Genomic DNA, 111669 nt, shown 5'->3' on the forward strand with positions numbered 1-111669 from the left:
CGTGAATCGACCCTGCACAAGCGACGAGCTCCGATCCGTCGTCGGATCGTCGGTGGCGAATGGTGCAAGCATGAGGGCAGGGCGGCCAGCCCCCGTAGCGTCAAATCCTATCGGATTCACGCACTGTTCACGATTCGCTTCGCTACGCCCGCCTATGGTTCGCCCGCGATCGCAGGATCGCGCAACTTGGCGAGGGAGAGGTGCATCATGACTGTCCTGCTGAGAAACACCTTCAGGGCCTGGATCGACCGTGCGCCGGGGGCGCCGCCCAGGCTGATCATGATTGGCGACGTGCGGGTCCCGAGCAATGGCTGGCAGGCCCGCCTGACCAAGCGCTCACCACAGGGGATCAATCCGAAGATCCTGATCCTCGATGTGAACGCGGAGCAGCCGGCCGGCGCGGCGCAGGAGGAGATCACCACGATCCCGCTTCGCTACGAGGAGAGCCCGCCGCAGGACGAATATGGTCAGGTGATGATCGCACATGGCCGGGGCGAAATCGTCGTCAGCATAGGCCGCACGCATTAGCTGACGTTCGCTCCGGTCGTATCCAGATCCCGCAATTGGGCTGACAAGCCATCCACCGGAGCGCTTGCCAGCCCAGATGCGAGCGGGTAGAACGCTGCCACGCCTGAGCCGTGATTTGCGCCAAACGCGCTTCCGGCCACAGTCGGACAAATCAGTAAGACATTGAATTTGTTCGACTATTCCGTTGGGGAATGGTGTAACGGTAGCACAACAGACTCTGACTCTGTTTGTCTTGGTTCGAATCCAGGTTCCCCAGCCATATCGGCGTTTATTCTGTAAAATCAGTTAGTTACGACGCCTTGGCCACCTCGAAAACGATGCCACTCGTAACCGCTTTTCGTGCTCGCGGAACGTAACCGCGACTCAATTTTGCCACAAAGCTCATCCATCATAATGTGACGTTTCGAGGCCGTTTCTCGAAATAAAATTGCACAGCACACAGAGAATCGTTCCTCGCTCGCCTCACCCGCGGGCCAACTCTGACGTGCTGATTTGTCTTTTGCGACCCGCCTGAAGTCACTTCTCGGTATCGAGACCAAAGCCGTGTCTGGCGTCGCCTCGCCGGAGGCTTGGCTGTTCGATCTGTTGGGTGCGACCCCGACCCTGGCCGGTGTAGTGGTCAACCCCTGGAGCGCCATGACATGCGCGCCCGTGGCGTGCGCTGTGCGGTCGATCTCCGAGCCGGCCGGCTCTCTTCCCCTTCACATCTACAAAAAGCTTCCGGACGGCGGCAAAGAGAAGGCCACCGACCATTCGGCCTACAAGCTTCTTCATGACGCGCCGAACAGCTTCACGCCGGCCGCGCTGTTTCGCACCCAGGTCATGGCTGACGCGCTGTTGCAGCCACATGGCGGCTTCGCGCTCATCAATCGCGTCGACGGCAAGCCCTATGAGTTGATCCGGCTCGACCCGATCAGCCAATCCATTGCCGTCGACTATTCCGAGCTTGAACCGACCTACAAGCTGAACGGCCGCGATATCGATGGCGCGGACCTGATCCATATCCCGACCCCAGCTTACGATCCCCGCAATGGCCTGGTTGGTGAAGGCCGCGAAGCGATCGGACTTGCTCTCACGCTTGAACGTCACGCCGCGCGCCTATTCGGCAAAGGCGGCCGCCCCAGCGGCATGCTTTCGACGAAGGGCGCGCAAACCATCGACTCGCTGACAAAGATTGGTGCGGCGTGGAAAGCAGCGCACGGCGGCGACAATTCCGGTGGCACTGCAATCCTGCCGTCCGATGTTTCCTGGCAGTCGATCACCCTCAGTTCTGTAGACGCTCAGTTCCTCGAAATGAGGAACTACGCCGTCCGCGAGATCGGCCGGCTGTTTCGTGTTCCGCCGCATATGCTGATGGACCCAGATCGCTCAACGCCCCGCAGCCTGGAATCGATCGGCCAAGAATTCGTTGAATTGGCGTTGCTGCCCCGCCTGAAAGCGTTCGAGCAAGAGCTTGAGTTGAAGCTTCTGACGCCGGAAGAGCGCGATCAGTATTGCATCGAATTCAACGTTGACGGTTTCGCGCGCGCCGATCTCCTCACGCGAGCACAAGCCATGAGCACCGCTGTTTCCTCGCGCGTCCTCAATCCCAACGAAGCTCGACAGATGGGCTTTGGCTTGCCCGCCTATGAGGGCGGCGACGTGTTCGAAAACTTCAACACTTCATCTGCTCATGCCGGCGGCAAGCTCAACGGCAACGACAACAACAAACAAGAGGAAGCGGCCTGATGCTTCGGACGGTTCATCTCCATGGCAAGCTCGGCAAGGACTTCGGCAAGTCCCACCGCTTTGACGTAGCGACGGCGGCCGAAGCGATGCGCGCGCTTAACTGTGCGTTTCCCGGTCGCTTCGTGAAGGCCATTAAACAGGGCTATTACAAGATCGTGCGTGGCGACAAGCGCAACGGTATGCAGCTCGACCTGGACCTCGTGAACCAGCTCAAGCTTGGCACTGCCGACCTGCACATCATTCCGGTCGCGAAAGGCGCCGCGTCCAATACAGCGAAGGGCACCACCAAGCTTGTCCTGGGCGCGGCCCTGGTGGGTGGCGCAATCTTCCTGAGCGGCGGCATGCTCGCGACGCCTATCAGTGCGCTTAGCGGCGTTCCGCTCCTGGGCGGCACGACCTACGGCAGCGTTGCGGCGATCGGCCTTGGCCTTGCGCTCTCTGGCGCCTCAACGCTGCTCACCAAACCTGCCGGCCAGCAAACCCAGGCCTCCAACGGTCTCAGCATCAACGGCGGCAACATCGGCAATTCAGGCAAGCAAGGCGACGCCATTCCGCTGATCTATGGCGAATGCTTGGTCGGATCGACCCCGATCTCTGTCTGGTCCGACATTGAAGACATCAGCGTCTATGCAGACAGCACCGGTTCGATCGAAACCGCATTTGACGAGGTCGGCTGATGGCGCTCACTGCATTCTTCGGTGACCAGGAATACAAATTCGACCTCGCGCCGTCGCAAATCCGCGAGCTGGAAGCTAAGTGCGGCCCGATCGGCGCGATCAGCAATCGCGTGTTCTCGCGCAACTTCGCCCAAGCCGACGTCAACGAAACCATCCGGCTCGCCTTGATCGGCGGCGGCACCGCGCCCAAGCGCGCGACTGAATTGATCGCCGCATATGCGGAAGGCCGCCCTCTGATCGAAACCTACGAACTCGCCGCTCGAATTCTCGAGCGCGTGATGTTCGGCAATCCCAACGAAAAGGAACCGTCTCAGTGAGCTTTGCTATCGGCACGCCAATCAGTGATTCTAATCCGCTTCCAACGCGTGTTGCAGGCCAGCGGCTGGACAACACGGGCCAAGCAATTAGCCCCGACGACTACACGCAGAACCTCACATACAACGCCGATGGCACGCTCGCCACCGTCTGGTTCACCGATGGCGTCAATACCTGGACGCAAACCAATACCTGGACGAACGGCCAACTGACGAAAGTCAGCAACTGGGTCCGCACCTAATGGAGCGCCTGGAAGTCAAGGCTACGCTCAGCGTCAGCGATGAAGGTGAGATCACCGGCATCGCTTGGCCGTTCAATGCTGGCCCGGATAGCTATGGCGACCTCATTCAAAAGGGCGCCTTCAACATCGCTGTCAGCGATATGCCGATCCTCTTCAACCACGACCCCAGCGACCTGATCGGCACCTGGACGGAAGTGAAAGAGACGGACGAAGGCCTGATGGTGAAAGGCAAGCTGCACATGGACCGGCCGCGCGCCCGTTCGGTGCTCGCCATGATCCGAGGCCAACTCGCCAGCGGTCTTAGCATTGGCTACCGCACCAAAGCCGCGATTAAGCAAGGCGCCCGGCGCCTCATCACTGCGCTCGACGTGTTCGAAACATCGATCGTGCGCAACCCCGCCCATCCTCGCGCCCGGGTCACCGGCGCGAAATCCGACGACGCGGCGCGTGCCGTGGCCGATCTCATCAAGCGTTTCACGGCAACGCTGAACTAGGAGTTAGACGACCCAATGAAGACTACGAACGCACTGGAATTCAAAGATAGCGGCGAGGCCGACGATCCGATCGCCGACGTTGCCAAGCAACTCGCCGACCTGAAGACGGCTTTCGAAACGAAGGCGGCCAACGACAATACCAAGCTGACCGAGCGTCTGGACCGTATCGAGGCCAAGGTCAATCGCCCTGGCGCCAAGTCGGCTGCCAACGACAATGAGCCGGGCCTCGAAACCAAGGCGCTGAACAAGTTCCTGCGCAACGGGCTTGGTGCGCTCGACGACCTGGAGCGCAAGACGCTCAATCTCGGCACCAATACGGCCGGCGGCTACGTCGTTACCCCCGAATACGGCAAGACCGTTCTTGAGAAGCTGCGCCGGTATTCGCCGCTTCGCGGTCTCGCCAGCGCCATGACCATCGGCAAGACCGAAATCTACATCCCGACCCTGGAGACGGATGCTGACGGCGAAGGCTGGGTCACCGAGACCGGCAACCGGACCTCGACCGAGCCGGTGTTCGGCCAGCTCAACATCAAGACGTTCGAGAACGCGAAGTATGTGCCGATCAGCAACCAGTTGCTGGAAGACGCGGACATCGATCTCCTTTCCTTCATTGCCGGTCATATCGCCAAGATCACCGGCAAGACGGAAGCCAAAGCGTTCATGATCGGCGACGGCAACGGCAAGCCGACTGGCCTGCTCAACACGCCGACGAATTACGCCTCGATCACCGCGGCGGCGGACGGCTCCGACATCGTCACGGCGCTGATCGATGCCTATTACAAGCTGCCCGGCGAGTATGCGGCGAACGGCTCCTGGATCATGCGCCGCGAGACCATGGGTCTCATTCGCAAAATGGCGGACGTCGTCATCGGCTCCAAGGGGCCTCTCTGGTCGGATGGTCTCGCCAACGGCACGCCGCCGACCATCCTGGGCCGCCCGGTCTATGAGTCGGTGGACATGAACCTTCTGCCGACCGCGACGGGCACGACCTACCCGGTGGTGTTCGGCGACATGGAGAGCGCCTATCAGATCGTCGATCGCGTTGGCCTCGCTATGCGTGTCGACGACCTCACCGGCGCCGACAACGGCGTCGTGAAGGTCCGCTGGCGCCGTCGCGTGGGTGGCGCACCGCTGCTCAATGAGGCCGCCATCCTCATCAAGTCCACCAAGGCGTAAGCAGCTATGCGGCTCGCAGCGAACACTTTCAGCCTCCAGCTTGGTGACAGGTCGTTTGACCTGAAGCCATCGCTGCGGGCCGCATTCCAGCTTCATCAGAAGTATGGCCTCCCGACACTGTATCAAGCGATCTTAGACGGAAGCTTCACCGCGATGATGGACCTGATCACAGCCACGAGCGCCAACGTGCCGGTTGTGTCGGTTCGTAGCATCCTGGATGCACGCGAACAGCTCCTCGAATTCGTGCTGCTCTTGCGCGGTGCGGACAGCGCCACCGATCAGCCGAAGTCCGGCGAATTCATCTCGTTCGATGAATACATTGCCGACCTATTCAAGATCGGCACGGGCCATTTGGGCTGGAGTCCGGACGTCGTTTGGAGCGCCACGTCGGCTGAAATTCTCGCCGCGCGCGAGGGCCGTATGGACCTGCTCAAGGATATCATCATGGCGGTTTTCGGCAGCAAAGAGCAGCCGACTGATACTTCCGACGTTCGCAGCATGAAGGACGACCTCAACGCAATCGGTGACCTGACCGTTCATTCATTGGGGGCGCGCTGATGCCCTACAAGTGTGGTCGTGTCTGTGCATGCGGACGGATAGTTACCGGCGAAGTTCGCTGCGTTTGTCAAAGCCATCGCCGCAAGGAAGTCGACAAGCGTAGGCCCAACGCGAACGATCGCGGCTATGACAGCAAATGGAAGCAAGCGCGCCGCGCCTTCCTCGACAAGCATCCTCACTGTGCCATGTGCGGTAAGCCTGCCGTCGTGGTCGATCACAAGACGCCCCATCGCGGCGACAAGGCCAAGTTCTGGGACAAGGGAAACTGGCAGCCCCTTTGCGCCCATCACCACAACAGCACCAAGCAGTCCATCGAAAGGTCAAAGTAGTTCCATGCGCCTGATCGAATTTAGAGGTGTATCCCGCTCGCTCGCTGATTGGGCACGGCTGTCCGGCATGCGGTCGGAAACGCTCGCCAAGCGGCTGAATGCGGGCTGGTCCGTTGAGGAGGCTCTGGCTACTCCAGTCGGCAAACAAGGCCGTAAGCCAAAGCCCTTGGCTGCAAGATCAGTCGTTCAATCATTGCCTGCTCTTCGCGACTGGCAGCGCGACATGCATGCAGCGCACCGTGAGATGACGCGCTCGGTGCGGTCGTTTGTTCGGCAGATGGAAGAGCAGATGGCAGAGCTTCGTCATGGCCTCGACCAGCACCTAGCCGCACAGCTCGCGGAAGCCGATCGCAACATGATCGCTTCACACACCCGGGGGGTGGGTCAGAGCATCTCAAAGAACGCGAACGACCGGTGCCCCCGGGTCACGCAAGAGAGCGTCTAATTGGAGTTTTTTCGACCGTGCCTGCTATCACTCTCGACCAAGCCAAGGCCCACCTAAACGTCACGTTCGACGCCGACGACGCGCTGCTTACCGATAAGCTCGCGGCAGCAAAGGCCTGGGTTGGCGCCTATACGGCCTCAAATCCCGATACCGACGGGACCCCCGCTCCGGTGAATGAGGCGGTGCTGCAATTGACGGCGCACCTCTACGCGAACCGAGAGGCTAGCCTGGTTGGCGTCACCGCGAGCGAATTGCCGTTCGGCTTCCTCGATTTGCTGGCCCCTTACCGCGCGTTTGCCTTCTGAAATGGCCCATTCTGACCCCTCATTGGCCCTCCAGAAGGCCATCCGATCGCGCCTGATCGCCAGTCCGGAGCTGATGGCGCTGGTCCAGGCGGATCACGTCCTGGACGTCAATGGCCGGCCGGAGATCATGCCGGCGGTCTACATCGGCGAAGGCCAGACTATCTTCCGGCGCTGGGATGCGACCAGCTACGCGACCCTGCACGTCTGGTTCCAGGAGCCCGGCTTGGTCCAGTGCAAGAAAGCCGTTTCGGCCATCGTCGCTGCGATGCGGATCGACGCCCAGGCCGATGGTGTCCTGCAAATCGACGGCTTCATCGTGCATGACATGCAGGCTACCCAAACCCGCTATATGCGCGACCCGCACGGCTCATTCAGCCATGGCGCCGTCTCGGTCGCAGCCATCGTCAAAGCGAGGGCGGCATGAGGGCCGGCAACCTCGACCGCATCGTTGAAATCCAACGCCGCACTACCGGCTTGGACCTCTACGGCACGCCCGTGGAGACCTGGACCACGTTCGCTACCATGCGGGCGCAACTGCTCAAGAACGCCACCGACGGCCGCGAGGGGGCGCGCGGGCACACCACCGACGCGGTGCTGACCTTCCGCACGCGCTACCTGGACGGGGTGACGCTTGAAAATCGCCTTACCTACCAGGGCCAGCAATTCGAGATTATTGGCGTCAGCGAGATCGGCCGCCGCGTCGGCTTGGACATCACGTGCCGGAGAGCCGGGCCATGACCGATCGACTAGTCCCGAACGTGTTCGTTAACAAATGGGCGAATGTGAAACGCTGCATTCTCATGAACTACGGCGGATTTCTGTCGGGCGGCGAATATGCGAGCCAGCTCGGGGTTGAAGCTCTGCAAGTATTTTTCGAGGTGAGAAAGCTGAATCCAGGCTATCGTGATCAATCGGCCTGCGTTCGCTTCATGCCCATTACCTTTCGCGATCTCTTGGACTACATCGCCAACGGCCCGAAGTTGTGCAAGCACGTTCGAGAACGATCTCCGTCGAAGCGGTGTGAGGTCCTTCCCAAGAAGTTCGAGACCGTCAAAGAGCATTGCGTTCAGCGAAGAGCATGCAACTCCAGCAATGACGCGACGATCAAGAACTTCGGCCTCAGGTCCGGTGCGAGCGAAGTCAATTGTCCGCCATATTTCGTTGAGATTCTCCATCAAGTCGCGGAGATCGGCGCTGATCGCCTCAAACGTTTCTTGCTGAAGCAAGCCCTGCATCCTAGCCGAAGATACAATCTGTCTTTCGACCGCCAGCCAAGCGATCCAACCAGCGAAAATTGTGCCCGCCGCGCCGAACAAACCGCCGGCCAAATTCTCATGGTTAGCAACGACGCAGCCGAGCCATCTCGGGAATTTCAGCGCGCACCGTTGTGGCAGCGCGCCATCGGCTCCGACAAACATCGCAAAGTCGGCCGCCGACAATGTCGCATAGATAAAAATGACCAGGCTAGCGATCAAAATAAGCGCTTGGAAGATTCGGGGATGGCTCATGGCCTCAGCCTGCCGGGCCGCCCGGCGTTTGTCGAGAGGGTTGCGGCATGAAGGGTCGAAAACCACAGCTTGCCGCCGACGCCAATGCGCTCGACGCCTCGACTAAGCCGCCGTCCTGGCTGAGCAAGCACGCCAAGGCCGAATGGCGCCGCGTGGCACCAATCCTCGTTGATCGGCGCATCCTGACGGACACCGATCTAACGAGTTTGGAGCATTACTGCACCGCGGCCGGTCAAGTCCGCGAGATGCAGAAGATCATTGCTCATGAGGGCAGCGTGGTCATGACTGATCGCGGCCCCCGCGCGCATCCTGCCGTCCGCATTCAAGCCGACGCCATGACCCGCGCCCGTCTTATCGGGAATGAGCTAGGCCTCAGCCCCACAAGCCGCAACCGTCCCGCTATTCGAACCGATCAGGAAGACGATGACAGTGCATCCGACCTGGGTGTTTGACGAAACACCCATCCCGGATCCGCACGGGCGCGGCGAGCGCGCTGTGAAGTTCTTCCGGGCTTTGAAGCATCCCAAATCGACCGCGCACAGGCGGGCTTTTGAGCTTGCACCGTTCTGGGAACGCATTCTGCGTCGCATCTACGGCCCTTCGGACGCCAATGGCGATCGTGAGGTGCGGACGGTCTTTATTCAGATCCCTCGCGGTGCCCGTAAGACCACCTTTGGCGCCGCTCTGAGCCTCTTGCACTCTTGCGGTCATGAGAAGGTGCCCGGCGGCGCTTGTATCCTGGCTGCCAGTGCGGAAGATCAGGCAGAGCTTGCCTTTGACGAAGCGCGGGCTTTCGTGAGGGCAACGGCGCCGCTCGCCAAGGCCACCTACGTGGTCGAGTCCGAGTTGGAGCTTGAGCATGTTGCCTCAGGTTCAACCCTGAAAGCGATTCCAGCCGAAGGCGACGTTCAGCAGGGCAAGACCCCGTATTTCGTCCTGATCGACGAACTGCATGTCTGGAAAAACCGCCGGCTGTGGCGGGCGCTGAAGAGCGGCTTGCTCAAGGTGCCGAACACGCTGCTCGTGATTATTACGACGGCGGGAAGAGGCACCGAAAACCTGGGTTTCGAGGAATACAGCTACGCCAAGAAGGTCGCGACGGGCGAGATCGTCAATTCGGCCTATCTGCCGATCATCTTTGAGCCGCCGGCTAAATTCGACTGGCGCGACGAGAAGGTTTGGCACCGTGTCAATCCGGGCCTTAAATACGGTTTCCCCGACATCAAAGGCATGCGGCAAGCGGCATCCGAAGCCGCCGACAAGCCGGCCGATCGCGAAGACTTCTGTTGTTACAATCTCAACCAATGGATTGACGCCGCGTCCAGTCCGTTTGTGTCGATGGAAGTTTACGATGAAGGATGCGCTCCCGTTGACCTAGACGCGCTCGCCTCTCGACCGTGCTGGCTCGCGGTCGATCTGTCGTCAAACACGGACCTATCAGTCATCAAGGCGGCATGGCCGGATGGCGAAGGCGGCTATGACGTTTGGCCCTGGTTCTTCTGCCCGCGCGCGAATCTTCGCGAGCGCGAGAACAAGACCGGTGCGCCTTACTCGCAATGGGTTGCGGACGGGCTGATCACGGCTACTGAGGGTAACGTGATCGACTTTGAGCAGGTCCAAGCGACGATCGAACAGCTTTGCGAACGGTTCGACGTCCAGGAGATCGCGTTCGATCCCTACATGGCTCGCATGATGCAGGCGCGATTGCTTGAGAAGGGCCTTCCGGTGATCGACTTCCGGCAAGTCCCGAGCCTCATGATGCCGGCGCTATCCGAGCTTGAACGGGCGATCATCGCGCGTCGCTTCCGGCACGGCGGGCATCCGGTGCTCCGGTTCTGCTTCGCCAATGCGGAGGTTGAGCGAAACAAGCAACAGCATGCGGTCCGCTTCCACAAATCCAAGCGCTGGCTGAGCATTGACGGTGCGGTTGCGACCGCCATGGCAGTTAGCCGCGCCGCCGCCGGCGAAAGCCACGGCTCTTTCCTCGATAACCCGGAAATTACCGCAGACATGTTGGTGGTGTGATGGCCGACGACGACCTCGATACTGACGCCTTGTCAGACAAGCTTAAGCAGCGACTAAACGACGTGATCCGCGAGCAGGCCGAACGCTTGTCGCAGGCACAGCGACAAGCGCTGCAAGCCCTTGAACAAAGCCCCGATGAAACTGGACATCTTGAGGAATCCTGCCGCGTTGAGCCGGGCGAGAACGAATTGGAATGGGTGGTGCTCGCGGGTGGACCGCTGACCACTACCACCGTTCGCGAGGGCAGCGGCAAACCTTACGACTATGCAGACGCGTTCGAATTCGGGACCAGCCACCAGCCCGCGCGCCCCTTCTTTTATTCCACCTACAACGCCATGCGCGACGACATGCAAAAGGCGATCGAAGACGCAATTAGTGAGGTTCTAAATGACGACTGAAGCCACCCAGGAAATCTCTTGGGCTACACCCCTTACGTTTGACCTACAACATCCGTGGGTTCGGCGCGTGATCGCATGGCGCGGCATTAATGGGCATCCGCCAGCGGCCGTGCTCACGCGCTTTGTGGACAACACCTATAGCCCGGAGAATGTAGAGCGCGTTATTGAGTTGGGGCTGATCGGCGGCGGGATGCCGGAACTTGACGTGGAAGCGCTGCTCGACGGTCACGTTCGCGGTAAGCCGATAATTCCAAATCTCACCATCGCGACCGCAGTCCTAGCCTCGCTCTTTGCGGAAGCCGCCTAATGCGCATTCTTCTCTCAGTAAACCTCGACCAGTTGAAGGACCAACTGCGGCAAACGACATCGCTAACTCAGACTGCGACGCGCCAGATCGCGAAGCAGTTCCTGGACATGAACAAGGATCTCGCCAAGGACGCGATCTTTGCGACCATGGCGCGGGGCGCCGTTGAGCTCGCCGGTAAGGTCGCGCTGGCGGTCGGGGCCTATAAGCTCATGACTGCCGCGATTAGCGGCGCCCGGGAGCAGATGGCCCAAATGGTCGAGATCGCCGATAAGGCCCAGAACCTTGGCGTCTCGCCCGCATTCCTCCAGGCCTTCACGTCGGAGGCCCGCAAGCTCAAGGTTGAGGCCGGCGAGCTCGAGACCGCCCTGGACCACGCCTTCCAGGCAACCAAGGACCGCTCCCCGATCGACATCGGTGAATGGTCCGTCGGCGAGGAGAAGATCACCGACGTAGAGAAGGCCTTGCGCGTCTACAATGAGACCCTTGCCAAGGCTGCCGGCCAGCGGTTGCAAGGCTTGGTCCTGTTCCGGGACGCCCAAACCCAGGAGGAGAAGATCAAGGCCGTTCTCGCCGCCATGATCCAGCTCGACCAGATCGGGCAGCATGCCGCGAGCCTGGATCTGGGCGAGAAGATGTTTGGCGCCCAGATTGTCGATCGCATGCGGCAGGGCAAAACGTCCGCCGAAAGCATGCTGGCGACAATCAAAGAGGCCAGCACCCACTCGGACGGCATTTTCAGCAACGTCCTGGTGGAGCGGGCCAAGGAAGTCGACGACCAGCTCAAGCTTGCACATCAGCGGCTCTCGACCGCCTTGAAGCCGTCCTGGGATGACCTCGCTAGCGTCATGATGGACATCAAGGGCGCCTGGGCGGAGGTGGTCAACCTGATCGCGAGGGCCGCAGAACTCACCAACAAGATGCCTCGTATCCCCGGGATGCCGGCCAGCTCGACCGACCTCGCCGCGAAGCAAGATGCTCTGGCCCAGGTCAACGCGCGTTTGAACGGGACCGGCGGCGGCCTGTTCGGCAGCATCGATCTGCCGGCTATCGAGATCGGTGGAGTCAAGCTGACCAACTCGACCAAGGAAAACCTTCTCGCCCACCGCGACCGGCTGCAAAAGGAGATCGCAGCGCTGACGGCGAATGGCGAGCAGTATGGCCCGCCGGCGCCCAGCCAGACGCGGGGCACCGGGCCGGCGCCGACGAAGATCAGCACCGGCAGCAGCGTGGACAAGCTCGGCACGGCGGCGGACAGCATTGAGAAGCGCACCGCCGCACTGCGCGAGGAGGCGGCCGGCCTCGATCTGAGCACCGCCGCACGGGAGCGAAACAAGATCGCGGCCCAGCTCCAGGTCGTGGCCATGCAGGCCAATGCCGCCGCCGGCAAGGGCGAAGGCGTCGTTACGGCTGAGCAGCGCCAGCGCATTCAGGAAGTCACCGAGGCCTATGGAAAGGCCACCGAGGCCATCGAAAAGGCCACCATTGCGCAATCGATCCGGCGCGGCCGGCAGACCTCGCTCCTGGATCCCCAGGACGTGCAGATTGCCGAGCAGCTTAAGGGTCTCTATCCGGACGTTGGGGATGCGCTGAACTCGGTTGAGGCATCGGCCATGAGGACCAATGAGGCCATGCGCTCGATCGGCAGCACCATGAGCAGCAGCCTTACCAGCGGCCTCGCGGACATCCTCGACGGCACGAAAAGTGTGTCGGCCGGGTTTGCCGACATGTCCAGAGCCGTTGTCCGCGCCCTGGAGGAGGCCATGATCAAAATGCTGATCGTGCAGCCGCTGATGCGATCCATGAGCGGCGCGTTCGGCTTCAGCGACGGCGGCATGGTTGGCGGCACTGCGCCCGTAGCCAAGGCGGACGGCGGCTACATCACCGGACCAGGAGGGCCGCGCGACGACAGGATTCCGGCACGGCTCAGCAATGGCGAGTTTGTCGTTAATGCGGAGGCGACCTCCAAGCACCGCGCCGTCTTGGAGGCGATCAACCGCGGCGTTCCCAGGTTCGCCGATGGTGGGTTGGTCGGCGGCAGCTCGCCGGTCGCGCCTATGATTGCCAGCCACCAGAACGTCATCGCGCCCCAGATCGCTGTCACTGTCCAGGGCTCGCCTGGACAATCGCCCCAGGATCATCAGCGCATGGGCGAGACCATCGCCCAAGCGGCGCAGCACAGCATCCGGAGCTTGATTGCCGCGGAGTTCCGAACGGCAATGCGACCGGGAGGCATCTTGCGGCGATAGAAAAACCAAGCACGCCAGTGCTTGGGCGCTATATCTGAAGCTGAACCCCGTTGAAATGCGAAAGCCACCCGCCGGCGGGCAGGTGGCTTTCTGGAGGACCCGAACGTGCCGTTGCTGAAGAGAACGCCCGAGCGAGATAGATATAGCGCCGACAGCGCGACCGTGCAGGATAACTGCCCCCAAAACCGGTCGAAAAAAGTCCCTCAGAGGGTCCGGCAGTCCGCCCTCAAAGATCGCAAAATCCTCGAAAAAATAGCTGCTTTTCGCGTTCCGGCTCACATGCTGCACGAAGAGACTTCAGTTGCACATCAGACACCCTCTGATCTCTCTATCGACAGCTCTGTAACACCCTCTAACGACAACATACCCGTGTGGGCTCTTACCGGTGACGTGGTCAAAGCCGTGGCCGCGACGGCGGCCCTACAGATCGCAGCCAAGCCCGCCTATGCGTTCACCTTCAATTTGACTCAGAAGGCCCGGGACAAGGCCCTGACTCATCCACGCGGCTTCCTAGAGTCGCTGAAGAGGTCCTTTGACAAGCAGCTCGCCCGCGCCGGTGTCCGCCTCCATTACTGGTTCTGCATTGATCGCGATTGGGATGGTCGACTGCACATTCACGGGGCCTTCGGCGCGGTGACCGAGAACGAGGTCCTGAAAGAGATCATGCGCCGGGCCTGGGGCGTGTCACCGGATAAGGGCAGACAGTTCCAGATCAAGATCATCCCCTTACGCGATGACGGTTGGGCAACCTACGCAACGCGCAATCTGCGCAGGGTGTCCGGCACGATCGGCCCAGCCTTCACCATGACCCGGCCGCTGCAACAGGACGCGCAATGGACCTACTGCGAGATACGTCGAATCATGCGAGGGAAGCGCAATGGGAATGGGAGTCATAGCGAATGAGATGGGTGTTTCTACTTGCCGGTTTGTTGCTTGGATTTGTGGGCGGTGCCGGGACGATCATATACCTCCAAACGCGAACGGCCGGAGGGGCAGAGTCGGGTGAAATGGCGATCCACTTTGACCAGAAGATGTATTACGATTCCGACGCGTTCGTTGTCGTCTCGGGGACCTTAACGGGTCCGGACATGGCCTACCCAAACAACACATACAACGTTTCCTGCTATCAGGAACTTAAGCAGTGCTGGTCCTCCAATGTCGAAGCAATTGGCGAAAGACAGATCGGAAGGTTAGGACCGCCATCCGAATTTGACATTCGGTCGTGGACCAAGAATGAAATCGTCGCCGGATATGACTCGCCGTTTGGCTGCTACAAAACAACGATTACGATCTCGCGCACCTCTCAGGTCTTGCTTTGGGTGGAGGAACCGGTCAACCAGACAAAGCCCTTCTGCAAGGACGCAAAGAAAGTCATCAGGAAGATGACGATCGAGGACTCTCCCAGCTGGAAGAGGCTCCATCAACGTTGAGGTCACGGGTAAGCGTTCGCTTACACGCAAATTTATTTTCGGTTGCGGCATCAATTCGGCCAGAGTCAGCAACGACTTACATGGCTGAATGGTGCTCTTGTCCGCGAGTCTCAAATCACGCATCTCGATTCCCGTGCATCACCATTTTGGTTGATGATCATTTCACGGGGTAATTGATGACGACCTTTTCTTCGGAGTTCTCTTTCGCGTTGAAGCGCCAGCACCTCGCGGGGCGCCTGCTTTTAACCGTGCGGGAATTCGCCCGGGACCACGGCCTCCAGGATCTCGATGAGGCCGCACTGCGCCAGATGGCCGTCAAGGTCGACGACGTTGCCGGCGAGCTGCTGATGTTCGGCTGCGACCATTGGCCGGAATCGGCTCGCGGGGAGGACAAAGCGGCTGCCTAAAATTTGAGCGGTATCGCGAAGGTTCGATCGCTATAGCTTCAGTGAACGGACCTCGCAGTCGGGCCGTTCACTCCTCCATGTCGTTTCCAGCTCGGTGCACCACACCGAGCTGGTTTCGTCTGAGGGGACCCTTCCGACTGATGACAGGAGAAGTGAATGAACACCCGCGAATACGCAGAAGCGGAGGAAGCCGCCGACCAGCGCGCACGCAACAGGAAGCGCGCATGGATCGCAGCCAAACGCGGCGCCGCCCAGATCATTAAGGAAGCGCTCGCGGTCGCCGCGCAAGAGAAGGAGACGAGGCATGGGTAAGGCTGTTTCCTTCACATACGACGAAGATCGCCGCACCGGCACCTACGAAGTTCGGTCGGGCATGGTGCGCGTCACCACGGAATTCGGGACCAAGACGACCCAAGTCGGCGGATCACCCCCATTGGTTATTGCCCGGATGTTGGCCCATGAGCTGATGCAACAGGCCAAGTAGATCAGAAGGGCGCGGGCAACCGCGCTTTTTTTGTTGCCGCTAACAGTTGAATTCGCGAGACTACCCAACCGAATCGCTTTTAGATTGCCTCGCTTTTCAATTTTTCAAGAGCCACAATGACACCGGATATCGACTTTGCCAAAATGGCAGCCACCGTGATTGAGGGGCAAATCAAAAATGCTCTTTCAGCAGTCTCGGCAGGCCTACGAGGAGGCGTCACCAAAATACTTTCGTTCATTTCGAAAGATCTTACAAAATACACGGAAGCAAAAATCAAGAGATGCTCGCATGTTCGAACGCCAATTATAAACCGCGACCATCCTACCTACATTTACGACATCTATGTTCAGACGCGCCTACGCGTGCGCGGCTCCGTCATGTCGGACGAGACGTTCGTCGAGAGCTTGGCGAAAAATGCGAGTATAGTAGTCGCAGGCAATGCAGGCAGCGGCAAATCGATGTTCATGCGGCATCTGTTCCTCGCGCTTTGTAATGCCAATCGTTCTCAAATACCGCTCTTCTTCGAGCTCCGCGACATAAATGCCTCAGAGAAAAAAGACGTCAAAGAATTTCTCTACTATAACCTGATTGGTTCGAATGCGACGATCACCGAAGCGCAGTTTCTCGAGAGCCTAAAGGCCGGCGTCTTTTCGCTCGTTCTTGATGGCTTCGACGAAATCAACCACAATGATCGTAAATCGGTCGAAACCCAAATCATCAAGCTGCGAGAGCAGTGTCCGGAGCTGCAAATCATCCTGTCCAGCCGGCCCGACCCCGATCGTCGTGTCGAAAGTTGGGAGGCATTCAGCACCATTTATGTTGAGCCGATGGAGGAAGCGCAAGCAACCGAACTAATCGAGAAACTCGACTACGACGCCAAGATCAAAGAGAAGTTTCTAAAAGAGACTCGATCCCGACTTTTTCAAACTCACAGGACTTTTTTATCGAACCCTCTCCTCTGCATCATGATGCTCGTCACCTTTGAGCAAACTGGTCACATTCCGACGAAGCGTCACGTGTTTTATGAAAAAGCGTTTGATGCACTATTTTCGATACACGACACACAAAAGGAAGGTGTTTACAAACGGAAAACATACTCCAATCTGTCGGTCGACGAGTTTCGAAATTGCATGTCGGCCTTCTGCATGGTCACATACCTGCAAGAGCGATTTTCTTTTACACGAACTGAATTCCGTGAGGCGTTAGGTAAGGCGCTTGAACTAGAGCGCCTCGAAATTGATATCGACGATCTCACTAGCGATATGATTGAGTCTACATGCTTGATTCAAATCGAAGGGACAGACTTTTCATTCACGCACCGTTCGTTTCAGGAATACTTTGCTGCGGTTTTTATATGTCGTAGCCCGACTATTGGCCCGCAAGCGTTGCTCGATGCTGTTGCAATCCGCTCGAATACAGATGATGTAATCAGAATGGCATTCGCCATCAATCGCAGCTTAGTTGAGCGAGAGTGGATAGTTCCGACGCTTGAACAGATGCTACGATCGAGAGAAGCAGGATCTGTTCGTGAGCAGCCCTTCGACTTCTTACGCAACCACATTGGTGGCCTGAGCATACGTGTCCCGGCGAATGGCAAGCCTTCACTTCAGTTTTTTTGGATCACCAAGAGCGTAGCCCTGCTCACCATAGGGAACCTCTACTCAGAGGCATTTGTCGGAATCGATCTCGCGACGACTCGCTTTGGCCGAAGCGCGCAGGAAGAGGCCAATTCCTATTACGTCCAGTTGGTGCGGAGATCAGACGACCGGGTCACCCGTCGCGTGCGTTCTGATGGCAGGATGATCGAACTCGATGAAAGAGATGCCGAGTTGCTAAAGAGGGTGAAGGCATTCGATGCCGTAGTCCAATTCGTCGATGCGGCGAGAGATGTAGTCGTTTCGTGCAAGCAAGCTGCTGAAAAGCAGGGTAACATTCTGGACCGGCTAACCAACAAACTGACAAGGTAACGCTTCAGCGTAACCGATCGCCTCAATCATCGTTGCGCGGTCGCGAAGTGGGCCTTCCGGCAGCACGCCATATCGGCCGGTGGTGCTGGCCTTGGTATGGCCTAGCAACACGCCGTGTTGTTCGTCCAAAAAGCCGGCCGCGCGGAAGGCGTCAGCAACGTTGTGGCGGAACGAATGGAAGTTAACACGTCTGTCCACCTTCACACCGACGGCCTTGAAGTAGGCATTGAAGAATTTCGAGGCCCCGCCGAAGTAGCCGCGCTTGTCGCGTTCCGCCTCTGGAAACAATCGCTGCTCGCCACGGGCTACCATGCCGGCATGATAATCGATGAAGCCCAGCTCGATCAGCCTGGAATGCACCGGCACCACGCGCATTGAGCCGCCTGTCTTGGTGGATTTGGCGGAGCCGTCCTCGTCCCCGACCTCGGTGATATGGAAAATCCACACTCCATGAAGCTGCCGCACATCGGCCGTCAGCAGCTGGCACAGCTCGCCTAGTCGCGCACCAGAGTAGATTGCAATCAAGGGTATCCAGTAGCGCCAATCCCTGACCGCAACGTTGCCCGGCTTGTGCTCAGCATCGTCGCCAAGGCATGAACCGAACAGCGGCGAATTGAAGATCGCCTTGAGCTGATCGCCGGTGAACGGGAAACGATTCTTCCGCCGCTTGTCGATCGACAGATACATTCCGCTCATCACGTCGTCGTCGATATACTCGTTTTGCAGCAGCCATCGCGCGAAGCTGCCGAGCGCTGCTAGATATTTGTTGATCGACTTCTGGCTGATCGTCGGCTTTTTGACCGTCTCGTTAGCTTCAATCACCTTGCGGAACGACATGCCCTCGAATGCCTTGCTGTCGGCCGCTTTCACCGGCCATCGTGCCAGCTCTTGCTTCCAGTTGCGAACCGCTTTGCGCGTGATCACCGAGACGTGCGACACCTCACCGACGAACTCGGCAAAGAGCTTCACAATCTTGCGGTTCTGATCCCAGGTGTCAGGCCGCGCGTCCCCAATCCGCTCAGCTTTGAATTTGTCGTAAAGCTCCATCAGGGTTTCCCCCGGCGCGGCAACCCGTTTGCCCAGTGTGAGATCGGCCGGCACGACGATCGGGTCAGAGGGGGCACCGGTCCAGTTGCCGGCATCGCGTTCGGCCGCGCGCTCCAGGACCTGGACCTGTGCTCGCTGCAATCGCTGGCAAAGGTCGCGATATGCCGGCGAGCCCTTAACGATCAGAAGCCGCTCGCTCTGGATCACCTCATCGGCCTTCCATTCGATCAGGGCCGTCTCGCCGGCTGCCAGATGCTTCCTGAGGTGGGCAAGCTGGATGGTGCGGCGCTCGCGATCCATCTTCGCGGCGTCCCTCATGACGATCAGGTCAATAGTCGCGTTGAGCTGCACCAACGGGTCGCTGGACCAGGGCACGTGGCCCGCCTCGATATCGGCTGCGAGATTGTCGGTTGCCCCACGCAACGCCACGTCTGTTGGCAGCGCCGCGCGTGCCTGGGCGTCGCGGTTCAGCTCGGTCTCATAGTGCGACCACACCGAGGCCTGGAGATCGGCGGGGGACGGCTCCCGGCGCTGCTCTAGGTCAGCGAACCGCGCACGGAACGATGCGATGACAGGCGCCGCTCGATCACGCGCTTGCCTGGGATCGCTGGTCTTGAGGGACTGCCAAATCTCTTTGCGCTTGAGGACCGGCTGAAGCCTCAGGGGCACGCCAACGCGGACGTAGTAGGACGTGCGACCTGGACGTTTTTGGATGTTCGTGGCGATCGACATTCGAGTCCTCGTAAACCGTGACTCGTAACCACTACTCGTAACCGCTCGGTGTGAAAAGCTGTTTTGAATCATGCCTTTGTTGAAATCATTGAAATTTTGCTGGGGGTCCTCAGGGTCCAGGTTCCCCAGCCAGTTCCGGGCTTTCCCAGATCCTGATTTCGTCAGCTCCGGCGCCGTACCATTCTGGGAAACCGCCGTGTCGCATGGTTGCTCGCGACGGATTGCCTCAGTGGAAATGGCGTCTTCGACGTCGGCCCGCCGCGCGCCCCGTCGTCCTTGGGAGACAGACAACCCAAGGAGATCAGGAATGCCCTATGTCGATGGTTTCGTGCTGGCTGTCCCGGCGGACAAGATCGAGGCCTACAAGGCCCTGGCGCGAACGGCCTGCGCGGTCTGGATGGAGCATGGCGCGCTCGACTATGTCGAGTGCATCGGCGATGACGTCCCCTATGGCGAGCTGACGTCGTTTCCGCGTGCGGTGATGGCGAAGGAAGGTGAGGTCGTCGTGTTCTCCTGGATCGTCTATCGCGATCGAGAGACGCGCGACGCCGTCAACAAGAAGGTGATGGCGGACCCGCGGCTCAAGTGCGGCGACATGCCGTTCGACGGCAAGCGCATGATCTATGGCGGCTTCACGACGCTGCTGCGGGCGAGCGACGTAATGAGTTGAGCGAAGTGGAGCCGGAAGACCCGTAGCCCGGATGAGCGAAGCGACATCCGGTGATGCGGCCGCTGTTGTCCCAGGTGTCGCTTCGCTCACCCGGGCTACACGTTCTTGTACCGGCGGTCCTCGTCGGAGTTGTCACGCTCACGCAAAGCGACTTCAGATTGAATGCGCAATGCCTTATGCAGCATCGTCGCAGGCCGTTTCACCTTGCCGGTCGCCGGTCGGCACACCATCCTCCCGCAGCCAGGCATAATCAAACGGAGGCAGGCGTTTCGCCCAAGCTCTCCAGAAAACTTGGTTGGGGAAACCCTTTGGGAGGTCTGATTTCATGACATTGAAGCAGGTCACGGGGCTGCTTTGCGCGGCCGCGATGTCGCTTGCGCTCGTCTCGGGCGCAAAGGCGCAGGACAAGGTCGTCAAGATCGGCGCGATCCTGCCGATGTCCGGCGGCACGGCCTCGATCGGCGCGCACGCCAAGGCGGCGCTCGAGGTCGCCATGGACATCATCAACAACGCGCATCCGGAGCTCGGCAGTCTTCCGCTGGCGAAGAATGCCGGCCTTGCCGGCCTCGGCGGCGCCAAGGTCGAGGTGGTGTTCGCCGACAACCAGGGCAGCCCGGCGACAGGGCAGAACCAGGCGCTGCGCCTGATCACCGAAGAGAAGGTCGCCGCCATCCTCGGCGCCTATCAGTCCGGCATCACGCTGACCTCGAGCGCGATTGCCGAGAAATACGGCATCCCGTTCCTCACGCCGGAATCGATTGCCGCCAATCTCACCGAGCGCGGCTTCAAATGGTTCTTCCGCACCACGCCGATCGCGCCGGACTTCGTCCGCATCTATGACGAATTCCTCACCGACATGAAGGCAGCCGGCGCCAAGACAGACAGCATCGCGCTGGTCCATGACAACACCGAGTACGGCACATCGGTCGCCAACACGATCGCCTCCGGATTCAAGGAGAAGGGGCGCGGCGGCGTCATCGACATCGCCTATGCCGTCAACGCCACCGACGTGCAGGCCCAGGTGCTTCAGCTCAAGGAGAAGAAGCCCGACGTCGTGCTGATGATCAGCTACACCTCGGACGCGATCCTGTTCGCCAAGACGATGCAGTCGCTCGACTACAAGCCGCCGCTGCTGCTCGCGGACGACGCCGGCTATTCCGATCCGTCCTTCATGAAGGCGGTCGGCAAGCTCTCACAAGGCGTCTTCAACCGCTCGTCCTGGGCGGTGGGTCCGTCCGGATCGCCGTCTGCCATCATCGCCGACATGTACAAGAAGAAGAGCGGCGAGGAGATGGACGACACCGTCGGCCGCCAGATGCAGGGCTTCTTCGTGCTGGTCGACGCCATCGACCGCGCCGGCTCGACCGATCCGGCCAAGATCCAGGCCGCGCTGAAGGCGACCGACCTCAAGCCCGAGCAGCTCATCCTGGGCTACAAAGGTGTGAAGTTCGACGACAAGGGCCAGAACATCCTGGCCTCGGCCTATATCATCCAGCTTCAGGACGGCGAAAACTACGTCTCGGTGTGGCCCAAGGCCAATGCCCAGAAGTCGCCGATGCTGCCCTACAAGGGCTGGTGATCACGCGAAGGCGGGACCTGCAGTCCCGCCTTTTTCACAAGGCGGAGCGTCGAGCACAATCTGATGTTAGGCGCGACGCCGCTGCACGACAAGTCGCGCCAGGCGACGCTGCTCGAACGCGTCTACGAGATCTTCCCGCGCCTGAAGGAACGCCGCAACCAGCGCGCCGGCACCATGGCCGGCGGCGAGCGGCAGATGCTCGCGGTCGGCCGCGCGCTGATGAGCGATCCGAAGCTCCTGATGCTGGACGTGCCCTCGCTTGGCCTTGCGCCGGCCGTCGTGGAGTCCATGTACGAGACCTTCGGCCGCCTGCATCGCGAGGGCCTGACCATCCTGCTCGCCGAGCAGTCGATCGAGCTCACACTGGAAGTCTCGGACTTCGCGACGGTGCTCCAGGTCGGCAAGAGCGTGCTGTCAGGCACGGCGGCCGCGCTCGCGCTGCGGCAGTCGGCGATCAAGATGGCCCTTACTTGATCTTGTCGTAGGCGGCCGCAAAATCGCCGAGCGGCATCGGGATCGCGATCGTCTCCTTGGCCATGTTCTGGAAGGAGACCTTCAGCTGCTTGCCCGACCGCAACGCTGCGAGCAGGTCCGCTGCGATCGGCGTCGAGGCGTAGCAGCCGCGGTTCTCGCAGGTCTGGATCTGGAGATCGGTCGTCTTGCCCTCGTCGACCTGGAGCTTGGCGCCGACGGGAAGGTTGAGGCCGAGCGGCAATTGCAGCAGCGCGATCGGCGTGCGGGTGTCGGGCGCGATACGGATGTTGATCAGGATGACGGTCTGGCCGGTCTTGGTCAGCACCGCGTTCTGCTCCATCGCGCATTCGAGCGGCGCGTCGCGGCTGGCGCTGGTGCAGCGGACGATCCAGCCGGGCTGTCCGGGAGCACCGTCAGTCTGCGGCTGCGTTGGCGCGGGTGCCGGTTGCGCGGCCGGGGCGGGCGCTGCGTTCTTCTTGGCGGCCTGCTGGGCATGCGCGGCGCCCGCCGACAACAGGAGGGCAGCGGCGAGAGCGACAAGTCTGGATTGCATGGGCATGGCGAGACCGCGTTGGCGTGAACCGGGGTCTCGCTGTAGCGTCGCGGGAGCCGCGGCGCAAGCTTACTCGGCGGCTTCCTTGACGGTGCCGTGCTCGTGCGTCTCGTGGCCTTCGCCGTCACCCGTACGGCCCCAGCCCGAGAACCAGTTGTTGAGCTCGTCGAGATAGAGATAGACGACCGGCGTCGTGAACAGCGTCAGCGCCTGGCTGACGATCAGGCCGCCGACCATGGCATAGCCGAGCGGCTGGCGGATCTCGGCGCCGGTGCCGTGGCCGAGCATCAGCGGCACGCCGCCGAGCAGGGCCGCCATCGTCGTCATCATGATCGGGCGGAAGCGCAGCAGCGCGGCCTGGCGGATCGATTCGGCCGGCGTCTTGTGCTCGTCGCGTTCGGCGGCAATCGCGAAGTCGACCATCATGATGCCGTTCTTCTTCACGATGCCGATCAGGAGAATGATGCCGATCAATGCGATCAGGCTGAAGTCGAAGCCGGCCGCCATCAGGATCGCGAGCGCGCCGACGCCGGCCGAGGGCAGGGTCGACAGAATCGTGATCGGGTGGATGTAGCTCTCGTAGAGAATGCCGAGGATCAAATAGACCACGACGAGGGCGGCGAGGATCAGGAGCGGCACGGTGCCGAGCGATTGCTGGAACGCCTGCGCGGTGCCCTGGAAGCTCGAATTCAGCGTCGGCGGTGCGCCGAGCTCGGCCATCGCCTTCTGCACGGCCTCGGTGGCCTGGCCGAGCGCGGTGCCTTGCGCGAGATTGAAGCTGATCGTGATCGCCGGGAACTGGCCCTGGTGGCTGATCGAGAGCGGGCGGACCGGATCGGTGGTCCAGGTCGCAAAGGTCGACAGCGGCACCTGGTCGCCGGTCAGCGGCGATTTCAGATAGAGCTTGTTCAGGCTGTCGAGATTGCCCTGCAGCTCCGGCAGGATCTCGAGGATCACCTTGTAGGTGTTGAGCTGGGTGAAATACTGCGTGACCTGCCGCTGTCCGAACGCGTCATACAGCGTGTCGTCGATCAGCTGCGGCTGGATGCCGTAGCGCGATGCGGTGTCTCGGTTGATCTTGAGCTGGACCGTGGTGCCCTGGGTCTGCTGGTCGGTGGCGACGTCGCGCAGCTCCGGCAGCGTCTGCATCTTGGCCAGGATCTTCGGTGCCCAGTCGTTGAGCTCGGCGAGATCGGCATCCTGCAAGGTGAACTCGAACTGCGTACGCGTCGGCCGGCCGCCGAGGCGGACGTCCTGGGCCGCCTGCATGTAGAGGCGGGCGCCGGACACCTTCTCGAGCTTGGGACGCAGCCGCGCGATGATCTGCTGCGCCGAGGCCTCGCGCTCGTTGCGCGGCTTCAGCGTGATGAACATGTTGCCGTTGTTGCCGGCGCGGCCGCTGCCGCCGATGTTCATCGCGATCGTGGCGACGTCGGGGTCTTCCATCACGATCTTGCCGAGCTCGACCTGGCGGCGCTGCATCTCCTTGAACGAAATGTCCTGCGAGGCTTCCGAGGTCGCGGTGATCAGGCCGACGTCCTGCTGCGGGAAGAAGCCCTTCGGGATCAGGACGAACAGGTAGATCGACAGGCCGAGCGTGGCGAAGAAGATCGCGAGCGTGGTGCGTCGCCAGGCCAGGGCATGGTCGAGGGCATATTCGTAGCCGCGCAGCATCGAATCGAAGGCGCGCTCGCTCCATTGATAGAAGCGGCCGTGCTGCACCTCGCCATGGGCGCGCAGGAAGCGCGAGGCCATCATCGGCGTCAGGGTCAGCGACACGAACATCGAGACGAAGATGGTCATCGCCAGCACGACGGCGAATTCGCGGAACAGGCGGCCGATGATGCCGCCCATCAGCAGCAGCGGGATCAGCACCGCGACCAGCGAGATGCTGATCGACACGATGGTGAAGCCGATTTCCTTGGAGCCACGGAAGGCCGCCGCCATCGGCGATTCGCCTTCCTCGATGTAGCGCGTGATGTTCTCCAGCATCACGATGGCGTCGTCGACGACGAAGCCGACCGCGATGGTGAGCGCCATCAGCGACAGATTGTCGAGCGAATAGCCGGCGACCCACATCAGCGCGCACGCGCCCAATAGCGCCAGCGGAACCGTGATGGTGGGGATGACAGTGGCCCAGAAGCTGCGCAAGAAGATGAAGATGACCATGACCACGAGGGCGATGGTCAGCAGCAGCGTGAACTGGACGTCCTCGACTGCGGCGCGGATGGTCGTGGTGCGGTCGCTGATGAGCTCGATCTTGATCGCGGGCGGGATCGCGGCCACGAGGCGGGGCAGGGTCGCCTTGATCCTGTCGACGGTCTCGATGACGTTGGCGCCCGGCTGCTTGAAGATCACCAGGAACACGCCGCGCTTGCCGTTGGCCCAGGCCGCCTGCTTGGCGTCTTCGGCGCCGCTGACCGCCTGGCCGATGTCGCGGATCCGCAACGGGGCGCCGTTACGATAGGCGATGATGACGTCGTTCCAGTCCTTGGACTGGGTGAGCTGGTCGTTGGCGTAGATCGTGTAGGCGCGCTTCTCGCCGTCGATATTGCCCTTCGGACTGTCGACCGTGGTGATTGCGATCTGGCTGCGCACGTCCTCCATCGACAGGCCCTTGGCGACCAGCTTCGCCGGGTCGACCTGAATCCGGATGGAAGGCTTCTGCTGGCCGCCGATGAAGACCTGGGCCACGCCGGACAGTTGGCTGATCTGCTGGGCGAGCTGGGCGTCGACCGCGTCGCTGACGCTGGTCAGAGGCAGTGTCTCCGACGTCGCCGACAGCAGCAGGATCGGCGCATCGGCCGGGTTGACCTTGCGGTAGGTCGGCGGCGAGGGCAGGTTCTTCGGCAGCTGGCCGCTGGCGGCGTTGATCGCGCCCTGCACATCGTTGGCGGCGCCGTCGATGCTGCGGTTGAGGTCGAACTGGATGGTGATCGACGCCGTGCCGAGATAACTCGTCGAGGTCATCTGGGCGATGCCCGGGATCTGGGCGAACTGGCGCTCCAGCGGCTGGGCCACCGACGAAGCCATCGTCTCGGGGCTGCCGCCCGGCAGATTGGCGGTGATCTGGATGGTCGGGAAGTCCACCTGCGGCAGCGGCGCAACCGGCAGCAGGGGATAGGCGACGAGACCGACGAAGAGGATGCCGGCCATCAGCAACGAGGTGCCGATGGGATAACGGATGAAAGGTGCCGAAATCCCGCCCTCGGTCATTCCCGTCGTACCTTGTTCTGGGCCGGATCCGAACTTGCCACCGCCGTCGAGACGAGGCTTCCCGGCTGCACCTTGAATTGACCGCCAGTGATCACCTGCTGCCCGGGCGAGAGCCCTTCGTCGACGACCGAACGGCCGTCGATGGCGTAGCTGACCTTGATCTTGTGCACTTCGGCCTTGTTGTCCTGATTGACGGTGTAGGCGTAGAGGCCATTGGTCGAATGCTGGACCGCGTCATCCGGAACTACGGTCGCATCCTTCAGCGTCCGCACCAGCAGGCGCGTCGACACCGACTGTCCCGGCCATAACGTGTGGTCCTTGTTGTCGAACACAGCCTTGAGCCGAATAGTCCCGCTGGTGGTGTCGACCTGGTTGTTGATGACCGCGAGCTTGCCCTCGGCCAGCGTCTTCTTGCCGTCGGTGGTGAACGCGATCACCTTGAGCGCGCCGGCCTTCTGTCCTTCGCTGATGTAGGGAAGCTGGTCTTCCGGCGCGGTGAAGATCACCGAGATCGGCTCGACCTGCGAGATCGTGACGATCCCGGTCTGTGTCGAGGCGTTGACGATGTTGCCGACGTCGACCTGGCGCAGGCCGGCGACGCCGGTGATCGGCGCCTTGACCTGGGTGTAGTCCAGCTGGGTCTGGGCGTTGGCGATTGCGGCTTCGTCGGCGGCGATCTGGGCAGTGAGCTGGGCGACGGTGGAACGCTGGGTGTCGACCCGCTGTGCGGTGGCGAATTCGCCGAGCTTCATGGCACGTTGCAGCTCGAGATTGGCATTGGCCAGGCTAGCCTCGTCCTGCGCCTTCTTGGCTTTGGCCTGGTCGAGCGTGGCTTGATAGGGGCGGGGATCGATCGAGGCCAGGAGCTCGCCCTCCTTGGCGATCTGGCCTTCGGTGAAGGCGATCTTGTCGATCTGGCCGTCCACGCGGGTGCGGACCTGGACGGTGTTGAAGCCCTGAACCGTGCCGAGACCGGTCAGATAGACCGGGAAGTCGACCTTCTGGACCGGCGCCACGCTCACGGGAACGGCCGGCGCGCGAGGCGGACCTTTCTGCGCTGTCTGGGATTTTCCGGCGTCCGGCGAGCCGTATTTCTGCCAACCATAATAACCCGCGGAGGCCACGACCGCGAGGATCAGAATCCAGAGGATCGGCCGTGTTTTTTTCATATCGGCTCGTGTCGGCTCTTGTGCCCTAGCTTACGAATTTTGGGGCAATCGTAGGGTTCCAGGGCGTTTGTATAATACACGCCAAGTTCCAGTGTAAACAGCACTATCGGGTGAGAAATCTAAACAATTGGAAAGCTTTGCACCGCCTAGGCAACTCTCTGGCGCGCCGGTGTGCAGTGCTGCATTTTCCCATCGCAAGCGACCGGCGAGTAAAAATAAGGCAATGCTCGCGGGGGATGTGGCGAGGCTGGCGAAGCACCTTCGTCTGCGCAGTTTGCAAGAACGGTTCTAAATCGCGCAGGTCCCGTTTCGGTTGTCAGGAAAATCCGCATCGTCCATATCGGCGCCGCCACAAAGGGAGCGCAGGATGGACGAATTGAACGGCAAGCTGATCGCCTGCCAGATTCTGATCACGGGATTGATTGCACGCGTTGCCAACGAGCAGCGCGATCCCTTGCGCTTCCTCACTGACTTCCGCGACGAGATCAAAGCCGTGGTCAATGGCGTCAACATCGCCGGCATGGACAGCACAGATCGTGTGCGTGCCGTCGCGCAGAAGACCGTCGACGAATTGTTCTCGCTGATGAAGCCGCCGAGCAGCGATTGATGGTGTGAGCATCGCCGCCATTCCGGCGGCATTTTTCGCGAACGCTTTAGAACGAGTCCAATCTATTTTTAGAACCGTTTCAAACTTCGGTTTAGAATCGTTTTGATCTGGACTTATTCAAAGGCTCTCGCGGCTTGCCCGCATTGACCCACTATTTTGCCGCCGATACCAACAGTCTCGATTGCTCATCGAAGTGAATGAGCGAGCATGAAGATGGGGCGTGTTGTAATGGGGCAGGTGGTCGCACCGAAGTCGTTGCGTTCGGTCGCAGCATTCGATCCGGTGGATGAAAAGTTCTCGGGGATTTCTGGCAAGAAGGTTTCGGCGGTCGCGAGCCTGATCGCGGCGGCGTCGGTCTCGAGCGGCGCAGAGGCGCAGCAGTCGAACCTGCCGCCGGTGACGGTCGATGCTCCGGTGCAGCGGCCGCGTCCGACGGCCTCGAAGCCGACACCCGATCAGGTCCGCGCGCGCAACGCGCTTCGCCGCGCCGCGCAGCGGCAGCAGGCGGCGCAGCAGGCTGCTCCCGCGGCGCCGGCCGGCGAAGTGGACCGCAATCCCTATTCTGATCCGGCCGAGCCCTACAAGGTCGACCACGTCCAGGCTTCGGGCAAGTTTCCCGAGAAGATGCTGAACACGCCCAAGTCCATCACGGTGCTCAGCAAGGAAGTGCTCGAGGACAAGAACGCCACGACGCTGAAGGAGATCGGGCGCTCGACCGCCGGCGTGACGCTCGGCTCGGGCGAGGGCGGCAACGCGTTCGGTGACCGCTTCTTCATCCGCGGCTTCGACGCGCGCAACGACGTCTTCATCGACGGCATTCGCGATCCCGCGGTCTCCATCCGCGAGAACTTCTTCACCGAGCAGATCGAGATCCTGCGCGGTCCGGCCTCGTCCTATGCCGGCCGCGGCACCGCCGGCGGCGCCATCAACATCGTCACCAAGCAGGCAGGCGACGTCAACTTCAAGCGCATGGATACCGAGTTCGGCACCGACCGGACCAAGCGCGTCACGCTCGACGTCAACCAGGTCATCGACCCGACCTTCTCGGTGCGCACCGGCGGTCTGTTCCAGGACGCCAACGTCGCCGGACGCGACTACGTGACCGACAATCGCTGGGGCACCTTCATCTCGACCAAGTACACCCCGACCAACGACATCAAGATCACGACGAACTACGTTCACACCGACCTCAGCGGCTATCCCGATTTCGGCGTGCCTTATTACAAGCAGGGCAACGTGCCGGTGACGTCGGCGGGCATTCCGCGTGGCAACTGGTACGGCTTCCTCAACCGCGACTTCCAGACCGCGCGGCAGGATTTCGGCACCGGCACGATCGAGTACAAGGTCAACGAGGCCATCACGCTGACCAGCAAGGTGCGCGGCGAGCACTCGCTGCTCAACTACATCGGCACGCTGCCGCAGAACCCGAACACGACCAGCCCCAATCCGCTGCTCTGGACCACGACGGCGAGCGCGCAGAGCCGTTACCAGAACGTCGATGTATGGGCCAACCAGAACGAGGCCACGTTCAAGCTCGACACCGGCGGGGTCAAGCACACTGCGGTGTTCGGCGTCGAATATTCGAACGAGAACATCTCGATCGACCGTTATGCCGGCCTCGCGTCCGAACTGTCCGGCTCCGCCTTCACGAGCTCCGGCGCCGTGACGGGGGTCAATCTCTATGCCCCGCAATACACCAACATTCCGTTCGGCATTCCCTCGCTGCTCGGAAACCCGACGCGCTACGGCGTCAACACCAGCAGCGTGTATGTCATGGACACCGCGAACTGGCAGGACACGATCATCGTGAACGGCGGCGTGCGCTACGACGGCTACAGCCAGAGTGCGTCGAACAATTCGAGCTTCGTGAAGCAGAACGCCGATCTCGTGAACTACAATGTCGGCCTGGTCTACAAGCCGATGTCGATCGGCAGCGTCTATGCAGCCTATGCGACCTCGGCCAATCCGTTCGGTTCGGAGCTTGACGCGACCGGCACCGATTACGGCGGCGTTCCCCCCAACTCGACCCTCTTGCTCGGGCCCGAGCGCAACAAGGCGATCGAGCTCGGCACCAAATGGGAGCTCGCCGACCGCCACCTGCTGGTGACCGGCGCGCTGTTCCAGACCACCAAGGACAACGCGCGCGAGACCGTCAACGGCCTGCTGACCTCGGGCGCTGCCTACAGGATTCAGGGCATCGACATCGAAGCCGAGGGTAAGATCACCGATCGCTGGAGCATCTTCGGCGGCCTGGTGCTGATGCAGTCCAAGGTCACGCAGAGCGGCGTTGCCTCGAATCTCGGCCTCCAGCTTGCCAACATCGCCCACCAGTCGTTCAGCATGCTGACCAAGTACAAGTTCGACGACGGCTGGGAGCTTGGCGGCCAGGCGGTCTATCGCTCCAAGGTCTATGGCGGCACCTTCGCGGCCAATACCAACGAGCTGCCGAGCTATTGGCGTTTCGATGCGTTCGTCGAAAAGAAGATCGACCAGAACTGGACCATGAAGTTCTACGCGCAGAACCTGACCAACAAGCTCTATTACGACTCGTTCTACCGCAGCAACGTACCGTTCGTGGCGGTCGCACCGGGCCGGGCCTTCTACCTCGTGACCACGGCGAAGTTCTGATCATGTTGACGTGCCTGCCCGGCATTCTGAGCAAAGATGATGTGGCGGATTTCCGCCGCATCATGGACGCCAGCGCGTGGGAAGACGGCCGCTCCACCGCGGGCGCACAGTCGGCCATGGTCAAGCGCAACGAGCAATTGCCGCCGGACAGCGAGGTCGCGCGCAAGCTCGGCAACCGCATCATCTCGGCGCTGACGTCGAACCCGCGCTTCATCGCGGCGGCAGTTCCGCTCCAGATCTTCCCGCCGTTGTTCAACCGCTATGCGGCCGATAGCGGCCACCATTTCGGCCTGCATGTCGACAATGCGATCCGCGGCGACCGTCTGACCGGCCTTCGCATCCGCACAGACCTGTCGGTGACGCTGTTCCTCGCCGAGCCGGAGGACTACGACGGTGGCGAACTTGTGATCGAGGACACCTACGGTTCGCACGAAGTCAAGTTGCCAGCCGGCGACTGCGTGCTCTATCCCTCGACCAGCCTCCACCTGGTCACGCCGGTGACGAGGGGGGTGCGGGTTGCGTCTTTCTTCTGGCTTCAGAGCATGGTACGGGACGATCAAGCCCGGAGCATGATCTTTGACCTCGACACCGCGATACAGGCGCTGGTGGAACGGCTCGGGCGTGACGATCCCGAAACGGTCAAATTGACGGGTATCTATCACAACCTCATTCGCTACTGGGCCGAAGTATGAAGACCACAACGTTCCAAGCCAGCCTTGCGGCAGCCGTCCTTCTGGCGGCCGCCTGGCTCGTATCGCCTGTTTCTGCCCAGACACAAACCCAGCCGGCCGCGCCGGCGCCGGCCCAGTCGAAGGCTCAGCCGGCCGCGCCCGCTCCGGCGGCGGCGCCATCGGCAACCGCGCCTGCGCCCGTTACCGCTCCCGTGGCGGCGCCTGCGGCTCCCTCGGCCGCCGCGGCTCCCACGGCTTCCGCACCGACGGCTGCGAAGTCCGAGGCTGTATCCGTGGCCCCGGCCATGAAGGAATTGTCGCCCTGGGTGATGTTCATGTCGGCGGACGTCATCGTGAAGGCGGTGATGATCGGGCTCGCCTTTGCATCGCTCATGACCTGGACGGTCCTGATCGCGAAGTCGATCGAGCTGTCGGTCGCCTCGGCGAAGCTTCGTTCGGCGCTGAAGAAGATCGCGGAGGCGCGCTCGCTCGCCGAAGCCCAGATGGCGCTCGGCGCCAAGGAGGGCATCCTGCCGTCGTTCCTGGCGGCGGCGCTGCGCGAGGCGCGGATGTCGGCCGGCCTGTCCAGCGATGCCGGCATCAAGGAGCGCGCAGCCTCGAGCTTCCAGGAGATCGTGCGCGCGGAGGCGCGGCGCATCCGCATCGGCATGGGCGTGCTCGCGACGGTCGGCTCCACATCCCCCTTCGTCGGCCTGTTCGGCACGGTCTGGGGCATCATGAACAGCTTCATCGGCATCTCGAAGTCGCAGACCACGAACCTCGCCGTGGTCGCGCCCGGCATCGCCGAGGCGCTGCTCGCCACTGCGATCGGCCTCGTCGCCGCCATTCCCGCCGTCATCATCTATAATCACTTCTCGCGCGTGACGAAGAGCTATCTCGAGCTGGTCAGCCGTGCCTCGGGCGCGGCGGCCCGGCTGCTCTCGCGCGATCTCGACCGCAGCCACGGCAGCGTGCATTCGCGCGCAGCGGAGTGAACCATGGCCGTCTCGCTCGCAGACAATGATGACGACGACGATTTCTCGGAAACGCATGACATCAACGTCACGCCGTTCATCGACGTCATCCTGGTGCTGCTGATCATCTTCATGGTCGCAGCGCCGCTCTCGACGGTCGATCTGCCGATCGACCTGCCGACCTCGAGCGCGACGCCGCAGAAGAAGCCGGACAAGCCGACCTATCTCAGCATCAAGCGCGATCTGACGCTGGCGATCGGAGAGGACTCCGTGCACCGCGCCGATTTGATCGCCACGCTCGATTCAATGTCCGACATGAGCAAGGACAAATACGTCTTCCTGCGCGCGGATCGCTCCGTGCCCTATGGTGAGCTGATGGGCGTCATGGAGCTGTTGCGCTCCGGCGGCTACTCACGGGTCAAGCTGGTTGCGCTGGAAGGTCCGGCCGGGCAGGCGGGACCGGCCGCCGCGGGCACGGCGCAGCCATAGGGATCGCCATGTCCAGCGCCGAGCACGAACCCAGACCATCCCGGAGGCTGTGGATCCTGGCCGCCATCGCGGCGGTCGCGCTCCATGTCGGTGGGGCCGCGCTCGCGCTCGCAAACCTGCAGGCCGATGACGGTGACGAAGGGCTGGGGGCTGCGGGAGCGGAGTTCGCAGTCGAGATGACGTCGCCGCCGGCGCGCGAGACCGATATGCCGCCTGGGCCGACGGACTCCGACGAGCAGGAAGAGCGCCCGGCGTTGCCCGAGCAAAAGGCCGAGGTCAAGGAGACGGATCTTCCCCAGGACCGGCCGCAACAGGTCGAGGAGGCCGACCGGATCGTCACCGAGAACAAGCCGAAGAAGGAGCAGGACGACGATCCGAAGCTGGCCGCGGTCGAAACGCCGGCCATGGAAGCATCGCAGAAGTCGGTCGCCATGGAGCGGCAAACCTTCGAGGACGCCACGCGCGAGGCCGAGAAGGCCATGGCGCCGGTGCTCGGGATCGGCAAGGACCTCCTGAAGCTGACGGCCGACTGGAACCGGAAGATCAGCGCGCACCTTTCGGCGCACAAGGTCAATCCGGAGGGCAAGGAGCCCAATAATCAGACTGTAAAGGTGAGCTTCGCGCTCAATCGAAGAGGGAACGTGATCTCGGTTGACGTGGTGGAGTCGTCTGGAGATGCGGCTTACGATGCCGCCGCGATCTCCATGGTCCACAAATCAGATCCGTTCCCGACGCCGCCTGCCGCGCTGATCGAGGATCGGATCGAACGCATCGTTCCCATCATCTTCAAGCCGGCGGACGAAAAGAAAAAGAAGAAGTCGGCTCAGGCTCAGCGCCAGTAATACCGGATCCCGACATAGACCACCACCAGGCAGGCGAAGATCAGCGCCACCGGGAGGGGCCGTTTCTGGGTTCCCGCGGCCGTGCCAGCCCCGAAAAAGTTGGTCGTCTTCGGTTTCGGTGCCGGGCGTCGGAAGGCGGTAACATTGTCCGCCGCCGGCTCGGCATGGCGGGGGCGGACATCGGGCGGAGTTCCGCCGCCGCCCATCTCGGCATAATAGGCCCTGTAGATCGCACCGATGGTGGCCTCGGTGGCCTCGCCCTCGCTCATCTGGGCCAGCAGGTTCTTGTAGCTGCTGAGGAACTCCTGGGCTTCCGGTGGCAGCGCGGACGCCCCGTTGAGCTTGGCCATCATCTTCCAGGTGGCGAAATCGGCGCGGGCACGGGTGTCGGCGCGTCGCGCGATCAGCATATCGGCAGCTTTGACCAAGTCGGCCTCTGGCCCTTCGGCGTGTCTTCGGGTGTTCTGTTCAACTACGCATTGCCGGTCAGGAAGAGAACAGCCTGAATCACATAACCGGTCAACGTTCCCAGTATTGCTGAAATAACATCAAGATTTAGACCGAACTGCGAGCCCGCCAGCGGCAGCAGGATCAAGAGGCCGATCAGGATCAGCATACCGAATGGCTCGAGCCGGGCCAGCGGCAACGCGAGGGGGCGGGGCAGCAGCCCGACCGCGACGCGGCCGCCGTCGAGCGGCGGAATCGGCATCATGTTGAAGACGGCCAGGATCGCGTTGATGACCAGCGCATTGTTGAGGTTGTCGAGGATCCATTGCTCCGCCCCCGCCGGTGCGAAGGGCACCGCACGCCGGGCAAGGGCCGCCGCCAGCGCCAGCAGGATGTTGGTCGCGGGCCCGGCCAGCGCCACCCAGACCATGTCGAGCCTGGGGTTGTTGAGCTTGCGGAAATTCACCGGCACCGGCTTGGCATAGCCGAACAGAAACGGCGAATGCGCAAACAGCAGCATCGCCGGCAGGATCACGGTGCCGAAGGGATCGATGTGCTTGATAGGATTGAAGCTGACGCGACCCAGCTGCCAGGCCGTGTTGTCGCCGAGACGGTGCGCGACGAAGGCGTGCGCGGCTTCGTGGAAGGTGATGGCGAGCACCAGTGGTAGCACCCATACCGAAAGGTCATAGAAGGAAATGTTCACAAGCTCATCCGTTCCGGTTCGGTCCGCGCGTTTCGCAAAGCAGGCCGTATAGGGCCACAACCTTTCGCGATCTACCGTTATATGGCGCCCAATTCCGAAATTGCCCGTTGCAAATGATCCGCCAGACGAGAGCCTGCGGACGACAGGTCGCGCGCGCGGTGGAGGCGGATCTCCGCCGCCGGCAACGGCGGCATGCCGTCACGATCGGACAGCGCGCGAAGGCTCGATGGCAAGGTCCCGGCCTTCACCACTGTCACTGCAAGACCTTGAGCCGCGATCGTCTCGACCGCTGCGAGCGTCCAGCTGACATAGGCGAGGCGCCAGGGCAGGCCCGCGGTGTCGAGCGCCTCCGCAGCCCATTGGCGAAACAGACAGCCCCGCGGATAGAGCGCCATGGGGAGGGGACGCCGCGCCGCGGCCCGATAGGACGAGGCGGCCGCCCAGACCGCCTGCTCGCGCCTCAATAGCTCGCCGTCGCCGCATCCTTGCGGATGCATGGCGATGACGAGATCGTAGGCATCGCCGAGCCGCGCCGGCATCGTCGCGGTCAGTCCCGTCTCGATCTCGACCCGGACCAGTGGATAGTGCTTGGCGAAGCTCGCCAGCAGGGGCGGAATGATGATGGTGCCGTAGTCGTCCATCACGCCGAGGCGCACCACGGCGTCAGCCTTGCGTGCGCGGACCGCCCCGACCGCCTCCGCATTGAGCGCGAGAAGGCGCCGCGCATAGGCGCGCAACTCTTCGCCCGTCGCGGTCGGCACGACGCCAGCCCTGGTGCGCTGAAACAGCTTGGTGCCGAGCCGCTCCTCCAGCTGCCTGATCTGGACGCTCACCGCCGACTGCGTGCGATTGAGCGCATGGGCCGCGCGCGTGAACGAACGATGCTCGTCGACCGCGAGAAAGGCCTTCAGCAGGTCGGGATCGAGAACAGGTGCGCTCATGACGAAAGCTTATCCTGGCATGACGGAAATTCCATTCCCTGTTTCGGCGCGCCTCCTATGCTGCTTTCAAGGCATCAACGGGAGCAAGCATGGGCGAGATCTCCGGCGTTCTGGCGGCCGTGTTGTCGAGCGGCCTCGGCGGGACTTCGATCGGCGCCACGCGCTACCTCGTGAACAGCATCGATCCGCTGGCGATCGGCTCGTTCCGGTTCGGCATCGGCTTTCTCCTGCTGCTGCCGCTGACTCTGCTGCGCGGCGATCGCTGGCCGGGGCGAGGCGACTGGGCCGCCGCAATCGGACTCGGCATCCTGTTCTTTGCGCTGTTCCCGATCCTGTTCAACGCGTCACTGATCTTCACGACCGCCGCGCGCGGCGCGCTCGCTCTGTCGACGCTTCCTCTGTTGTCGCTGGTGATCGGGGCCGCCCTCGGCGCCGAAGCCCTGACCTGGCGCAAGTCGATCGGTGTCGTGATCGCGACGTCTGGCGTTGCGGTCGCGCTGCTCTCCGACCTCGCCTCGGCGCCGTCAGGCGCCTGGCGCGGCGATCTCCTGATGATGGCGGCGGCGCTGTGCATGGCGCTCTACGGCATCTGGTCGAAGCCGCTGATCCGGCGCTCCGGTCCGATCGCGTTCACGACCATGAGCATGGCGGCGGGAGCGGCGTGCCTCATCCTGCTCTCCTATGCCCGCGGCAGCTTTGCGCCGGTCGCCGGCTTCGGCACGCCGCAATGGCTGGCGGGCTCTTACCTCGGCGCGTTCGGCGCGGCGCTGACCTTCTATCTCTGGGCCTTCGCGCTGGAGCGCACGACACCGACGCGGGTCGCGATCTCGGTGACGGTCAATCCGATCACGGCCTCGCTGGTTGGCGCCTGGCTGCTGCACGAACCGCTACGCTGGAATCTCGCAGCCGGCATCGTCGCGGTGTTCGCCGGGATCTGGATCGCGACGACGAGCGGGCGCACTCAGCCGGCAAGTGCGCCTGCGTCAGGTCAGGCCTGATGTCAGGCCGGGATCGTCCCCTGATATTGCACCAGACCGTCATCGAGCTTCACCCAGGCGAGCTTCTCGCTCACCCAGATGTGCTCGGTCGGCGCAAAGGCGTTGCGGTCGTCGAAGGTCGTGAGCGAAACACCCGCCAGCGTGCCGTTGCGTCGCCAGGCGAACAGCCGCGTGCCGCAGCGCTTGCAGAACACACGGTCGATGTTTTCGGACGACGCGTAGCGAGCGGTCTCGCCCTCGACGGTGAGCGCGCGTTGATCGAATTGCGCGCGGGCAAAATAGGGCGATCCCATCGCCTTCTGGCAGATGCGGCAATGGCAGATGCGGACGTTGAGCGGCTCGCCCTCCGCCTTGAACCGCACCGCGCCGCACAGGCATCCACCTTCTCGGATCATGACCGCCTCAATAGGTTGCACGTCCGCCAGAGATGTCGAACACGGCGCCGGTGGAGAAGCCGCAGTCCGCCGAGGCAAGCCAGGCCACCATCGCGGCGAGCTCTTCGACCAGCACGAAGCGGCCCTTCGGGATTTTCGACAGCATGAAGTCGATATGCTGCTGCGTCATCTGGTCGAAGATCGCGGTCTTGGCCGCGGCCGGCGTCACTGCGTTGACGAGGATGTCGTGCGCGGCGAGCTCTTTGCCGAGCGACTTTGTCAGCGCGATCAGGCCGGCCTTGGACGCCGAATAGTGCGCCGCGTTCGGATTGCCTTCCTTGCCGGCGATCGAGGCGATGTTCACGATGCGACCGTATTTCTGCTTGAGCATTGCGGGCACGATCGCCTTGCTCACGATGAAGGGGCCGTCGAGGTTGATGCGCAGAACCTTGCGCCATTCCTCCAGATCAGTCTCCCAGACCGGCTTGTTGACGCCGGCGATGCCGGCATTGTTGACGAGGATGTCGATCTTGCCGAAGGCGGCCAGCGTCGCGTCGCGCGCCTGCTCGACGGCCGCGGTGTCGGTGACGTCGACCTTGAAGACCTTCGTCTCGCCGCCGATCTCCTTTGCGGCTTTCTCAGCCAGCGCGGCATCGAAATCCCAGATCGCGACCTTCGCGCCTGATGCAACGAAGCGCTCGGTGATCGCGCGGCCAAAGCCCTGCGCGCCGCCGGTGACGACAGCGACGCGGCCGTTGAGGTCGATCTTGTTCATCGAGAAATCCCCTTATCTATCCCTCATGGTGAGGAGCGCGCACTTGGCGCGCGTCTCGAACCATAGAGCCCGTGGCCCATCCCTCGAGACGGCGCTGTCGCGCCTCCTCGGGATGAGGAGTTGATCAGAGCATGTAGCCGCCGTCGACGACGAGGTCGACGCCGGTGGTGAAGGCGCTCTCGTCGCTGCCGAGATAGACCGCCATGGATGCGATCTCCTCGGCGGTGCCGAGCCGGCCCATCTTCTGGCGGGAGATGAACATCTCCTTGCCCTGCGGCCCTTGCGCGGCTGCGCGGTCGAGCATCGAGGGCGTCTCGACCGTGCCGGGGCAGATCGAGTTGCAGCGGATGCCCTTGGTGATGAAGTCGAGCGCGACCGCGCGCGACAGCAGCGACACCGCCGCCTTCGACGAGCTGTAGACGTAGCGGTTGGCCGGCGGCCTCAAGGCCGCGCAAGACGAGATATTGACGATGCTGCCGCCGCCGCCCGCAATCATGTCGGGCAGGAAGGCCCTGATGGTCCGGTGCATCGACTTGACGTTGAGGTCGAACGAAAAATCAAAGTCCTCTTCCGAGCACTCCAGGATGGTGCCGTGGTGCACGAAGCCGGCCGCATTGAGCAGGATGTCGATCTTGCCGACGCGCTTGGCAAAGGCGTTGACGTCGGCGGTGTTGCGAACGTCGAGCTTGGCGACCTCGGCGATGCCTTCCTTGGTCAGGCCCGCGATGCCGGCCTCGTTGATGTCGGTGGCGATCACTGTTGCGCCTTCGCGCGCGAACGCGATGGCGCAAGCGCGCCCGATGCCTGCTGCCGCAGCCGTGACGACGGCGCGCTTGCCCTTGAGGCGGTCTGCCATTTTTCTCTCCTCTGAATTTTCTGTCGTCATTCCGGGGCGCGCCTCTTGGCGCGAACTACGGTGCGCAATTGCGCACCTGAGAATCCATCGGGCCACAGCGGCGGTGGATCAATGGATTCCGGGCTCGCGACTGCGTCGCGCCCCGGAATGACAGTTGTCAGTGATTATCCCGCGCCACACCAAAAGTGCCGGCGACGTTCTGGTAGCGCGTGGCGAGCTCCATGCAGGCGCCGGTCGATTGCTGGCCGACGGTGTTGCGGTAGATCTCCTGCCACGGCGTCTGGTTCGGCGGATGCTTGAAGCCGCCACTGGCCTTGAGCTCGGCATGGCGCTTCTTCAGCTCCTCGTCCGAGATCAGGATGTTGGCGCTGCCCTTGTTGAGGTCGATACGCACCTTGTCGCCGGTCTTGAGGACCGCAAGGCCCCCATTGGCGGCGGCTTCCGGCGAGGCGTTCAGGATCGACGGCGAGCCCGAGGTGCCGGACTGGCGGCCGTCGCCGATGCAGGGCAGGGACAGGATGCCGCGTTTGATCAGCGCCGCCGGCGGCTGCATGTTCACGACCTCGGCGCCGCCGGGATAGCCGATCGGCCCGGTGCCGCGGATGAACAGCACGCAGCGCTCGTCGATGTCGAGCGCGGGATCGTCGATCCGCTCGTGATAATCCTCCGGGCCCTCGAACACGATGGCGCGGCCCTCGAAGGCGTTGAGGTCCTTCGGGTTGCTCAGATAGCGATCGCGGAACTCCTTGGAGATCACGGAGGTCTTCATGATCGCGGAATCGAACAGATTGCCCTTCAGCACCAGGAAGCCGGCATCCTTCACCAGCGGCTTGTCGTAGGCCCAGATCACGTCGTTGTCGGGCTTGGGCGCATCCTTGCAGTTCTCGCCGATGCCGCGGCCGTTGACGGTGACGGCGTCCTCATGGATGCGCTTGTGCTTCATCAGCTCGCGCACGACCGCCGGCACGCCGCCGGCGCGGTGGAATTCCTCGCCGAGATAGAAGCCGGCCGGCTGCATGTTGACCAGCAGCGGCACGTCGTGACCGACCTTCTGCCAGTCGTCGATCGACAGCTCGACGCCGATGTGGCGGGCCAGCGCGTTGATGTGGATCGGCGCGTTGGTCGAGCCGCCGATCGCCGAGTTGATCACGATGCAGTTCTCGAACGCCTTGCGGGTCAGGATGTCCGAGGGCTTCAGGTCTTCCCAGACCATCTCGACGATGCGCTTGCCGGTCTCATAGGCGATCTGGCCGCGCTCGCGATAGGGGGCGGGGATCGCCGCGCAGCCCGGCAGCGAGAAGCCGAGCGCTTCGGCCAGCCCGTTCATGGTCGAGGCCGTGCCCATGGTGTTGCAATGGCCGACCGAAGGCGCCGAGGAGGCCACGATCTCCATGAACTCTTCATAGTCGATCTCGCCGGCGGCGAGCCGCTCGCGCGACTTCCAGACGATGGTGCCCGAGCCGGTGCGCTCGCCGTCGTGCCAGCCGTTCAGCATCGGGCCGCCCGACAGCACGATCGCGGGCAGGTTCACGGTCGCCGCCGCCATCATGCAGGCGGGCGTCGTCTTGTCGCAACCGGTGGTCAGCACCACCCCGTCGAGCGGATAGCCGTAGAGGATCTCGACCAGGCCGAGATAAGCGAGGTTGCGGTCGAGCGCGGCGGTCGGGCGCTTGCCGGTCTCCTGAATGGGGTGGGTCGGGAATTCCATCGCAATGCCGCCGGCCTCGCGGATGCCTTCGCGGACGCGGTGGGCGAGCTCGATATGGTGGCGGTTGCAGGGGGAGAGGTCGTTGCCGGTCTGGGCGATGCCGATGATCGGCTTGCCGGACTGCAACTCGGCCCGGGTGAGGCCGTAGTTCAAATAGCGCTCCATATAGAGCGCGGTCATGCCCGGATTATGCGGGTTGTTGAACCATTCCTGCGAGCGAAGGTGGCGGCGGGTGCCGTTGCCGGGCGCGTGCCCATTGGTTGGCTTTTTTGTCATTGTTGTTTTCTCCTGCAATGCAAACGCACTGGCGTCAGTCACCGGCGTAGATTTTGGGCTGTCGGCTTGTGCGATGCCCAACGGCGTGAGCAATGGTCTGCCTGCCCGTTGGCGGGTCGTTTCCTCACAAGTTCGATACTAGTCATGGCTGCTTGGTAACGCTACCATTTTGTTCGCTGCACCGCCGCCCGATACGGCTGGCCTGTTGTCCGAGTGCCGCGACGACGAGCTTTGCCGCTCGATCACCTTGAAGCCGAGGTCGAGCACCGGCTGCTCAGGGCGGCGTCCCTCGATCGCCTCGATCAGCATGGTGGCGGCCGTCTTGCCCATCTCGTAGCGGTTGGTGCGGATGCTGGTAAGGGTGGGGACGGCCGAGGCCATGAATTCGAGGTCATTGAAGCCGACGATCGCGATCTGCTCGGGGACGCCGATCTCGCGGCGGCGGCATTCGAACAACACGCCGAGCGCAAGGTCGTCATTGGCGCAGAACACCGCGTCGAGGTCGGGCTCGCGCGCCAACAGATCGGTGAACAGGGCGCCGCCGAGCGTCACCGAGGTCGGCGTCGCCGTCGTGACGACGAAGCGCTGCTCGAACAGGCCGGCGTCCTTCATGGCGGAGACATATCCGTCCAGCCGCCGCTGCACCCTGGGATCCATGCGCGCGCCGACGAAGCCGATCTTGCGGTGACCTTGCGCGAACAGGTGCGCGATCGCTGCGCGTGCTGCATCATAGTGGGAAAAGCCGATCATCATGTCGACCGGATTGGGCCCGATCTCCATGATCTGCACGATCGGGCAGTCGGCCGCCTCCAGCATCGCGCGCGATTCCGCGGTCTGGTCGATGCCGGTGACGATCAGTCCGGCCGGCTTCTGTGCCAGAAACAGGCGCAGCAGCTTCTCCTCCTGGAGAATACTGTAGCGTGTATTGGACAATTGGATCGAGTAACGGCTGCCTTCGGAGGCGTCATAGATGCCGCGCAGCACGTCGGAAAACACGTTGTTGGTGAGTGACGGAATCAAGACACCGATCACCTCGGTGCGCTGCGAGGCCAGTGCGCGTGCCGCAAGGTTCGGCACGTAGCCGAGCTCCTTGGCGGCGCTTTCGACCCGCGTCCGCTTGGCGACCGACAGCGCTTCGGGATTGCGGAAGAAACGGGACGCCGTAATCGGGCTCACGCCGGCAAGCTCGGCGACTTCCGCCAGCCGGATTTTGCCTGACTTGGTGCGTTTTCGACCCATTTGCTGCTCTTAACACAGTCACTGCCGCAAACAAAGGAACGTTGACAGCGCTACCAGCAACGACTAACCAAAGACAAATTGCCAAAGCCGCGCAAACTGCCGACAATGTCGCCTGCTAAGGGTGGGCTTCGTTCGGCGAAGTTCAGAAAAACAAGACGGTGGCGGCGCGAGGATTGCGCTGCCTGAGTCGGAGGAGGGAGCTAGATGTCGTCTGTGCAAATCCGCGACGTGCGGAAATCGTTCGGCCATTTTGAAGTCCTGCACGGCGTCACGATTCCGATCGAGGACGGCCAGTTCGTCGTTCTGGTTGGCCCCTCCGGCTGCGGCAAGTCGACGCTTCTGCGCATGCTCGCAGGCCTCGAGAACATCACCTCCGGCACGATCTCGATCGGCGACCGCGTCGTCAACAATGTCCAGCCCAAGGAGCGGGACATTGCGATGGTATTCCAGAACTACGCGCTCTATCCGCACATGACGGTCGCCGACAACATGGGCTTTTCGCTGAAGCTGCGGAATGCCGGCTCCGACGAGATCAACAAGCGCGTCAAGCGCGCCGCCGAGATCCTCGCGCTGTCGCCGCTGCTCGATCGCTATCCGCGCCAGCTCTCCGGCGGTCAGCGCCAGCGCGTCGCCATGGGCCGCGCCATCGTGCGCGATCCCCAGGTCTTCCTGTTCGACGAGCCCTTGTCGAACCTCGATGCCAAGCTGCGCGTCGCCATGCGCACCGAGATCAAGGAGCTGCACCAGCGGCTGAAGACGACCACCGTCTACGTCACCCACGACCAGATCGAGGCCATGACCATGGCCGACAAGATCGTCGTCATGCATGACGGCATCGTCGAGCAGATGGGCACGCCGCTCGAGCTCTACGACAAGCCGGAGAACCAGTTCGTCGCCGGCTTCATCGGCTCGCCCGCCATGAACTTCCTCAAGGGTCATGTGCGCGTCAACGGCGCTGCGACCTTCGAGGGACCGAACGGCGTCAAGCTGCCGCTCAAGACTGCGCCGACGGCCTCCGACGGCCGTCCCGCCGTCTACGGCGTGCGGCCCGAGCATTTCACCATCGCCGATGACGGCGCCGAGGCCGAGATCATCGTGGTCGAGCCGACCGGCTCGGAGACCCAGGTATTCGCCAAGCTCGGCGGCGAGCAGGTCGTGGCCGTCTTCCGCGAGCGTCACCAGTTCAATCCGGGCGACAAGGTGCGGCTGAAGCCCGACCCGTCGCTGGTCCATCTGTTCGACGATGCGACGGGCAAGCGCATGAACGCCTAGCGCATAAGACGACAAGGCATAAGACAACAAAAAGCATCACAGGGAGGACAACATGCAAGACTTTACCCGCCGGGCTCTGCTTCAAGGCGGAACGGCTCTGGCTGCGACCGGCATGCTGACCGGGCCGGCACTGTTCGACTTCGCCAGGGCCTGGGCACAGAGCGCGCCCTGGAAGGCGGAGCCGGGCGCCAAGCTGACCGTGATGCGGTGGAAGCGCTTCGTGCCGGCGGAAGACGATGCGTTCAACGCGATGGTGGCGGCATTCAAGGCGGCGACCGGCGTCGAAATGAACGTGTTCAGCGAGTCCTTCGAGGACGTGCAGCCGAAAGCATCCGTTGCGGCCAACACCGGCTCCGGCCTCGACGTCGCCTGGGGCCTGCACACGCTGCCGCAGCTGTTCCCCACCAAAGTCCTGAAAATGAACGACGTCGCCGACTACCTCGGCAAGAAATATGGCGGCTGGACGGACGCTGCAGCAAAGACTTGCAAGCTTGGCGATGACTGGTTGGGCATCCCTGTTGCGACCAACGGTGGTTACATGACCTACCGGAAGTCGGCGACCGACAAGGCGGGCTTCAAGGAGTTTCCGAAGGATTTCCCGAGCTTCCTGGAGATGTGCAAGGCGCTCAAGGCGAACAATACGCCGGCTGGCTACGCGCTCGGACACGCCAGCGGCGACGCCAACGCCTGGCTGCATTGGATCCTCTGGGGGCACGGCGCCTACACGGTCGACCAGAACGACAAGATCATCATCAATTCGCCTGAGACCGCGAAGGCACTGGAGTATTCCAAGGCGCTGTACGACACCTTCATCCCGGGCACGCCGTCCTGGAACGACTCCTCCAACAACAAGGCGTACCTGGCCGGTGAGCTCTATTGCACCCTCAACGGCATTTCGATCTATGTCGCCGCCAAGACCGACCCCACCAAGAAAGAACTGGCCGAGGACACCTATCACGCGCTGCATCCGGTCGGTCCGGTCGGCAAGCCGAGTGAGTTGCAGCTGGCATTTCCGATTCTCGCCTTCAACTTCACGAAATATCCGAATGCGGCAAAGGCCTTCATCGCCTTCATGCTGGAGAAAGAGAATTACGAGAAGTGGCTCGACGGCGCGCAGGGCTATCTGACCCAGACGCTCAATGCCTATGAATCGGCGCCGGTCTGGACCGCGGATCCCAAGAACACCGTGTTCTCGCTGGCTTCCAAGCGCACGCTGCCGGCCTCCGGCATCGGTACAGTCGGTGAGAAGGCGGCGACCGCGATCGCCGACTTCATCGTCGTCGACATGTTCGCCAACTACTGCACCGGTTCGAAGGACGCCAAGGGCGCGATGGTGGAAGCCGAACGGCAACTGAAGCGCATCTATCGCTGACGGTCACGGAGCGGGCGGCCATCCGGCCGCCCGCTCGTCAACATTTCGATCAAGGATATCGGGCATGGCTGATGTCGCAATTCCCCGGGCCAAGCCTCAGATGAGCGAGGCTAGCGCCTGGACCCAGCTCAAACACAATCGCAACTGGCTCGGCTTCTGGTTCATGGTGCCGGCCATGGCGTTCCTGATCTTCTTCCTGGCCTATCCGCTGGGGCTCGGCATCTGGCTGTCCTTCACGGACACCCGTATCGGCAGGGTCGGGCACTTCGTCGCCACCGAGAACTATGAGTGGTTGTGGGACGATTCGATCTTCTGGCTGTCGGTATTCAACACGCTGCTCTACACCTTTGTCGCCAGCGCCCTCAAATTCGCGATCGGACTCTATCTCGCGCTGCTGCTGAACGAGAACATGCCGTTCAAGGCGATGCTGCGCGCGATGGTCCTGATCCCCTTCATCGTGCCGACGGTGCTCTCTGCGCTGGCGTTCTGGTGGATCTTCGACTCGCAGTTCTCCATCATCTCCTGGTCGTTGAAGCATCTCGGCCTGATCAACCAGAACATCAACTTCCTCGGCGACACGACCTGGGCCCGCATTTGCGTGATCTTCGCCAATATCTGGCGCGGCGTGCCGTTCGTGGCGATCACGCTGCTGGCAGGCCTGCAGACGGTGTCGCCGTCGCTCTACGAGGCCGCAACGCTCGACGGCGCCACGCGCTGGCAGAATTTCCGGTACATCACCTATCCGCTGCTGACGCCGATCATCGCTGTCGTGATGACCTTCTCGGTGCTGTTCACCTTCACCGACTTCCAGCTGATCTGGGCCATGACCCGCGGCGGCCCGGTCAACGCCACCCATCTGATGGCGACCCTGTCGTATCAGCGCGCGATCATCGCCGGGCAGCTCGGCGAGGGGGCCGCGATCTCCAGTGCCATGATTCCGTTCCTGCTCGCTGCGATCATGGTGTCCTGGTTCGGCCTGCAGCGCCGCAAGTGGCAGCAGGGAGAGAGCAATGACTGACCTGCCCACCAGATCCATCGATCTCAAGAATGTGCTGTCGGGCTCGTCGCCTACGGCCGATCACAGCGAGGGCATGAGCTATCTGCAGTCGGTGCCACGCCGGATCGTGACGCTCTATCTGCCGCTCGCGATCATCGTCATCGTCCTGCTGTTCCCGTTCTACTGGATGGCGCTGACGTCGGTGAAGCCCGACGAGCAACTGCTCGATCTCGACAGGTACAATCCGTTCTGGACCTGGAGCCCGACGTTCAAGCACTTCCACAAGCTGCTGTTCGAGAGCTACTATCCGCACTGGCTCTGGAACACGATGTACGTGGCCGTCTGCGCGACGGTGCTCTCGATCTTCGCGAGCGTGCTGGCCGCCTATGCCATCGTGCGGTTGCGCTACAAGGGGGCCCATCTGGTCGGCGGGCTGATCTTCCTCGCCTATCTGGTGCCGCCGTCGATCCTGTTCATTCCGCTCGCCACCGTCGTGTTCCAGTACGGCCTGTTCGATTCGCCGCTGGCGCTGATCCTGACCTATCCGACCATCCTGATCCCGTTCTCGACCTGGCTGTTGATGGGCTATTTCAAGACCATCCCGTTCGAGCTCGAGGAATGCGCCCTGATCGACGGGGCGAGCCGCTGGCAGATTCTGATCAAGATCGTGCTGCCGCTCGCGATCCCCGGCCTGATCTCGGCCTTCATCTTTTGCTTCACGCTGTGCTGGAACGAGTTCATCTATGCGTTGACCTTCCTGCAATCGACCAGCAACAAGACGGTGCCGGTTGCGATCGTCAACGAGTTCGTGGATGGCGACATCTACCGCTGGGGTTCGCTGATGGCGGGTGCGCTGGCCGGCTCGCTGCCGCTCGTCATCCTTTACGCCTTCTTCGTGGAGCATTATGTGTCGGCGATGACCGGCGCCGTGAAGGAATGATCGCGGGGCTTGCCGAGGGTGCGCCAGGAGCGGCGCGTTCCGGCCAATAAGAAGGAGTTGAGCTCTTGCACATTCTGGTTCTCGGCGCCGCCGGCATGGTCGGCCGCAAATTCTGTGAACGGCTGTTGCGCGACGGCCGGCTCGGCAAGAGCGACATCACGAAACTCACCATGCACGACGTGGTTGAGCCGAAGAAGCCGGAGAAGGCCGGCTTCCCGGTCGAGACCGTCTCGGGTGATTTCGCAGTCCCGGGCGCGGCCGAGAAGCTGATCGCAGGTCGTCCGGATGCGATCTTCCATCTCGCCGCGATCGTCTCGGGCGAGGCCGAGCTCGATTTCGACAAGGGCTACCGCATCAATCTCGACGGCACGCGGATGCTGCTCGACGCCATCAGGCTCGTCGGCGGCGGCTACAAGCCGCGCGTGGTGTTCACGTCCTCGATCGCGGTGTTCGGCGCGCCGTTCCCGGATGCGATCGGCGACGAGTTCTTCCACACCCCGCTGCTCAGCTACGGCACCCAGAAGGCGATCGGCGAATTGCTGCTCGCCGACTATTCGCGCCGCGGCTTCCTCGACGGCATCGGCATCCGCCTGCCGACCATCTGCATCCGGCCCGGCCTGCCCAACAAGGCGGCGTCGGGCTTCTTCTCCAACATCCTGCGTGAGCCGCTGGCCGGCAAGGAAGCGGTGCTCCCGGTCTCCGAGGACGTCCGCCACTGGCACGCCACGCCGCGCTCCGCGGTCGGCTTCCTGCTCCACGCCGGCACCATGGACCTCGCCGCCGTCGGCCCGCGCCGCAACCTGACCATGCCGGGCCTGTCCGCCACCGTCGGCGAGCAGATCGCGGCGTTGAAGCGGGTTGCCGGCGAAAAGGTCGCCGCCCGCATCAAGCGCGAGCCCGATCCCTTCATCGTCGGCATCGTCGGCGGCTGGCCGCGCAATTTCGATGCAAAGCGCTCGCGCGAGCTCGGATTCACCACCGCCGAGAAGAATTTCGACGATATCATCCGCATTCACATCGAAGACGAGCTCGGCGGCAACTTCGTCGCCTGACCTAACCGATGAACAGCGTGGAAATGACGATGGCGAGCGTTGCTTGCATCGGCGAATGCATGGTCGAGCTCCGGCAGGCGCAAGGGGGCGCCTCTGCCGGACACGGGCATGGGCATGGCGGTGGCCTGTACTCGCGCGGCTTCGGTGGCGACACCCTCAACACGGCCGTGTATCTGGCGCGGCTCGACGTCAAGGTCGATTATCTCACCGCGCTCGGCGACGATGCCCTAAGCGATGAGATGATCGCGGCCTGGCATGCGGAGAGCGTCGGCACACGGCGCGTCGTTCGCTTGCCGGGCAAGCTGCCCGGCCTCTACATGATCCAGACCGATGCCAAGGGCGAGCGCCAGTTCTTCCACTGGCGCGACAGCGCGGCGGCGCGCCAGCTCATGAGCCTGCCGGAGACCGACGAGCTGCTCAACTCGCTGATGAGCTACGACGTCGTCTATCTCTCTGCGATCACACTCTCGATCTACGATGGGGCCGGGCGCGATCGTCTGTTCGCGGCGATTAAGCGCGCGCGCCTGCTCGGCACCCGCTTCGTGTTTGACACCAATTTTCGCGCACGCGGCTGGCCGGATCGCGACGTCGCCCGCGAGGTGTTCGTCGCGGCGTTTGCGGCCGCCGACATCGTGCTGACCTCGACCGAGGATTTGCTCGCGCTCTATCCCGGCGAAAGCCACGAGCAGCTGATGGCGCGCATCCCGAGCCCGGAGCTGGTGTTCCGCCTGGCCGAGCCGGTCAGCCTCTTGCGCTTCCCCGGCGGAACCCACGAGGTTCGCGCCGAGCCCATGACCAAGCCCGTGGTCGACACCACCGCCGCCGGCGACAGCTTCGCCGCCGCCTATATCGCCGCCCGGCTCGCCGGCTCGGAACCGGTCGAGGCCGCCCTGGCCGGACATCGCCTCGCCAGCCTCGTGATCTGCTATCCCGGCGCCATCATTCCGGGCTATGCCATGCCGCCGAAGAAGCGGCACCGGCCGGCGGCCTCTCGCCAGGCGACCAAGTAACAAGCGACCAAATGAATCGAGACCCATGACCACGTCTGCCCAACAGAACCACCTCGTCGCGCTGTTCAAGGCCGCGACCGTCATTCCCGTCCTCACCATCGAGCGTATCCAGGATGCCGTGCCGCTGGCGCGTGCGCTGGTGGCCGGCGGTGTCCGCACGCTGGAGGTGACCCTGCGCACCCCCGTTGCGATCGAGGCGGCGAGGGCGATGATGGCCGAAGTCCCCGAGGCGATCGTGGGCATCGGCACGATCCTCAATCCGGCCGACTTCACCCGTGTCGAGAAGCTCGGTGTCGCGTTCGGCATCAGCCCGGGCCTGACCCCCGATCTCCTCGAGGCCGCAGCCCACAGCTCCTTGCCGTTCGCGCCGGGCATTGCCACGGCATCCGAGCTGATGATGGCGCTGTCCTATGGCTTCGACGTCGCAAAGTTCTTCCCGGCCGAGCAGGCCGGCGGCATCAAGGGTCTGCGGGCGCTGGGCGGTCCGTTCCCGAACGTGCGGTTCTGCCCGACCGGCGGGGTCGGCGAGGCCAATGCGGCGACCTGGCTCGCCGAGCCGAACGTCGTGGCGGTCGGCGGCTCCTGGCTGTGCCCGACGGCGGAGATCAGGGCCGGGAACTGGGCCGGCATAACTGCCATCTGCCAGCGCACCCTCCAGGCCCTGAAAGCCGCGTGAAGTCTTGCCATCCCTGCGCTAAGACTTAGCTCAGGTGAAAGACCTCAGGGAGAAGAGACCATGACCGCCAGCATCGTCGGATGGGCGCATACGCCGTTCGGCAAGTTCGACACCGAAACCGTCGAAAGCCTCGTCACCCGCGTCGCCAATGAGGCGATGGCCGATGCCGGCATTTCGGCCTCCGACGTCGACGAGATTGTGCTCGGCCATTTCAATGCGGGCTTCTCGCCGCAGGATTTTACCGCCTCGCTGGTGCTCCAGGCCGACCCGAAGCTGCGTTTCAAGCCGGCGACCCGCGTCGAGAACGCCTGCGCCACGGGCTCCGCCGCGGTGCACCAGGGCCTGCGCGCGATTGCCGCAGGTGCGGCCAAAATCGTGCTGGTCGTCGGCGTCGAGCAGATGACGCGGACGCCGGGGCCGGAGATCGGCAAGAACCTGCTCAAGGCGTCCTATCTGCCTGAGGACGGCGACACCGTCGGCGGCTTCGCCGGCGTGTTCGGCAAGATCGCCAGCTCTTATTTCCAGAAATACGGCGACCAGTCCGATGCGCTGGCGCTGATCGCGGCCAAGAACCACAAGAACGGCGTCGCCAACCCCTTCGCACAGATGCGCAAGGATTTTGGCTTCGACTTCTGCCGCGCCGAGAGCGAGAAGAATCCTTACGTCGCCGGCCCCCTGAAGCGCACCGATTGCTCGCTGGTCTCCGACGGCGCCGCCGCCCTGGTGCTGGCCGATGCCGAGACCGCCAAGGGCATGAGCAAGTCGATCGGCTTCCGCGCCACCGCGCATGCCCAGGACTTCCTGCCGATGTCCAAGCGCGACATCCTGCAGTTCGAGGGCTGCACGGTCGCCTGGCAGCGCGCGCTGGAGCAGGCGGGCGTGACCCTGTCCGATCTCTCCTTCGTCGAGACCCATGACTGCTTCACCGTCGCCGAGCTGATCGAATACGAGGCGATGGGCCTGACGCCGAAGGGGCAGGGCGCCCGTGCCATCAAGGAAGGCTGGACCCTCAAGGACGGCAAGCTGCCGGTCAATCCGTCCGGCGGCCTCAAGGCAAAGGGCCATCCGATCGGCGCCACCGGCGTCTCCATGCATGTGATGACCGCAATGCAGCTGGCAGGGCAGGCGCCCGAGGGCATGCAGCTCAAGAATGCGAAACTCGGCGGCATCTTCAACATGGGCGGCGCGGCCGTCGCCAACTACGTCTCCGTCCTGGAGCCGCTGAAGTAGGGTCACGTCGGGTGGGTTAGCTGGCGGCTGCACGAAGTGCAGTCCGCGGCGTAACCCACCTCTTTTGTCTCCGCGGAGGCAGACAGTGGTGGGTTACGCCTTCGGCTAACCCACCCTACGCATTAGGTTCTTTGCGTTAGATCATGGTGGGCCCGCGCGGCCCCCTTAATGCTCTAATTGATTTTGCAGGGAATGCATCATGAGCACTGAATACGAAGATTCACTCTCGATGGACGCACTCAACGATCGCATCGCGATCCTCGAGGACAATATCCGCCAGCTCATCGAGCAGGCCGCCGCCGCTTCGGGCGAGCAGAATGAGTCGCGCATCGCCGACCGCATCAACCAGCAGAACGATGAGCTCGACCGTCTGATCAAGATCCGGGAATCCCGCCAGAAGAAATAGCAGCCGATATCGCCGCGCGGCGCATGCGGCCATACCCCGGCCGCCCTTGCGCGCGCGGCGCCACTGTCTTTAGCTGGACCGAAATCGCTGGGCCGCTTCCAGAGCCCGCGCAATCGGGAGCGAACGATGGGGCCGCTGAAGGGCATCAAGGTCATCGACATGACCACCGTGCTGATGGGACCCTATGCGACCCAGATGCTCGGCGACTACGGTGCTGACGTCATCAAGGTGGAATCGCTCGACGGTGACGTCACCCGCCTGATCGGCCCGATGCGCCATGCCGGTATGGGCCCGGTGTTCCTCAACACCAACCGCAGCAAGCGCTCGATTTGCCTCGATCTGAAGAAGTCCTCGGGCCGCGAGGCCGTGCTGCGGCTTCTGAAGGACGCCGACGTACTGGTCTACAACGTCCGCCCGCAGGCGATGGCGCGGCTGCAACTCGGCTATGACGTCGTCTCAAAAATCAATCCGCGCCTCGTCTATGCCGGCGTATTCGGCTTCGGCCAGGACGGGCCCTATGCCGCAAAACCCGCCTATGACGATCTGATCCAGGGCGCGACCGCGTTGCCGGCGCTGATGGCGCAGACCGGCGACGGCGTGCCGCGTTATGTGCCGAACGCGCTGGTCGACCGCATCGTCGGCCTCACCGCGGTCGGCGCGATCTGCGCTAGCCTCGTGCATCGCGACCGCACCGGGCGCGGCCAGCGTCTGGACATCCCGATGTTCGAGACCATGGCCGGCTTCGTCATGGGCGACCACATGGGCGGGCTCACTTACGAGCCGCCGCTCGACAAGGGCGGCTATGCCCGCCACCTCTCGCGCGACCGCAGGCCGTACAAGACCTCGGACGGCTATCTCAGCGTCATCGTCTACAACGACAAGCAGTGGGAGAATTTCTTCAAGGCGACAGGCCGCGACGACCTCCGCGCCGATGCGAGGTTCGCGACCTTCGCCGGTCGCGCCGCCAATATCGACGTCGTCTATGCCGAGCTCGCGCGCATTTTCGAGACGCGTACCACGGCGGACTGGATCGAGCTGCTCACCAGGGCCGATGTGCCGGTGATGCCGATGCATGACCTCGCCTCGATCCTGCACGACGAGCATCTGGAGGCGACCGGCTTCTTTCCGGTCGTGACGCATCCGACCGAAGGTCCGATCCGCAGCATGAAGGTGACCGCGACCTGGTCGGAGACCGAAGCCGAGCCGGTGCGGCTGGCGCCGCGGCTCAACGAGCACGGCGCGGAGATTTTGCGCGAGATCGGATACTCGGCCGATGAAATCGACGCCATGGTCCGCGACGGCGCCACGCGGTCGGCGCCGGAATAGGGAATGACGATGGCTCTCTCATCCGTCATTCCGGGGCGCGCCCGCCTGGGCGCGAGCCCGGAATCCATTCATCCTCCAGTGATGCCGCTCGATGGATTCCGGGTTCGGTCCTTCGGACCGCCCCGGAATGACGAGGAGGAGATGGCACCATGAGCTTCATCACCGGCGTCGGCCTCACGCCTTTCGGCAAGCACGAAGGCTCGGCCTCACTCGACCTGATGAGCAAGGCCGCGCAAGCCGCGCTCGACGATGCCGGGCTGAAGCGCCCCGAGATCGACGGCATCCTTTGCGGCTATTCCACGGTGTCGCCGCACATCATGCTCGCCACCGTGTTCGCCGAGCATTTTGGCATCCGCCCGTCCTACGCCCATGCCGTGCAGGTCGGCGGCGCCACGGGCCTGGCGATGACGATGCTCGCGCATCATCTCGTGGACGCCGGCGTCGCGCGTAACGTCCTCGTCGTTGCCGGCGAGAATCGCCTCACCGGGCAGAGCCGCGACGCCTCGATCCAGGCGCTGGCGCAGGTCGGCCATCCCGACTACGAGGTGCCGCTGGGCCCGACCATCCCGGCCTATTACGGCCTCGTCGCCAACAGGTACATGCACGAATACGGCGTGAGCGAAGAAGACCTCGCCGAATTCGCGGTGCTGATGCGCAGCCATGCCTGTACCCATCCCGGCGCGCAATTCCACGATCCCATCGAGGTCGCCGACGTCATGGCCTCGAAGCCGGTCGCCATGCCGCTCAAGCTGCTCGACTGCTGCCCGGTCTCCGATGGCGGGGCGGCCTTCGTCATCAGCCGCGAGCGAACCGGGGAGACGGGCGTCCGCATCCGCGGCTGTGCCCAGGCGCATACCCATCAGCATGTCACCGCCGCGCCCGCCCTCAGCGAGCTCGGCGCCGAGATCTCCATCGCGCGCGCCAGGGAAGCCACGGGCCTTGCGATCTCCGACGTGCGCTATGCCGCGATCTACGACAGTTTCACGATCACGCTCGCCATGCTGTTGGAAGACCTTGGCCTCGCCGGCCGCGGCGAGGCGGCCGCCCGCGTCCGCGCGGGCCATTTTGGCCGCGACGGCGCGATGCCGCTGAACACCCATGGCGGCCTGCTCAGCTACGGTCATTGCGGTGTCGGCGGCGCCATGGCGCATCTGGTCGAGGCGCATTTGCAGATGACGGGGCGGGCGGCTCACCGCCAGGTGCGCGACGCTTCGATTGCGCTGCTGCACGGCGACGGCGGCGTGCTGTCGTCCCATGTCAGCATGTTTCTGGAGCGGGTGCGATGAGCAAGCGTCTAGCGGACTGGACCAAGGGCGAAGAGGCCATCACCTACCAGACCTGCACCTCATGCGGCCATGTCCAGTATTTCCACCGCGCCTTCTGCGCGGCCTGCGGGGCGTCCGATCCGCGCGAGGCGCGCGCCAGCGGCAAGGGCAGCGTGTATTCGACTTCGCTGGTCTGCCGCGCCGCCACGCCCGAGACGCGCGCCCACGTGCCCTACAACATTCTGCTGGTCGATTGCGCCGAGGGTTTTCGCATGATGGCGCATGGTGACAACGGACTCGCCATCGGCGATTCGGTCGTCGCGAGCTTCAAGCCGTTCGCCGGAAAGCTCGTGCCGTACTTTGCCAGGAGCAAATAGTGGGATCCGTCATTCGGGGGCGGTCTGAGCGACCGAACCTGGAACGGGAATTCTGGGTCTGGCCTGCTAGGGCCGCGCTATGCGCGGTCCCGGGAGAGCCACCCCGGAATGACGAAAACTCCTAAAACGCTTAACTCAACGCCCGTAGAACAAGATGCTGGCGATGACGAGCATCGCCGTCACCGCCAGCATATGCGCGAGCGCTCCCGAGGCCGCCCCCTTGGTGGCTTCCTTCATGCCGTTTTCTCCCTAGACTTGGGCGTGACTCATCATTGCGCGGCTAGCGCGCACAATGGCCAATTGTTTTTACTCGGAACACCCCTTGCGAGTATCCGCCGCGATTTGTCCCCACGCGGCGAATATCGACCATCTCAGGGTCGTTCAGCAATGCGGCGGCAATTTGACTCGATGATGTTGCTCCTGCGTCCATGCGCGAATAGAGTCTTTGGGAACTTTCGCCGATGGCGACAAGAAGCATCAAAAGATCAGGGAAAACTTCAGGAAAATCATGGCCCGCATCACCTACAGCGACCCGTCCAAGGCATCCGATCGCACCCGCGAAATCCTCGACAAGAACCGTCATGCCAACATCTTCCGCATGATGGCGCACTCGCCGAGCTACTTCGAACAGTACTGCCGCCTGGGTGGCGCGATCAGGCACAAGGGCGAGCTCGATCCGGTCGTGCGCGAGCTTGCGATCACGCGCACCGGCATCCTGTGCGAGGCGCCGTACGAGATCGTCGCGCACAAGCGCATCGGCAAGAATGTCGGCGTCACCGACCAGCAGAACGAGGCGCTCGAGAACTGGCAGAGCGCAGGCTGCTTCAACGAGGTGCAGCGCGCCGCGCTCGCCTTCACCGACGAGATCGTGAAACTGAACAAGCCGACCGACGCGACCTTCAAGGCGATCGCGTCGAAGCTGACACCGGCCGCGCTGGTCGAGCTCCAGCTCTCGGTTGGTTTCTACATCATGACGTCAAAGTTCTTGGAGACCTTCGAGATCGATCTCCAGCCCGTCACCGAAGTGGTGGGCTGATCCGAAATCCGCGGCGAGGGATGCTCATGACGATCGATGAATATGCGGCCTGGGCCGCGAGCATTGCAAAAGTTGATGAGCATCCGTCCAACGAGCGGCTGTCCTATCTCGGCCTCGGTCTCGCCGGCGAATCCGGCGAGGTCGCAGAGCACATCAAGAAGTTGCTGCGCGACGACTGGCTCGACAAGGCGGGTCTGGTCGAAGAGCTCGGCGATGTCATCTACTACTGGGCCTGTCTGTGCGCCGCGACCGGCCAACAGCCATCGGAATTGTTGAAGGCCAGCGCCGCCAAGATCAAGCGGCGGATCAGCGAGGCCGCGAGCCGCTAGGCGGCTCACGTCGACGTCAAGATATCCACCTTGGCGTTGGCGACGATCAGGCGGTCGGCCAGCAGCCGGGCGAGGTTGCGCATGATGCACTCGCTGGCGCGCGGGTGCTGCTCGCGGAGGCGTTCGAACTCCTTCAGCGGCACTTCGAACGCCGTCGCCGCCATGTCGGCGAAGACGTCGGCCGAGCGGGTTTGCTCCAGCAGCGCCATCTCGCCGAACGCCATGCCGGCGGTGAGCGTCGCCAGCCTGACGCCGTCGGGCAGCGTGACATGCACGGCGCCGCTGCGCAGGAAAAACAGGGCGTCGGCGGGATCGCCGGTGGTGAGGATTTTCGCGCTGGACTGATAGGTTCTGATGATGCAGAGCGAGGCGAGATCGGTCAGCTCTTGCTGGCTCAGCCCTGCCAGCAGCGGCTGTTCGGCGAGCTCGGTGGTCTCATGAAAGTCGATCGAGCCGCCATAGCGGTAGACGATCTGGTCTTCGGCCCATTCGATCGCGGTGTCGAGCAGGTAGAAGTCGCGCACGTTCTTCAGCTCCGCGGTCCATTCCCGCAAGCTGTTCCATTCCTTGGACGCGCGCCTGACGCCGGATAGCACCACGGTCACATTCAACGCCGCAAGCTCCTCGAACGCCTCGGCGACCAGCCGCGCGCCGGCGCGCGTGGTGGAGGTCACACGGTGCAGATCGAAGATCACGAATTGCGGCCGCGGCCGCCCCGCGAGCCGCCGCGAGACATAGTCGACCGCCGACAGCGACAGCGTGCCGACCAGCTCAATGACCCGCACCTCCTGCTCGTGCGCGGCGAGGATCTCGCGCTCCTGCGGGCGGCGCACGCGGCGGGACGGGCTCCTGCCGATGTCGTAATCGGCGATGACCGCGTTGCGCGCGTCGTCGCTGCGATTGAGCATATGCAGGTCGTAATGCGAGGACAGCGCCTCGCAGACCTTGATGCCGCGCACGCTGTTGCCGTGCTTGTCGAGCTTCGGCGAATAGCTGCCGAGGCCGAGGCGGGCAGGGAGCGCGGCCAGAATGCCGCCGCCGACGCCGCTCTTGGCGGGAATGCCGATCCGGTAGATCCATTCGCCGGCATAGTCATACATGCCCGACGACGTCATCACCGACAGCGTGCGCGAGATCGCGTAGGGCGTCATCACCTGCTCGCCGGTGACGGGATTGACGCCGCGATTGGCGAGCGTCGCCGCCATTACCGCGATGTCGCGCGCGGTGACCAGCACGGCGCATTGCCGGAAATAGACGTCCAGCACGGCGGCGACGTTGTCGGAGATCACCGCGTTGGTCTTGAGCAGATAGCCGATGGCGCGGTTACGATCGCCGGTCTGGCTTTCAGACGTGTAGACCGCCTCATCCATCGCGAGGTCGCGTCCGGCGAAGCGGCTGAGCGCCCGGCGAATCTGCTCGAAAGCGTCGAGGCCTTTGCTGTCGTAGATCAGCCCGGTGCAGGCGATCGCGCCGGCATTGACCATCGGGTTGAACGGATGGTTGTCGGAATTGAGCCGGATCGAGTTGAAGGGATCGCCGGAGGGCTCGACGCCGATCGCGCTCTCGACCTTGCTCGCGCCCAGCAGGTCCAGCGCCAGCGCGAACACGAACGGCTTTGACATCGACTGGATGGTGAAGGGCACCCGGCTGTCGCCGACCTCATAGACATGGCCGTCGAGCGTCGCCAGGCTGATGCCGAAATAGGCAGGGTCGGCCTTGCCGAGTTCGGGAATGTAGTCGGCCACATGGCCGGACGTTTCGGCCGAGAATTCGCTGAGACAATTGTCCAGAAACCGCAGCAAGGGCGGCTTCGAACGGGTCCACGCGGTGGCGAGAGGCGAGAGCGGTTTCATCGCCTCCCTTGTGCAACGCAATCAGGGCACGCGCAACCCGTTCGGCAAGGGCGACTGCCGCCGCACCAGCAGCAGGGCGATCAAGACGGTGGGTGCGAGGATCGCGAGGCCGAGCAGCGTCACCTGCATCTGCGACAGCGGCATGATGCCGCCGCCGGGCGTGGCCACCACGAAGCCGCCGATCACCAGCAGCACGCGGAGCGGCCATTCCAGCGCGCCGGCGCCGCGCAAGTCCCCGACGAAGGGCTGGTAGCCCTGGATGCCGCCGCAGATGAACAGCGTGCCGAAGGCGGCGAGCGCCATCAGGCCGAGGCCGGCGAGGTACGGGCTCGAGCCCTGCAGCACCAGCGCCGGATTGAGCACGAAGAAGAACGGGATGAAGTAGATGATGCTGCCGACCCACATCGATTCCCAGCCCGTCTTCATCGCCGGCGAGCCGGCGATGCCTGCGGCCGCGAAGGAGGCGATCGCGACCGGCGGGGTAATCGACGACAGCATGCCCCAGTAGAAGATGAACATGTGCACGGCCATGCGGTTGAGCCCGAGCTTCTCCAGCGCGGGCGCAACCAGGATGGCGAGGAAGATGTAGCAGGCCGTCGTCGTCAACCCGAGGCCGAGGATGAGGCTGGTGAGGGCGCACATGCCGAGCAACAGGAAGGCATTGTCGCCGGCGATGTGCAGCAGGTCGTTGGCAAGGCTCGACACCACGCCGGTCATCGAGAACGCGCCGATCAGGAGGCCGCAGCCGGCGAGGATGCCGACCAGCTCGACGAAGGTGCGCCCGTTGACCTCCAGGAACTTGCCGATCGTGCCGAGCGTCCAGCGCGTATCCTTGGAGAAGAACTGGTTGAGCACCAGCAGCAGCGCGGTGGCGTAGAACGGCGCGTGGCTCTCGCGCTTGAAGTAGAGCAGCATCACGATCAGGAGCGCGATGACGAAGACGTAGTACCAGCCGTCCTTGATCGTATCCATGATCCGCGGCAGCTCGGCGCGCGGAATCCCCTTCAGCTTGTGGCGCGCGGCATAGGCGTCGACCTGCATGAACAGGCCGACATAATAGAGCGCGGCCGGAATGATCGCGGCGATCGCGACGTCGGCGTAGCTGACATTGAGGAATTGCGCGATGACGAAGGCGGTCGCGCCCATCACGGGCGGTGCCAGCACCGCGCCGGTCGAGGCGCAGGCCTCGATCGCGCCGGCATAGGAAGCGCGAAAGCCGCTCTTCTTCATGACCGGGATGGTCATGGTGCCGGCAGTGAGCACGTTGGAGATGATCGAGCCCGACATCATGCCGAGCAGGCCGCTGGCAAAGATGCAGACCTTGGCCGCGCCGCCGCGGAAGGTGCCGCACAGTGCGAAGGCGAGGTTGATGAAGAATTTTCCGGCGCCCGTCATCATCAGCGCGGTGCCGAACACCAGGAATCCGATCACGGTGTCGGCAAAGGCCTGGATGGGAATGCCGAGCAGGCTTTCGCCGGAGAGCACGTGATAGGCGGTCGCCTGCTCCAGCGTCGACTGCGTGCCTCGGAACGGCCCGAGCCAGCCGGCCTCGGCGAACAGCGGATAGACGGTGAAGGGGAGAACGCTCAGCAGCAGGCTCCAGCCGCCGGTGCGGCGCAGCGCCTCCATCAGCATCACCCACATCACGAGGCCTGCCGCGATCACGGTGTTGGGCGCGCCGCCGAATTCCCAGCCGGCCTCGGCCGCCTTGCGCACGTTCGACATCAGCAGCAGCGCGGCTGCGAAGGTCACGACGAAGAAGACGAGGTCATACCAGGGAATGCGGTCGAGCGGCGCGCGCCCGGTGCCGGGAAAGATCAGGAATGTGAACGGCAGCATCAGGGCGATCAGGAGATAGAAATACTCCGTGTTGAGCTGGGTGTAGCCGATGAAGAAGCGCAGCGAGAATTGCTGGTTGATGCAGAGCAGGATCGTCGCTGCGGTCGCGACGATCAGCGTCCCGCGCCAGGCGCCGCGAAGCGTGCGCACGCGCGTCACCTCCGCCTCCTGCATGTTGCCGGCCGCGCCGTGCGGATCGTCGAACACGACCCGCTTGGCTTCGTCCTTCGGGCCGGTGGAGGTGGAAACAGAAGACATCATCGACCCCGCGCGTGGGCTGCTAACAGCTGGTGGACTAGTCCTCGAACCCGTTCGGCATGTCGGCCTTCGCAAGTGCTGCGGCGCGGGCCTTCATCCAGCCGTCGAGGAATGCCTTGTCGTCCGACGGGGGATTGGACTTGCCGTACTCCGTCCAGGCTGCGCCAAGCACTTCCTGACGCTTGATCAGCTTGTTGTTGTGCGTCTCCTGCGCGTCGCTCCATTGCCCGGCTTCTTTAAGCGCCTTCACCGCGCCGGGATGCACCGGCACCACCCAGTTCTTGGTCTGGCGGTCGGCGGCAAGCCCGCCGGCGCCGGGCGCGGAGTCCTTGTAGGCGTCGTAATTGACGATCATCGCCTTGGTGATGGCGTAGATTTGATCGGCCGGTTGCGACGCATAGGCGACGAAGATCGGGTAGGGGTAATTGCCGAGCTCGACCGGTTTCTCCGGCGAGATGCCGGCGCCGCACGTTGCGACTTGCGGGAAGAAGAACGAGCCGACCTTCTGCATCCGCGCCCAGCCCTCCTTGTCCTTGGCCGGCAGCGGCGGCCAGATCAGCCCGCGCGGCGAGGTCTCGGCTTCCTTGGCGGGGCCGGTGATGGTGGTGCCGAAGGCGGCATCGACATCGTTGTTGATCAGCCCTTTCCACATCGCGCCATAGCTTGCGAACTCGACGGCCTTGACGTCCTTCTGCGTCAGGCCGGCGAAGGCGAGCACGGCGAGCGAATTCTGGTTCAGCGCTGGCGATCCGACAACGAAGCCGACGCGCTTGCCCTTGAGGTCCTTCAGCTCCTTCACACCGGTATCCGCCGCGACGGCGAGCGAGCCGCAATTGCAGTCGACGGTCGAGAGCAGGATCTGAAGCGGCTGCGGCCCCCATTCCTTCGCGCCGAATTCGAACACGCCTTCCTGCGCGAAATAGGTGCCCGATCCCATCGCTGCGGAGGCCGCGCGCTTGGCGCGCAGCGGCGCAAGCCGCGCTACGTCGTTGCCCGCGGGCAGCACGCGCACGTCGGTGCTGTATTTGTCCTTCATCATCTTGCCGACGCCGACCGCGATGTTGAATCCGGCGGTGCCGGTGTCATAGGCGGTGAACGTCAATGTCGCCGGCAGCTTGATGTCTTCGGCGAATGCATAGCGTGTAGACGCAAAAGAAATGCCCGCCACCAAGGCAGGCGCGAGCATGAGCAGCCCACGAAGCATGTTTTCCCTCCACTGATCCTCGCTTTACCGCGAAGATTTTCGTTCTTTGTTTGAAACAACGTTTTGCTTGAAACCGATCATGTCATCGCGATCAAGCGATGGCAACGCCGTACCGCGCTTGAAGGAATGCGGCTGACAGATTGTCGCGGAAACCTGGGATAATGCAGTCAGTTCGCGACGATCGCGATCGCTTGTCCCTCGGCAACGACATCATCGAGCTTCACCAGCAGCGATGTGATCGTCCCGTTGGCGGCCGAGGGCACCGGGATCTCCATCTTCATCGCTTCGACGATCACAACGTCATCACCATCCGCGACGGTTCCTCCAACCTGCACGGGAGTCGCGCAAATGCGCCCCGCGATTTCAGTGACGATCTTTATTTGTGGCATGCCAATCGCCTTTTTGTTGTCGTCGCAAAATGCCTGAGGTAGCTTCGTCTGCAAGCGGAATTTAATTCCGCAGAGCGGAACATAGCGGTAGGGATCATGGGACGACGTTCGGAGCGGTTGAGTAGGCAAGGTGCGCTCGCTGGCGAAGCCGGCGAGGGTGATGTCATCCAGGTGGTGTCGCGCGCGTTCGATGTGTTGCGATGCTTCGAGGGCCACGAGGCAAGGCTCGGCAATCTCGAGATTTCAAATCGCTGCGGCCTGCCGCGCTCGACGGTGTCGCGGCTCACGCACACGCTGACGCGCATGGGCCAGCTGGTCTATCTGCCGCGCGATCAGAAATATCGCATCGGCCCGAGCGCGGTGGCGATGAGCGCCTCGATGATGAAAGGCGCGCAGCTGCGCAGCATGATTCGCCAGCGGCTTCAGGAAGTCGCCGAGCAACTGCCGGGCACGGTCGGCTTCGTGGTGCCCGATCGCTTCCATCTGGTCTATCTCCAGTTTGCGCGCTCGGCCTCTGCGCTCGGCCTGCACGAGGGCACCGGCAGCCGCATCTCGATGGCTTCGACCGCGGCAGGCGCGGCCTACACCGCGGCGCTGGCTCCGGAAGTCGGCGACGCCTTCATCGCGGAGATGGAGCGCGAAGCGCCCGAGGCTGCGAAGATCCTCAAGCCTCGCATCGAGGCCAACCGGCAGTCGCTGCGCGAGCGCGGCTATGTCGTGGCCTGCGGGCTGTGGAGCCCGCACATCAACGGGCTCGCGGTGCCGATCTGGTCGCCGCAGTATCAGACCTTCGTCGTCATCACGATCGGTCTTCTGTCGGCGATGTATGACGAGCAGCGTCTGCATGACGAGGTCGCTCCGCTCATGCTCGCGCTCGGCCGTTCGCTCGGCAGCCTGATGGAGGGCGCGGAAGGCGACGTCTTCAGCAACCGTATCTCGCGCAAACCGGTCGCAATGGCCGTGCACAACAATAACAAGCCGATCAATTCGGAGGGAGTGAATGAACTGGAAGCCGGAACTCGACGAGCTCGCCCGGCGCGAAGCCTTCGCGCGGGAGATGGGCGGCGTTGACAAGGTCAAGCGACAGCATGACCAGGGCCGGCTGACTGTTCGGGAGCGTATCGACAAGCTGATCGACAAAGGCAGCTTTCACGAGATCGGTGCCGTCGCCGGCATCGGCGAGTACGATTCCAGCGGCGATCTGAAGAAACTGACGCCGGCGAACTGCGTGTTCGGCCGCGCGCGTGTCGACGGCCGCACAATCGTCGTGGTCGGCGACGACTTTACGGTGCGTGGCGGCTCGGCGGATGCATCGATCTCGGCAAAACCGCTGATGGCGGAGGAGATGGCGCACGACTTCCGCCTGCCCATCGTCCGCATCATCGAAGGCTCCGGCGGCGGCGGCTCGGTCAAGACCATCGAGACCAAGGGGGCGGCGAACCTGCCGGGCGGCATCGGCGGCACGCGCTGGTACCGCTTCACGACGGAAAATATGTCGCGCGTACCCGTGGTCGCGCTCGGCCTCGGCTCGGTCGCAGGCCTCGGTGCCGCGCGGCTTGCCGCCAGCCACTATTCGATCATGACCCGAAAGTCCGCGATGTTCGTTGCGGGACCGCCGGTGGTGAAGGCGCTGGGGCAGGACCTCTCGAAGGAGGAGCTCGGCGGCGCCGACATCCAGACCCGCGCCGGCGCGGTCGATCATGCCGTCGACACAGAAGAGGAGGCGTTCGCCTGCGCGCGCCGTTTCCTCTCTTACCTGCCGTCGTCGGTCTACGAGCTGCCGCCGACCTTGCCTTGCACGGACAGTCCCGAGCGCAGCGAAGACGCGCTGATGAATGCGGTGCCGCGCAACCGCAAACAGGTCTACAAGATACGCCCCATCATCGATGCCGTCGTCGACAAGGGCTCCTTCTTTGAGGTCTCAAAGAATTTCGGCAAGCCAATCATCGTTGGTCTGGCGCGGCTCGAAGGCCGGGCGGTGCTGCTGCTCGCCAGCGACAGCTTTCACTATGGCGGCTCCTGGACGGCCGATGCGTGCCAGAAGGTGGTGCGCTGGGTCGACTTCGCCGAAACTTTTCACCTGCCGGTCGTCTATCTCATGGACTGCCCGGGCTTCATGATCGGCCTCGACGCCGAGAAGGCGGCCACCATCCGCCACGGCGTCCGCGTCATGGCCGCGGTGAACCAGACCACCGTGCCCTGGTGCACCGTGATCCTGCGCAACGCCTTCGGCGTCGCCGGTGTCGTGCATCAGCCCGCAGACCGCTTCTCGATCCGCTACGCCTGGCCGTCGGCCTATTGGGGCTCGCTGCCGCTCGAGGGCGGCATCGAGGCCGCCTACCGCGCCGATATCGACGCGGCCGAGGACAAGGTCGCCAAACTGAAGGAGATCGAGGAGCGGCTGAACAAGCTGCGCTCGCCGTTCCGCTCGGCCGAAAAATTCTGGGTCGAGGAGATCATCGACCCCCGGAAGACGCGGTCGTTGCTGTGCGAGTTCGCGCGTCTCGCCGAGCCGCTGCGCAAGGTCGGGCCGCCGGAGAACATGACGATCAGGCCGTAGGCGCCCGCAGACCGGCGCCCGGAAGCGGGGCAGGTAGGATGGACCTCCCGGCCCTGCGCCGGGGTGCCGCCCCTTGCAGCCCATCGCTGCAATCTCCGGGAACCTGTTTAAGTGGCGTTAATGATGCCCGCTCAATAAGACACATCCCAATTTGTTGCAGTGCATGTTTCCGGGTTCCCCGTAAGCGTTGATTAAGAGCCCATCCTCATATTCCGCCCTGTGACGAGGCGAGGATTGGGCTGAAAAGCCCTTCAATCCGCCCCGATCACACCAGTTCAGGGATGTGTCGCTGCCGCGACGACGGCAATCAGGGTTAAGGGCAATGCTCCGCCGCGCAGTGCTTCGGTTCGCGAGAGACCGGAAGGCCAACGTCGCCATCATCTTCGCCCTGATGATGGTGCCCATCATCTTTCTGCTGGGCATGACGCTGGATTACACGCTGGCCTTGCGCAAGCGCGAGCAATTGAACGCGGCCGCCGACGCGGCCGCGATCGCAGCCGTGCGGCCGGCGATGCTGGCGCAAAGCGACGCCACGGCCGTCAAGGCGACCGCAGCAGCCGTGTTCGCGGCAAAGGCTAATCTTTCCGGTCTGGCGGCGGTGCCGACGCCGACGATCACGGTCACCGATTCCGGGCTCTCGCGGAGCATCACGGTGTCCTACACGGCGGACTCGGTCAACAATTTCCCCGGCGTGCTCGGCAAGCAGACCTGGCAGATCGGCGGTTCGGCGACGGCAAAGGCGTCCAGCGCACCCAACATGAATTTCTATCTGCTGATGGATGACTCGCCGTCTATGGGCATCGGCGCGACCGCGCCCGACATCAAAACGCTCATCCAGTACACCGCCCCCGCGTACCAGAGCGCAACATCCTCGCAGAATTGCGGCTTCGCGTGCCATGAAACCAACATCGCTCACGACGGCGGGAGCAAGGACAACCTCGCGATCGCGCGGCAAAGAAACATCACCTTGCGGATTGATCTGGTGACGAGCGCCGTCAACCAGTTGCTCAACAGCTGGTCGAACTGCCCGCAGTCGGGCATTTCGGGCGGTGTCATGCAGTGCATGGCCGCGTTGAACAACACCACCTACAAGGCGGCGCTCTATACGTTCGACGTGGCTTTGAACACCCTGGCGACGCTGACCACCCCGACCAGCGCCGGAACCCAGGTTTCCAACATCGCGCTGATGCCGGTCTACTACCAGAACTGCGTCGTTTCGGGCTGCTCCTCCAGCAGTGCGACCAATCCTCCGACCGACTACGGCACGGATATCGCCGGCGCGCTCAAAAGCATCAACGACATCATGCCCACCCCCGGGCTTGGCAGCAACGTGGCCGGAGATACGCCGCAGGAAGTGGTCTTCCTCGTCACCGACGGCGTCGAAGACAAGATCTCCACGACTTGCCCCAACGGGAGCTTTGCCTCCTACAAGCGATGCCAGCAGCCGCTCGACACGTCGATTTGCACGACCATCAAGAACCGGGGCATCAAGATCGCCGTCCTTTACACGGAGTATCTGCAGCTCATCGCCGATCCCAATACCGGTATCCAGAAAACGGATAACTGGTACATGAGCTGGATCGACAAGTACGACCAGCCTAGTTCCTCAACCGGCACCATCGCGCAAAACCTCCAGGCGTGCGCCTCGCCTGGTTTCTATGCGCACGTTCAAACCGGCGGCAACATCAACGATGCGCTGAAGGACCTCTTCATCAAGGTCGCGTCGAGCACGGCCAGCCTCGTGCAGTAGAGAAACGCCATGACCGGTCCAGACATTGCAACAACCAAGAGGCGCCGCAATCGGTGCAAGGCGTTCGCTGCAGACCGCGGCGGGGCCACGGCCGTCGAGTTCGCGCTCGTCGCCGCACCGTTCCTCGCCCTCATCATCGCGCTCCTTCAGACGTTCATCGTCTTCTTTGCCCAGCAGCTGCTCGAAAACATTGCGCGTCAGTCCGCGCGCCTGGTCATGACCGGGCAGGTGCAGTCTGCGCAGCTGACCCAGGCCGCCTTCAAGCAGAAGGTTTGCGATCAGATCTCGATCCTGTTCACCTGCAGTGGTCTGATGGTCGATCTGCAGGTGGCCAATTCGTGGTCCGGCGCCAACACGGGCATGCCGACCTTGACTTTCGACAGTTCGGGAGCCGTCACGAACACCTGGCAATACAATCCGGGAGATGCCGGCGATATCGTCGTTCTCCGGGTGATGTACGTATGGCCCGTCATGCTCGGGCCGCTCGGTTTCAACCTCTCGAACCTTTCGACCGGCAACCGGCTGCTGATGTCGTCGGCCGCGTTCCAGAACGAGCCAGGAGCTTCCTGATGATCGCCGCCTTGTCGTCTCGCGCTCGGCGCCTGCTGACCGATGTCCGCGCTGTTGCAGCGACCGAGTTCGCCATCGTGGCGCCGTTCATGCTGGTGCTCTACGTCGGCGGCGTCGAGCTCGGCAACGGGCTGGCGATGAACGTCAAGGTCACCGCCACCGCGCACAGCGTTGCCGACATGGTCTCGCAGAATACGGCAATCAGCACGGCCCGCATGCAAGCCATTCTCGGTTCTGCGCAGGCCATCATGGCGCCTTATGCCGTCAAGGATTCCAGCGGCGCTTCGCTCATTACGATCACGGTGTCTGAAGTCTCCACCGACGGCAGTGGAAACGCGACCGTGCAATGGAGCGAGTCGACCGCCGGTTCGACGGCGGCGAGAAAGAAGGGCGATCCGATGACCTTGTCATCGTTCACCGCACCTGACCCGAACAATCCCAGTAATAAGAATATCTCGCTCATTCTGAGCGAGGTGACCTATAATTACACGACGAACCTCGGCTACACCATCGCCGGCACCGTGAAGCTGAGCGACAGCCATTACCTGTTCCCGCGCTGCTCGACGAACAGCCCGGCCTCGTCGAGCTTTCCGTACTACGACGTGAAGTATTCCTCGACGTCGACGACCTGCACCTGCATCCAGCACTTGCAGCAGAAGAGCTGCTAAGGCGTCATTCGCAGGGCTACCGCATATAACGTGGCGGGCAGCTTGCCTGCGGCCATCCTTCGAGACGCCCGCTTCAGGCGGGCCCTCAGGATGAGGACGGAGTGCGCGGCAGCAATTTCAACGGGCACTGACGCTGATTAGCCTCATCCTGAGGAGGCGCGTAAGCGCCGTCTCGAAGGACGAGGCGTGGGCGCAGGCCGCCGCAACGAGTCATATGCGATAGCCCTGGGGTGAGGCGTGAGGCACGTGCGACGATGCCATCATGCCAGTGTTTTGCCCGACGGGTCAAATGACTTCTGGCGAGGCGCGGGTCCCGGCAATGTTCAGGCAAGTTCAGCAATGTCCATAAACATCTTCGTCAACATCTCGCGGCTGTTCGGGCATAGGAAGCACCCGGACCTTACGGATCAGGATTGACAGATGCTATTGAAGTCTTTGGCGGCGCGCATGGGCATTGGCGCCGCCTGCCTCGTGCTCGCCGGCATCAGCCCGGTGCGCGCCGAGCCGGTGTTCGACAGTCTGGGCGGCACATGGTCGGGCATCGGCACGATGAAGCCGTCGGACGGCCCGCGCGAGAAGGTCCGTTGCAAGGTGGCGTACAACATCACGAGGCCCGGACGTTCCGTGAGCCTCGACCTGCGCTGTGCCAGCGACGCGTACAAGATGGTCTTGTCTGCGAATATCGAGCAGAGCGGCACCGATCTCTCGGGCAACTGGTTCGAGAGCGAATACCGTCAGGGCGGCAAGGTCTACGGCACCAACAAGGACGGCTTGATCGAGGCGCGCATTGAAGGAAACACCGTCGCGGCGCTGGTGACGATCCAGACCAAAGCCAATCATCAATCGTTCCTGATGGAAGCGCCGGGCTCCTGGATGTCGGAGGTCGCGATCGAACTGAACAAGGAGACGAAGTGACCGCGAGCGCATTGCGAGCCTTCAGAGGCTTGCTCGTCGCCGCAAATGCCTCCGGAGGGCGCGATCCCGCGCCCCGCGCGTTAAGTCATTGATCCGCCACGTCCCCGCTACTGTGCATGGGGTTGTTTTCGAACTTTTGTTTGCGGGGTCCCATTACGCACTTTCCGTCTCCCGGTGGACGTCGTGCACGACCAGCCCCATGCCTTCGTCCGGCATCTTGATCCAGTCGCGGCGCTTCAGGGTGCGCTTGGTGTCCTCGTAGCCGCTCGTCCAGTGCTCGCGCATCGAGGTCCCTGAGAATTCGTGATCCTTGGCGTCGCCCTCATAGGCCTTCTGCTGGTAGATCAAGTGCAGGATCGCGATCTCCGGCATGTTGCGCAGGCTCGCTTTCAGCTTGCGCTCCTCCTCGGAGAGCTGCTCGTCCGGCAGCTTCGCCAGCGCCTTGTAGAGCAGGACCTTGAGGTTGTGCGTGCGGCGGTAGACGTCGGTGTTGTGGCGCGTGCGCGAGGAGTACATGATGTCCTTGTGGCGCGCCATCACGTCCTGGATCGAGCGCGGCAGCACGCCGCGGGCGCTGAACAGGTCGACCTGGAACACCAGCGAGTTCAAATCGTCCTCCTGGTCGAGCAGATGCTGCAGCGGGGTGTTGGAGACGATGCCGCCGTCCCAGAAATGATCGGTGCCGATCCGCACCATCGGCAGCGCCGGGGGCAGGGCGCCGGATGCCATGATGTGTTCCGGCCCGATCTCGTCATGGGCGTTGTCAAAATAGATGAAGTTGCCCGAGAGCACGTTGACCGCGCCGACCGCGAAGCGAACCTTCTTCTCGTTGATGAGATCGAAGTCGACGAGCTCCAGCAGGCTGTCGCGGAGCGGCGCCGTGTCGTAGTAGCTCGTCGCGGTGCGGGCGCCGACCGGGCTGAACCACGGGTTGACCTGATTGGGCGTGAAGAAGCCGGGCTGGCCGAGGGTGGAGGTCACCCACGCGCTGGTGAGGTTGCGCCACTGGCGGAAGACGTCGCCATCGGGCGTGTAGTGCCAGATCTTGCGGTTGGTGATGCGCTCCCAGAAGACGCGCAGCGCATCGAGCCGTTGCTCCGGCCGGTTGCCGGCGATGATCGCGGAGTTGATGGCGCCGATCGAGACGCCGCAGACCCAGTCGGGCTCAATGCCGGCCTCGTGCAGCGCCTGGTAGACGCCGGCCTGGTAGGCGCCGAGCGCACCGCCGCCCTGCAACACCAGCGCGACGCGATCGCAGCGCTCGGGGCGCCAGCCCCGCGAGGGCGGCTGATGGGTCGAGTAAGTCGGCTCGGATGTGCGGGCGTCCATGGTGATGTCTCCCTGCCGAGCATGATCCGGAAAAGTGCGCAGCGGTTTTCCGAAAAGATCATGCTCCAAAAATAGAGAGCCAGACGATTGCGTCCGGCGGTGACGGCGTGATGACAATTTCGGCGCCGATGCAGCGCCTGCATGCGCGTCAACCGGAACGGGAATGCCGGCGGTCGCGGGCCTGACGGAAATCCTTCACAGCGCAGTCAACGAGCGCGGCTAGCAATTGGCATCGCCGCCTGACGCTGCCGGGCAGGCATCATAGACATCAGGAGACCAGCGATGCGCAGGGAAGATGTGCTGAGGCTTCCGTCCATGCCGGCCGCCGGGCCGAGCTATCCGGCCGGGCCCTATCGCTTCGTCAACCGCGAATTCCTCGTCATCACCTACGAGACCGATCCGGAGCTGATCCGCGCCGGCCTGCCCGAGCCGCTGGAGCCGATCGAGCAGCCGATCGTGCACTACGAATGGATCAAGATGCCGGACTCCTCCGGCTTCGGCAGCTACACAGAATCCGGCCTCGTCATCCCCGCGCGCCTCAATGGCGAGGAGGTCAACTTCGTCTCGCAGATGTACCTGGACGACGATCCGCCGATCGCTGCCGGCCGCGAGATCTGGGGCTTCCCCAAGAAGTACGCCCATCCCAAGCTCGAGATCGTCAAGGATACGCTGACGGGCACGCTGGAATATGCCGGCCAGCTCGTCGCGATGGGCACGATGGGCTACAAGCACGAGAGCATGGCCGGCAACGGCGATCTCACCCGCGCCACGCTGTCGAAGACGCAGGTGAATCTGAAGATGATCCCGGGCGTCGACGGCCGGCTCGAGGTCTGCCAGCTCGTCGCGATCAACCTCACCGACATCGTGCCGAAGGGCTCCTGGATGGGACCTGGCCGGCTACACCTGGTGCCGCATGTCAATGCGCCGGTTGCGGACTTCCCGGTCCGCCGCTGCCTCGGTGCGCACCACTACATCGCCGACCTGACGCTGCCGTTCGGTCGCGTCGTGCACGACTATGTCAAGGAAGCGGAAGCTGTGGCTGCGACGGGGCTCGCCGCAGAATAGGGCGCCATCATCAAACTGTAACACTGGCGTAATTGAGTACCCGCGAGAGATCCGGAACTGGCCGCCAGCGGCCTTCCGGAGATGGGCTGCATGGACGTGGGGGTCCGCATGGCTGAGCCGGCGAAGCTTGTCAGCGCGATGTCGAACACTGACCCCGCCATTCCCGGCCTGGTCTGGGCGTTCCGCCTGCACAGCGACGGCAGCGCCGAGGCGCTGCCGATCGGCCAGCCGATCGAGTCCAGCCATGACGGCCGGCTCTGGCTGCATTTCAACCTGACGGACGCGCGCGTGCGTCCATGGATTGCGGCGTCCAGCCTGCCGCCGCTCGCGCGCGATCTGCTGCTCTCGCACGACACCTTCCAGCAGCTCCACGTGATCGATCATTGCGTCTACGGCGTGTTCTCCGATCTGGTCCGCGAGATCGACAGCGCGACCGAGGAGACCGCTTTCCTGCGCTTCGCCATGACCGAGCGGCTCCTGGTCAGCGGCCGCCATCAGGCGCTGTGCTCGGCGGACGCGACGCGCCGGGTGCTCGAAGGCGGCTACCGCGTCGACAATGTCGCCCATCTCCTGGAAAAGATCGTCGACGAGGTCGCCGACACGCTTGACCGGATGGTCGACAAGCTCGGGCAGGAGATCGACGACATCGAGGAACGCATTCTCGCCGATGACGCCAAACCCGAGATGCGCCGCAACCTCGGCCGTCTCCGCCGCACCTGCGTCAGGCTGCATCGCCAGCTCACCGGCCTGCGCGTGTTGTTTCATCGCCTCGACCAGAAGAACACCGACCACCTCTCGCCCGCGCTTCGCATCCACGCCGGCAAGCTCGCGCAGCGGCTCGACGGCCTCGATCACGACATCGTCGAGCTGCGCGAGCGCAGCCGCCTGCTCGAGGAGGAGCTGCGTTTCAAGAACGAGGAGGAGAGCAACCGCCACCTCCACACGCTCTCCATCGTCACCTCGCTGCTGCTGCCGCCAACGCTGATCACCGGCATCTTCGGCATGAACACCAAGGGCCTGCCGCTGACCGATGTCGAGACCGGATTTCTCTGGGCGGCGGTGCTGATGGCCTCGTCCGTCGGTGCGGCCTATCTCTTCATGCGGCGGACGGGCATATTCAAGTAGAGTATGCCACCGGATATCGGCCGTGATCGGGACTGCCCATAGCTTTCTGTTGCGCCGCGCGGCTGCCATTGCGCTGGCCTGCGCGGTTGCCAGCAGCAGCGCGTTCGCTGGCGCCAAGGACGAGAGCGCGGCCGGATGGCTGGCGCCGAAATGGTTCAACGAATGGCATGACGGGCTCGCCAACAAGGGCCTGAATTTCGGCGCCACCTATATAGCAGACAACATCGCCAACGTCTCCGGCGGTGTGAAGCGCGGCGCGATCCATTTCGGCCGGCTCGATCTGTCGGTCGACGCCGATCTCGACAAGCTGGTCGGCTGGACCGGCGGCCGCATCTACGCCAATGCCTTCGTGATCTACGGGCAGGGGCTGTCCCGCAACTACGTAATGAATCTCGCTACGATCAGCGAGATCGAGGCGCTGCCGGACCAGCGGCTCTACAACGCCTATTTCGAGCAGAGCTTCTTCAATGACCGCCTGAACATCAGGGCCGGCCAGCAGGCCGCCGACGTCGAGTTCTTCGACAGCCAGACCGACGACCTCTTCATCAACGGCACGTTTGGCTGGCCCGCGATCAAGGCGAGCAACCTTCCGGCCGGCGGCCCGGCGCCGCCGATCGCGGTGCCCGGCGTTCGCATCAAGGCGGTGCTGTCAGACAAGGTCACCGCCTATGGCGCGGTGTTCAACGGCGATCCCTCGGGCCCGGGCGATATCGATCCGCAGCTTCGCGACCATCACGGTCTTGCCTTCCGCGTCAACGATCCGCCCTGGGTGATCGGTCAGGTCCGCTTCAACTACGACATCGACATCGGCGGCCGTCCGCTCGCCGGCAATGTCACGCCGGGCGCCTGGAAGCATTATGGCCCGTTCGATAGCCAGCGCTTCACCGCGGCGGGGCAGTCGATCGCCGATCCCTCGGGAAGCGGCATCCCCGCAAAGCTTCGCGGCAACTACGGCGTCTTCGCGGTCATCGAGCAGGTGCTCTATCGCCCGCCGGAGGTGAGGGACAACACGACCTCAGCCTCGCTCCCGGGCATCACGGCGTTCGGCCGCGTCGCCTACAGCCCGCCGGACCGCAACCTGATCGATCTTTATCTCGACGGCGGCATCGGCTTCGTCGGCTTCACGCCCGGCCGTCCGCTCGATCGCTTCGGCGTGGCGATGGCCTATATGCGGATCTCGAACACCGCGCGCAATCTCGACATCGACACGAACGTCTACACCGGCGTCCAGGGGCCGGTGCGCAGCAACGAGACCCTGGTCGAGATGATCTACGAGGCGCATATCAAGCCGGGCTGGCTGGTCGCGCCTTACTTCCAATATGTGTTCCGTCCCTCGGGCGGGATCCCGAATCCGAACGATCCGACCGGGGTCTCGCGGATCGGTGACGCCGCAGTGTTCGGCGTCACCACCACGATCAGGTACTAAGCATGATCCGGAAAAGTGCGCAGCGGTTTTCCGAAAAGATCATGCCTAAAAGAACAACCTAGGCCATCGCTGGCTTCGGCGCGGCCTTCGGCTGCCGCGACAGCGCCAGCACGATCAGCGCGGCGAACACGCAGAGCGCCCCCGCGATGAAGAAGGCGGGCAGATAGCTCTGGTAGACCGTGCGCGAGAAGCCTGCCCCGAAGGCGGCAGTGCCGGCGCCGAGCTGATGGCCGGCAAAGATCCAGCCGAACACCAGATTGGCGCGCTCGGGCCCGAACTTCTGCGCGGTCAGCCGCACTGTCGGCGGGACCGTCGCGATCCAGTCGAGCCCGTAGAACATCGCGAAGATCGAGAGGCCATAGAACGAGAAATCGCTGAAGGGCAGGAAGATCAACGAGAGCCCGCGCAGGCCGTAGTACCAGAATAGCAGATGGCGATTGTCGTAGCGGTCCGACAGCCAGCCCGACATGATGGTGCCGAAGAAGTCGAAGATGCCCATCGCGGCGAGCAGGCTCGCGGCCTGCACCTGCGGAATGCCGAAATCGAGGCACATCGGAATTAGATGCACCTGCACGAGGCCGTTGGTGGAGGCACCGCAGACGAAGAAGGTTGCAAACAGGATCCAGAACGCGGTCGACTTCGAGGCGTCGCGCAGCGTGCCGAGCGCCACCGCGGTGATCGAGCCGTGGCTCACGGGTGGTGCGGGCAGGGGCTCGGTGCCCTCGTCGCCGAAGGGGCGCAAGCCCACATCGCTCGGCCGGTCGCGCATCGCGAGCAGGACGGCCAGTGCGGAGACGCCGAGCATGATGCAGACGAAGCCGAGCGCCAGCCGCCAGCCGAAGCGTTCGGTGAGGCTTGCGAGCAGCGGCAGGAACACGAGCTGGCCGGTGGCGACGCTCGCGGTCATGATGCCAACCACGAGGCCGCGCCGTGCGGCGAACCAGCGCGTGGCGATGGTCGCGCCCAGCACCAGCGCAGTCATGCCGGTGCCGATTCCGATCACGACGCCCCACAAAGCGATGAGCTGCCAGATCTCGGTCATGCCGAGCGAGAGCACAAGTGCCGTGACGACGATGAGCTGCGCGGTCAGCGTGACGTTGCGCAGGCCGTAGCGGTTGAGCAGGGCGGCGGCGAACGGCGCCATCAGCCCGAACAGGATGAAGCGGATGGAGAGGGCGGAGGAAATCTGCGCCGTGCTCCAGCCGAACTCCTTCTGCAGGGGAACGATGAACACGCCGGGTGCGCCGACCGTGCCGGCGCTGATCAGCGCGGCGAGGAAGGTCACGCCGACCATCACCCAGCCATAGTGGATATTGCGGCGGGACAGTGCTGCCGCGAGCCAGTTCGAAATCATTGGGCCTCAGTGTTGTTGGCGAGCCTCAAGGGACCCGCGTCATCGTTGCAATCTGGCACAGCTGGAGGAAGTCTTAAATGCCAGACTTCCCTCAATTTCGGACATTGGCGCTAGTGCGCCAAGCGCTCCACCGCGATCGCCGTGGCTTCGCCGCCGCCGATGCAGAGCGCCGCGACGCCGCGCTTGAGGTTGTTGGCCTCCAATGCGTGCAGCAGCGTCACGATCAGCCGTGCGCCGGTGGCGCCGATGGGATGGCCGAGCGCGCAGGCACCGCCATTGACGTTGAGCTTCTCGCGGGGAATGCCGAGATCGCGCTGCGCCGCCATCGCCACCACGGCGAAGGCCTCGTTGATCTCGAACAGGTCGACATCGCCGGCGCTCCAGCCGACCTTGTCCAGCAGCTTGCGGATCGCCGGGATTGGCGCCGTCGTGAACCATTGCGGCTCCTGGCTGTGGGTGGCGTGGCCCTTGATCTCGGCGAGAACAGGCAGGCCGTTCCGATCGGCGAGCGAGCGCTTCGTCAGCACCAGCGCGGCGGCGCCGTCGGCATTGGCGGAGGAGGCCGCCGGCGTGATCGTGCCGTTGGCGCGGAACGCCGGCTTCAGCCCGGGGATCTTTGCGGGGTCAACCTTCAGCGGATGCTCGTCGTTGGCGATGATGCGGGGACCTGCCTTCTCGGTCAGCGTGATCGGCGCGATCTCCGCCTTGAACGCACCGCCCTCGACCGCCTTGCGGGCGCGGCTCAGCGTCTCCATCGCATAGGCGTCCTGATCCTTGCGGGTGAACTGATAGGCCTCTGCGGTCGCCTCGCCGAAATCGCCCATCGAGCGGCCGGTCTCGTAGGCGTCTTCCAGGCCGTCCATCATCATGTGGTCGATGATGCGGTCGTGGCCGACGCGATAGCCGCCGCGCGCCTTGGCCAACAGATAGGGCGCGTTGCTCATGCTCTCCATGCCGCCGGAAACCACGATGTCGGCCGAGCCGGCACGGATGATGTCGTGTGCCAGCATGGTCGCCTTCATGCCGGAGCCGCAGACCTTGTTGACCGTGGTCGCGCCGGTGGCATCAGGCAAACCGGCACTACGTGCCGCCTGGCGCGCCGGCGCCTGGCCTTGTCCGGCCGGCAGCACGCAGCCCATGAAGACCTCGTCGACCTTCTCTGGCGCGAGTTTTGCGCGTTCCAGCGCCGCCCCGATCACATGCGATCCGAGCTTGTGCGCGGCAAGCGGCGACAACTCGCCCATGAATCGGCCGAGCGGGGTGCGGGCGGCGGAGACGATGACGACGGGATCGGCGGCTTCGGCCATGACAGGGCTCCCTGGCGATGATGGGTAAGATTACGGTCATCATATGATGCGGCGCAAAAAATGCAACCGCGGCAGGGATGAGAAAATCTTGTGGTTCGCATGAGATTTGGTCGTGCGAGGGATGTTGGGTGGGCGGTAGGAACGACGGCGCTCCTCCAAAGATGGTGTCATGCCCCGGCTTGACCGGGGCATCCAGTACGCCGCAGCCTATCGATGAATCACAGACGCCTCGGAGTACTGGATCGCCCGGTCAAGCCGGGCGATGACAGCGTCGCGCGGAGCGATCACTGTGCCTCCGCCCAGAACCTACCGCTTCCGGTTCACAAACGCTTGCATCAGGCGCGTCGGCTCGTCCGTCAAAAACGACTCGCCGAACACCTTGACGCTCACATTCACCGACTCCGTCAGCGGCAGTTCCTCCCATTGGCGCAGCAGGGCCTTTTGCGAGCGCAGCGCCTCGGGGCCGCATTCGAGCAATGCCTTCACCAGGTGCTCGATCTCCGCATCGAGGCCACCCTCGGGGGCGACCTTGTCGATCAGCCCCCAGGCCAGTGCGGTGGCTGCGTCGATGTTCTCCGCCGTCATCACCAGCCAGCGCGCGCGGGCCCAGCCGATCAGGCGCGGCAGCAGTGCGGCATGGATCACCGAGGGGATGCCGACGCGGACCTCCGGCATGCCGAAATGGGCATCGTGCGCGGCGATGCGGAAATCGCAGGCGGCTGCGACCTCGAGCCCGCCGCCGAGGCACCAGCCGGGCATGCGCGCGATCACCGGAGCAGGGAACTGGCGCACGGCCTCGCAGAGATCGCGCAGGCGGCTGATGAAGGCCTCGGCGGATTTCTGGTCGAGCCTGGCCATCTCCTTGATGTCGGCGCCGCCGATCATGCTCTTCTCGCTCTGGCCGCGCAGCACCACAATGCGGATGCTGCGGTCGGAGCTGAGCTTCTGCAAGCCTTCGCGAACCGCGTCGGTCACGGGCGAGCCCAGGATATTCAGCGGGCCCGCGTTGCAGATCGCGACATGAACGACGCCGCGCGCATCGCGCGTCACGCCGCAGTGATTATTGAGCATTTCCATCTTGGGGCTCTCGGTGGTTTCGTGGACACTTGCGCGAAGCGCGACGGTCGGGATCACTTCCGGGCCGAAACGCGCTGCTTGTCAAGCGGCGGGAGGGGAGTTGCCAGCCCGAAGTCCGCAGCATAGTATGATTGATATCATACAAAAGAGGCGGCCATGACCGACATCAATCAACTCGACCTGTTTTCGCCCGCGCAACGGCGCGAACGCGTGGTGGATTGGCAGGTCCCTGCGCCGGTTGCGAAAGTGGCGATGGGCCTATCGGGCATGGACGCCATGCTGGGCATTCGCGACGGCCGGCTGCCGCCGCCACCCTTCGCCAAGCTGATCGGCTTCACCATGGCCGTGGTCGAGCCAGGCCGGATCGTGATGGAACTGGAGCCGCGCGAGGACCTCGAAAATACCGTCGGCCTTCTGCACGGTGCGACCGCCGCGGCGCTGATCGACACCGCCATGGGCTGCGCAATCTCGACCCGGCTCGAGGCCGGGCAGTCGTCCGTGACCCTGGACCTGAAAATGACTTTCCTGCGCCCGCTGTCGGTGCGTTCCGGGCTGATCTCGGCCGAAGGCAAGATCATCAAGCTGGGGCGCCAGACCAGCTACACCGAGGGCTTCGTTCGCGACGGCAAGGGGGCGCTGGCGGTCCATGCAACTGCAACCTTTTCCATGATCGGCAATGTCTGAACACGAATTAATTCATCGCCTGGTCCATTTCTGTGTTATGAGATGATCTTCGACATTCAATGAGACCTCCATGCGCTATTCCCGGGAACACAAGCAGGAAACCCACGACCGCATCGTGAAGAAGGCCTCGGTTCGGTTGCGTGAAAAGGGCGCCCACGGCATCGGCGTCGCCGACCTCATGAAGGAGGCGGGTCTGACCCATGGCGGTTTCTACGCGCATTTCGATTCCCGCGAGGCGCTGGTGATCGAGGCCTTTGCCCATGCCATGGACCGCTCGATGGAGCATTGGCGCAAGATCACCGGTGAGGCCTCGCCCGAGAAGCGGCTGGCGCTGATCGCGGAGGCCTATCTCTCGACGCTGCACCGCGACAATCCCGGCCATGGGTGCTCGATTCCTGCACTGGGCGCGGAGATCGCCCGCGAGAGCCCGAAGACGCGAAAAGCCTTCGCCGGCAAGCTCGATGAGATGGTCGAGATGATTACCGATTTCATCCCGAACGTTCCACGAAAGGCCGCGCGCAAGCAGGCGATCGCGACGCTGGCGACGATGGCCGGCACGATGCTGCTGGCGCGGATCGCCGGCTCCAGCGAATTGTCCGACGAGGTGCTGAAGGCGGGCCGCGACAGCGCGCTGGGCGGCGTGAAGCGCGAGCCGGTGAAGGCCGCACCGGCCAGGAAAAAGCAGAACTAGGCGAGTGCCGTAGGGTGGGCAAAGCGAAGCGTGCCCACCATAATGCCATAAGTGAGAGATGGTGGGCACGGCGCGAAGAGCGCGCCTTTGCCCACCCTATGAGACCGTCGTCGTTCACCGCCCCGCAAACAACGCCCGCTCGCGCTCCACGATCTCGCCGATGTAATCCGCCACCGCGCGGATCCGTGCGAGATCCTTGCTGTCGGCGTGCATCAGCATCCAGAACGTTCGCGTGATCGAAATCTCCTCCGGCAGCACTGGCACGAGTTGCGGATAGTCGCTCGCCATGAAATGCGGCAGCACGGCGATGCCGAAGCCGGAGAGGGTGGCGTTCAGCTGCGCGATCAGATTGGCGCTGCGAAAGCGCGCGGAGATCCGCGGCGAGACCTGCGGCAGATAGTCGAGCTCCGGCGTGAACAAGAGCTCCTCGATGTAGCCGACGAAACGGTGCTGCGGCAGATCCTGCCGCGAGGCGATTTTGGGGAAGCGGTCGAGATAGGCCGGGGCGGCATAGAGCCCGAGGCGATAGTCGAGCAGCTTGCGGCCGACGATGCGGCCTTCCTTCGGCATGGTCAGGCTGATCGCGATATCGGCCTCGCGCTTGGAGAGGCTGAACAGCCGCGCGGTAGCCACAAGTTGTAGATCGAGATCGGGATACCGGTCCGCGAACGGCGCCAGCCGCGGTGCCAGGAAGGCGGTGCCGAATCCATCGGGCGCGCCGATCCGCACCGTCCCGGTCAGCCGCGCCACCGAGCCGCCGACCTGTTCCTGGTTGGCGACGATGGTCGATTCCATGGCTTCGGCGCTGTCGGCGACGCGCTGGCCAGCCTCGGTGAGCAGGTAGCCGGTCTTGCGCCGGTCAAACAGCTTGGCCGAGAGGTGCTTTTCCAGCCGGTCGACGCGGCGGATCACCGTGGCATGGTCGACGCCGAGCTGTTTCGCCGCAGCCGACACCGAGCCGCCCCGCACGATGGCCAGCACGAAGCGAAAGTCGTCCCAATCGATAGCGCCTTGATCCAGCATTTTCGCACATCTATGGTGCATTATCTCAGACTTGAATCCTATAAAATGCAGGTCAATAGGATTTGTCAAAGCGTTCAGACTCGACTTTCCAAGGAGATCATTCCATGCGTTCAATCGGACATTTCATCGGTGGCAAGGAGGTCAAGGGTACCTCGGGTCGCACCGCCGACGTTTTCGAGCCGATGACCGGTGACGTTCAGGCCAAGGTAGCGCTGGCGTCCAAGGCCGAGGTCCGCGCTGCCGTCGAGAACGCCCGCGCCGCCCAGCCTGAGTGGGCTGCGACCAATCCGCAGCGCCGCGCCCGCGTGATGATGAAATTCGTCGAGCTGGTTCAGCGCGACTACGACAAGCTCGCCGAGCTGCTCGCGCGCGAGCATGGCAAGACCGTGCCGGACGCCAAGGGCGACATCCAGCGCGGCCTCGAGGTCGCGGAATTCGCCTGCGGCATTCCGCACCTGATGAAGGGCGAGTACACCGAAGGCGCCGGCCCCGGCATCGACATCTATTCCATGCGCCAGCCGCTCGGCGTCGTTGCCGGCATCACGCCCTTCAACTTCCCGGCTATGATCCCGATGTGGAAGTTTGCCCCGGCGATCGCCTGCGGCAACGCCTTCATCCTCAAGCCGTCGGAGCGCGATCCCGGCGTGCCGATGCTGCTCGCCGAACTCATGATCGAGGCGGGCCTGCCGGCCGGCATCCTCAATGTCGTCAACGGCGACAAGGAGGCGGTCGACGCCATCCTCGACGATCCCGATATCAAGGCCATCGGCTTCGTCGGCTCGACGCCGATCGCGCAGTACATCTACGAGCGCGCAGCCCAGACCGGCAAGCGCTGCCAGTGCTTCGGCGGCGCCAAGAACCACGCCATCATCATGCCGGATGCCGACATGGACCAGGCCGTGGACGCGCTGATCGGCGCCGGCTACGGCTCGGCCGGCGAGCGCTGCATGGCCGTCTCGGTCGCGGTCCCCGTCGGCAAGCCCACCGCCGACCGTCTCATGGAAAAGCTGATCCCGCGCGTTGAGAGCCTCAAGATCGGCACCTCGATCGATCCGTCGGCCGATTACGGTCCGCTGGTCACGCGTGAGGCGGTCGAGAAGGTCAAAGGCTACATCGACATCGGCATCAAGGAAGGCGCAACGCTCGCCGTCGACGGCCGCGGCTTCAAGATGCAGGGCTACGAGAAGGGTTTTTACCTCGGCGGTTCGCTGTTCGACAACGTCACCAAGGACATGCGGATCTACAAGGAAGAGATCTTTGGCCCGGTGCTCTCGGTCGTGCGTGCGCATGACTACAAGGAAGCGCTGGCGCTGCCGTCGGACCACGACTACGGCAACGGCGTTGCCATCTTCACCCGCGACGGCGACGCCGCGCGCGACTTCGCAGCCAAGGTGAACGTCGGCATGGTCGGCATCAACGTGCCGATCCCGGTGCCGATCGCCTATTACACCTTCGGCGGCTGGAAGAAGTCCGGCTTCGGCGATCTCAACCAGCACGGTCCGGATTCGGTCCGCTTCTATACCAAGACCAAGACGGTGACCTCGCGCTGGCCGTCCGGCGTCAAGGAAGGTGCGGAGTTCTCGATCCCGCTGATGAAGTAAACCTCTTAAGGAGCGAGGCCGGGATGCAATTCGCTCTGAACGAGGATCAGATCGCGGTTCGCGACATGGCGTTGGCGTTTGCGGCCGAGAAGATCGCGCCGCACGCGCTGCGCTGGGACGAGGAGAAGCATTTCCCCGTCGACGTCATGCGCGAGGCGGCAACGCTCGGCATGGGCGGCATCTACATCCGCGAGGATGTCGGCGGTTCCGCCATGACGCGGTTCGACGCGGCGCTGATCTTCGAGGCGCTGGCGACGGGCTGTCCGACCACCTCGGCCTTCATCTCCATCCACAACATGGCGAGCTGGATGATCGACGCCTTCGGCAGCGACACCCAGCGCCACACATGGCTGCCGAAGCTCTGCACCATGGAGCTGATCGCGAGCTACTGCCTGACCGAGCCGGGCGCCGGCTCCGACGCGGCAGCACTGCGCACCCGCGCCGTGCGCGATGGCGATCATTACGTCCTCAACGGCCAGAAGCAGTTCATCTCCGGCGCCGGCGGCACCGATCTGCTGGTGGCGATGGTGCGGACCGGCGGCGATGGCCCCGGCGGCATCTCGACCCTTGTCATCGATGGCAAGACGCCGGGCGTCTCCTTCGGCGCCAATGAGCGCAAGATGGGCTGGAATGCGCAGCCCACCCGCGCGGTGACGTTCGAGAACGCCCGCGTGCCTGTGGCCAATCGCCTGAGCGAGGAGGGCACCGGCTTCAAGATCGCGATGGCCGGCCTCGACGGTGGCCGCCTCAACATCACGGCGTGCTCGCTCGGCGGCGCGCAGGCCGCGCTCGACAAGGCGCGCAGTTACATGAAGGAACGCAAGGCGTTCGGAAAGCGGCTCGACGAATTCCAGGCGCTGCAATTCCGCCTCGCCGACATGGCAATCGAGCTCGAGGCCGCACGCACCTTCCTGTGGCGCGCTGCCGCCGCGCTCGACCGCAAGGACCCTGATGCCACCATGCTGTGCGCGATGGCAAAGCGCTTCGGCACCGATGTCGGCTTCGAGGTCGCCAACCATGCGCTGCAGCTTCACGGCGGTTACGGCTACCTCAGCGAATACGGCATCGAGAAGATCGTGCGCGATCTGCGCGTGCACCAGATACTCGAAGGCACCAATGAAATCATGCGGCTCATCGTGGCGCGCAAACTGATCGAGGGCGCGCGATGAGTGCAGTGGAAGAGGGCGATCTGGTCGCCCGCGTCGAGGGTACGGCCGGCATCCTCCGGCTGAACCGTCCCAAGGCGATCAATGCGGTGACACTGGAGATGTTTCGCGACATCGAGAAGGCACTCGACCGCTTCGAGGTCGATCCGGCGGTCGCCGTGATCGTGCTGGAGGGCGCCGGCGAGCGCGGCCTCTGCGCCGGCGGCGACATCCGCACGCTCTGGGAGAGCTCGAAGGTCAATGGCGACCTCGGCAAGATCCTGTGGCGCGAGGAATACATCCTCAATGCCCGGATCAAGAAGTTTCCAAAACCCTATGTCGCCTTCATGGACGGTATCGTGATGGGTGGCGGCGTCGGGCTGTCGGCCCATGCCAGCCATCGTGTCGTCACGGATCGCACGAAGCTGGCGATGCCCGAGGTCGGGCTGGGATTCTTCCCGGATGTCGGCGGCACCTATCTGTTGTCGCATTCGCCGGGCGAAATCGGCACCTATTTCGGGCTGACCGGCCAGACCATGAACGGGCCGGATGCGATCTACGCGAAGTTCGCGGACTGGGTGGTGCCGGCCGCGAAACTCCCGGAGCTGCGCGAGGCGCTGACGAAAGTCCGTGCCGGTGCGACCGCTGCCGAGGTCGGCAAGCTCATCGACGGTTTTGCGACCGGCGAAACCGCGGGGCCGGTCGCGGCGAAGGAGCCGGCGATCGACGCGCTGTTCGGCTTCGACCGCATGGAGGACATCGTCGCCGCGCTGAAGCGCGACGGCTCCGACTTCGCACAGGCCACGCTGAAGACGCTCAACGAAAAATCGCCGCGCGGCATGGTGGTGACGCTGAAGCTGCTGCGGCTCGCGCGCAAGACCTCGACCCTGGAAGAGTGCCTGGTGCGCGAATATCGCGCGGCGCTGGAGGTCTTCCGCAGCGACGATTTTCGCGAGGGCGTGCGCGCCGCCGTGATCGACAAGGACCGCAATCCGACCTGGTCGCCGCCGCGGATCGAAGATGTCACGCCGCAAATGCTTGCACCGTATCTCGCCGAGATCGGCGATGATGAGCTGAAGTTCAACTAACGTCATTCAAGCGGAGGAAACGACAATGGCCACGATCGCATTCATCGGCCTCGGCAACATGGGCGGCCCGATGGCCGCCAACCTCGTCAAAGCCGGCCACAAGGTGGTGGCGTTCGATCTCGTCGAGGCCTCGCGCAATCAGGCCAAGGCCGATGGCGCCGCCATCGCCGACAGCGCCGCTACTGCGGTCAAGGGCGCCGATGTCGTCGTCACCATGCTCCCCGCAGGCAAGCACGTGCTCAGCGTCTGGAACGAGGTGGTTCCTGCCATGACCAAGGGCGCGCTGATCATCGATAGCTCCACCATCGACGTCGAGAGCGCGCGCCAGGCGCATGCGCTGGCCGCCAAGCATGGCGTGCTCTCGGTTGACGCGCCGGTCTCCGGCGGTACCGGCGGCGCCAAGGGGGCGACGCTCACCTTCATGTGCGGCGGTGAGGACAAGGCATTTGCGGCGGCAAAGCCCGTGCTCGAAAACATGGGCAAGCAGATCGTGCATTGCGGCGGCGCCGGTGTCGGCCAGGCCGCAAAGATCTGCAACAACATGATCCTCGGTATTTCCATGATCGCGGTGAGCGAGGCCTTTGCGCTTGGCGAAAAGCTTGGCCTCTCGCACCAGGCGCTGTTCGACGTCGCCTCGATCTCGTCGGGCCAGTGCTGGTCGCTGACCACCTATTGCCCGGTTCCGGGTCCCGTGCCGACCTCGCCCGCCAACAACGACTACAAGCCGGGCTTCGCCTCGGCGCTGATGGTGAAGGACCTGACCTTGGCGCAGGACGCCGCCAAGGCCGCAGGCGCGGCGACGCCGCTCGGCAAGCATGCGCAGGAGATCTATCAGTCTTTCGACGCAGCCGGGCAGGGCGGGGTGGATTTTTCCGGAATTTTCAAGCACGTTAGAGGACTGGCCGGAAAATAGCCTTCGCTTGGTGCCCGGATGAAGCGAAGCGAAATCCGGGACAGCTCTTTCAATGGCGCGACCGGCCCCGGATTGCGCTTCGCTCCATCCGGGCTACGCTCGAACGTCAATTCGACGGGCCCGGACCATGACCACATTTCAGGAAGCGCGCGCGTTTCTGCTGGCTCACCGCACGGATTACGAGACCGCGGTCAAAGCCTTCCGCTGGCCCGATCCGGTTCCCTTCAACTGGGCGCTCGACTGGTTCGACGCTGAGCTCGCGATCAATGCGGACAGCAAGGATCGGCCCGCGCTCTGGATCGTCGATGCCGCGCAGGACAAGCAGACAAAACTGTCCTTCGCGGCGCTCTCGAAGCGCTCGAATCAGGTCGCGAACTTCCTCCGCGCGCAGGGCTTGAGGCGCGGCGATCATCTTTTGCTGCTGCTCGGCAATGTGGTGCCGCTGTGGGAGACGATGCTCGCCGCGATGAAGCTCGGCGTGGTCGTCATTCCCGCCACGACGTTGCTCACCGCCGACGAGCTGCGTGACCGGCTCGATCGCGGCAAGGCGAGGGCAGTCGTCGCAGCGCAGGATCAGGTGGCAAAATTCGCAAGTCTCGGCGCCGAGAATGTCGTCCGCATCGTCGTCGGCGCGCCCTCCGATGGTTGGCTTGCGTATGATGAAGCGGCAAAGGCTTCCGAAAGCTTCACGCCCGACGGTCCAACCAATGCCGACGACCCGATGCTGCTCTATTTCACCTCGGGTACCACAGCCAAACCAAAGCTGGTCCGGCACAGCCAGCGCAGCTATCCCGTCGGCCATCTCTCGACGATGTACTGGATCGGGCTGAAGCCCGGCGACGTCCATCTCAACATCTCGTCCCCCGGCTGGGCCAAGCATGCCTGGAGCTGCTTCTTCGCGCCGTGGAATGCGGGCGCGACCGTGTTCGTGGTCAACCAGCCGCGCTTCGATGCCAAGGCGCTGCTCGCCACCATCGGCCGCTGCGGCGTCACCACGCTGTGCGCGCCGCCAACCGTGTGGCGGCTGTTCATCCAGGAGAACCTGGCCTCGTTCAAGGTCGCGCTTCGCGAGGTCTGCGGCGCCGGTGAGCCGCTCAATCCTGAAGTAATCGACCAGGTGCGGGCGGCCTGGGGTCTCACCATCCGTGACGGCTATGGCCAGACCGAAACCACTGCGCTCGCCGGCAATTCGCCGGGGCAGCCCATCAAGATCGGCTCGATGGGCCGGCCGCTGCCGGGCTATCGCGTGCAGATCAGCGATGCCGATGGCAATCCTGCAAAGGAAGGCGAGGTGACGCTGGTGCTGGGCGATGACCGTCCCGCCGGCCTGATGCAGGGCTATCAGGGCGACGACGGCAAATTGTCCGGCGCCGAAGGCGCGCTCTATCGCAGCGGCGACGTCGTGTTCGAAGATGCGGACGGCTATCTTACCTTCGTCGGCCGTTCCGACGACGTGTTCAAATCCTCCGACTACCGCATCAGCCCGTTCGAGCTGGAGAGCGTGCTGCTCGAGCACGAGCTCGTCGCGGAAGCCGCGGTGGTGCCGAGCCCGGACCCGATCCGGCTCGCGATTCCCAAGGCATTCGTGCTGCTGACGTCGGGCGCTGAACGCTCGCCGGAAACCGCGCTGTCGATCTTCAAGCACCTGCACACCCGCCTGGCGCCGTTCAAGCGCATCCGCCGCCTCGAAATCGTCACCGAGCTGCCGAAGACGATCTCTGGCAAAATCCGCCGCGTGCAGCTACGACGGCTTGAGCGCGACGACGATCGCAATGATCCGCTGCGCGGCCGGGAATTCCGTGAGGAGGATTTTCCGGAGCTGCCGAAAACACGGAGTGAGACCTAAGTGAACCAAATCTGGAAGTCGCCGCCGATTACGCTTGAGGCCTATCAGGCCATGGTCGGCAAGGAGATCGGCGTGTCCTCATGGCACCTGATCGACCAGTCCCGCATCGACACCTATGCCGACGTGACCGAGGATCACCAGTTCATCCATGTCGATCCCGAGAAGGCCAAGGCGACCGCGTTCGGCACCACCATCGCGCACGGCTTCCTGACGATGTCGATGTTGTCGGTGATGTCCTATGAGGTAATGCCGGCGATTGCGGGCACCACGATGGGCGTCAATTACGGCTTTGACAAGCTGCGCTTCATCTCGCCCGTGCGATCGGGCAAGCGCGTCCGCGGCCGTTTCGTGCTGGCCGAAGCCAAGCTCCGCAAGCCGAACGAGCTGCAGTCCCGCACCAACGTCACCGTGGAGATCGAGGGCGAGGACAAGCCGGCGTTGGTCGCCGACTGGCTCGGCCTGATCTATTTCGCCTGACCTGAGGCGTCGTTGCCGGGCTTGACCCGGCAACCCATCGCTGCTCAAAAGCTGACGAATTTTCGTGGATCTCACCCTCTCCCCTTGCGGGAGAGGGTGGCTTCGCGGAACGCGAAGCCGGGTGAGGGGTATCTCTCCGCGAGCTCCGCTGTCGGGAGATACCCCTCATCCGGCGCTTGCGCGCCACCTTCTCCCGCAAGGGGAGAAGGAAGAAAGGAAACGCACTCATGGCAATCAGGTTCGACGGACGCGTCGCCATCGTCACCGGCGCAGGCAATGGTCTCGGACGCGCGCATGCGCTGGGGCTGGCGAGCCGCGGCGCGAAAGTCGTGGTCAACGATTTCGGCGGCGCGCGCGACGGCACCGGTGGTTCGCTGTCGCCGGCCGAGGCCGTGGTCGAGGAGATCCGCAAAGCCGGCGGCACCGCGATGGCCGACGGCGCCGACGTCTCCAATTTCGAGCAGGTCACCGCCATGGTCGAGCGCGCCACCAAGGAGTGGGGCAGCGTCGACCTGATGTGCGCCAATGCCGGCATCCTGCGCGACAAGTCGTTCGGCAAGATGGAGGCCGCCGATTTCCAGAAGGTGCTGGACGTGCATCTCGTCGGCACCTTCTATTGCTGCAAGGCGGCCTGGGCCGGCATGCGCGACCGCAACTATGGCCGCATCGTGCTGACGACGTCGTCCTCCGGCCTCTACGGCAATTTCGGCCAGGCCAATTACGGCGCAGCGAAATCGGGCATGGTCGGCCTGATGAACGTGCTCGCCGAAGAAGGCCGCAAGACCAACATCCGCGTCAACATCATCTCGCCGACGGCGGCAACCCGCATGACCGAAGAGTTGCTGCCGCCGCAGGCGCTGCAGCTGATGAAGCCGAACGCGATCACGCCCGCGGTCGAGTACATGCTCAGCGAGGACGCACCGACCCGCACCATCATGGGCGCGGGTGCGGGCTCCTTCGCAGTGATCAAGATCCTGGAAAGCGAGGGCATCAACCTGCCGGAGTCCGAATGGACGCCCGATGCGGTTGCCGCCCACTTCGCCGAGATCAGCGACATGTCGAAGGCCAAGGCCCTGCAGGGCGCGTTCGAGCAGACGCAGAAGTACGTGACGCAGGCCGCGGCGCGGGCGGGGATCAAGCTCTGACCGACATCGCCGTCATCGGTGCCGGTCCCGCCGGGCTGATGGCGGCGGAGGTGCTGGCGCAGGGCGGCGCCCGTGTCACCGTGTACGACGCCATGCCGTCCGCGGGCCGCAAATTCCTGATGGCGGGCCGGGGTGGGCTCAACCTCACCCACAGCGAGCCGCTGCCGGAATTCCTCGCCCGCTACCGTGAGGCGATGCCGCATTTGCGCGCCGCGGTCGAAGCGTTTCCGCCCGATGCGCTGCGCGACTGGAGTGCGGCGCTTGGGCAGTTGACGTTCGTCGGCAGCAGCGGGCGGGTGTTTCCAAAAACGTTCAAGGCCTCGCCATTGCTCCGCGCCTGGTTGCGGCGGCTGGATGCGGCCGGCGTGCAGTTCGCATTTCGGCATCGCTGGACCGGATGGGACGAGCAGGGGCGGCTGCAATTTCAAACCCCCAATGGCACGCTTTCCTTCGCCGCGGACGCCACCGTGCTCGCGCTCGGCGGAGCAAGCTGGCCACGCCTGGGCTCGGATGGGAGTTGGGTCGCTCTGCTCGCTGCCAAAGGCATTGCCGTGTCAAGACTCCGCCCGGCCAATTCCGGCTTCACGGTCGCATGGTCCGACGTCTTTCGCGACCGCTTCGAAGGCCAGCCGCTCAAGGGCGTGGCGCTGACGATCGGCGCGCACACGGTGCGCGGCGAGGCGATGATCACCCGCAGCGGCATCGAAGGCGGCGCGATCTATGCGCTGTCGGCGGAGCTGCGTGAGGCGGTGCTGGGCCTCGGGCAGGCGACGCTGATGATCGCACTCCGCCCCGACCTCGACGCTGCCGCACTGACCACGCGCCTGTCAGGGACGCGCGGCAAGCAATCGCTCGCAAACTTCCTGCGCAAGGCGGCACAGCTGTCGCCGGTCGGCATCGGCCTGATGCAGGAAGCCGCCATCGCCTCCGGCCGGCCGCTGGCGGCGTTTTCGCCGGCGGAGCTTGCGCATCTGGTGAACGCCATTCCGGTCCAGCTCACTGGGGTAGCCCCGATCGCTCGCGCGATCTCGACCGCGGGCGGGATCACCTTCGACGAGCTCGACGGTCGCTTCATGCTGCGCAAGCTGCCCGGTGTGTTCGCCGCCGGCGAAATGCTGGACTGGGAAGCGCCGACAGGCGGCTATCTGCTGCAGGCCTCGTTTGCGACGGGAGCAGCCGCGGGCAGGGGCGTGTTGGAGTGGCTGCAGCGTTCTTAGAACGCCGCTGCCCTTCGAGGGCCGCTGAAGAAGCGGCCACCTCAGGGTGACGGCTACGAGAGAGCGTTAGCCAGACGACGGCCTGGAGAGAGCGTCATCCTGAGGCGCGAGCGGCGCGATGCCAAGCATCGCGCCGGGAGCCTCGAAGGATGCGCGGGCGCTCCAGCGCCTACCGCAGCTTCCCCCGAGCCGCGACCGGCAGCGTGCCGATGATCTCCTCGCCGCGCACCATCACGACCTCGTCCATCATGTTGACGACGACGCAGACGTGGTTCGGCACGATGCGGACGACGTCGCCGACATTCGGGCGCGTGTTGCTGCGGGAGAGGTCGAGGAAGCCGTGCTCCTCGGCGAATTTTGCGATCTTGGCCTCGGGGTGCTCCAGGATCAGGCCGTGGCCGTCGAGCCCGCCGGTGTCCGTCGTCAGCGTCTTCGAGCCGGCATCGAGAATACCGCGCTCGGGCGCGGCGCGGCTCACCACCGTCGAATAGATGTGCAGCGCGCAGTCGTCCCAGGTCGCCGAGCCCGCGGCCACCTGCATGCGGTCGTTGTAGATGTAGGTGCCGAAACGGTGCTCGGTGCCGCCCTTGAGCTTGCCGATATTGACGAGGTTCGGCGTGCCGCCGGTCGAGACGATCTTTGCATCCAGCCCGTGCGCGCGCACGCCGGCCAGCGCTTCGTCGTAGAATTTTTGCGCGTCACCCCAACCGGTCTCCGTCGGATACAGCATGAAGCCGGCGAACTCGAGGCCCTTGGATGCTGCGATCTCGCGCGCCAGCGCAATCGCCTCGGCCGGCGTCTCGACGCCCGCGCGCTTGCGGCCGGTATCGCACTCGACCACGACCGACAACGTGTGGCCCGAGGCCGCAGCGGCCTTTGGCAGGCCGGCGACGACGGTCGAATTGTCGGCAGCCACCGTCATGTTCGCCTTCGCCTGCAACGCGCCGAGGCGGGCCATCTTCTCCTCGCCCAGGAGATTGTAGCTGATCAGGATGTCGTCGATGCCGGCATTGGCCATGATCTCGGCCTCGCCGAGCTTCTGGCAGGTGATGCCCTTCGCTCCAGCCGCGACCTGCATCTTGGCGATGGTCGGGTTCTTGTGCGTCTTGATGTGGGGGCGGTTGGCGATGCCGGCGTCATCGCAGGCCTTCTGGATGCGCGCGATGTTGCGCTCGACCCTATCCATGTCGATGACGGCGCAGGGCGTGCCATATTCACGGGCGATTTTTGCGGCGAGGGGAGTGGTCATATGATCTCTCTGTTTTCGGCCCTGTAGGATGGGTAGAGCGAAGCGAAACCCATCAGAAGCAATTCCCGTTAAGCGATGGGTTTCGCTGCGCTCTACCCATCCTACGACTTATGCCTGCTCGATCTCTTCGCGAAGCATTTCCAATTCGAGCCAGCGCTCTTCGGCGGCGGACAGTTCGTCATGCGCCTTGGCGATCGCGGCCGAGGTATCGTCGAATGTCTTGCGATCTTTCGCATAGAGATTGGGATCGTCCAGCACGCGCTGCAATTTTGCAATATCGGCGTGAAGCGTCTCCATCTTCTTCGGCAACGTTTTCAGTGCGTGCTTCTCGTTGAAGCTCAGCTTCCGTTTCGGCGCCGATGACGGAGCAGCGGCGCGCTCCTCTTTCTTCTCCGCAGCCGGTTGCGGCTTCGCCGTCTCGCGCTTGAGATCCGCACCGCGCTGCGCCAGCATGTCGCTGTAGCCGCCGGCATATTCGATCCACTTGCCGTTGCCCTCAGGCGCGATCACGGAGGTGACGACGCGGTCGAGGAAGTCGCGGTCGTGGCTGATCAGGATGACGGTGCCCTCGTAATCGCCGAGCATCTCCTCGAGCACGTCCAGGGTTTCGAGATCGAGATCGTTGGTCGGCTCGTCCAGCACCAAAAGGTTCGAGGGCTTTGCCAGTGCGCGCGCCAGCATCAGGCGGCCGCGCTCGCCGCCCGAGAGCACTTCCACCGGCGTGCCGCGCTGCTCCTGCGCGAACAGGAAGTCCTTCATGTAGCCGACGACGTGCTTCGGCTTGCCGCCGACCATGATCTGATCGCCACGGCCGCCGGTCAGCGCTTCAGCCAGCGTCGATTTGGGATCGAGGCTTTCGCGGTGCTGGTCGAGCGTGGCCGTCTCCAGATTGGCCCCTAAACGCACGGTGCCGGAATCCGGCTGCATGCCGCCGGTGAGCAGATTGACCAGCGTGGTCTTGCCGGCGCCGTTCGGGCCGATGATGCCAAGGCGGTCGCCGCGCTGGATGCGGGTCGAAAAATTCTCGACGATCTTGCGCTCGCCATAGGCCTTGGTGATGCCCTTGGCCTCGATCACCAGCTTGCCGGATTGTTCGGCTTCCGCCGCAGCGAGACTGGCGGTGCCGGCCGTGCCGCGATAGTTGCGGCGCTGGTCGCGCAGGGCATGGAGATTAGCGAGCCGCTTGACGTTGCGCTTGCGCCGGCCGGAGACGCCGTGGCGCAGCCAGTGCTCCTCGTCGACGATCTTGCGGTCGAGCTTGTGCTGGTCGCGCTCTTCCTCGGCGAGCACCTCGTCGCGCCAGCTCTCGAACGAGGCGAAGCCGCGGTCGATCTGCTTGATCCTGCCGCGGTCGAGCCATGCCGTGGAGCGCGAGAGATTGGTGAGGAAGCGGCGGTCGTGACTGATGATCACCAGCGCGCTGCGGCGGCTGTCGAGCTCCGTTTCCAGCCATTCGATGGTGGAGAGATCGAGATGGTTGGTGGGCTCGTCCAGCAGCAGGATGTCGGGCGAGGGCGCCAGCACGAACGCAAGCGCGGCGCGGCGGGCTTCACCGCCGGAGAGGTTTGCGGGGTTCTCCTCGCCGGTCAGCCCGAGCTGCTCGAGAAGGTAGCGCGCCTGGTGATGATCGTCGCCCGGCGCGAGCCCGGACTCGACATAGGCGAGCGTGGTCTTGTGGTCGCCGAAGTCAGGCTCCTGCGGCAAATAGCGGACGGTCGCGCCGGGCTGCACGAAGCGCGTGCCGCTGTCGGGCTCGACAAGGCCCGCCGCGATTCTGAGCAGGGTCGACTTGCCCGAGCCGTTGCGGCCGATCAGGCAGACGCGCTCGCCTGGCGCGACATTGAGCTCGACGCCCGACAGCAGCGGCGTGCCGCCAAAGGTCAGCCTGATGTCTTTCAGTTGGATCAGCGGCGGCGCCATGATCAGCCTTGACTCAAATTCTGGCTCGTTGCGGCCTGATCGGCGCGGCGGCGCTCGATCCGGCGCAGCGTCTGGTCCAGCGCCGAAAGGAACGCGGAGCGGTCGCGCGGCGCGAACGAGCGCGGACCGCCCGTGACTTCGCCCGCGGAGCGCAGATCCGTCATCAGGTTGCGCACCGCCAGCGTCATGCCGATCGACTCCTCGGTGAACGGCTTGCCGTTCGGGGCGATCACATCGGCGCCCGCCTTCACGCAGCGGCTCGCCAGCGGAATGTCCGATGTCACGACGACGTCGCCGGGCTTGGCCCGCTCCGCGATCCAGTCGTCGGCCGCGTCCATGCCGGCACCCGCGGCGATGCGCTCGATCAGCGGATCCTGCGGCACGCGGATGAAATTGCCGGCGACCACGCTCACGGGCACGCCGTGCCGGATGGCGACGCGGTAGATCTCATCCTTCACCGGACAGGCGTCGGCGTCGACATAGATGCGGGTGGGAGTGTCGGTCATTCCGCCGCGTGGTACCCCATTCGGGCCGCAAAGGCGAGGGGATTGACCGCTGTTCCCCGGGGCCTACGATCGGGTGCGGAAACAACAAGAAATTGGAGAAGGCCAGCCATGCCGAACCGGCTCGAAACCTGGCGCGTCGAGGCCTACAACACCGCAAAACAGTCCGAAAACAAGATGCATGACGACACGGTGGCCCGCCGCTTCGGCTTTTCCGGTGGGCTGGTCCCCGGCGTCGACGTCTTCGCCTACATGATGCATGTGCCGATCGCACGCTGGGGCCGCGATTTCCTGTCCCGCGGTCTGGTCGAGGCGCGCTTTATCAAGCCGGTTTATGACGGCGAGACCGCCGATATCGATGCCACCGAGCACAATGGCCTGCTGACGATCGAGGTCTTCAGCCGCACCGAACTGTGCGCCACGGGGACGGCCGTGTTGCCGGCGACAGCGCCAGCGGTATCGCTGAGTGACTATATCGAAGTCCCCGCTGTCGCCGAACGCAAGCCGGTCAGCCCCGCCACCTTCGAGACCGGCAAGTGGCTCGGAACGGCGCCGCGCCGCTGGGCCGGGCAGGCGGCGAGCGAGTATCTCGCCGACATCAGGGAGACCGATCCGATTTTCGCGCGCGAGGGGCTCGGCCATCCCGGCCTGATCCAGCGGGTCATGAACCGCGTCCTTGTCGACAACACCATCCTGGGTCCGTGGATCCACGTCGGCAGCCGCATGCAGCTGCTGTCGCTGGCACGCGCCGGCGACGAGATCACCGCGCGCGCAAAGGTCACTTCGAACTACGAGAAAAAGGGCCACCGCTTCGTCGAGCTCGACGCGCTGGTCGTCGCCAACGGCACGACGCCGATTGCGCTCTGCCAGCACACCGCAATCTACCAGCCGCGCGAGCAGGCGGCGGCGTAGCGCCGAACCGTTCACGCCTCAAAAACCGGTGTCATGCCCCGCGAAGGCGGGGCATCCAGTACGCCGCAGCCCCTCGATTCATCACAACCGTCTCGGAGTACTGGATCGCCCGCCCCAGTGCGCAAGTGCGCACAAGGCGGGCGATGACAGTTGTGGGTGTGAAAGAGCGAGCGACCGTCTGCGAAAGAGTCCCTTACGCCGCCTGGCCCTTCGCATCCTGGATCGCGCGCCACACGCGCTCCGGGGTCAGCGGCATGTCGATGTGCTTGATGCCGTAGTCGGAGAGCGCATCGAGCACGGCGTTCACCACCGTCGACAGGCTGCCGGCGCAGCCGGCTTCGCCGCAGCCCTTGCTGCCGAGCGGGTTGGTTGTGGCCGGCACCGGGTGGTCGCCGACCGTCATGAACGGCACGTCCTCGGCGCGGGGCAGGGCGTAGTCCATCAGCGAGCCCGTGATCGGCTGGCCGCTCTCGTCGTAGCGGATGTGCTCCATCAGCGCCTGGCCGATGCCCTGGACCACGCCGCCATGGAGCTGGCCCGCGACCAGCAGCGGATTGATCACCGTGCCGAAATCGTTGACCGCGCTGTAGCGCACGATCTGCACCACGCCGGTGTCCGGATCGATCTCGACCTCGGCGACGTGGCAGCCGTTCGGGAACGCGGAGGCGACCGGATCGCTGGTGTGGTCGACATCGAGCGAGTCGGGCACGCCGTCCGGCACCTTGCCCTCATGCAGCTTCTTGGCGAGCTCCATGATGTCGATGCTACGATCGGTGCCGGCGATCGTAAAGCTGCCGTCGGCGAACTCGATATCGGCCTCGGACGCTTCCAGCATGTGCGCGGCGGCGCGCTTGCCCTTTTCGATCACGAGCTTCGAGGCCCCGACGATGGCCTGGCCGCTCGCGGTGATCGAGCGCGAGCCGCCGGTGCCGTTGCCGGTGTGGACGATGTCGCTGTCGCCCTGCACGAGCTTGACGCTCTCGAAAGGCACCCCGAGCTGCTCGCAGAGCACCTGCGCGAACGGCGTGGCATGGCCCTGGCCGTAATCGAGCGTGCCGGTGATGAGCTGCACGGTGCCATCAGCATCGAACACGATCTTGCCGAGCTCGGGGCTCGGCGGCGCGGTGACTTCGAGGTAGGAGCCGACCGCGATGCCGCGCAGCTTGCCGGCCTTCCTGCTCTCCTTCTTGCGCTTGGCGAAATTCTCGTGGTCGGAGATGTCGAGCGCCTTGCTGAAGACGGCCTGGAAGTCGCCGCTGTCATAGGTGACGCCGGAGGAGGCGGCGAAGGGCATCTGGTTCTGCTTGATGAAGTTGCGCTTGCGCAGCGTCAGGCGGTTGATGCCCATCTCGTCGGCGGCGCGATCGATCAGCCGCTCCATGTAGTAGTTCGCTTCGGGCCGGCCGGCGCCGCGATACGCGCCCATCAGCGTGGTGTTGGTCAGCACCGTCTTGATGTCGACGCCCATCAGCGGCGTGCGGTAGACGCTGGAAAAATTCTTGCCGGTGTTGAGCGAGAGCGGCCCCGGCGCAACGCCGGTGATATAGGCGCCGAGATTGCCGTAGCCGGACAGCTTCGCCGCGAGAAAGTGCCCTTCCGCGTCGAGCGCGAGCTCCGCATGGATCTTCTGCGCGCGGCCGTGGCTGTCGGAGAGGAAGCTGGTGGAGCGCTCGTCGAGCCACTTCACCGGGCGTCCCAGTGCCTTCGCCGCGTACAGGATGCACATGTACTCGGGGTAGTTGATGTTCTTCATGCCGAAGGAGCCGCCGACATTGGCGGTGAGGATGCGCACCTTCTCGTTCGACACTTTCAGGTTCTTGGCGAGATTGGCGCGGTTGCCAGCAACGCCCTGCGTCGGCACCTGAAGCGTGTAGCGCTCGGTCTTCTTGTCGTAGGAGGCGAGCCCAACGCGCGGCTCCATCGAGACCACGGCGACGCGGGTGTTTTCGATGTCGATCCTGGTGACGTGGGCGGCGCTGGCAAAGGCCGCATTGACCTTGTCCATGTCGCCATAGTGGTAGTCGAGCGCGACATTGTTCGGGATGTGGTCGTAGAGCTGCGGCGCGCCGGGCTTGGCGGCTTCCTCGGGATCCGTCACCGCGGGCAACGGTTCGATGTCGAGCTCGACCGCCTCGGCTGCGTCGCGCGCCTGGGCCAGCGTCTCCGCCACCACGAAGGCGACGGGATCGCCGACGAAGCGGACCTTGCCGGTCGCCAGCGGCTGGCGGTTGGTCTGGAGCAAAGGCGAGCCGTCACGGCTCTTCAGCGGCAGGCCGCAGGTGAAGGGGCCATAGCCGGCGGCATCGAGGTCCTTGCCGGTCCACACTCCCAGCACGCCCGGCATCGCCTTGGCGGCGTCAAGGCCGATGCCGCGGATGACGCCATGGGCATGGGTCGAGCGGACCACCACGGCATAGGCCTGGCCGGGCAGATTGAAATCGTCGGTGTAGCGGCCCTTGCCGCGCACCAGGGTGTCGTCCTCCTTGCGGCGGACGGGCTGACCAACGCCATATTTTTGCAGTGCAATAGCGTTTTCGAGCGTGGACGATTTGGTGTGTTCTTGCATGGAATCGACCTGAAAAAGCCGGCAATTGCGCGATTTCGCGGGCGCCTGGAGGGGGCCGGACCCCCCTCAGATAACCCACCACCCCGTTCACGACAACGCACGAATGGGCATGGTCCCATGTGATGCGTTGTTGCGCATACCTGCCGCGCTGCTAATGTTTCAGGCGAAAAATCAATTCCAGACCGGCCCGACCGGCCGCGGAAAGACAGTTTGTATGAATGACCACACGCGGCTCCGCGACGGCCATGTGCCGCACGGTGAGCTGGAGGGGTCGATGGCAGCGGTGGCGTTGGCCACCGACCCGGCCGTCCCCGCACAGGCGCTGGGAACCGGCGTCTACGCGGCACTGGACCTCGGCACCAATAATTGCAGGCTGCTGATCGCCTGTCCGACCCACGACGGCTTTCGCGTGGTCGATTCCTTCTCGCGCATCATCCGGCTCGGCGAGGGGGTCTCGGCGACCGGCTCGATCAGCGAGGCCGCGATCGAGCGCGCCATTGCGGCGCTCAGCATCTGCCGCGACAAGATCAATCTGCGGAAGGCGCGGCGGTTGCGGCTGATCGCCACCGAAGCCTGCCGCGCGGCCTCGAACGCGGAAGGGTTTCGCAGCCGCGTCGCGGCCGAGACCGGCATCGAGCTCGAGGTGATCGACCGCGAGACCGAGGCCGCGCTTGCCGTGCTCGGCTGCTCGCCGCTGGTTGACCCCAGGGGCAGGGGCGCGATCCTGTTCGACATCGGCGGCGGCTCGACCGAGCTGGTGCGGATTGAGCGCGACCCGGAGAATCCGGAGCCGCGTATCAAGGCCTGGATGTCGATCCCGTATGGCGTGGTCACGCTCGCCGAGCAGTTCGGCGGCCGCGACGTGACGCCGGAGATCTACGCCGCGATGGAGCGCGAGGTCGCAAGCCATGTCGCGCCGTTCGCCGAGGAACACGGCCGCGACCTCACTGAGATGCACCTGCTCGGCACGTCGGGCACGGTGACGACGCTCGCCGGCATCCATCTCAATCTGCCGCGCTACGACCGCCGCCGCATCGACAGCATCTGGATGAACGATTCCGACATCACCGCGACCATCAACAAGCTGCTCGGCATGAGCTACGAGGAGCGCGCGAACAACAACTGCATCAGCGTCGAGCGCGCCGATCTCGTGCTCGCCGGCTGCGCCATCCTCGATGCTATCAGGCGCGCCTTTCCGCTGCCGCGCCTGCGCGTCGCCGACCGCGGCCTGCGCGAGGGCATGCTGGTCGAGATGATGCGCGAGGATGGCGCGCTCAGGAGCTGGTGAGAATGGCCAAGGACACCACCGGCCGCTTGCACGTCCAGGTCAAGACCGGCGGCAAGCGCAAGCTGTCGTCGAAGCTGTGGCTGGAGCGGCAGCTCAACGATCCCTATGTCGCGAAAGCCAAGGCGGCGGGCTATCGCTCGCGCGCCGCGTTCAAGCTGCTGGAGATGGACGACAAGTTTCGGCTCTTGAAGCCCGGCATGGCCGTGGTCGACCTTGGCGCAGCGCCCGGCGGCTGGAGCCAGATCGCTGCCAAACGCGTCGGATCGGTGGAAGGCAAGGGCAAGGTCGTCGCCATCGACCTCCTGGAGATGCCCGAGATTCCCGGCGTCGATTTCGCGCAGCTCGACTTCATGGACAATGACGCCCCTAGCAAGCTCACCGCGATGCTGGGCGGCGGCGCCGATGTCGTGATGTCCGACATGGCCGCCAACACCACGGGACATCGCAAGACCGACCAGCTTCGCATCGTCGGCCTGGTCGAGACCGCGGCCGCGTTCGCCTGCGACGTGCTCAAGCCCGGCGGCACGTTCCTGGCCAAGACGTTTCAGAGCGGCGCCGATGCCGATCTGCTCGCTCAGCTCAAGCGCGACTTTGCCACGGTGCGGCATGTGAAGCCGGCCGCGAGCCGGCAGGATTCCTCCGAGCGCTACGTGCTCGCGACGGGATTTCGCGGCGAGGCGAAGGCGTAGCCATCGTCATTGCGAGGAGCGAAGCGACGAAGCAATCCAGAATCCCTCCGCGGAAAGACTCTGGATTGCTTCGCTGCGCTCGCAATGACGGGGAGCGAGACTACCCCAGCCGCTGATCCCGCACGTTCTGCGTATCTTCCGTTGCCGCCTTCACGGCGGCCTTTTCCGCACCCTTGCCGGCGCCCTTGCGGCTCGCGATCTCCACCGCCTTGCGGCCGGAGATCTCGTGGCCGGCGTCGGCGGGCATCTGCCAGAAGAACCAGCTCGAGGCCGCCGAGGTCAGCGCCACCACGACGAAGGCGGGCGCGAACACGGTGGCGTTGAGCTCGCTGACATGGCTGAGCCACATCGTCGTCTCCACGGAGGCCGCGCCGACCGCGACGCCGGCGGAGACCGCGAGCTGCTGGTTGACGCTGACGAGCGTGGTAGCACGGCTCATCTGCGGGCTCTCCACGTCGGCATAGGCGACCGTGTTGATCGCGGTGAACTCGAGCGAGCGGAAAAAGCCGCCGACCACCAGGATCACCATGATGATCAGCAGCGGGGTCGTCACTGTGAACAGTGCGCAGACGCCGAGGAAGAACGCGCTGACGATCGCGTTCACCGTCATCAGGTTGCGGAAGCCGAAGGTGCGGATGATGCGCGCCGCCAGCGTTTTCATGCCCATGGCCCCCAGCGAGGAGGCGAAGGTCACGAGGCCAGAATGGAACGGCGACAGGCCGAAGCCGATCTGCATCAGGAGCGGCAGCAGGAACGGGAGCGCGCCGATGCCGAGACGGAACAGGAAGCCGCCGAAGATTGCCGCGCGCAGCGTCGGCAGCCTGAGAAGCGAAAAGTCCAGCACCGGCGATCCCGTCCGCCGCGCGTGCAGGACATAGAGCGTCATCGAGATCGCGCCGCCCACGACCAGCGCGGCCACCGTGCTCCAGGGCAGCAGATTGAGCCCGGCCACCGAGAGACCGAACGCGATGCCGGCAAGGCCGATGCCGGCGAGCACCATGCCGTAGAGATCGAACGGCTCCTGATCCTCGCTCGTGATGGGATCGATGAAGCGCAGCGCCATGAAGATGCCGAGCAGCCCGATCGGGATGTTGATCAGGAAGATCCAGTGCCAGGACGCATAGGTCGTGATGAAACCGCCGAGTGGTGGTCCGATCACCGGGCCGATCAGGGCAGGAACCGTCACCCAGGCCATGGCATTGACCAGCGCGCTCTTGTCGACGGAACGCAGCAGCACGAGGCGCCCGACCGGCGTCATCATCGCCCCGCCCATGCCCTGCAGGATGCGCGCGAACACGAAATCGGTGACCGAGGTCGACAGCGCGCAGCCGACCGAGCCGACCATGAACACCCCGACGGCGATCGCGAACACCATCCGCGCGCCAAAACGGTCGGCGGTCCAGCCGCTCGCCGGGATGAACACCGCGAGCGACAGCAGGTAGGAGGTGATGGCAAGCTTCAGCGTCAGCGGGCTGGTGCCGATATCGGCCGCAATCGCCGGCAGCGAGGTGGCGATGACAGTCGAATCCATGTTCTCCATGAAGAGAGCAGTGGCCACGATCAGCGGAATGATGCGTTGCTTGTCGACCATGACGGATTGGTAATGAAAATCGGAAGGAACGGCGAGAATTGCGGCTTATCACCGCCGCCCGGCCGCGACCATTGCGGATCGACGCATAGCACCTAAATCCCGCGTAACAACGGTGTGACCCCCTCCGTCATTCCGGGGCGCGCCCCTTGGCGCGAGCTATGGTGCGCAATTGCGCACCTGAGAATCCATTGGGCCGCAGGATTCGCTGTGGGATGGATTCCGGGCTCGCGACTTCGTCGCGCCCCGGAATGACGGCGGGTGGGTCGTGCACGGGCCATCTACGCCGAATTTACCCTAAAAAAGCCTGTGCATGGCTGGCCAGCGGCTCGAATTGCTTTGATTCGTCACGCGGGCGTGCTATCGACCCGCGTCAACCCCACCGATGGGCTCCGATTCGACGGCGATGCCGCAAGGTACGCCGAGGGCGGCGCTCATCCATTGCTATTTGCGGCAGGGCCGCAGGAAGGAGTTGGCAGATGGCCACGGTGCAACTTCAAGGCATCCGCGAAGCCTTTACGTTCGACGACGTGCTGTTGAAGCCGGGCCTTTCCGATGTCATGCCGGGCGAGGTCGACATCCGCTCGCGCGTCACCCGCGCCATTCCGCTCAACATTCCGATCATGGCCTCGGCCATGGACACCGTCACCGAAGCCCGCATGGCGATCGCCATGGCGCAGGCCGGCGGCCTCGGCGTCATCCATCGCAATTTCGATCCCGAAGGGCAGGCCGCCCAGGTCCGGCAGGTCAAGCGCTACGAGTCGGGCATGGTGGTGAACCCGCTCACCATCAGCCCCGAGGCGACGCTGGACGACGCGCTCAAGCTGATGAGCGATCACGGCATCTCCGGCATTCCCGTCGTCACCGGCGCCGGCAAGAATACGCCCGGCAAGCTGGTCGGCATCCTCACCAATCGCGACGTGCGCTTTGCCACCGACCGCCGGCAAAAAGTCTCCGAGCTGATGACGCATGAAGGTCTCGTCACCGTGCGCGAGAACGTCAGCCAGGACGAGGCGCGGCGGATGCTGCACCAGCATCGCATCGAGAAGCTGCTCGTCGTCGACGAGCAGTATCGCTGCGTCGGCCTGATCACCGTGAAGGACATGGAGAAGGCGGTCGCCCATCCGCTCGCCTGCAAGGATGCGCAGGGGCGCCTGCGCGTCGCCGCCGCCACCACGGTCGGCGACACCGGCTTCGAGCGCACCGAGCGGCTGATCGATGCCGGCGTCGACCTCGTCGTCGTCGACACCGCACACGGCCATTCCCGTCACGTGCTGCACGCGGTGAACCGCATCAAGCGTCTGTCCAATTCGGTGCAGGTCGTCGCCGGCAACGTCGCGACTACCGAGGGTGCGCAAGCGCTGATCGACGCAGGCGCGGATTGCATCAAGGTCGGCATCGGCCCGGGCTCGATCTGCACCACGCGCATCGTCGCCGGCGTCGGCGTGCCGCAGCTCACCGCGATCATGGATGCGGTGGAGGCGGCGAAGAAGTCGGACATTCCCGTCATCGCCGACGGTGGCATCAAGTTCTCCGGCGACCTCGCCAAGGCGCTCGCCGCCGGCGCTGACATCGCCATGGTGGGCTCTCTGCTCGCCGGCACCGATGAGACGCCGGGCGAAGTGTTTTTGTGGCAGGGCCGTTCCTACAAGGCCTATCGCGGCATGGGCTCGGTCGGCGCGATGGCGCGCGGATCCGCCGACCGCTACTTCCAGCAGGACATCAAGGACACGCTCAAGCTCGTGCCCGAAGGCATCGAGGGGCAGGTGCCCTACAAGGGTGCGGTCGGCCACGTCATGCACCAGCTCGCCGGGGGCTTGCGCGCCGCCATGGGCTATGTCGGCGCAAAGGACATGAAGGAGCTGCACGACAAGGCGCAGTTCATCCGTATCACCGGCGCGGGCCTGCGCGAAAGCCATGTCCACGACGTGACCATCACGCGCGAGAGCCCGAACTATCCGGGCGGGGGTTAGTCGCTCCGCGCTCGTGCCAAAATGACGGTGTCATGCCCCGCGAAGGCGGGGCATCCAGTACGCCGCGGCTTCCCGGCTCAATCGTAACCGCCTCGGAGTACTGGATCGTCCGCCTTCGCGGACGATGACAGTGAGTGTGTGGCCCGCGCGTGCCACAAGCTCGTCATTGCGAGGAGCTCGCGACAAAATTGCGTAGCAATTTTGCGCTGATGCGACGAAGCAATCCAGTCCTTTTGTGTTGACGCGGCTGGATTGCTTCGCTTCGCTCGCAATGACAGAAAATTGGAGGAAGCCATGTCCCAAGATCAACATAGCGCCAAGCGCATCGTTCTCGCCGCGCGTCCCGTCGGCGAACCCAAGCCATCCGATTTCCGCATCGAGGAATTCGCAGTCCCGACACCGGGGCAGGGCGAAGTCCTGCTGCGCACGATCTGGCTGTCGCTCGATCCCTATATGCGCGGCCGTATGAGTGAAGGCCCGTCCTACGCCGCACCCGTGCCGATCGGGGGCGTGATGGAGGGCGAGGCGGTCAGCGAGGTCGCGGCCTCCAACAATCCCGACTTTGCGGTAGGCGACATCGTGCGCATCCGCTCCGGCTGGCAGACGCATGCGATCTCGAACGGCAAGGGCCTGATCAAGGTCGATCCGAAGCTCGGTCCGATCTCGACATCCATCGGCGTGCTCGGTATGCCCGGCATGACCGCCTATACGGGCCTGCTCGACATCGGCAAGCCTCAGGCCGGCGAGACCGTCGTCGTTGCCGGTGCCTCCGGCGCAGTCGGCTCCGCCGTGGGGCAGATCGCCAAGATCAAGGGCGCCCGCGCGGTCGGCATCGCCGGTGGCAAGGACAAGTGCGACTACGTGGTGAAGGAACTCGGCTTCGACGCGTGCCTCGATCATCGCGAAACCGATTTTCCGGCCAAGCTGAAGCTCGCCTGCCCGAAGGGGATCGACGTCTATTTCGAGAATGTCGGGGGCGCCGTGTTCGAGGCGGTGTTCCCGCTGCTCAACCCGTTCGCGCGGGTGCCGGTCTGCGGCTTGATCGCGCACTACAACGACACCGAGGCCAAGCCGCCGAAATGGGCCGCCAGCATGATGCGTGCGACCCTGACCAAGCGGCTGACTTTCCGCGGCTTCATCGTCTCCGACTTCGCCGCCCGCCATGGCGATTTCCTGCGCGACATGTCCGCCTGGGTCCGCGACGGCAAGGTCAAGTACAAGGAGTTCGTCACCGAGGGCCTGGAAAGTGCCCCCGGCGCCTTCATGGGCCTGCTGAAGGGTGCCAATTTCGGCAAGCAGCTGGTCCGGGTCGGGCCGGACAAGGCGTAATTTGCCGACACCAGCCCCTCGGGGCGGTGGATGGTTAAGAAAGAGTCACTAATCGGTCACACCTGCCCGCAAAAGCCGCAGGTGTGACCGCCTGTTCATTGACCGGCCGACGAAGGCATTGAATCATCGCGCATATTTTGGGTGTTGCGATGTTAAGAGATTGTTCTTTTCTGCGTAATCCTCCTGGCCGCCGGCTATTGGGCGACGATGTTCGTCATGGGCCGCCGCGACGACGTCATTCATGGCAAGTTCGTTCATGCCGAGGACGAGGGCGATTTCACCCCAGCCGCGATGCCTGCGCCGCCGCCGTTCCCGAAGCGTCCGGTCAAGGCTGCGCAGCCCGCCAGTGTCCAGCCCGCGCTCCCGGAGGCCAAGCCCGTGAACAGTGAGGCGCTGCAATCCCTGCTGGCTGCGATCCAGCAGGATCTCAAGAGCGTCGCTTAAACCGCAACGCTCAGACGCTGCCGCGCTCGATCAGGGACAATTCGACCGCGAGCCGTTGGTCGGCTGCCGGTCCGCCGGCGAGCCGTGCCAATAGCAATTCCCCCGCAATCCGCCCCAGGGCCGCCGCATCGAACGAGATGGTGGTGAGGCCGGGCGTGATCTGATCGGCAACGTCGTTATCGCCGAAGCCGAGCACGGCGAGATCGCGCGGCACCGACAGGCCGCGGGCGCGGGCCTCGATCAGCGCGCCGGTCGCCAGCAGATCGTTGGCGCAGAACACGGCATCGACGTCGCCGCCGCGCTCGAGCAGGGCGGTGAAGGCGGCGCGGCCGTCGACGAGGCCCGTGATCTCGCCGACGCCGATCTCGTGGACGATATCGAGGCCGAGTTGTGCGGCGGCGGCGCGAAAACCGTCGCGGCGGAGCGCGCCACGGCCGCTGCTGCGGCCGATGAAGGCGAGGCGGCGATGCCCGGCCTCCGCCAGCCGGCGCGCTGCCATGGCGCCGGCATCCGCATTGGGCAGGCCGACCAGCATGTCGATGGGATCGCGCGGGAACGCCCAGGTCTCGATCACGGGAATGCCGAGCTCGGCAAGCGCCGTGCGGTTCTCCTCGAGCTCGATGACGCCGGTGAACATCACCGCCGCGGGGCGGATGCCGCGCAGCGACTGGATCATCGCGACCTCCTTGGCATAGGAGTAGGAGGTCTGGCCGACCAGCACCTCGAAGCCTTCCGGCTCCAGCGTTGCGGCGAAGCTGCGCACCGCGAGGCCAAACTGCTGGCTGAGGATGTTGGAGACGAAGGCGACGACGACGTTCGACCGGCCCGAGCGCAGCGCGCGCGCATGCGGGTTCGACGCATAGCCGGTCGCCTCGATCACCTCGAGGATGCGCTCGCGGGTCTGTCGATTGACCTTCTCTGGGTGGCGCAGCACCCGCGACACCGTGATCGGCGCGACGCCGGCGCGCTCCGCCACTTCCTCGATGCGCGGCGGCCGTCCGGTCGCATTGCTGCGGCCGGGCGGCGCCGGAATGCGCACGACGTCGTCATAGCCTGGCTTTGCCGGATCGGTCATCGAATCCTGGGGTTAGTCCAAGTCGGTATCGTCTCCGAAGTTCACCGCGCCATCAACTCCTCACGCGACAGCGCGCGGCCGACCTGGACCAGGCAGTCGCCGCTCTGGCTGTCGGTGTGCAGCCGCTGCGAGATCACGATGCCGTCGGCGGGGAAGCGCAGCACCTCTTCGGGCAGCTCAGGTCGCTCGAAGTCGTGATACCAGCCGGCGATGTCGCCGGCCTTGACCCGCGCACCGACGGTGACAGCGGGCTCGAACCAGCCGCGGCGCGTCGCGAACACGGCCTGGGCATGGCTCTGCAGGGCCAGCAGTTCAGTGGCGCGCTCGACCGGCGCATGCGGCCCCAGCACGGGCGCCTGGACGAGGCCAAGCGCGAGCAGCAACCGGTCGACCGCGCGCGCGGTGAACGCCATCGTCTGCGGCGTGACGGTGCCGCCGCCGCCGAATTCACCTGACAAGCCGATCGCGCCGGCACGTGCGGCCGCGGCCATCGAGGTTGGCGCCGTGGCGCCGTTCTCGGCCACGAAGGCAAAGGGCATGCCGAGGCCTTCCATCAGGCGTAGCGCGTGGCCGAACATCTCGGGTGGTCCCTGCCGCTCGATCAGCGCGCAAGGCACATGCGCCATCGAGGTGCCGCCGGAGTGGATGTCGAAGACGACGTCGTGGCGCGGAAACAGCTCGTGCTCGAGGAAGTGCGCCAGGCGGAAGGTCGGCGTGCCCGCGGCATCGCCCGGGAAGGCGCGGTTGAGATTACCCTCGTCGAGCGGTGAGCGGCGGCGCGCCGCCATCACCGCGGGCAAATTGGCGAAGGGGAGGATGGTGATCTCGCCCTTGATGTCCTTCGCATCTAACCGGCGATACAGCCGCGTCAGCGTGATCTCGCCCTCATATTCGTCGCCGTGATTGCCGGCCATCAACAGCAGTTTTGGCCCGGCGCCGTTCTTGATCCGGAAGATCGGGATCTTGAGCTGGTAGTAGGGCGAGCGGTCGACCGAGAAGGGAATGCCGAGATGGCCGGACCATTTCTGGTCCTTCTCGAAGTCGATCTCGTGAAACAGTCCGGTATGCATGGCTTGCCTCGGGGCCGCGCCGTCGCCGGCGCCGGCCGAAGGTTGAAGGAAGTGCGGTGCCCTTACAGCAGGGCGACCGCGGTCATCTCGACGCGCAAATCGGGATCGGCGAGGCGGGCTTCGACGCAGGCGCGCGCCGGCGGATTGGCCGGATCGATCCAGGCGTCGTAGACCGAGTTCATGGTGTCGAAGTCGGTGATGTGCGGCAGGAAGACGTTGACCGCGATCAGCTTGGAGCGGTCCGAGCCGGCTTCCTTCAGCAGCGCGTCGATCTTGGCGAGCACCTGCTCCGTCTGCGACACGATGCCGGCCTTGCGGTCATCGGCGACCTGGCCTGCGATGTGCACCATGCCGCCGGCGGCGACGGCCTGGCTCATGCGCGATCCCACGACGTAACGTTTGATCATCTCAATTCTCCTCAAGAAGGTCGGCTCCCGCTGATGCGGGAGCCGTGTGCGAGTTCACAGCGTCGGCAGCGACTGCTCTTCCTTGAACCATTTCAGCTGCAGTGCGCCGAGCTTGCCGTTGAGCTTGTTGAAGAAGATGTCGGTGTTGATCCAGTTGAGCAGGTTCTGCTCGCCCTGGCGCACGCCGACATGGGCCGGCGACTGGCGGATCAGGAACTTCAGCTCGACCTCCTTGGTCGGGTTCTGGTCCTGCACCTTCAGCGCAATGGCGCTGTTCTCCGCGAACGTGTCGGCCTGTCCGGCGAGATAGGCCGCGATCGCGGCAGGGGTGTCCTCGAAGCGCACCAGCTTCACCTTCGGCGCGTTGTCGGTGAGCCAGACGTCGAGCGTCGAGCCCTTGGCCACCGCAACGCTGCGGCCGTCGAGATTGTCGGGCTTCTTGCCGGTGGCGGAGGGGAGCGACTTCGCGCCGTAGACGCCGAGATTCACCACCGCGTAGGGCTGCGAGAACATCACCTGCTGGGCGCGCTCGGGCGTCGCGCCGAGACCGGCGATCAGCATGTCGATCTTGTCCGACAACAGGCTCGGGATGCGCGCGGCGCCTGTCACCGGCACGAGCTCGAGCTTCACGCCCATGTCGGCGGCGATCAATTTTGCAAGATCGGCGTCGAGGCCGGCGATCTCGCCCTTGTCGTCCTTGAAGCCCCACGGTGCTGCGTCGGTGAGAATGCCAACGCGAATCTTGCCCGCGCCGAGCACGTCCTGGAGCTTGTCGGCGTTGGCGACGTTCGGTGCGGCGAGAACGGCAAGCGCCGCAGCTGCGATGGTGAAGAGGGACTTCAACTTTCTCATGACTCTCTCCTTGAAGGGGAAGGTTCTCACTTGGAAGGTTTCACTTGGCGGATGCGATGAAGCTTGCGAGCTCGGGGGTCTCGGGGTTGGCGAACAGTTTTGCCGGCGGGCCCTGTTCCCAGACGCGGCCCTGGTGCATGAAGACGATGCGGTTGGCGACGTTGCGGGCAAAGCCCATCTCGTGGGTGACCAGGATCATGGTCATGCCCTGTTTCGCCATCGCCTCCATCACCTTCAGGACTTCGCCGACGAGCTCGGGATCGAGTGCCGAGGTCACCTCGTCGAACAGCATCAGGTGAGGCGCCATGGCGAGGCAGCGCGCGATCGCCACGCGCTGCTGCTGGCCGCCGGAGAGCTGCTCAGGCCAGGCGTCGATCTTGTCGGCGAGGCCGACGCGGGTGAGCACATCCGCCGCCAGCGCACGTGCTTTCGCCTTGTCGATGCGGCCGGTGAGCAGCGGGGCCAGCGTGATGTTGCGCTCGACCTTCAGATGCGGAAACAGGTTGAAGGCCTGGAACACGATGCCGACGCGCTGACGGAATTTCTTCAGGTCAGGCATCCTGGCATGGACCTTCAGGCCCTCGACCCGGATCTCGCCGGCATCGACGCTCTCCAGCGCGTTGATGCAGCGGAGCAGCGTCGACTTGCCCGAGCCGGAGCGGCCGATGATGGTGACGATCTCGCCTTCCTGGACATCGAGCGAGACGCCCTTGAGCACCTCGACCTTGCCGAATGTCTTGTGCACGTCGCGGATTTCAACGAGAGCCATCGAGGCGGGCCTCCAGGGAGCGGGACCAGAGCGTGAGCGGCAGGCACAGCGCGAAATAGATCGCAGCGACCAGCGCGTAGGTGAGGAGCGGCTGGAACGTCGCCGCGCTCACCACTTGTCCGGCGCGGGCGAGCTCGACGAAGCCGAGGATAGAGGCGAGCGAGGTGCCCTTGATGAGCTGCACCAGGAAGCCGACGGTCGGCGGCAGCGACAGCCGCAGCGCCTGCGGCGCGATGATGTGGCGGAACTGCTGCCAGGCGGAGAGGCCGAGGCAGGCGCCGGCCTCCCACTGCGCCTGCTTCACGGCCTCCAGCCCGCCGCGCCAGATCTCGCCGAGGAAAGCCGCAGTGTAGAGCGTGTAGGCGACGGTCACGGCGATGAGCGCCGGCACCTGGATGCCGAGGAAAACCGGCATGCCGAAATAGAAGAAGAACAACAGCCCGAGCAGCGGCACGCTCTGGATCACCTGGATACACGCGGCCATCGCCCAGCGCAGGCCCGCGAACCGGCTGATGCGGCCCAGTGCGAGCCCGAGCGCAAGCGGCGCACCGAAGGCGAGCGCGAGTGCGACGAGCGCGACGGTCCAGCGCAGCGCCGCGAACAGCGAGACGAAATCGATGAGGGAGAAGGATCGCATCGCTTGTCCCTCAGCGCCGCCGCGGCCAGCGGAAGGCCGCCAGACCGATGATTGCGAACAGCGCCTTGAACGACATCGCCATCGCGAAATAGACCGCGCAGATCACCGCATAGACCTCGAAGCTGCGATAGGTGCGGCTCTCGATGAAGCCGGCGACATGAAACAGCTCGTCGGCGGCGACCTGCGAGGCGAGCGAGGTGCCGAGCAGCAAAAGGACGAACTGGCTGGTCACGGCGGGATAGGCGTTGCGCAGCGCCGGCGGCAGGATGATGTGACGGAACACCTGCCAGCCGGACAGTCCGAGGCACTGCCCCGCCTCGACCTGGCTGCGCGGAATGGAATCGAGGCCGGCGCGAATGATCTCGACCGAATAGGCGCCGAAATAGAGCGACAGCGCGACGGCGGCGGCCTCGAAGGCCGGCAGTTTCAGGCCGAAGTTCGGCAGCACGAAGAACACGATGAAGATCTGGATCAGCGAGGGCGTGTTGCGGAACAGCTCGATGTAACCGCGCACAAGCCAGCGCACCGGCGTGATGCGCCCCTTCAGCGCGACCGCACCGGCGATACCGATCACGAGCCCGGCCAGCGCCGAGATAACCGTCAACTCCAGCGTGACGATGGCGCCGTCGATGAGCTGGTTCTGATAGCGCCACAGCGGCAGGAAGTTCATCGCGCCGCTCTCAGCCGAACTGCGTGGGAAGGGCGCGCGTCACGACGCCGTCGGCATCGAGGACAAGGATCACGCGCCAGCTGTCGAGGCAGGTGCAGGGATGCGAGATGCCGAAGGCGATGATGTCGCCGACCGCAAGCGCGGCGTCGGGTGCGACGGACAGGAACGCGTGCTGGTCGTTGAGCCGGGTCACGGTGAGCGTAGCGGCGAGCCCTTGCTGCTCGGCGCAGTCGCGGAAGACGCGCAAGGGAACGGGCAGTCCCTGATCGAAAGAGGCATCGCGCATGCCGAAGCCTGCGATCGCAAGCCCGTCCTCGGGGCGCGACAGCACCTCGGCCCAGAGCGTCAATGCGGGCCGGAAGCCTTCGATGGCAGAATGGCGCAAACCGTCAACGAGCAGGCCGCCGCGCCGGTCGATCTCCGCGAAGGCGCGGGCATAGATGCCGTGATCGGCAAAGAACAGCGCGCCGGAGCGCAGGATCACGCTGGCATTGCCGTCGGCCTGCGCCACCGGCGCGAGCGCCTGCGCGACGAGATCGAAATAGGCGGAGCCGCCGGCACTCATGATCAGTGGCCGCTTTGGCGCGGCGGCGCGCACCAGCGCGAAGGCGTCGATGGTGCGCTCCAGCAGCGCCGCGATGGCGCGCATCGTCTCGGCCGCGTCCGACGTTGCGGCTGCCCCCTCATAGGTGGCGACACCACCGAGCAGAAGCCGGTCGGCGGCAAGCACGGCCGCGATCGTCGCCTCGACCGCGGCGCGATCGCGCGCGCCGGCGCGGCCCGCACCGAGCTCGACGAGCACCGACAGTTCGCTGCGGCCTGCGATCCGCGCCGCCTCAGCAAGCGCTGCGGCCGCGGCCGGTGAATCCGCGAAGGCGTGAAATTCGACGTCGGGATAGGCGCTCAAGAGCGCGCCGAGCCGTCGGCCGGCCGCGAGCCCGCCGATCTCGTTGGCCAGCAGCAGGCGCCGCTCGCCGCTCGCGAGCAGCACGGCGGCCTGCTGGATGTTCGCAACCGTCGTCCCCCACGCGCCGGCTGCACGCAGCGAGCGGGCGAGCTCCGGCGACATGGGCGTCTTGGCGTGCGGGGCGACGGCAACGCCGGCGCTCGCGCACCATCTCAGGAACAGGTCGCGATTGGCCGCGAAGGCGGCTTCATCAAGGGTGAGGGCGGGCAGGGCGAGATCGCCGCGCGAAGGTGACCAGCTCAGGCTGCCTATGTCCTCAGTGGCGACGCCATCGACCAGGGGAATGCCCCGAATCGTCGTCGAAAGACGTTGGCTATCCCACCGGGACAAGAACTGCATCGTCGCTCCCTCAGCGGCCCTCGACCGCCGGAATGAACGATATGTTCGAATGACAACGTTGTCATCAGTCAAATCTAACCATTTTGGGGACAAGTTCGAGGCAATAAGGTATTTGGATAAGGATTTTTGCCCGCAAATTGAGCTAGTGCTCGCCGCCCATCTGGACGAGGACTTCCTCGATGTCGATATCGACCTGGCCCGCTGCTCTGACGTGACGGACCTCGAAACTGTCCGGCTGGAAGCGGTACTCGACGAGCCCCGTCTCCTTGATTGCGATGCGGTCCTGGCGCGCGTCGTTGATCCTGAAGCCGACCGACGGCGCCCAGACGTGGCGCGTATGGCGAAAGGTGAAGTCGCGGCGCTGATGCACGTGACCGCTGGCGATCAGGCGCAGATCGACACGTGCGAACATCTCGATCAGCCGCGCGCGTGCCGGCTGCGGCACGTAACGTATCGAAGTTTCAGGTGTCTCGGGGTCGTCCGGCAGGTTGAGAAACAGCGGCTTGTGCAGGAACAGCGCGACCGGCCCGCCGTTCACGCGCGCGATCTCGGAGGCGAGCCAGTCGAACTGCTCGGCCTCGAAGGCGAGCCCTGAATTCATCACCAGCGTGTTGAGGCCGATGAAGCGCCAGCCCGCGGCTTCGAACGACCAATGATCCTCGCCGATGATCTCGCAGAATTGCCGGCGGTGCGCCTCCGTGACCGGCGGCTTCGGCGCAGGCCCGATCGCGGTCGGATTGTCGCCGATGTCGTGATTGCCTGGGATGTAGCGACAGGGAACGGGCAGGGCCTCGTGCAGGCTTTTGGCGAATTCGACATCGTCGCGGCTGGTCGGCCCGTCGAAGGAGACGTCGCCGGTGTTGATGACGAGGTCGGGCCTGTTGGCGTCGATGTGCTCGTAGACGCGATGGAAGTTTTCGATCAGGCCGGGAAAGCGCCGGCCGAGATGGGTGTCGGAAATCTGCGTGAGGCGAAATTCGGACATGAGCCGATCATAGGCCGGGCCACGCGTCGGAACGATGACGGCACGCCGCGTTTCGCGACCGAACAAAGTTTAAAGCACGCGATAGCGGATTGTGTAGGCATCCTGCGGGGCGACGCTGCCCGCCAGCGGCGATGCGATGCGGTCGGCGAGGTGCCAGGGGCCGAACTGCTCGGTGCGATGCGGCTCGGCGGGCAGGCGCAGGCGGAATTCGAACGTGCCCTTGCCGGGCAGGTTCACGACCAGCACGCGGTCGGCGGTGCGATGGTTGAGCGCGACCGCGCCGCGCAGCAGCGCGCGGCCGTCGGCGAGATCGCGCACGCCGTCGACGAGGGCCAGAGTCTGGTTGCGGTCGGTGTGCAGCTCGATCTGGCTGTCGGTCACCGCCACCAGCATCTCGCAGGGCATGCGGATCTCGAACTCGACGGCCGGCTTGGACGGGTTGAGGCCGAGATAGGCGAGCGCGGCGTGGCGCATGTCGTAGGCGGCGAAGGCGAGCAGGGCGATGGCGGCGAGCGTGGCGAGCCCGTGCCTGATGACATCGCGCCCGCTCCGGTAGCCGAGGCGGAAATACACCGTCATTGCCAGCGCCACCGCGAGCGCCGTGGCGATACCTGCCAGCGCCGACATCACGATGCCGAGCTGGCCGTCAGCGGATTCGGCAAGGGAGCCGATCAGGCTGGCGATCTGGCTGGAGAGGGTATTCATGGCGGTCTCTCGCCCTGCGCCCCGAAAGGGGGCGAAATTGCTTTAACAATCGCTGGTTGGTCGCAAGAGCGGGAACACCGGTTCAACTCGCTGATTGTCAGCGTCAGAAGTCGCGGCTAATGACGGTGCGCGGCAATCCGCCTTACGGGAAAGTTCCGATGTCCGTCCAAATGGTCCTGCTGCCTGTCTTCGTGCAGGTCGGTCTCACCTTCGCGCTCCTGATCGGGATGGTCTTCGCGCGCCGCCGCTCGCTGGTGTCGGGCGAGACCAAGATCCGCGACATTGCGCTCGGCGAGCCGAATTGGCCCAAGGACGCCACCCAGATCGGCAATTGCTACCGCAACCAGTTCGAGCTGCCGGTGCTGTTCTACGCCCTGATCGCGCTGGCGCTGCCCTTGCGCCATGCCGATCTCTTCATCGTGCTGATGTCCTGGGTGTTCGTGGTGACGCGCTTAGCCCATGCCGGCGTGTTCGTCTCCTCCAACGATCTCGGCCGCCGTTCCACGATCTGGCTCGCCGGCGTGCTGGTGCTGCTGGTGATGTGGATCTACTTCGCGCTGAGAATGCTCCTGGTGATCTGACGTTTAGCTGTCGGACCTAATCTGAAAGATTTGAAATGACCCCCGCTGCCCGGCTGTCCGCAGCCATCGAACTGATCGACACCATCGAGAAGGACCGCGTGCCCGCGGCCAAGGCGCTGAAGGAGTGGGGCACCGCGCACCGCTTCGCCGGCTCGGGCGACCGCGCCGCCATTGCCGGCCTCGTCTGGGACGTGCTGCGCCGCTACGCCTCGAGCGCCTGGCTCATGGATGCAGACACCGCGCGTGCCAGGCTGATCGGCATGCTCCGCCTCGAGCGCGACATGGACACGGCCACCATGGCCGCGCTGTTCGACGGCAGCCGCTTCGCGCCGGCGCCGCTGACGGACGCCGAGCAGGCGGCGCTCAGCCAGCGCTCCCTGAAGGAGGCTCCTGCGGCCGTCGCCGGCGACTACCCGGAATGGCTCGATCCGCACTTTGCAAAAGTGTTCGGCGAGGACCGCACGGCGGAAGCCGCCGCGATGGCGAGCCGGGCGCCACTCGATCTGCGCGTCAACACGCTAAAATCCAATCGCGACAAGGTGCTGCGCGCGCTTGCTCATCTTCATGCGAAACCGACGCCGTGGTCGGCAACCGGCTTGCGCATCGAGCTTTCGGCCGATGCGCGCAACCCCGGCATCCAGGCGGAAGAGGATTTCATCAAGGGCGCAATTGAAGTGCAGGATGAGGGATCGCAGCTTGCGGCCCAGTTCACTGCGGCAAAGCCCGGCGAGCAGGTGATCGATCTCTGCGCGGGCGCCGGCGGCAAGACGCTGGCGCTCGCGGCCCTGATGCAGGGCAAGGGCCG

At 64.1% G+C, this 111669-nt stretch carries 112 protein-coding genes, 1 tRNA gene and 1 pseudogene (1 of these 114 only partly in view); 77 read left to right on the top strand and 37 right to left on the bottom strand.

Going from position 1 to position 111669, the window contains the following annotated elements:
• Nucleotides 1–207 precede the first annotated feature (207 nt).
• The 26 genes from GGD63_RS29825 to GGD63_RS29950 all read left to right on the top strand — a co-directional run bounded on the left by GGD63_RS29825 (nucleotide 208) and on the right by GGD63_RS29950 (nucleotide 17568).
• Entirely contained in the window at nucleotides 208–528 is a 321-nt protein-coding gene (locus tag GGD63_RS29825) for a hypothetical protein (RefSeq protein ID WP_183247274.1), read from the top strand.
• Between the two features lie 185 nt (nucleotides 529–713).
• Nucleotides 714–787, top strand: a tRNA-Gln gene (locus tag GGD63_RS29830).
• A 233-nt stretch (nucleotides 788–1020) separates the two neighbouring features.
• Complete coding sequence (locus GGD63_RS29835) at nucleotides 1021–2256, top strand: phage portal protein (protein WP_183247276.1); 1236 nt, start codon at nucleotides 1021–1023, stop codon at nucleotides 2254–2256.
• Complete coding sequence (locus GGD63_RS29840) at nucleotides 2256–2933, top strand: tail assembly protein (protein WP_183247279.1); 678 nt, start codon at nucleotides 2256–2258, stop codon at nucleotides 2931–2933. The genes GGD63_RS29835 and GGD63_RS29840 overlap by 1 nt, the downstream gene beginning before the upstream one ends.
• Entirely contained in the window at nucleotides 2933–3250 is a 318-nt protein-coding gene (locus GGD63_RS29845) for a gene transfer agent family protein (protein WP_183247281.1), read from the top strand. Before GGD63_RS29840 ends, GGD63_RS29845 begins: the two co-directional genes overlap by 1 nt.
• Nucleotides 3247–3489 (top strand): hypothetical protein, encoded by a 243-nt coding sequence (locus tag GGD63_RS29850; RefSeq protein WP_183247283.1) that lies wholly within the window; start codon nucleotides 3247–3249, stop codon nucleotides 3487–3489. The genes GGD63_RS29845 and GGD63_RS29850 overlap by 4 nt, the downstream gene beginning before the upstream one ends.
• Entirely contained in the window at nucleotides 3489–3983 is a 495-nt protein-coding gene (locus GGD63_RS29855) for an HK97 family phage prohead protease (RefSeq protein WP_183247285.1), read from the top strand. The genes GGD63_RS29850 and GGD63_RS29855 overlap by 1 nt, the downstream gene beginning before the upstream one ends.
• 15 nt (nucleotides 3984–3998) lie before the next feature.
• Nucleotides 3999–5159 carry a phage major capsid protein gene (locus GGD63_RS29860; protein ID WP_183247287.1) on the top strand — a complete coding sequence of 387 codons (1161 nt, stop codon included), beginning with the start codon at nucleotides 3999–4001 and terminating at the stop codon, nucleotides 5157–5159.
• Between the two features lie 6 nt (nucleotides 5160–5165).
• Complete coding sequence (locus GGD63_RS29865; protein WP_183247289.1) at nucleotides 5166–5717, top strand: hypothetical protein; 552 nt, start codon at nucleotides 5166–5168, stop codon at nucleotides 5715–5717.
• Nucleotides 5717–6046, top strand: coding sequence for an HNH endonuclease (locus tag GGD63_RS29870; protein ID WP_183247291.1), 330 nt, complete (start codon nucleotides 5717–5719; stop codon nucleotides 6044–6046). Before GGD63_RS29865 ends, GGD63_RS29870 begins: the two co-directional genes overlap by 1 nt.
• A 4-nt stretch (nucleotides 6047–6050) precedes the next feature.
• Nucleotides 6051–6491, top strand: coding sequence for a hypothetical protein (locus GGD63_RS29875; RefSeq protein WP_183247293.1), 441 nt, complete (start codon nucleotides 6051–6053; stop codon nucleotides 6489–6491).
• A 17-nt stretch (nucleotides 6492–6508) separates the two neighbouring features.
• Nucleotides 6509–6796 (top strand): head-tail connector protein, encoded by a 288-nt coding sequence (locus GGD63_RS29880; protein WP_183247295.1) that lies wholly within the window; start codon nucleotides 6509–6511, stop codon nucleotides 6794–6796.
• Nucleotide 6797: 1 nt separating this feature from the next.
• On the top strand, nucleotides 6798–7220 hold the full coding sequence (locus GGD63_RS29885; RefSeq protein ID WP_283812000.1) for a DUF3168 domain-containing protein: 423 nt from the start codon (nucleotides 6798–6800) through the stop codon (nucleotides 7218–7220).
• Nucleotides 7217–7534 carry a phage head closure protein gene (locus GGD63_RS29890; protein ID WP_183247300.1) on the top strand — a complete coding sequence of 106 codons (318 nt, stop codon included), beginning with the start codon at nucleotides 7217–7219 and terminating at the stop codon, nucleotides 7532–7534. The genes GGD63_RS29885 and GGD63_RS29890 overlap by 4 nt, the downstream gene beginning before the upstream one ends.
• The gene (locus tag GGD63_RS29895; protein ID WP_183247302.1) at nucleotides 7531–8355 is read left to right on the top strand and encodes a hypothetical protein; all 825 of its coding nucleotides are present in this window, start codon (nucleotides 7531–7533) and stop codon (nucleotides 8353–8355) included. The genes GGD63_RS29890 and GGD63_RS29895 overlap by 4 nt, the downstream gene beginning before the upstream one ends.
• On the top strand, nucleotides 8352–8756 hold the full coding sequence (locus tag GGD63_RS29900) for a phage terminase small subunit P27 family (protein ID WP_183247304.1): 405 nt from the start codon (nucleotides 8352–8354) through the stop codon (nucleotides 8754–8756). The genes GGD63_RS29895 and GGD63_RS29900 overlap by 4 nt, the downstream gene beginning before the upstream one ends.
• Nucleotides 8728–10329: a terminase large subunit gene (locus tag GGD63_RS29905; RefSeq protein WP_183247306.1), complete on the top strand. Its 1602-nt coding sequence runs from the start codon at nucleotides 8728–8730 to the stop codon at nucleotides 10327–10329. Before GGD63_RS29900 ends, GGD63_RS29905 begins: the two co-directional genes overlap by 29 nt.
• Nucleotides 10329–10727 (top strand): HK97-gp10 family putative phage morphogenesis protein, encoded by a 399-nt coding sequence (locus GGD63_RS29910; RefSeq protein WP_183247308.1) that lies wholly within the window; start codon nucleotides 10329–10331, stop codon nucleotides 10725–10727. The genes GGD63_RS29905 and GGD63_RS29910 overlap by 1 nt, the downstream gene beginning before the upstream one ends.
• Nucleotides 10717–11034, top strand: a complete 318-nt coding sequence (locus GGD63_RS29915) for a GTA-gp10 family protein (protein WP_183247309.1) — start codon at nucleotides 10717–10719, stop codon at nucleotides 11032–11034. Before GGD63_RS29910 ends, GGD63_RS29915 begins: the two co-directional genes overlap by 11 nt.
• Nucleotides 11034–13280 carry a hypothetical protein gene (locus GGD63_RS29920; RefSeq protein ID WP_183247311.1) on the top strand — a complete coding sequence of 749 codons (2247 nt, stop codon included), beginning with the start codon at nucleotides 11034–11036 and terminating at the stop codon, nucleotides 13278–13280. The genes GGD63_RS29915 and GGD63_RS29920 overlap by 1 nt, the downstream gene beginning before the upstream one ends.
• A gap of 105 nt (nucleotides 13281–13385) precedes the next feature.
• On the top strand, nucleotides 13386–14183 hold the full coding sequence (locus tag GGD63_RS29925) for a hypothetical protein (protein ID WP_183247314.1): 798 nt from the start codon (nucleotides 13386–13388) through the stop codon (nucleotides 14181–14183).
• Nucleotides 14180–14710 (top strand): hypothetical protein, encoded by a 531-nt coding sequence (locus GGD63_RS29930; RefSeq protein ID WP_183247315.1) that lies wholly within the window; start codon nucleotides 14180–14182, stop codon nucleotides 14708–14710. Before GGD63_RS29925 ends, GGD63_RS29930 begins: the two co-directional genes overlap by 4 nt.
• Before the next feature lie 176 nt (nucleotides 14711–14886).
• Nucleotides 14887–15117 (top strand): hypothetical protein, encoded by a 231-nt coding sequence (locus tag GGD63_RS29935; protein ID WP_183247318.1) that lies wholly within the window; start codon nucleotides 14887–14889, stop codon nucleotides 15115–15117.
• A gap of 156 nt (nucleotides 15118–15273) precedes the next feature.
• Complete coding sequence (locus GGD63_RS29940) at nucleotides 15274–15429, top strand: hypothetical protein (RefSeq protein ID WP_183247320.1); 156 nt, start codon at nucleotides 15274–15276, stop codon at nucleotides 15427–15429.
• Entirely contained in the window at nucleotides 15422–15601 is a 180-nt protein-coding gene (locus GGD63_RS29945) for a hypothetical protein (protein WP_183247322.1), read from the top strand. The genes GGD63_RS29940 and GGD63_RS29945 overlap by 8 nt, the downstream gene beginning before the upstream one ends.
• A gap of 116 nt (nucleotides 15602–15717) precedes the next feature.
• On the top strand, nucleotides 15718–17568 hold the full coding sequence (locus GGD63_RS29950) for an NACHT domain-containing NTPase (RefSeq protein WP_183247323.1): 1851 nt from the start codon (nucleotides 15718–15720) through the stop codon (nucleotides 17566–17568).
• Here the strand turns inward: GGD63_RS29950 and GGD63_RS29955 are convergent.
• Nucleotides 17545–19347, bottom strand: a complete 1803-nt coding sequence (locus tag GGD63_RS29955) for a site-specific integrase (protein WP_183247325.1) — start codon at nucleotides 19345–19347, stop codon at nucleotides 17545–17547. The two genes, GGD63_RS29950 and GGD63_RS29955, sit on opposite strands and share 24 nt — an antisense overlap.
• 307 nt (nucleotides 19348–19654) lie before the next feature.
• Between GGD63_RS29955 and GGD63_RS29960 the strand changes: the two genes are divergently transcribed.
• The 3 genes and pseudogenes from GGD63_RS29960 to GGD63_RS29970 form a co-directional block, all read left to right on the top strand.
• Nucleotides 19655–20017 (top strand): DUF1428 domain-containing protein, encoded by a 363-nt coding sequence (locus GGD63_RS29960; RefSeq protein WP_183247328.1) that lies wholly within the window; start codon nucleotides 19655–19657, stop codon nucleotides 20015–20017.
• A 325-nt stretch (nucleotides 20018–20342) separates the two neighbouring features.
• Nucleotides 20343–21596, top strand: a complete 1254-nt coding sequence (locus GGD63_RS29965; RefSeq protein ID WP_183247330.1) for an ABC transporter substrate-binding protein — start codon at nucleotides 20343–20345, stop codon at nucleotides 21594–21596.
• 42 nt (nucleotides 21597–21638) lie between these two features.
• Nucleotides 21639–22070 (top strand): annotated as a pseudogene (locus GGD63_RS29970) (ATP-binding cassette domain-containing protein); the annotation flags it as partial.
• Here GGD63_RS29970 and GGD63_RS29975 read toward each other — a convergent pair.
• The 3 genes from GGD63_RS29975 to GGD63_RS29985 form a co-directional block, all read right to left on the bottom strand.
• Nucleotides 22063–22629, bottom strand: a complete 567-nt coding sequence (locus tag GGD63_RS29975) for an invasion associated locus B family protein (protein WP_183247332.1) — start codon at nucleotides 22627–22629, stop codon at nucleotides 22063–22065. The pseudogene GGD63_RS29970 and the gene GGD63_RS29975 overlap by 8 nt on opposite strands.
• Before the next feature lie 63 nt (nucleotides 22630–22692).
• Complete coding sequence (locus GGD63_RS29980; protein WP_183247334.1) at nucleotides 22693–25839, bottom strand: multidrug efflux RND transporter permease subunit; 3147 nt, start codon at nucleotides 25837–25839, stop codon at nucleotides 22693–22695.
• Nucleotides 25836–27008 carry an efflux RND transporter periplasmic adaptor subunit gene (locus GGD63_RS29985; protein WP_183247336.1) on the bottom strand — a complete coding sequence of 391 codons (1173 nt, stop codon included), beginning with the start codon at nucleotides 27006–27008 and terminating at the stop codon, nucleotides 25836–25838. The genes GGD63_RS29980 and GGD63_RS29985 overlap by 4 nt, the downstream gene beginning before the upstream one ends.
• A gap of 367 nt (nucleotides 27009–27375) precedes the next feature.
• Here GGD63_RS29985 and GGD63_RS29990 point away from each other — a divergent pair, with 367 nt between their 5' ends.
• From GGD63_RS29990 to GGD63_RS30015, 6 genes are all read left to right on the top strand, one after another.
• Nucleotides 27376–27615, top strand: coding sequence for a hypothetical protein (locus tag GGD63_RS29990; protein WP_027571757.1), 240 nt, complete (start codon nucleotides 27376–27378; stop codon nucleotides 27613–27615).
• Between the two features lie 228 nt (nucleotides 27616–27843).
• Nucleotides 27844–30243 (top strand): TonB-dependent siderophore receptor, encoded by a 2400-nt coding sequence (locus GGD63_RS29995; RefSeq protein WP_183247512.1) that lies wholly within the window; start codon nucleotides 27844–27846, stop codon nucleotides 30241–30243.
• A 2-nt stretch (nucleotides 30244–30245) separates the two neighbouring features.
• Entirely contained in the window at nucleotides 30246–30935 is a 690-nt protein-coding gene (locus GGD63_RS30000; protein ID WP_183247338.1) for a Fe2+-dependent dioxygenase, read from the top strand.
• Nucleotides 30932–31909: a tonB-system energizer ExbB gene (gene exbB, locus GGD63_RS30005; protein WP_183247340.1), complete on the top strand. Its 978-nt coding sequence runs from the start codon at nucleotides 30932–30934 to the stop codon at nucleotides 31907–31909. Before GGD63_RS30000 ends, exbB begins: the two co-directional genes overlap by 4 nt.
• A gap of 3 nt (nucleotides 31910–31912) precedes the next feature.
• Nucleotides 31913–32377: a TonB system transport protein ExbD gene (exbD, locus tag GGD63_RS30010; protein WP_183247342.1), complete on the top strand. Its 465-nt coding sequence runs from the start codon at nucleotides 31913–31915 to the stop codon at nucleotides 32375–32377.
• A gap of 8 nt (nucleotides 32378–32385) precedes the next feature.
• Nucleotides 32386–33219 (top strand): TonB family protein, encoded by an 834-nt coding sequence (locus GGD63_RS30015; protein ID WP_183247344.1) that lies wholly within the window; start codon nucleotides 32386–32388, stop codon nucleotides 33217–33219.
• On the opposite strand, the gene GGD63_RS30020 is transcribed toward GGD63_RS30015, so the two are convergent.
• The 3 genes from GGD63_RS30020 to GGD63_RS30030 form a co-directional block, all read right to left on the bottom strand.
• The gene (locus tag GGD63_RS30020; protein ID WP_183247514.1) at nucleotides 33207–33629 is read right to left on the bottom strand and encodes a hypothetical protein; all 423 of its coding nucleotides are present in this window, start codon (nucleotides 33627–33629) and stop codon (nucleotides 33207–33209) included. The two genes, GGD63_RS30015 and GGD63_RS30020, sit on opposite strands and share 13 nt — an antisense overlap.
• Nucleotides 33630–33691: 62 nt before the next feature.
• Nucleotides 33692–34372, bottom strand: coding sequence for a site-2 protease family protein (locus tag GGD63_RS30025; protein ID WP_183247346.1), 681 nt, complete (start codon nucleotides 34370–34372; stop codon nucleotides 33692–33694).
• 77 nt (nucleotides 34373–34449) lie between these two features.
• Nucleotides 34450–35313: a LysR family transcriptional regulator gene (locus GGD63_RS30030; RefSeq protein WP_183247347.1), complete on the bottom strand. Its 864-nt coding sequence runs from the start codon at nucleotides 35311–35313 to the stop codon at nucleotides 34450–34452.
• A gap of 89 nt (nucleotides 35314–35402) precedes the next feature.
• Here GGD63_RS30030 and GGD63_RS30035 point away from each other — a divergent pair, with 89 nt between their 5' ends.
• Complete coding sequence (locus tag GGD63_RS30035; protein ID WP_183247349.1) at nucleotides 35403–36311, top strand: DMT family transporter; 909 nt, start codon at nucleotides 35403–35405, stop codon at nucleotides 36309–36311.
• 2 nt (nucleotides 36312–36313) lie between these two features.
• Here GGD63_RS30035 and GGD63_RS30040 read toward each other — a convergent pair whose 3' ends face one another.
• From GGD63_RS30040 to GGD63_RS30060, 5 genes are all read right to left on the bottom strand, one after another.
• The gene (locus GGD63_RS30040) at nucleotides 36314–36706 is read right to left on the bottom strand and encodes a GFA family protein (RefSeq protein WP_183247352.1); all 393 of its coding nucleotides are present in this window, start codon (nucleotides 36704–36706) and stop codon (nucleotides 36314–36316) included.
• Nucleotides 36707–36713: 7 nt separating this feature from the next.
• Nucleotides 36714–37460 (bottom strand): SDR family NAD(P)-dependent oxidoreductase, encoded by a 747-nt coding sequence (locus GGD63_RS30045; RefSeq protein WP_183247355.1) that lies wholly within the window; start codon nucleotides 37458–37460, stop codon nucleotides 36714–36716.
• Between the two features lie 124 nt (nucleotides 37461–37584).
• Nucleotides 37585–38316, bottom strand: coding sequence for an SDR family oxidoreductase (locus GGD63_RS30050; protein ID WP_183247357.1), 732 nt, complete (start codon nucleotides 38314–38316; stop codon nucleotides 37585–37587).
• A gap of 157 nt (nucleotides 38317–38473) precedes the next feature.
• A complete protein-coding gene (locus GGD63_RS30055) occupies nucleotides 38474–40300 on the bottom strand; it encodes an IlvD/Edd family dehydratase (RefSeq protein ID WP_183247361.1) in 1827 nt (608 codons plus the stop codon).
• Between the two features lie 138 nt (nucleotides 40301–40438).
• Complete coding sequence (locus GGD63_RS30060) at nucleotides 40439–41539, bottom strand: LacI family DNA-binding transcriptional regulator (protein ID WP_183247363.1); 1101 nt, start codon at nucleotides 41537–41539, stop codon at nucleotides 40439–40441.
• Nucleotides 41540–41743: 204 nt separating this feature from the next.
• Here GGD63_RS30060 and GGD63_RS30065 point away from each other — a divergent pair, with 204 nt between their 5' ends.
• The 12 genes from GGD63_RS30065 to GGD63_RS30120 all read left to right on the top strand — a co-directional run bounded on the left by GGD63_RS30065 (nucleotide 41744) and on the right by GGD63_RS30120 (nucleotide 53462).
• Entirely contained in the window at nucleotides 41744–42811 is a 1068-nt protein-coding gene (locus GGD63_RS30065; RefSeq protein WP_183247365.1) for an ABC transporter ATP-binding protein, read from the top strand.
• A 52-nt stretch (nucleotides 42812–42863) separates the two neighbouring features.
• Nucleotides 42864–44183, top strand: a complete 1320-nt coding sequence (locus tag GGD63_RS30070) for an ABC transporter substrate-binding protein (RefSeq protein WP_183247367.1) — start codon at nucleotides 42864–42866, stop codon at nucleotides 44181–44183.
• A 100-nt stretch (nucleotides 44184–44283) separates the two neighbouring features.
• Nucleotides 44284–45201: a carbohydrate ABC transporter permease gene (locus GGD63_RS30075; RefSeq protein WP_409334104.1), complete on the top strand. Its 918-nt coding sequence runs from the start codon at nucleotides 44284–44286 to the stop codon at nucleotides 45199–45201.
• The gene (locus GGD63_RS30080; protein WP_183247371.1) at nucleotides 45194–46120 is read left to right on the top strand and encodes a carbohydrate ABC transporter permease; all 927 of its coding nucleotides are present in this window, start codon (nucleotides 45194–45196) and stop codon (nucleotides 46118–46120) included. The genes GGD63_RS30075 and GGD63_RS30080 overlap by 8 nt, the downstream gene beginning before the upstream one ends.
• A 65-nt stretch (nucleotides 46121–46185) precedes the next feature.
• On the top strand, nucleotides 46186–47172 hold the full coding sequence (denD, locus tag GGD63_RS30085; protein ID WP_183247373.1) for a D-erythronate dehydrogenase: 987 nt from the start codon (nucleotides 46186–46188) through the stop codon (nucleotides 47170–47172).
• 29 nt (nucleotides 47173–47201) lie between these two features.
• Entirely contained in the window at nucleotides 47202–48182 is a 981-nt protein-coding gene (locus tag GGD63_RS30090) for a sugar kinase (RefSeq protein ID WP_183247375.1), read from the top strand.
• Nucleotides 48183–48207: 25 nt separating this feature from the next.
• Complete coding sequence (eda, locus tag GGD63_RS30095; protein WP_183247376.1) at nucleotides 48208–48858, top strand: bifunctional 4-hydroxy-2-oxoglutarate aldolase/2-dehydro-3-deoxy-phosphogluconate aldolase; 651 nt, start codon at nucleotides 48208–48210, stop codon at nucleotides 48856–48858.
• Between the two features lie 60 nt (nucleotides 48859–48918).
• Nucleotides 48919–50088: an acetyl-CoA acetyltransferase gene (locus tag GGD63_RS30100; RefSeq protein ID WP_183247377.1), complete on the top strand. Its 1170-nt coding sequence runs from the start codon at nucleotides 48919–48921 to the stop codon at nucleotides 50086–50088.
• Between the two features lie 199 nt (nucleotides 50089–50287).
• Nucleotides 50288–50494 carry a hypothetical protein gene (locus GGD63_RS30105; RefSeq protein ID WP_183247379.1) on the top strand — a complete coding sequence of 69 codons (207 nt, stop codon included), beginning with the start codon at nucleotides 50288–50290 and terminating at the stop codon, nucleotides 50492–50494.
• Nucleotides 50495–50620: 126 nt separating this feature from the next.
• Nucleotides 50621–51820 (top strand): CaiB/BaiF CoA-transferase family protein, encoded by a 1200-nt coding sequence (locus GGD63_RS30110; protein ID WP_183247381.1) that lies wholly within the window; start codon nucleotides 50621–50623, stop codon nucleotides 51818–51820.
• Between the two features lie 149 nt (nucleotides 51821–51969).
• Nucleotides 51970–53106, top strand: coding sequence for a thiolase family protein (locus tag GGD63_RS30115; RefSeq protein WP_183247384.1), 1137 nt, complete (start codon nucleotides 51970–51972; stop codon nucleotides 53104–53106).
• A complete protein-coding gene (locus GGD63_RS30120; protein WP_183247386.1) occupies nucleotides 53103–53462 on the top strand; it encodes a Zn-ribbon domain-containing OB-fold protein in 360 nt (119 codons plus the stop codon). The genes GGD63_RS30115 and GGD63_RS30120 overlap by 4 nt, the downstream gene beginning before the upstream one ends.
• A 280-nt stretch (nucleotides 53463–53742) precedes the next feature.
• Here GGD63_RS30120 and GGD63_RS30125 read toward each other — a convergent pair whose 3' ends face one another.
• A complete protein-coding gene (locus tag GGD63_RS30125; RefSeq protein ID WP_183247388.1) occupies nucleotides 53743–53940 on the bottom strand; it encodes a hypothetical protein in 198 nt (65 codons plus the stop codon).
• Between the two features lie 30 nt (nucleotides 53941–53970).
• On the opposite strand from GGD63_RS30125, the gene GGD63_RS30130 reads away from it, so the two are divergent.
• Complete coding sequence (locus GGD63_RS30130; RefSeq protein ID WP_183247390.1) at nucleotides 53971–54498, top strand: carboxymuconolactone decarboxylase family protein; 528 nt, start codon at nucleotides 53971–53973, stop codon at nucleotides 54496–54498.
• Nucleotides 54499–54524: 26 nt separating this feature from the next.
• Entirely contained in the window at nucleotides 54525–54827 is a 303-nt protein-coding gene (locus GGD63_RS30135; RefSeq protein ID WP_183247392.1) for a nucleoside triphosphate pyrophosphohydrolase family protein, read from the top strand.
• A 5-nt stretch (nucleotides 54828–54832) separates the two neighbouring features.
• On the opposite strand, the gene glsA is transcribed toward GGD63_RS30135, so the two are convergent.
• From glsA to GGD63_RS30155, 4 genes are all read right to left on the bottom strand, one after another.
• The gene (gene glsA / locus GGD63_RS30140; RefSeq protein ID WP_183247394.1) at nucleotides 54833–56680 is read right to left on the bottom strand and encodes a glutaminase A; all 1848 of its coding nucleotides are present in this window, start codon (nucleotides 56678–56680) and stop codon (nucleotides 54833–54835) included.
• A 21-nt stretch (nucleotides 56681–56701) separates the two neighbouring features.
• Nucleotides 56702–58777 (bottom strand): TRAP transporter permease, encoded by a 2076-nt coding sequence (locus GGD63_RS30145; protein WP_183247516.1) that lies wholly within the window; start codon nucleotides 58775–58777, stop codon nucleotides 56702–56704.
• A gap of 37 nt (nucleotides 58778–58814) precedes the next feature.
• Entirely contained in the window at nucleotides 58815–59981 is a 1167-nt protein-coding gene (locus GGD63_RS30150) for a TAXI family TRAP transporter solute-binding subunit (RefSeq protein ID WP_183247396.1), read from the bottom strand.
• Nucleotides 59982–60148: 167 nt separating this feature from the next.
• A complete protein-coding gene (locus GGD63_RS30155) occupies nucleotides 60149–60370 on the bottom strand; it encodes an acetyl-CoA carboxylase biotin carboxyl carrier protein subunit (protein ID WP_183247518.1) in 222 nt (73 codons plus the stop codon).
• A 96-nt stretch (nucleotides 60371–60466) separates the two neighbouring features.
• On the opposite strand from GGD63_RS30155, the gene GGD63_RS30160 reads away from it, so the two are divergent.
• From GGD63_RS30160 to GGD63_RS30185, 6 genes are all read left to right on the top strand, one after another.
• The gene (locus tag GGD63_RS30160) at nucleotides 60467–61441 is read left to right on the top strand and encodes an IclR family transcriptional regulator (protein WP_183247398.1); all 975 of its coding nucleotides are present in this window, start codon (nucleotides 60467–60469) and stop codon (nucleotides 61439–61441) included.
• Nucleotides 61371–62930, top strand: coding sequence for an acyl-CoA carboxylase subunit beta (locus GGD63_RS30165; RefSeq protein ID WP_183247400.1), 1560 nt, complete (start codon nucleotides 61371–61373; stop codon nucleotides 62928–62930). The genes GGD63_RS30160 and GGD63_RS30165 overlap by 71 nt, the downstream gene beginning before the upstream one ends.
• A 322-nt stretch (nucleotides 62931–63252) precedes the next feature.
• A complete protein-coding gene (locus GGD63_RS30170; protein WP_183247402.1) occupies nucleotides 63253–64680 on the top strand; it encodes a TadE/TadG family type IV pilus assembly protein in 1428 nt (475 codons plus the stop codon).
• 9 nt (nucleotides 64681–64689) lie between these two features.
• Nucleotides 64690–65250, top strand: coding sequence for a TadE/TadG family type IV pilus assembly protein (locus GGD63_RS30175; RefSeq protein ID WP_183247404.1), 561 nt, complete (start codon nucleotides 64690–64692; stop codon nucleotides 65248–65250).
• Nucleotides 65250–65918 carry a TadE/TadG family type IV pilus assembly protein gene (locus GGD63_RS30180; RefSeq protein WP_183247406.1) on the top strand — a complete coding sequence of 223 codons (669 nt, stop codon included), beginning with the start codon at nucleotides 65250–65252 and terminating at the stop codon, nucleotides 65916–65918. Before GGD63_RS30175 ends, GGD63_RS30180 begins: the two co-directional genes overlap by 1 nt.
• Nucleotides 65919–66338: 420 nt before the next feature.
• The gene (locus GGD63_RS30185; RefSeq protein WP_183247408.1) at nucleotides 66339–66833 is read left to right on the top strand and encodes a hypothetical protein; all 495 of its coding nucleotides are present in this window, start codon (nucleotides 66339–66341) and stop codon (nucleotides 66831–66833) included.
• Nucleotides 66834–66986: 153 nt separating this feature from the next.
• Here GGD63_RS30185 and GGD63_RS30190 read toward each other — a convergent pair whose 3' ends face one another.
• Entirely contained in the window at nucleotides 66987–68162 is a 1176-nt protein-coding gene (locus GGD63_RS30190; RefSeq protein ID WP_183247409.1) for a patatin-like phospholipase family protein, read from the bottom strand.
• A 282-nt stretch (nucleotides 68163–68444) separates the two neighbouring features.
• Here GGD63_RS30190 and GGD63_RS30195 point away from each other — a divergent pair, with 282 nt between their 5' ends.
• From GGD63_RS30195 to GGD63_RS30205, 3 genes are all read left to right on the top strand, one after another.
• Nucleotides 68445–69227, top strand: coding sequence for an acetoacetate decarboxylase (locus GGD63_RS30195; protein ID WP_183247411.1), 783 nt, complete (start codon nucleotides 68445–68447; stop codon nucleotides 69225–69227).
• A 108-nt stretch (nucleotides 69228–69335) separates the two neighbouring features.
• A complete protein-coding gene (locus GGD63_RS30200; protein ID WP_183247413.1) occupies nucleotides 69336–70352 on the top strand; it encodes a transporter in 1017 nt (338 codons plus the stop codon).
• Nucleotides 70353–70374: 22 nt separating this feature from the next.
• Nucleotides 70375–71778 (top strand): carbohydrate porin, encoded by a 1404-nt coding sequence (locus tag GGD63_RS30205; protein ID WP_183247415.1) that lies wholly within the window; start codon nucleotides 70375–70377, stop codon nucleotides 71776–71778.
• A gap of 58 nt (nucleotides 71779–71836) precedes the next feature.
• Here GGD63_RS30205 and GGD63_RS30210 read toward each other — a convergent pair whose 3' ends face one another.
• The 3 genes from GGD63_RS30210 to GGD63_RS30220 all read right to left on the bottom strand — a co-directional run bounded on the left by GGD63_RS30210 (nucleotide 71837) and on the right by GGD63_RS30220 (nucleotide 75516).
• Complete coding sequence (locus GGD63_RS30210; protein ID WP_183247417.1) at nucleotides 71837–73132, bottom strand: MFS transporter; 1296 nt, start codon at nucleotides 73130–73132, stop codon at nucleotides 71837–71839.
• Nucleotides 73133–73242: 110 nt separating this feature from the next.
• On the bottom strand, nucleotides 73243–74439 hold the full coding sequence (locus tag GGD63_RS30215; protein WP_183247419.1) for an acetyl-CoA C-acyltransferase: 1197 nt from the start codon (nucleotides 74437–74439) through the stop codon (nucleotides 73243–73245).
• 306 nt (nucleotides 74440–74745) lie between these two features.
• Nucleotides 74746–75516: an enoyl-CoA hydratase gene (locus GGD63_RS30220; protein WP_183247421.1), complete on the bottom strand. Its 771-nt coding sequence runs from the start codon at nucleotides 75514–75516 to the stop codon at nucleotides 74746–74748.
• Between the two features lie 156 nt (nucleotides 75517–75672).
• Here GGD63_RS30220 and GGD63_RS30225 point away from each other — a divergent pair, with 156 nt between their 5' ends.
• Both GGD63_RS30225 and GGD63_RS30230 read left to right on the top strand, forming a co-directional pair.
• Nucleotides 75673–76200, top strand: coding sequence for a PaaI family thioesterase (locus GGD63_RS30225; RefSeq protein WP_183247422.1), 528 nt, complete (start codon nucleotides 75673–75675; stop codon nucleotides 76198–76200).
• A 70-nt stretch (nucleotides 76201–76270) separates the two neighbouring features.
• The gene (locus GGD63_RS30230; RefSeq protein ID WP_183247424.1) at nucleotides 76271–76891 is read left to right on the top strand and encodes a TetR/AcrR family transcriptional regulator; all 621 of its coding nucleotides are present in this window, start codon (nucleotides 76271–76273) and stop codon (nucleotides 76889–76891) included.
• Between the two features lie 114 nt (nucleotides 76892–77005).
• Here the strand turns inward: GGD63_RS30230 and GGD63_RS30235 are convergent, their stop codons facing one another.
• Nucleotides 77006–77914 (bottom strand): LysR family transcriptional regulator, encoded by a 909-nt coding sequence (locus GGD63_RS30235; protein WP_183247426.1) that lies wholly within the window; start codon nucleotides 77912–77914, stop codon nucleotides 77006–77008.
• 104 nt (nucleotides 77915–78018) lie between these two features.
• Between GGD63_RS30235 and GGD63_RS30240 the strand changes: the two genes are divergently transcribed.
• The 8 genes from GGD63_RS30240 to GGD63_RS30275 all read left to right on the top strand — a co-directional run bounded on the left by GGD63_RS30240 (nucleotide 78019) and on the right by GGD63_RS30275 (nucleotide 87346).
• The gene (locus GGD63_RS30240) at nucleotides 78019–79515 is read left to right on the top strand and encodes a CoA-acylating methylmalonate-semialdehyde dehydrogenase (RefSeq protein WP_183247428.1); all 1497 of its coding nucleotides are present in this window, start codon (nucleotides 78019–78021) and stop codon (nucleotides 79513–79515) included.
• Nucleotides 79516–79538: 23 nt separating this feature from the next.
• A complete protein-coding gene (locus GGD63_RS30245) occupies nucleotides 79539–80684 on the top strand; it encodes an isobutyryl-CoA dehydrogenase (RefSeq protein WP_183247430.1) in 1146 nt (381 codons plus the stop codon).
• On the top strand, nucleotides 80681–81748 hold the full coding sequence (locus tag GGD63_RS30250) for an enoyl-CoA hydratase/isomerase family protein (protein ID WP_183247432.1): 1068 nt from the start codon (nucleotides 80681–80683) through the stop codon (nucleotides 81746–81748). The genes GGD63_RS30245 and GGD63_RS30250 overlap by 4 nt, the downstream gene beginning before the upstream one ends.
• 4 nt (nucleotides 81749–81752) lie before the next feature.
• Entirely contained in the window at nucleotides 81753–82661 is a 909-nt protein-coding gene (gene mmsB, locus GGD63_RS30255) for a 3-hydroxyisobutyrate dehydrogenase (protein ID WP_312013440.1), read from the top strand.
• A 127-nt stretch (nucleotides 82662–82788) separates the two neighbouring features.
• On the top strand, nucleotides 82789–84507 hold the full coding sequence (locus GGD63_RS30260) for an AMP-binding protein (protein ID WP_183247436.1): 1719 nt from the start codon (nucleotides 82789–82791) through the stop codon (nucleotides 84505–84507).
• Nucleotides 84508–84984, top strand: coding sequence for a MaoC family dehydratase (locus GGD63_RS30265; protein WP_183247438.1), 477 nt, complete (start codon nucleotides 84508–84510; stop codon nucleotides 84982–84984).
• A 227-nt stretch (nucleotides 84985–85211) separates the two neighbouring features.
• Nucleotides 85212–86129, top strand: a complete 918-nt coding sequence (locus GGD63_RS30270) for an SDR family NAD(P)-dependent oxidoreductase (protein WP_183247440.1) — start codon at nucleotides 85212–85214, stop codon at nucleotides 86127–86129.
• Nucleotides 86126–87346, top strand: coding sequence for a TIGR03862 family flavoprotein (locus GGD63_RS30275; RefSeq protein WP_183247520.1), 1221 nt, complete (start codon nucleotides 86126–86128; stop codon nucleotides 87344–87346). The genes GGD63_RS30270 and GGD63_RS30275 overlap by 4 nt, the downstream gene beginning before the upstream one ends.
• A gap of 169 nt (nucleotides 87347–87515) precedes the next feature.
• On the opposite strand, the gene GGD63_RS30280 is transcribed toward GGD63_RS30275, so the two are convergent.
• The 3 genes from GGD63_RS30280 to GGD63_RS30290 all read right to left on the bottom strand — a co-directional run bounded on the left by GGD63_RS30280 (nucleotide 87516) and on the right by GGD63_RS30290 (nucleotide 91021).
• On the bottom strand, nucleotides 87516–88595 hold the full coding sequence (locus GGD63_RS30280) for a D-TA family PLP-dependent enzyme (RefSeq protein WP_183247443.1): 1080 nt from the start codon (nucleotides 88593–88595) through the stop codon (nucleotides 87516–87518).
• A 108-nt stretch (nucleotides 88596–88703) separates the two neighbouring features.
• Nucleotides 88704–90515: an ABC-F family ATP-binding cassette domain-containing protein gene (locus GGD63_RS30285; RefSeq protein ID WP_183247444.1), complete on the bottom strand. Its 1812-nt coding sequence runs from the start codon at nucleotides 90513–90515 to the stop codon at nucleotides 88704–88706.
• Between the two features lie 2 nt (nucleotides 90516–90517).
• Nucleotides 90518–91021 carry a YaiI/YqxD family protein gene (locus GGD63_RS30290; RefSeq protein WP_183247446.1) on the bottom strand — a complete coding sequence of 168 codons (504 nt, stop codon included), beginning with the start codon at nucleotides 91019–91021 and terminating at the stop codon, nucleotides 90518–90520.
• A gap of 108 nt (nucleotides 91022–91129) precedes the next feature.
• On the opposite strand from GGD63_RS30290, the gene GGD63_RS30295 reads away from it, so the two are divergent.
• Nucleotides 91130–91930 carry a hypothetical protein gene (locus GGD63_RS30295; RefSeq protein ID WP_183247448.1) on the top strand — a complete coding sequence of 267 codons (801 nt, stop codon included), beginning with the start codon at nucleotides 91130–91132 and terminating at the stop codon, nucleotides 91928–91930.
• Between the two features lie 193 nt (nucleotides 91931–92123).
• Here GGD63_RS30295 and GGD63_RS30300 read toward each other — a convergent pair whose 3' ends face one another.
• Nucleotides 92124–94496 carry a xanthine dehydrogenase family protein molybdopterin-binding subunit gene (locus GGD63_RS30300; protein WP_183247450.1) on the bottom strand — a complete coding sequence of 791 codons (2373 nt, stop codon included), beginning with the start codon at nucleotides 94494–94496 and terminating at the stop codon, nucleotides 92124–92126.
• 214 nt (nucleotides 94497–94710) lie between these two features.
• Here GGD63_RS30300 and GGD63_RS30305 point away from each other — a divergent pair, with 214 nt between their 5' ends.
• Nucleotides 94711–95784, top strand: a complete 1074-nt coding sequence (locus GGD63_RS30305; protein ID WP_183247453.1) for a Ppx/GppA phosphatase family protein — start codon at nucleotides 94711–94713, stop codon at nucleotides 95782–95784.
• Between the two features lie 2 nt (nucleotides 95785–95786).
• Complete coding sequence (locus tag GGD63_RS30310) at nucleotides 95787–96473, top strand: RlmE family RNA methyltransferase (RefSeq protein ID WP_183247455.1); 687 nt, start codon at nucleotides 95787–95789, stop codon at nucleotides 96471–96473.
• 100 nt (nucleotides 96474–96573) lie between these two features.
• Here GGD63_RS30310 and GGD63_RS30315 read toward each other — a convergent pair whose 3' ends face one another.
• The gene (locus GGD63_RS30315; RefSeq protein WP_183247457.1) at nucleotides 96574–98064 is read right to left on the bottom strand and encodes an MFS transporter; all 1491 of its coding nucleotides are present in this window, start codon (nucleotides 98062–98064) and stop codon (nucleotides 96574–96576) included.
• 476 nt (nucleotides 98065–98540) lie between these two features.
• Between GGD63_RS30315 and guaB the strand changes: the two genes are divergently transcribed.
• The 3 genes from guaB to GGD63_RS30330 all read left to right on the top strand — a co-directional run bounded on the left by guaB (nucleotide 98541) and on the right by GGD63_RS30330 (nucleotide 101807).
• Nucleotides 98541–100034, top strand: a complete 1494-nt coding sequence (gene guaB, locus GGD63_RS30320; protein ID WP_183247459.1) for an IMP dehydrogenase — start codon at nucleotides 98541–98543, stop codon at nucleotides 100032–100034.
• Nucleotides 100035–100328: 294 nt separating this feature from the next.
• Nucleotides 100329–101363, top strand: a complete 1035-nt coding sequence (locus tag GGD63_RS30325) for an NADP-dependent oxidoreductase (RefSeq protein WP_183247461.1) — start codon at nucleotides 100329–100331, stop codon at nucleotides 101361–101363.
• A 207-nt stretch (nucleotides 101364–101570) separates the two neighbouring features.
• A complete protein-coding gene (locus tag GGD63_RS30330) occupies nucleotides 101571–101807 on the top strand; it encodes a hypothetical protein (RefSeq protein WP_183247463.1) in 237 nt (78 codons plus the stop codon).
• Between the two features lie 10 nt (nucleotides 101808–101817).
• On the opposite strand, the gene GGD63_RS30335 is transcribed toward GGD63_RS30330, so the two are convergent.
• The 10 genes from GGD63_RS30335 to GGD63_RS30380 form a co-directional block, all read right to left on the bottom strand.
• Entirely contained in the window at nucleotides 101818–102882 is a 1065-nt protein-coding gene (locus tag GGD63_RS30335; protein WP_183247465.1) for a LacI family DNA-binding transcriptional regulator, read from the bottom strand.
• 41 nt (nucleotides 102883–102923) lie between these two features.
• Complete coding sequence (locus tag GGD63_RS30340) at nucleotides 102924–103952, bottom strand: succinylglutamate desuccinylase/aspartoacylase family protein (protein WP_183247466.1); 1029 nt, start codon at nucleotides 103950–103952, stop codon at nucleotides 102924–102926.
• Nucleotides 103953–104014: 62 nt separating this feature from the next.
• Entirely contained in the window at nucleotides 104015–104359 is a 345-nt protein-coding gene (locus tag GGD63_RS30345) for a RidA family protein (protein ID WP_183247468.1), read from the bottom strand.
• A 54-nt stretch (nucleotides 104360–104413) separates the two neighbouring features.
• Nucleotides 104414–105211, bottom strand: coding sequence for a transporter substrate-binding domain-containing protein (locus GGD63_RS30350; protein ID WP_183247470.1), 798 nt, complete (start codon nucleotides 105209–105211; stop codon nucleotides 104414–104416).
• A gap of 40 nt (nucleotides 105212–105251) precedes the next feature.
• Nucleotides 105252–105980, bottom strand: a complete 729-nt coding sequence (locus GGD63_RS30355; RefSeq protein WP_183247472.1) for an amino acid ABC transporter ATP-binding protein — start codon at nucleotides 105978–105980, stop codon at nucleotides 105252–105254.
• Nucleotides 105967–106617 (bottom strand): amino acid ABC transporter permease, encoded by a 651-nt coding sequence (locus GGD63_RS30360; RefSeq protein ID WP_183247474.1) that lies wholly within the window; start codon nucleotides 106615–106617, stop codon nucleotides 105967–105969. The genes GGD63_RS30355 and GGD63_RS30360 overlap by 14 nt, the downstream gene beginning before the upstream one ends.
• Before the next feature lie 10 nt (nucleotides 106618–106627).
• On the bottom strand, nucleotides 106628–107287 hold the full coding sequence (locus GGD63_RS30365; RefSeq protein WP_183247476.1) for an amino acid ABC transporter permease: 660 nt from the start codon (nucleotides 107285–107287) through the stop codon (nucleotides 106628–106630).
• A 10-nt stretch (nucleotides 107288–107297) separates the two neighbouring features.
• The gene (locus GGD63_RS30370; protein ID WP_183247478.1) at nucleotides 107298–108593 is read right to left on the bottom strand and encodes an alanine racemase; all 1296 of its coding nucleotides are present in this window, start codon (nucleotides 108591–108593) and stop codon (nucleotides 107298–107300) included.
• A gap of 142 nt (nucleotides 108594–108735) precedes the next feature.
• The gene (locus GGD63_RS30375) at nucleotides 108736–109578 is read right to left on the bottom strand and encodes a metallophosphoesterase (protein ID WP_183247480.1); all 843 of its coding nucleotides are present in this window, start codon (nucleotides 109576–109578) and stop codon (nucleotides 108736–108738) included.
• A 69-nt stretch (nucleotides 109579–109647) separates the two neighbouring features.
• Nucleotides 109648–110283 carry an acriflavin resistance protein gene (locus GGD63_RS30380; RefSeq protein WP_183247482.1) on the bottom strand — a complete coding sequence of 212 codons (636 nt, stop codon included), beginning with the start codon at nucleotides 110281–110283 and terminating at the stop codon, nucleotides 109648–109650.
• Between the two features lie 158 nt (nucleotides 110284–110441).
• Between GGD63_RS30380 and GGD63_RS30385 the strand changes: the two genes are divergently transcribed.
• Both GGD63_RS30385 and GGD63_RS30390 read left to right on the top strand, forming a co-directional pair.
• Nucleotides 110442–110864, top strand: coding sequence for an MAPEG family protein (locus GGD63_RS30385; protein ID WP_183247485.1), 423 nt, complete (start codon nucleotides 110442–110444; stop codon nucleotides 110862–110864).
• Between the two features lie 35 nt (nucleotides 110865–110899).
• Nucleotides 110900–111669 carry the 5' portion of an RsmB/NOP family class I SAM-dependent RNA methyltransferase gene (locus tag GGD63_RS30390; protein WP_183247487.1) on the top strand. 532 nt of this gene lie beyond the right edge of the window, so 770 of the gene's 1302 nt are visible here — the first part of the coding sequence; its start codon is at nucleotides 110900–110902; the stop codon falls past the right edge of the window.

Origin of the sequence: Bradyrhizobium sp. cir1, from assembly GCF_014198245.1 — a bacterium.
In the GTDB taxonomy this organism is placed as follows: domain Bacteria; phylum Pseudomonadota; class Alphaproteobacteria; order Rhizobiales; family Xanthobacteraceae; genus Bradyrhizobium.

Coding starts and splice junctions, on each gene's coding strand:
- GGD63_RS30220 (WP_183247421.1), bottom strand. CDS start 75,516: ATGGAAATGCTCAATAATCACTGCGGCGTGACGCGCGATGCGCGCGGC.
- GGD63_RS30105 (WP_183247379.1), top strand. CDS start 50,288: ATGAGCACTGAATACGAAGATTCACTCTCGATGGACGCACTCAACGAT.
- GGD63_RS29985 (WP_183247336.1), bottom strand. CDS start 27,008: ATGAAAAAAACACGGCCGATCCTCTGGATTCTGATCCTCGCGGTCGTG.
- GGD63_RS30060 (WP_183247363.1), bottom strand. CDS start 41,539: ATGGGTCGAAAACGCACCAAGTCAGGCAAAATCCGGCTGGCGGAAGTC.
- GGD63_RS30290 (WP_183247446.1), bottom strand. CDS start 91,021: ATGACCGACACTCCCACCCGCATCTATGTCGACGCCGACGCCTGTCCG.
- GGD63_RS29860 (WP_183247287.1), top strand. CDS start 3,999: ATGAAGACTACGAACGCACTGGAATTCAAAGATAGCGGCGAGGCCGAC.
- GGD63_RS29855 (WP_183247285.1), top strand. CDS start 3,489: ATGGAGCGCCTGGAAGTCAAGGCTACGCTCAGCGTCAGCGATGAAGGT.
- GGD63_RS30065 (WP_183247365.1), top strand. CDS start 41,744: ATGTCGTCTGTGCAAATCCGCGACGTGCGGAAATCGTTCGGCCATTTT.
- GGD63_RS30075 (WP_409334104.1), top strand. CDS start 44,284: ATGAGCGAGGCTAGCGCCTGGACCCAGCTCAAACACAATCGCAACTGG.
- GGD63_RS29910 (WP_183247308.1), top strand. CDS start 10,329: ATGGCCGACGACGACCTCGATACTGACGCCTTGTCAGACAAGCTTAAG.
- GGD63_RS29920 (WP_183247311.1), top strand. CDS start 11,034: ATGCGCATTCTTCTCTCAGTAAACCTCGACCAGTTGAAGGACCAACTG.
- GGD63_RS30235 (WP_183247426.1), bottom strand. CDS start 77,914: ATGCTGGATCAAGGCGCTATCGATTGGGACGACTTTCGCTTCGTGCTG.
- GGD63_RS30240 (WP_183247428.1), top strand. CDS start 78,019: ATGCGTTCAATCGGACATTTCATCGGTGGCAAGGAGGTCAAGGGTACC.
- eda (WP_183247376.1), top strand. CDS start 48,208: ATGACCACGTCTGCCCAACAGAACCACCTCGTCGCGCTGTTCAAGGCC.
- GGD63_RS30130 (WP_183247390.1), top strand. CDS start 53,971: ATGGCCCGCATCACCTACAGCGACCCGTCCAAGGCATCCGATCGCACC.
- GGD63_RS30155 (WP_183247518.1), bottom strand. CDS start 60,370: ATGCCACAAATAAAGATCGTCACTGAAATCGCGGGGCGCATTTGCGCG.
- GGD63_RS30340 (WP_183247466.1), bottom strand. CDS start 103,952: ATGCATACCGGACTGTTTCACGAGATCGACTTCGAGAAGGACCAGAAA.
- GGD63_RS30170 (WP_183247402.1), top strand. CDS start 63,253: ATGCTCCGCCGCGCAGTGCTTCGGTTCGCGAGAGACCGGAAGGCCAAC.
- GGD63_RS30215 (WP_183247419.1), bottom strand. CDS start 74,439: ATGGCCGAAGCCGCCGATCCCGTCGTCATCGTCTCCGCCGCCCGCACC.
- GGD63_RS30365 (WP_183247476.1), bottom strand. CDS start 107,287: ATGAACTTCCTGCCGCTGTGGCGCTATCAGAACCAGCTCATCGACGGC.
- GGD63_RS30285 (WP_183247444.1), bottom strand. CDS start 90,515: ATGGCGCCGCCGCTGATCCAACTGAAAGACATCAGGCTGACCTTTGGC.
- exbD (WP_183247342.1), top strand. CDS start 31,913: ATGGCCGTCTCGCTCGCAGACAATGATGACGACGACGATTTCTCGGAA.
- GGD63_RS30120 (WP_183247386.1), top strand. CDS start 53,103: ATGAGCAAGCGTCTAGCGGACTGGACCAAGGGCGAAGAGGCCATCACC.
- GGD63_RS30080 (WP_183247371.1), top strand. CDS start 45,194: ATGACTGACCTGCCCACCAGATCCATCGATCTCAAGAATGTGCTGTCG.
- GGD63_RS29950 (WP_183247323.1), top strand. CDS start 15,718: ATGACACCGGATATCGACTTTGCCAAAATGGCAGCCACCGTGATTGAG.
- GGD63_RS30195 (WP_183247411.1), top strand. CDS start 68,445: ATGCGCAGGGAAGATGTGCTGAGGCTTCCGTCCATGCCGGCCGCCGGG.
- GGD63_RS30260 (WP_183247436.1), top strand. CDS start 82,789: ATGACCACATTTCAGGAAGCGCGCGCGTTTCTGCTGGCTCACCGCACG.
- glsA (WP_183247394.1), bottom strand. CDS start 56,680: ATGAAACCGCTCTCGCCTCTCGCCACCGCGTGGACCCGTTCGAAGCCG.
- GGD63_RS29975 (WP_183247332.1), bottom strand. CDS start 22,629: ATGCCCATGCAATCCAGACTTGTCGCTCTCGCCGCTGCCCTCCTGTTG.
- GGD63_RS30145 (WP_183247516.1), bottom strand. CDS start 58,777: ATGTCTTCTGTTTCCACCTCCACCGGCCCGAAGGACGAAGCCAAGCGG.
- GGD63_RS30175 (WP_183247404.1), top strand. CDS start 64,690: ATGACCGGTCCAGACATTGCAACAACCAAGAGGCGCCGCAATCGGTGC.
- GGD63_RS29980 (WP_183247334.1), bottom strand. CDS start 25,839: ATGACCGAGGGCGGGATTTCGGCACCTTTCATCCGTTATCCCATCGGC.
- GGD63_RS30335 (WP_183247465.1), bottom strand. CDS start 102,882: ATGACCGATCCGGCAAAGCCAGGCTATGACGACGTCGTGCGCATTCCG.
- GGD63_RS30055 (WP_183247361.1), bottom strand. CDS start 40,300: ATGACAAAAAAGCCAACCAATGGGCACGCGCCCGGCAACGGCACCCGC.
- GGD63_RS30355 (WP_183247472.1), bottom strand. CDS start 105,980: ATGGCTCTCGTTGAAATCCGCGACGTGCACAAGACATTCGGCAAGGTC.
- GGD63_RS30300 (WP_183247450.1), bottom strand. CDS start 94,496: ATGCAAGAACACACCAAATCGTCCACGCTCGAAAACGCTATTGCACTG.
- GGD63_RS30350 (WP_183247470.1), bottom strand. CDS start 105,211: ATGAGAAAGTTGAAGTCCCTCTTCACCATCGCAGCTGCGGCGCTTGCC.
- GGD63_RS30190 (WP_183247409.1), bottom strand. CDS start 68,162: ATGGACGCCCGCACATCCGAGCCGACTTACTCGACCCATCAGCCGCCC.
- GGD63_RS30380 (WP_183247482.1), bottom strand. CDS start 110,283: ATGAATACCCTCTCCAGCCAGATCGCCAGCCTGATCGGCTCCCTTGCC.
- GGD63_RS29930 (WP_183247315.1), top strand. CDS start 14,180: ATGAGATGGGTGTTTCTACTTGCCGGTTTGTTGCTTGGATTTGTGGGC.
- GGD63_RS29840 (WP_183247279.1), top strand. CDS start 2,256: ATGCTTCGGACGGTTCATCTCCATGGCAAGCTCGGCAAGGACTTCGGC.
- GGD63_RS30295 (WP_183247448.1), top strand. CDS start 91,130: ATGCCGAACCGGCTCGAAACCTGGCGCGTCGAGGCCTACAACACCGCA.
- GGD63_RS29995 (WP_183247512.1), top strand. CDS start 27,844: ATGGGGCAGGTGGTCGCACCGAAGTCGTTGCGTTCGGTCGCAGCATTC.
- GGD63_RS29960 (WP_183247328.1), top strand. CDS start 19,655: ATGCCCTATGTCGATGGTTTCGTGCTGGCTGTCCCGGCGGACAAGATC.
- GGD63_RS29945 (WP_183247322.1), top strand. CDS start 15,422: ATGGGTAAGGCTGTTTCCTTCACATACGACGAAGATCGCCGCACCGGC.
- GGD63_RS29845 (WP_183247281.1), top strand. CDS start 2,933: ATGGCGCTCACTGCATTCTTCGGTGACCAGGAATACAAATTCGACCTC.
- GGD63_RS30125 (WP_183247388.1), bottom strand. CDS start 53,940: ATGCTTCTTGTCGCCATCGGCGAAAGTTCCCAAAGACTCTATTCGCGC.
- GGD63_RS29895 (WP_183247302.1), top strand. CDS start 7,531: ATGACCGATCGACTAGTCCCGAACGTGTTCGTTAACAAATGGGCGAAT.
- GGD63_RS30370 (WP_183247478.1), bottom strand. CDS start 108,593: ATGCAGTTCTTGTCCCGGTGGGATAGCCAACGTCTTTCGACGACGATT.
- GGD63_RS30110 (WP_183247381.1), top strand. CDS start 50,621: ATGGGGCCGCTGAAGGGCATCAAGGTCATCGACATGACCACCGTGCTG.
- guaB (WP_183247459.1), top strand. CDS start 98,541: ATGGCCACGGTGCAACTTCAAGGCATCCGCGAAGCCTTTACGTTCGAC.
- GGD63_RS29875 (WP_183247293.1), top strand. CDS start 6,051: ATGCGCCTGATCGAATTTAGAGGTGTATCCCGCTCGCTCGCTGATTGG.
- GGD63_RS29900 (WP_183247304.1), top strand. CDS start 8,352: ATGAAGGGTCGAAAACCACAGCTTGCCGCCGACGCCAATGCGCTCGAC.
- GGD63_RS29915 (WP_183247309.1), top strand. CDS start 10,717: ATGACGACTGAAGCCACCCAGGAAATCTCTTGGGCTACACCCCTTACG.
- GGD63_RS29935 (WP_183247318.1), top strand. CDS start 14,887: ATGACGACCTTTTCTTCGGAGTTCTCTTTCGCGTTGAAGCGCCAGCAC.
- GGD63_RS30035 (WP_183247349.1), top strand. CDS start 35,403: ATGGGCGAGATCTCCGGCGTTCTGGCGGCCGTGTTGTCGAGCGGCCTC.
- GGD63_RS30280 (WP_183247443.1), bottom strand. CDS start 88,595: ATGACCACTCCCCTCGCCGCAAAAATCGCCCGTGAATATGGCACGCCC.
- GGD63_RS30385 (WP_183247485.1), top strand. CDS start 110,442: ATGTCCGTCCAAATGGTCCTGCTGCCTGTCTTCGTGCAGGTCGGTCTC.
- GGD63_RS30270 (WP_183247440.1), top strand. CDS start 85,212: ATGGCAATCAGGTTCGACGGACGCGTCGCCATCGTCACCGGCGCAGGC.
- GGD63_RS30325 (WP_183247461.1), top strand. CDS start 100,329: ATGTCCCAAGATCAACATAGCGCCAAGCGCATCGTTCTCGCCGCGCGT.
- GGD63_RS30115 (WP_183247384.1), top strand. CDS start 51,970: ATGAGCTTCATCACCGGCGTCGGCCTCACGCCTTTCGGCAAGCACGAA.
- GGD63_RS30245 (WP_183247430.1), top strand. CDS start 79,539: ATGCAATTCGCTCTGAACGAGGATCAGATCGCGGTTCGCGACATGGCG.
- GGD63_RS30165 (WP_183247400.1), top strand. CDS start 61,371: ATGAACTGGAAGCCGGAACTCGACGAGCTCGCCCGGCGCGAAGCCTTC.
- GGD63_RS29990 (WP_027571757.1), top strand. CDS start 27,376: ATGGACGAATTGAACGGCAAGCTGATCGCCTGCCAGATTCTGATCACG.
- GGD63_RS30180 (WP_183247406.1), top strand. CDS start 65,250: ATGATCGCCGCCTTGTCGTCTCGCGCTCGGCGCCTGCTGACCGATGTC.
- GGD63_RS29885 (WP_283812000.1), top strand. CDS start 6,798: ATGGCCCATTCTGACCCCTCATTGGCCCTCCAGAAGGCCATCCGATCG.
- GGD63_RS30135 (WP_183247392.1), top strand. CDS start 54,525: ATGACGATCGATGAATATGCGGCCTGGGCCGCGAGCATTGCAAAAGTT.
- GGD63_RS30020 (WP_183247514.1), bottom strand. CDS start 33,629: ATGCTGATCGCGCGACGCGCCGACACCCGTGCCCGCGCCGATTTCGCC.
- GGD63_RS30185 (WP_183247408.1), top strand. CDS start 66,339: ATGCTATTGAAGTCTTTGGCGGCGCGCATGGGCATTGGCGCCGCCTGC.
- GGD63_RS30310 (WP_183247455.1), top strand. CDS start 95,787: ATGGCCAAGGACACCACCGGCCGCTTGCACGTCCAGGTCAAGACCGGC.
- GGD63_RS30315 (WP_183247457.1), bottom strand. CDS start 98,064: ATGGTCGACAAGCAACGCATCATTCCGCTGATCGTGGCCACTGCTCTC.
- GGD63_RS30030 (WP_183247347.1), bottom strand. CDS start 35,313: ATGAGCGCACCTGTTCTCGATCCCGACCTGCTGAAGGCCTTTCTCGCG.
- GGD63_RS30100 (WP_183247377.1), top strand. CDS start 48,919: ATGACCGCCAGCATCGTCGGATGGGCGCATACGCCGTTCGGCAAGTTC.
- GGD63_RS30000 (WP_183247338.1), top strand. CDS start 30,246: ATGTTGACGTGCCTGCCCGGCATTCTGAGCAAAGATGATGTGGCGGAT.
- GGD63_RS29870 (WP_183247291.1), top strand. CDS start 5,717: ATGCCCTACAAGTGTGGTCGTGTCTGTGCATGCGGACGGATAGTTACC.
- GGD63_RS29825 (WP_183247274.1), top strand. CDS start 208: ATGACTGTCCTGCTGAGAAACACCTTCAGGGCCTGGATCGACCGTGCG.
- exbB (WP_183247340.1), top strand. CDS start 30,932: ATGAAGACCACAACGTTCCAAGCCAGCCTTGCGGCAGCCGTCCTTCTG.
- GGD63_RS30160 (WP_183247398.1), top strand. CDS start 60,467: ATGGGACGACGTTCGGAGCGGTTGAGTAGGCAAGGTGCGCTCGCTGGC.
- GGD63_RS29890 (WP_183247300.1), top strand. CDS start 7,217: ATGAGGGCCGGCAACCTCGACCGCATCGTTGAAATCCAACGCCGCACT.
- GGD63_RS30345 (WP_183247468.1), bottom strand. CDS start 104,359: ATGATCAAACGTTACGTCGTGGGATCGCGCATGAGCCAGGCCGTCGCC.
- GGD63_RS30050 (WP_183247357.1), bottom strand. CDS start 38,316: ATGGCAGACCGCCTCAAGGGCAAGCGCGCCGTCGTCACGGCTGCGGCA.
- GGD63_RS30375 (WP_183247480.1), bottom strand. CDS start 109,578: ATGTCCGAATTTCGCCTCACGCAGATTTCCGACACCCATCTCGGCCGG.
- GGD63_RS29965 (WP_183247330.1), top strand. CDS start 20,343: ATGACATTGAAGCAGGTCACGGGGCTGCTTTGCGCGGCCGCGATGTCG.
- GGD63_RS30070 (WP_183247367.1), top strand. CDS start 42,864: ATGCAAGACTTTACCCGCCGGGCTCTGCTTCAAGGCGGAACGGCTCTG.
- GGD63_RS29955 (WP_183247325.1), bottom strand. CDS start 19,347: ATGTCGATCGCCACGAACATCCAAAAACGTCCAGGTCGCACGTCCTAC.
- GGD63_RS30230 (WP_183247424.1), top strand. CDS start 76,271: ATGCGCTATTCCCGGGAACACAAGCAGGAAACCCACGACCGCATCGTG.
- GGD63_RS30305 (WP_183247453.1), top strand. CDS start 94,711: ATGAATGACCACACGCGGCTCCGCGACGGCCATGTGCCGCACGGTGAG.
- GGD63_RS30250 (WP_183247432.1), top strand. CDS start 80,681: ATGAGTGCAGTGGAAGAGGGCGATCTGGTCGCCCGCGTCGAGGGTACG.
- GGD63_RS30200 (WP_183247413.1), top strand. CDS start 69,336: ATGGCTGAGCCGGCGAAGCTTGTCAGCGCGATGTCGAACACTGACCCC.
- GGD63_RS30045 (WP_183247355.1), bottom strand. CDS start 37,460: ATGAACAAGATCGACCTCAACGGCCGCGTCGCTGTCGTCACCGGCGGC.
- GGD63_RS30040 (WP_183247352.1), bottom strand. CDS start 36,706: ATGATCCGAGAAGGTGGATGCCTGTGCGGCGCGGTGCGGTTCAAGGCG.
- GGD63_RS30225 (WP_183247422.1), top strand. CDS start 75,673: ATGACCGACATCAATCAACTCGACCTGTTTTCGCCCGCGCAACGGCGC.
- GGD63_RS29905 (WP_183247306.1), top strand. CDS start 8,728: ATGACAGTGCATCCGACCTGGGTGTTTGACGAAACACCCATCCCGGAT.
- GGD63_RS30015 (WP_183247344.1), top strand. CDS start 32,386: ATGTCCAGCGCCGAGCACGAACCCAGACCATCCCGGAGGCTGTGGATC.
- GGD63_RS30090 (WP_183247375.1), top strand. CDS start 47,202: ATGGCGAGCGTTGCTTGCATCGGCGAATGCATGGTCGAGCTCCGGCAG.
- GGD63_RS30150 (WP_183247396.1), bottom strand. CDS start 59,981: ATGCTTCGTGGGCTGCTCATGCTCGCGCCTGCCTTGGTGGCGGGCATT.
- GGD63_RS29865 (WP_183247289.1), top strand. CDS start 5,166: ATGCGGCTCGCAGCGAACACTTTCAGCCTCCAGCTTGGTGACAGGTCG.
- GGD63_RS30360 (WP_183247474.1), bottom strand. CDS start 106,617: ATGCGATCCTTCTCCCTCATCGATTTCGTCTCGCTGTTCGCGGCGCTG.
- GGD63_RS30210 (WP_183247417.1), bottom strand. CDS start 73,132: ATGATTTCGAACTGGCTCGCGGCAGCACTGTCCCGCCGCAATATCCAC.
- GGD63_RS30330 (WP_183247463.1), top strand. CDS start 101,571: ATGTTCGTCATGGGCCGCCGCGACGACGTCATTCATGGCAAGTTCGTT.
- GGD63_RS29940 (WP_183247320.1), top strand. CDS start 15,274: ATGAACACCCGCGAATACGCAGAAGCGGAGGAAGCCGCCGACCAGCGC.